Below are 112701 nucleotides of genomic sequence, written 5' to 3' on the forward strand. Positions count from 1 at the left end.
CAGGAGCGCATCAAACTGAAACTGAAAGGTCTGAGCCCGGTAGAGTACCGGGAGCGGGCCCAATCGGCCGCCTGACCCCGTCCAAGTCTCGGGGGTCACTTCACCATGGGGGCTTGGCCGCGGCATCCATGCCGCGGACACCCCCGCCCCGCCTACCCACCCGGCCTTGGACAGATCTCTGCAGCTGATCCACCACGGAAAATCACAAACAAGAGCAAAAGCGGGTCGCTTCGCTCGCAAAGCCGAGGCCGAGGCCGCCAGCCAATCGCCGTTGTTTTTGTTTTTGCTTTTGCTTTTGCCTTTTTTCTTGATCTTCCCGTGGTGCGTGCCGGAGGCAGGAAACTGTCCAAGGCCGGGTGGGGAGGCAGGGCAGGGGCGTGAGCCGCATGGATGCGGCGACCGAGCTTACATGGACGTACTTGCAGCGTCCCCTGCCCTGCCTCCCCACCCGGCCAAACCCATGAACCCGAGCTTTCAGCGACCAACCCAACCCCACCACGGAGGGGCTCCGCCGTTCGCCGACCTCCGCCGAAGGCGCGCTTTCCGCGCAAGAAAAAAATTTCCAACAGACGTGTCGATTCCCAGCCCCCTGGTTCGTTGTACCCAATGAAGGGAACGCACCACGCGTCCCCACGGGAGACCGCAATGAAAGTGATGGTGATCGTGAAGGCCAACGCCGACTCCGAAGCCGGCCGCATGCCCAGTGAACAGGAATTGTCCGAAATGGGCGCCTTCAACGAGCAACTCGTGGCCGCCGGCATCATGCTGGCCGGTGAAGGCCTGCACGCCACCCAGCGCGGCCGTCGCATTCATTTCGGCGGCGGGGCACCCAAGGTCGAGGCCGGTCCGTTCGGTCCTGCCAGCGAACAGATCGCCGGCTTCTGGCTGTGGGAGGTGCGGTCGCTGGAGGAGGCCGTTGAATGGGCCAGCCGTGCGCCGTTCAACAGTGGCGGCACGCTGGAGCTGCGTCCGCTGATTTCAGCCGAAGACTTCGGTGAAGCCTTCACCCCCGACTTACAGCAGCAGGAACAGCGTCTGCGTGCACAGCTGGAAGGTTGACCCGATTCATCTCCCTGCCGGGCACGACCCGGCACTACTGCCCTAGAACCGCACAACGGAGTATTGCCATGAAACTGATTCCCTTCCTCGGCTTCAGCGGCCAGGCCCATGAGGCGATGGCGTTCTACGCCAAGGCGCTGGGTGGCCAGGTCACCTCGGAAATGAAGTACCGCGACATGCCGCCCTCCGACGGCTCGCCGGGCTGCAACGAAATGCCGCCGGAAACCCTCGACCACGTCGCGCACAGCCAGCTGGAGATCGGCAGCGCCATCGTGATGGCGGCCGACGGTCCCGGCGGCGGCGAGGGTGGCTCGACCACCATCAATGTCGACGTCGACAGCATCGAAGAAGCCGAACGCGTGTTCGCTGCACTGGCCGAGGGTGGCCAGGTGCAGATGCCGATTGCCGAAACGTTCTGGGCCCACCGCTGGGGCATGCTGATCGACCGCTACGGCAAGCCGTGGATGGTCAACTGCATGAAGCAGCCCTGATCCCCCTTTTTGTCATCCACAAGGAGCTTCACCGATGAGCGCACCACAACCGCAGATGATCTTCGTCAACCTGCCCGTGCAGGACCTGGGGAAGTCGAAGGCGTTCTTCACCGCGTTGGGCTACAGCTTCAATCCCACCTACACCAATGACGATGCGGCTGGCATGGTCATCAGCGAGAGCATCTACGTGATGCTGCTGACCCAACCTTTTTTCCAGCAGTTCACCAACAAGCCGATTGCCGATGCACACACTCACACGGAAGTGATCAATGCGCTCTCGGCCCCCAGTCGCAAGGCAGTTGACGAGTTGGTGGACAAGGCACTGGCTGCAGGTGCCAGCGAACCGCAGCCGGCGCGCGACTACGGCTTCATGTACCAGCGCGGCTTCCAGGACCTGGATGGCCATCTCTGGGAAATCGCACACATGGACGGCGAGCCGGGCTGACGGCCGCCGCAAGGGAGAACCCTCATGGCTTACGTGGATGCTTACGTGCTGCCGTGCCCACAGGACAAGGTGGCGGCCTACCGCCGCCTTGCCCGCAAGGCCGGTGCGGTGTGGAAGGACCATGGCGCGCTGCAGTACATGGAATGCGTGGCTGACGATGTGGAACCGGGCAAGAGCACCTCGTTCCCGCGTGCGGTCAAGGCAAAGCCGGGCGAAACGGTGATCGTCGCCTTCGTGGTGTTCCGTTCGCGCGCGGCGCGCGACCGCATCAACGCCAGGGTAATGGCCGACCCGCGGCTGGCGTCGCTGGGCCCGAAGGACATGCCGTTCGATACCAGGCGCATGTTCTGGGGTGGCTTCAAGCCGATTGTTGAAGCGTGAGCTGCGGCGCTTGTGCGGGCCGGGCGTGCGTGCTGTGATCGGCGCATGCCCGATCCCGCACTGACGCAGCGTCTGGAAACCCTCTGGCGGATGGAGTCGCCGGTGTTGATCGCGCGCCTGGCGCGGCTGCTCGGGGGCGATGTCGGCCGTGCCGAGGAGCTGGCCCAGGACACCTGGCTGGCCGCGCTGGAGCGCTGGCCGGAACAGGGCATCCCGGACAACCCCGGAGCCTGGCTGATGACCACTGCGCGCAACCGTGCCATCGATGTGCTGCGCCAACACCAGCGGGTGGCGCAGCAGCATGCGCAGTGGGGCGAGGAACTGCACCCAGCGGCGCTGCCGGCACCGGATGACAGCCAGGCGCTGGAGGATGACCTGGGTGACGATCTGCTGCGGTTGATGTTCGTGGCCTGTCATCCGGTGCTGCCGGCCGATGCGCGGGTGGCACTGACCCTGCGCCTGCTCGGTGGCCTGACCACCGTCGAGATCGCACGTGCGTTCCTGCAGCCCGAGCCGACCATCGCCCAGCGCATCGTGCGCGCCAAGCGCACCTTGGCGCAGAAGCAGGTGCCCTATGAGGTGCCGCGCGCGGACGCGATGCCCGAGCGGCTGGCTTCGGTGCTGGAGGCGATCTACCTGGTCTTCAATGAAGGTTACGCGGCCAGCGCCGGCGATGACTGGATGCGTCCGGCGCTGTGCGAGGAGGCACTGCGGCTCGCACGCATCCTGGCGCACCGGCTGCCGGTGCCGCCGGTGCTGGGCCTGCTGGCACTGATGGAACTGCAGGCATCGCGTGCTGCGGCACGGACCGACGCGCAGGGCGCGCCGGTGCTGCTGGACCAGCAGAACCGCGCGCGCTGGGACTGGCTGCAGATCGAACGCGGGCAGCAGGTGCTGGCCCGCGCGCTGGCCGCCGGTGGTGCTGATGATCCCTATGTACTGCAGGCGCGCATCGCCGCCTGCCATGCGGCTGCGCGTCGGGCTGAAGCCACCGACTGGCCACGTATCGCTTCGCTCTATACCCAGTTGCTGCGGGTGATGCCTTCGCCGGTTGTCGCTTTGAATCGGGTCGTGGCGGTGCTGCGCAGCGAGGGCGCGTTCGCTGCGTGGGCACAACTGCAGCCGCTGCTGGTGGATGCACGCCTGCGCGAGTACGCGCCCCTGCAGGTGGTGCGCGCGGAGATACTACAGGCGCTGGGGCGCGACCTCGACGCGCGTCAGGCTTTTGCCGAAGCCGCCAGACTCAGCCAGAACCAGGCGGAGCGGGGCCTGCTGCGCCAACGGGCCGGACTGCCGCCCCAGGAGTGACTGCGACGAACGCAGCACTTGTCGGCAGGCGCCTGAGCGGCTATGTTTCGCGCCCAGCGGACGCATCAGCGTCCGCATTCCGTGCGTATTGACCGAGGAGCGGTTGGATGTATTCAAGGACGAAGAGCGCATCGCGCGCTTTTGCGCGCCTGCTTGCCTGTGCCCTGTGCCTGGCCGTGTGGCCGATGGCCGCGCAGGCGGCTGACAAATCGCAGCAGGCCTACTGGGCCGGTTTTGCCTATACCGCGGATGCCGCTGCCGTGCAGGCGACCACGCCGCATGCGCATGCCGTGCTGGAAAAGCGCGGCCTGATCCCGCTGAACCAGACCCTGGCGCAGGCGCTCAAGCGCCGGCCGCCGGCGAACCTGGAGCTGATCGACCAGCCGGTGGCGATGCTCGACGGCACCACCAGCGCGACGGTGCTGGCCGCCGCACTGGACCGCGAACTGGTCTCGGTCGAGCCGATCGGCAACCAGTACAAAGTGCTGGTGGAAGTGGCCCTGCAGGCACTGTTCTTCGATTTCCGCGAGCGCCAGGTGATCGCGTCCTATCCGCTGACCCTGCAGCGCATCGACGTGCAGGATTACCGGCCGGACAACGACGATATCGACGCGATCGTCGCCGATCTGCTGTACGGCAGCGCCGATACCAGCCTGTCGCAGGTGCTGGCCGCCAGTCTCGCCCAGGCCAAGCTGCCCGATGCCGCCGTGCGTCGCCTGCAGGTCGGTGGCGTAACCCTGTCCGACGCGGTCCGCGCCAAGCTGCCCGACCCGAAGTGGGAAACCCCGCTGCGCGCCACGCTGGCCCATGAACTGTCCAAGACGCTGTCGTCCAATACCGGCATCGGCCTGCTGCCGCCGGCCTCGGGCCAGGCGATCGGTGGTGCGATGGCCGCCCGCTTTGCCGACGGCAAGGTCTACCAGCTGAAGATTCCCGAGCCGGACTACGTCATCACTGTGCAGGTCGATGCGCTGAAGAACGGCGTCATCAATGAAACCCCGGCGATGAAGACGATGCTGTTCGGCGCATTCTTCACCGCCAAAGTGACCGAACCGTTCTCCGGCAAGGTCTATTTCGAACAGCCGCTGCGCAAGGGCGCCACCAAGGTGGTGCCGGTCACGCAGTGGCAGGTCGACCAGTGGTCGGCCAGCTACGAAACCCTGCTGGCCGGCTTCGATGCCTTCGCCGGCGCCGCCGCCAAGCGTGCCGATTCGCGCGCATGGCTGGACGAACAGAAGCCGGGCGGACGCCCGTTGCAGCAGCAGACCCAAGCCCTCCAGGAGTTGATCAAGTCATGTCGTTGATGCGTACCATCCTGCTCATCCTCATCGCGCTGGTGGTGGCCTCGCCGGTCGCCGCGCAGACCGCGAGTTCGCGCGGTACCGGTTCGGCCAGCTACGGCCTGCGCCTGAGCGCCGACACCCGCGCCCAGGCCCTGAACAAGGCCAAGGTCAATGCACTGGAGGCGTACATCGCTGAAACCGGTGCGGCCAAGCTGCGCCTGTTCGAAGCCCGCCGCGCCGAGTTCATCGGCGAGATCGACCGTTATGTGCTCAGTGCCGTACCGCTGTCGGACACCGAAGACAAGAAGGCCAAGACCTACACCGTCACTGTCCGCGCCGAGATCAACACCACGCTGCTGCAGACCAAGCTGGACGCAGGTTCGGCCGTGGCCGGTGCCACCGCCGCGCAGCGTTCGCTGCTGACCTTCCTGTTCATGGCACGCTCGCAGGACACCGTGCAGTCGTTCCAGGACAAGGAATACCGCCGCGTCGACGCCAGCAGCAGCTACAGCGAGAACACCCGTGAAGGCGACAGCTTCCGTGGCAACTCGGTGAGCACCAACGGCAGCATCAACCAGAACGGTTCGGTGTCGGTCACCAGCGGTGGCAGCACCACCCAGCGCAGCGACAACATCAGCTGGAAGGTGGCCAACGCCGCTGAAGTGAACACTGCGATGACCGGTGCCTTCAGCGCCGCCGGCTACGAAGTGGTTGAAGCCGAGTACGTGGAAGGCGAATCGCGCGGCCTGCTGAGCATCGAGCGCATCCGCAAGGACTTCAGCACCGGCAACGACCTGTCTGCCGCCACCCTGCGCGATACCGCCAACGGCATCCGTGCGGCCAACATCCCCTACATCGCCGTCGGTACCCTCGACGTCGGCATGCGCGACCGCGATCCGGCCAGCGGCAACACCCGCGTGTTCGTCACGGTCACCGGCAAGGTGCTGGATGTGACCGGCCGTTTCCCGCGCACCGTGTCGTCGGTGGGCCCGGTGCAGTTCTCCGGCACCGGCCCGAATGAAACCGTGGCCCGTACCAATGCCCTGCAGCTGGCTGCCGAGAAGGCCGCCCAGCAGATGATCAACGAACTGAACGTCAAGGCAGTCCGCTGATCCGCCACCCGGTGGGTGCCGAGCTCGCTCGGCATCGCGCTGGGGTTACCGATTCCCACGTGCCGCTTCGCGGCCGTCTCTCCCAAAGGACACTCATATGATCCGCAATACCGCTCTTGTCGTGGCCATCGCTGCCGCCACCCTGTCGATGCCGGCCCACGCGGGCCTGGGCAAGCTGAAGGACCTGGCCGGTGCCGCCACCGGCACCTCCAGCAGCAGCGCCTCCAGCGCCGCCGCTCCGGATGAAGCCGCGCAGGAAGCGCTGGTGCGTCGTTTCGTCAGCTCGCAGTCGCACTCGCTGCAGGCCCAGACTTCGTTCGCCCGCGCCTTCGGCCTGGCCGAGCAGGTGCAGCTGCTGGAAGCCGAGCGCCAGGCGCTGTCGTCGGGTTCGGTCAGCGTCGATGCGATGAAGAAGTCGGTGTCGGTCAGCGAAGCTGCGCAGGCCGCGATCAACGAGCGCCAGGCCGCTCAGCCGGAACTGAACGCTGAATCCAAGCAGCACTACGCCGAAGGCCTGGTCTCGCTGCTGGCGTCGGCAGCCGAAGCACAGAAGCTGGGCGGCGAAGCCAGCAGCTTCACCGCCGGCATGAAGAACCTGGGCGCGACCCAGCTGGCCACCGTTGGCCGCAAGCTGGCAGCGGGCGCATGGGTGGCCAAGGAATCGCCGGGCTTCATCCAGGGCTTGTACGGTTCGACCAAGTCGGCCGTGACCTTCGCCAGGAAGAGCAAGGTGAAGGTGCCGTCCAACGCCGACTCGATGCTCGACTCGATCTGATCCGAGGCGAATCTCCATGCGTATGACAACCCGTTTGATCGGCCTGGGCCTGGCCGCCGCGCTGCTTGCAGCCTGCGGCAAGCAGGACACCCCGGCCGCCGCGCCCGCCAAGGACAAGGCAACCAGTGCACTGGCCAGCAATGCGCCAGTGGAAGCAGCGCCCCTGCGTGGCACGCCGGATTTCGGCGGCACCACCCAGGTCGCGCGCGAAGCGGACGGCATCGGCAGCACCCCGGAACTGGCGGTGCTGGCGGCGCTGCAGTCGGCCGTGGCGCAGGTCAACGGCGTACGCGTGGCCAGCCAGATGCAGGGCCTGCGCGCAGGCCTGCATGTGGATGTGGATGGCGAACACGTCGGCGATATCCGCGCCGACGCGTTCACCCAGCAGATGATCGCCGGCTCGCAGGGCGCGGTGCTGGGCTATGAAATCCTGTCGCAGGATGAAGTGCGGCAGCTGGACGAGGAAACCATCGCCCGCGTGCGCGCCAGCGATGAAGGCTGGAGCTTCAAGGGCTCGGCGTCGGCCAATGCGTCCGGCGAAGCCTCGGCCAAGAGCGGTTCGGCCTCGGCCAGCGTCAGGGAAAGCTACGACGAGAAGGTCAGCGTCGATGCCAAGCGTGGTGCAAGCTCGTTCGATTCCGACGTGACCCACCGCAGCATGCGCAGCTACTGGAAGGTGCGCGTGCGTGCACAGATCGCCCAGTACCGCGCACCGGACGAGCAGGGCAAGCCGAAGATCGTGGTTGCACTGCCGCGCACCAAGGCCGGCAGCTACGCCGTAGGCGATGGCCGCGTGGATGCCGATGAAGTGGCCGACGCGATCCGTGCGCGCCTGTCCGACACGCTGACCCAGACCCAGCGCTTCATCGTGCTGGACCGCGAATTCGGCGACGAACTGCAGGCCGAGATCGACCACATCAACAGCGGCAACGTGCGCCTGCAGGACACCGCGCGCGTGGGCCAGCAGCTGGCGACCGACCTGATCCTGATACCGACCATCGAACGCTTCGAGTACCCGCGCAGCGTGCGCAACCTGCGCATGTCCGACCGCCAGGTGACCTCGTACTCCGGTGGCGGCCGCATCACCCTGCGCCTGATCAACGCCACTACCGGCCAGGTGGTGATGTCCGACAGCTTCGACCACCAGCTGGCCTCGACCGGCCCCAGCACCCTGCCACGCGTGGTCAACGGCCGCAACATGGCCGCGGCGATGATGGAATCGCTGTCGGGCCAGATCGGCACCAGCATCGTCACCACGCTGTTTCCGGTGTCGGTGGTCTCGGTGGACGGTGACCAGGTGGTGCTGAGCCAGGGCGGTGACACCGTGCAGGCCGGCCAGCGCTGGCAGGCCGTGCGCCTGGGCGAAGAACTGAAGGACCCGCAGACCGGCCGCTCGCTGGGCCGCAGCGAACACCCGTGCTGCACCATCCGCATCGACCGCGTCGCTGCACAGACCTCGTACGGCACCATCGAAGACGGCGTCGACGCGATGCGCGGCGGTTTCCGTCCGGGCCAGATCGAACTGCGCCAGAAGCTGGGCAGCAAGCCGGCCGCCGCCGACGCAGGTGCGACTGCCTCGGCCGCTCCCGCAGCTGCCGCACGCCCGGCCGCCAAGCCGAAGCCCAAGGCGGCCGCCGCCCCGGCAGAAGACCCGAACTGGTAACAGGTTCAAGCAACACACCGATGGGGTCAGAGCCCTTTCCCGCCGGGAAAGGGATCTGACCCCTTCGTGTTTTCCATGCGTGTCGACCAAGGTCGACACCTACCAACAGCACCGGGAAGCTGTCGAAGGCGGGGTGGGTCCGGTTGCGGGGGTGTCCGCGGCATGGATGCCGCGGCCAAGCCCCCAAGGACGGGTTTGCGGCGTCCCCCGCAACCGGACCCACCCCGCCATCCCACCGAATGCCTGCTTCTGCTGTTGCTGTTGCTTCGGCTGATGCTGTTGCCCTGGCATCGGCAGGTGCAGGGCGCAGCCCTGCCGAATCCCATTACACTCCAGAAGGATTTCCTGCTGGAGAGAGCAATGAAACGAGTAGTACTGGGCCTGCTGGCCCTGTCGGTGTCGAGCGCACTGATGGCGGCCACCCCGAAATTCGACGGCGCGCGGATCTCCGCCGACGTCAAGGAACTGGCCTCCGACGCCTACGAAGGCCGCTCCCCGGCCACCGCCGGCGAAGAAAAGACCATCGCCTTCCTCAGCAAGCAGTTCGCCGACGCCGGCCTGCAGCCGGGCGGTGACCTCAAGGACGGCAAGCGCCTGTGGACCCAGGCCGTGCCGCTGCGCAAGGGCGACATCGTCGGCGCGCCGCAGTTGGCATTGCACCAGGGCGGCAAGACCCTGCCGCTGGAACAGGGCAAGCAGATTGCCGTGCGCGCCGCCATGAACGGGGCCAGCAACGTCGACATCAGCATGGCCCCGCTGGTGTTCCTCGGTTACGGCGTGAAGGCCCCGGAGCGCAACTGGGACGACTTCAAGGGCGTGGACCTGAAGGGCAAGATCGCCGTCGTGCTGATCAACGACCCGGACTTCGAGACCGGCCAGGGTGACTTCGACGGCAAGGGCATGACCTACTACGGCCGTTGGACCTACAAGTACGAAGAAGGCGCCCGACAGGGTGCGCTGGGCGTGCTGATCGTGCACGAGACCGCACCGGCGTCGTACGGCTGGGCGACGGTGGCCGGCTCCAACACCAACACCATGTTCGATGTGGTGCGCGACAACCCGGCCGACAGCCACCCGCTGCTGGAAGGCTGGATCCAGCGCGACCTGGCCGTGGAGCTGTTCCGCTCGGCCGGGCAGGACTTCGAGGCGCTGAAGAAGAAGGCGCAGCAGCGCGACTTCACCCCGGTGCCGCTGACCGGCGCCAGCCTGGACGCGAAGTACGCGGTGAAGACCGAAGTGATCACCTCGCACAACGTGGCCGCGCGCCTGGAAGGCAGCCACCACCCGGACGAGACCATCGTCTACAGCGCGCATTGGGACCACATCGGCGTGGGCGAGCCCGACGCACGTGGCGACCGCATCTTCAATGGCGCACTGGACAACGCCAGCGGCACCGCCTCGCTGATCGAACTGGCCCGTGGCTTCGCCAAGGCCAAGCGTCCGGAGAGGTCAGTGCTGTTCCTGGCGGTCACCGCCGAGGAAAAGGGCCTGCTGGGTTCGGAGTACTACGCCACCCATCCGCTGTATCCGCTGGAAAAGACCGTGGCGGTGATCAACATGGACGGCATGGCGCCGTTCGGGCCGTCGCGCGACTTCGGCATCTACGGTGCCGCGCGTTTCGAGCTGCTGGACCAGCTGAAGGACGTGGCCAAGGGCTGGGATATCCGCTACACCCCGGACCCGAAGCCGGAAGCCGGCCTGTTCTTCCGCTCCGATCACTTCCCGTTCGCCAAGCGTGGCGTGCCGGCGCTGTCGTGGTCGGCCGGCCAGGACTGGGTGAACGGTGGCGTGGCCGCAGGCAAGAAGGCCTCCGAGGACTACACCGCCAAGCGCTACCACCAGCAGGGCGACGAATGGCAGCCGGACTGGGTGTTCGCCGGTGCCGCCCGCGACCTGGAAGTGCTGTACACGCTCGGCAACCAGCTGGCCAACACGCGCAGCTGGCCGAACTGGAGCAAGGACGAATCGTTCCGCGCCGTTCGTGATGCCAGCGCCGACCAGCGCAAGTAAGGGCATGCGCCGGGTTCGCCCGGCGCCTCCCGGGTAGTGCCGGCCGCTGGCCGGCATCCCTGTGATGCATGCGGAGAAAGTGGGGAGCCGGCCAGCGGCCGGCACTACCAGATGGCTTTCCATCCCCACTTTTCCGGCCTTCGTCGCAGCCCGCTTGTTTGCCCGGCGGGCCGCCCTATGCTCGGCTCACCCCCTTCCTCCAAGGCGCCGCCGTGTTCGCCAGCCTCTCTCTCCTGATCCGCCACCTGCTGGCCTGGGCCGCCGCGCTGGTTGTCGCCGGCATGGTCTGGAGCGGCATCTTCAGCGGCATGAACGATGGCCCGGGCTGGGTGTTCGGCCTGCTGGCGATGTTCCTGATGATCTCCGCGCTGGGCAGCGCGATCACCCATGTGCGCCGGGTCTGGCTGGTGGCCGGCCGATTGGATTCGACCACGTTGTCCGGGCGCCAGCGCCGCCAGGTGGAACTGCCGATGGATGCCGGCCAGGCCTATGCGGTGGTGGAAGCGGCGATTGCCGAACTTCCGCGCGTGGAAGATGTGGAAAGCTCGGCCGGCAGCCTGCAGGTGCGCGCCTACGTGCGCCGGGTCGACCTCTGGAATGGCCGCCAGCCCTCGCGCTGGAACCTGCCGGCGCGGCTGGCGATCAAGCGCAACAGCGTGCTGGCGACGGTCACGCCGGGGCAGGGCACCAGTACCGTCACTCTGCTGTTCGAACCGGATGCCGGCTGGTGGGCCGATCTGCTGGCGCTGGATGAGGGCAGCAACTTCGAGAACGCCGAAGCGGTTACCCGCGCGATCAGCCGCCGCGTGGCCGACCAGCGCCGCGATGAGCAGGCCGCCGCCGAACAGACCCAGGTGGAAAAGGAATTGTCGGTCGCGCGCTTGAACCTGCTGCATGCGCAGGTGGAGCCGCACTTCCTCTACAACACGCTGGCCAACGCGCAGGTGCTGACCCGCACCGACCCGGCACGTGCCGAGCAGATGCTGGGCCACCTGATCCAGTACCTGCGCAGCTCGTTGCCGCAGGTGGACGAGTCGGTGTCGACGCTGGGCGTGGAGCTGGAACGCACGCGCGCCTACCTGGAGATCCTGCGTATCCGCATGGGCGCACGGTTGGCGGTGGAAGTGCAGGTACCGAATGAGCTGCATGGCGTGCACCTGCCGGCGATGGCACTGCAGACGCTGGTGGAGAACGCGATCAAGCACGGCCTGGAACCCAAGCCCGGCGGTGGCACGATCTGGATCCTGGCGCGTGGGTTCGATGACCATGTGACGGTGACGGTGGCCGACGATGGGCTCGGTTTCGGCCAGGGCACCAGCGGCACCGGCATCGGCCTGAAGAACCTGCGCGAACGCCTGCGCCTGACCTGTGGCGAGCAGGCCGGCGTGGCGATCGTTGCCAACTTCCCCAGCGGTGTGGCCGCAACCATGACCTTGCCGCAGACACACAAGGAGCGCAGCCATGCCGCTTGAAGCCCTCATTGCCGAAGACGAGGAACTGCTGCGGCAGTCACTGGTGGAACAGCTGCGCCGGTTGTGGCCGGAGCTGAAGCTGGTGGCCGAGTGCGAGGACGGCGCCAGTGCGCTGGAGCAGCTGGCCGAGACGCAGCCGGACATCGCGTTCCTCGACATCCGCATGCCCGGCATCAGTGGCATCGAAGTTGCGCGCTCGCTGTCCGAGCTGAGCCCGCGCACCCAGGTGGTGTTCGTCACCGCCTATGACCAGTACGCCATCGACGCGTTCGAGCAGGGCGCGATGGATTACCTTCTGAAGCCGGTCAGTGACGAACGCCTGCTGGCGACGCGTGAGCGCATCCTGTCGCGGCTGCCATCGACGCGCCAGGATGACGCCGTGCTTGAACGCCTGCTGCAGCGGCTGGGTCCATCGCAGGGTGCTGCCGAGCGCCCGCCGCTGGCCTGGATCACCGCCAGCAACGGCCGCGAGACGCAGCTGATCATGCTGGAAGATGTCGCCTACTTCCGTGCCGACAACAAGTACACCACCGTGGTCACCGCTGCCGGCGAGAGCCTGTTGCGCACACCGTTGCGCGAACTGCTGGAAGTACTCGACCCGCAGCACTTCCGCCAGATCCACCGCTCGACCATCGTCAACATGAAGGCGGTGGCGGCGGTCAGCCGCGACGATACCGGGCGCGGCGTGCTGCGGCTGCGGGGCCGGACGGAAACACTGGTGGTCAGCCAACCATTCATGAGCCTGTTCCGCGGCATGTAGCCGCACCGCACCTTTCCGCTACCAGGAGCATTGCATGCGTCCTTTCCTGCTTGCAGCCCTCGCTGCACTGGCGCTTGCCGGTTGCCAGAAGTCCACCGAAACCGCGATCACCCGCACCACTGCCAATGGCGTGGACACGCTGTACAGCAAGCGCACGGTAGTGGACGGCGTGGCGCGTTTTGAGTGCATGGCCAGCCGCAGCGGTCAGTGCCATTACCTGTTGCTGGACCCGGCCTGTCGTCCGGACGCGGCGTGTGCGAAAGCGCCGATACGGTCGTTCGCGTTGGCGGTCGGCACCACCCAGGAGTTCAGGGACCTGCCGAAGGGCTTCGCCCAGTGCGTCAGCGAGGATCGGAAAGAACAATGCCACCGTGAGTGATCACGGCGGCATTGTGGGTCCCCCCGCTTCCCTGAAGGGTCAGTAGGCAGGCTGCAGTGTCAGGTCGTGGTGGTGCTCGTTCTCGCCCACGTGGTTGAGGCGGCCGACCAGTTCGGAGTGCTGCTTCATGCGCCCGATCTCGGTCATGATGCGGATGTCCTCGTGGCGCAGCTCGCGCTTGGCGGTGACCGCCTGCTTGTAATCGAGCACTTCCGGGTAATGCTCGGCCAGGTCCAGTGCCTCGGCCACGTGCTCGACGCTGTCGGCCTTGGAGCTGATGCGTGCGCGACTGTTGAACGCCTTCATCCAGCGCTCGAAACCGGCCTGCTGATCGAACATGTTGGCCATGAACCAGATCACGAACAGGATCGAGACCCACGAGCCGAACACGACTACCACGCGGGTGAACGTGATATGGAAGTCGTCACGCCACAGGTAGTTGGCGATCAGGCCAAGAATCAGCAGCGAGGCCGCCTGCCAGCCGACGATCGAGGCGATCAGCCATTGGCACTTGGCCTGGGCCAGCACGGCTACTTCATCGCGGATCTGCTGCTCGCTGAGATTGCGCCAATGCGCAACCTGTTTATCGAACGGGCTGCTGTAGAGCTCGTTGTCGCGAAGCAGAATTCCCAAACCCTTGAACAAAGCAATCATGGCTGGCTCCTTGTGGAACGTGCGTCGATCAGCATTGGACGGTGTGGCGGGTCCAGTTCTAGCACTTCCAGCGAGCCGTGCAATGGGCGCCATGCCAAGCCGCGTAAGGGCCTTCTCTGAATCGGTGAATGTTGCTGCATCGCAGCATCGAGGCCGGAGCCTGCGACAGGATGTCGCAGGGTGAAATGTGCTGCGGCCGCACATGAAACCGTGGCTGCGTGCGAAGACTCGCCGCCGGCGTCGTGATCGCCCAGAATCGGGGCCGACCGCGCAACTCGCGGCCACCCTTTCGCTTTTCCTGGACCTGTGATGCCGGCTCTGCTGCAGCGACTCTCCCGCCCCGTCACCGCGCCGATCCGGCGCTGGGTACTGGAGGCCTTCCCGCGTGGCCAGAGCGGCATCGATTACGACCAGCCGCTGGGTGACCCGGGCTGGTTTGGACCTGACAGCGTGACCTGGCGCCTGCACGCGGAGTTCCCCTCGATGCTGGCCGGGGGCCTGTGTGCGCTGATGCTGCAGACCCTGCATCCGCGCGCGCTGGCCGGGGTCTACGACCACTCCAATTTCCGTCAGGACCTGGTGGGTCGCCTGCGTCGCACCACTGCGTTTGTCGCCGGTACCAGCTATGCACCCAGCGGGGAGGTAGAGGCGCTGGTGGCCAAGGTGCGCCGCATCCATGCACGGATCCGCGGCCAGACCGCGCAGGGCGAGCCCTACGCGGCGGACGATCCACAACTGCTGACATGGGTGCACGTGACTGAGGCGTTTGGTTTCCTGCAGGGCTTCCGTCGCTACGGGCGCGAGGTGCCGGCGCACATCGCCGACCGCTACTACGACGAGTACCGCCGCGTGGCCGAGGCACTGGGTGCGGTGGATGTGCCGCGCAGTGAAGCCGAGGTGGCAGCGTACTTCTGCGCGCGGCAACCGGAGCTGCGTGTGGACGAGCGCTCGCGTGAAGTGCTGGAGGTGTTGTCCGGCGTGCGCCTGCCGGTACCGGTGCCGGGGCTGTCGCGCGAGGTGTTCCTTGGCGCCGGTGCGGCACTGCTGCCGGACTGGGCCGAAGGCATGCTTGAACGCAGCGGCCGCCAGCGTGCGCAGGCGGCCGCTTCAGCGAAGTTGATGCAGGGCATGGCGCCGCTGTTCCGCCGTGCGCTGCCCGATGGCCTCGCCAGCCGCGCCTGTGCGCGCATGGGCGTGCCGGTGTCGGTGCTGCGCGAGTGGCCCACCGTTCCCCGGTAGGTGCCAATCTTGGTCGGCACGCGTTGCGCGATATAGCTTCATCCACGCATGGCGTGGATCTACTGATGCCATGGTTCTGGTTGGCACGCGCTGCGCGCGGTGCCGCAGAAGGGCCAACCAAGGTTGGCCTCTACCAGAGCGGATGCGGCAGCATATCCACGCCATGCGTGGATGGGCCTCACCCGGCCGACTTCAAGCCACGCAACAGCATTTCCAGCGCCGTCGTCGCCTGCCGCAGGCGCGCGTCGCCATCCTCGCCCTCGGCGATCCAGAACGCGGCCTCGGCCAGGCTGCCGTAGATCAGCGATGCCAGCGCCTGCGCATCCACCGGCATCGCTACGCCCTGCGCGATCAACTGTTCGATCAGGCGCTGCATCGAGTGGACGCAGTGGCGCTGCGATTCCGGTGAGGCGCCACCCAGCACCGCGCGCGCGTCACGCAGCACGATGCGCTGGATCTCCGGCTCCAGCGCCATCTCCAGATAGGCACGGCAGCGCTGTACGAAACCGTCCCAGGCATCATCCGCGCCATCGCTGATCGCCTGCAGGCGCAGGTCGGTCTCGGCATCGAGCTGGGCGACCACCGCGGCCAGCAGGCCCTTCTTGTCGCCGAAGTGGTGGTAGAGCGCACCCCGGGTCAGGCCGGCCTGGGCGGTCAGGTCATCCATCGAGGTGGCGGCATAGCCATGCTCGCTGAACACGCGGCGGGCGGTGGCCAGCAGGCTGGCACGGGTTTCTTCCATCTCGGCGCGGGTGCGACGGACCATCCGGAACTCCTTACATACGCAGTGCATGATTATTTACATACGACGCGTATGAATGTAGGCTCTTATTCATACGCTCTGTATGTATTGTCGTGGCGCCGGGAGCGCCAGGCAAGCCGCTGCCCTGGAGATCCCGATGGCCACCCCCTACCGCGACCTGTTCGCCGCCCCCGGCACCGCCGGCCTCGCCCTGGCCGGCCTGCTGGCCCGCCTGCCGCTGCCGATGACCGGCATCGGCATCATCACATTGCTGTCGCAGCTGCGCGGCAGCTATGCCTTGGCCGGTGCGGTGTCTGCCACCTTCGTGCTGACCTATGCGCTGCTGTCGCCACAGGTATCGCGCTGGGTCGACCGGCGCGGGCAGGGCAGGGTGCTGCCATGGGCTACTGCGGCCAGTGCGGCAGGGTTGTTGCTGCTGCTCGCGTGCACGCTGCTGGCTGCGCCAGACTGGGCGCTTTTCGTCGCCGCCATGCTGGCTGGATGCATGCCCAGCGTGTCCGCAATGGTGCGCGCACGCTGGACTGCGATCCATCGCGGTCGCCCGCAGCTGCAGACCGCGTATTCGCTGGAGACCGTGTTCGATGAGGTGACCTTCATCGTCGGTCCACCGTTGTCAGTGGGGCTGTCGGTGGCGGTATGGCCACAGGCCGGCGTACTGGCGGCCGCCCTGTTGCTGGTGGTCGGCGTCGCCGCATTGGTGCTGCAGCGGGGCACCGAGCCGCCGCTGCAGCAGCACGAAGGTGCAACTCCCTCGGGCTCGCTGCTGCGGCACACGGAGATCCGCCTGCTGGCGTTGCTGATGCTGGCGATGGGCGTGATTGTCGGTACGGTCGACATCACCAGCGTGGCCTTCGCCGAACAGCGGGGGCAGCCGCTTGCCGCCAGCGTGGTGCTGTCGGCCTATGCGCTGGGCAGCTGCGCGGCGGGCCTGCTGTTCGGGGCACTGAAGCTGCAGGCACCGTTGCGGCGCCTGTTGCTGGCCGGCGCAGTGGCCACCGCACTGACCACGTTGCCGCTGCCGTGGGTCGGCAGCCTGCCCGGGCTGGTCGTGGCGGTGCTGCTGGCCGGGGTGTTCTTCGCGCCGACGATGATCGTGGCGATGTCGCTGGTCGAACAACGCGTGCCCGAATCGCGCCTGACCGAGGGCATGACCTGGCTGCTGGCCGGATTGAACATCGGCGTGGCGCTGGGCGCGGCGCTGTCCGGGCAGAGCGTCGATGCGGGGGGCGTGCGTAGCGGCTTTGTCGTTGCACTGGTGGCAGGCGGGGGCGTGCTGCTGTTGGCCGTACTCGCGCGACGTGCCTTGCGCCCGTCTGCTGCATCCACCTCCCCTGAAGGCATCATCCCGTGAGCGCTTCATCGCCTGCGCATGCCGCGCCTGTGCATCGCCATCCGTGGTGGGCGGTTTCTGCGGTTGGCCTCGCCACCTTCTCGGTTGTCACCACCGAAATGCTGCCGGTGGGCCTGCTGACCCCTGTCGCCGAAGATCTCGGCGCGTCCACCGGCACCGCCGGCCTGATGATCTCGCTGCCGGCCCTGCTGGCGGCAGTGTTCGCACCGCTGGTGGTGATCGCAGCCGGCGGCATCGATCGTCGCCGCATTCTGTGCGTGCTGCTGGGGCTGCTGCTGGTCGCCAACGTTGCTTCGGCGCTTGCACCCGGCATCGGCTGGCTGCTGGCCGCGCGCGTACTGGTGGGGTTCTGCATGGGCGGGATCTGGGCCATCGCTGGTGGGCTGGCAGCACGCCTGGTGCCGGCGCATCGCATCGGCCTGGCCACCTCGATCATCTTCGGGGGCGTGGCCGCAGCATCGGTTCTGGGGGTGCCGCTGGGTGCACTGATCGGCGACGCCCTGGGCTGGCGCTTCGCGTTCGCAGCGATGGCGCTGTTCAGTGCGGCGGTGATGCTGCTGCAACTGTGGGTGGTTCCCGCGTTGCCGGTGGTGGCGTCGGTGCGCCCGGCGCAGTTCGTGCAGCTGCTCGGCCACCGTGGCCTGCAGCGCGGCCTATGCCTGACGCTGCTGCTGGTAGCAGGTCACTTCATTGCGTTCACCTATGTGCGCCCGTTGCTGACCCTGCGATCGGGCGTGGATGCCGCTTGGATCGGCGCGCTGCTGTTCGCCTATGGCATGGCGGGCATCGCGGGCAACTTCATCGCCGGACCACTGGCCGCTCGTCATCCGCGCGGCATGCTGCTGGCGATCTCTTGCGGCCTGCTGCTGACGCCGTTGTTGTTCCTGTGGCTGGGCGGCACACCCTCCGGCGGCATTGTGGTGCTGTTGCTGTGGGGCCTGGCCTATGGCGGCGTGTCGGTCGGCCTGATGAGCTGGATGATGAAGGCAGTGCCGCACGCGGTGGAGATCGCCACCGCGCTGTATGTCGGTGTGTTCAATATCGGCATCGCAATGGGCGCGTGGGGCGGTGGACGGCTGCTGGATGGCGTGGGCCTGCATGCGAATCTGTGGGTCGCGGCCGGGCTTGCCATGGTCGCCACGCTGGTGATTGCCACAACGCGCCGGTAGATCCACGCCATGCGTGGATGGCTTGTAGTCCTGTAGACCTGTAGATATGCCGACCAAGGTTGGCATCCACCCGAGCGGGGCATTCGCCAACCGAGGTTGGCAGCTACCGGGAAATGAAACGGGCGCCTCGCGGCGCCCGTTCCGGTTACATCACCACACCTTGACCCGCTTGTCCGGGGCCAGGTACAGCTTCTGGCCTTCCTTTACTTCGAACGCCGGATACCAGGCGTCGATGTTGCGCACGGTGAGTGCGCGGAACTGGCCTGGCGCATGCACATCGGTCAGCAGCGAGTTGCGCAGCGCCTGCTCGCGGCTCTTGCTGCGCCACGCCTGGGCGAAGCCCAGGAAGAAGCGCTGGTCCGGCGTGAAGCCTTCCAGGGTCTGGCCCGGCTTGCCCTGCAGCGACAGCTGGTAGGCATCGTAGGCAGTGCCCAGGCCGGCCACGTCGGCGATGTTCTCGCCCAGGGTCAGCTTGCCGTTCACATGCACGCCCGGGAACGGCTCGTAGCTGCTGAACTGCGCGGCCAGCGCATCACCGGCGGCGTTGAACTGCTTCAGGTCCTCGGCGGTCCACCAGTTGTGCAGCTTGCCGGTCTCGTCGAACAGCGCGCCGGCATTGTCGAAGCCATGGCTGATCTCATGGCCGATCACCGCGCCGATCGCACCATAGTTCACCGCGTCGTCGGCGGCACCGTCGAAGAACGGCGGCTGCAGGATCGCGGCCGGGAACACCAGGCGGTTTTCCAGCGGCACGTTCATCGCATTGATGGTCTGCGGCAGCATCGCCCACTCACTGTGGTCGACCGGCTTGCCCAGCTTGGCGATGTTGCGCTGGTATTCGAACAGCTCGGCGCGCTGTGCGTTGCCGAGCGCGTCATCGCGGCGGATCTCCAGGCCGGTGTAATCACGCCACTTCTCCGGGTAGCCCATCCCCACGGTCAGGCCGGCGACCTTGGCCTTGGCATGCGCCTTGGTCTGCGGCGACATCCACGACAGTGCGTCAATGCGCTTGGCGAAGGCGGCGATGATGTTCTTCGCCATTTCGTCCGCACGCTCCTTGGTCCTGGCGTCGAAGTGCTTCTCGACATAGCGCTTGCCGATGGCCTCGCCGACAGCATGGTTGGCATCATCCACGGCGCGCTTCCAGCGATCGCTCTGCTGCGGCGTGCCGCTCAGCGCGGTGCCATGGAAGGCGAAGCGGGCGTCAGCGAACTTCTTCGGCAGGTAGGCGGCGGCACGGTCCAGTGCGTGGAAGGCCAGGTAGTCCTTCCACACCTCCAGCGGCTCGGTGGCGACCAGCCTGGACAGGCCGGCCACGGCCTTGGGCTGCCACACGATGAAGTCCTGCTGCTCGCCCAGCGCGGCCGCATCAAGGAAGGCGTTCCAGTCCATGCCCGGTGCCTTGGCGTTGAAATCGGCCTGGGTCCACGGATTGGCACCCTTGGTCACGTCGTTGGTTTCTTCCTGGGTGGCATGCGCCTGCGCGATCTTCGTCTCCAGCGCAAGGATGCGCTGTGCCTTGCCGGCCGGGTCGGCCACGCCGGCCAGCTGCAGCATCTGCGCGATGTAGCCCTGGTACTGCTTGCGCAGTTCGGCCATGCGGCCGCCGCCCAGGTAGAAGTCGCGGTCGGGCATGCCCAGGCCGCCCTGCACGAGGTACGGCGCGGTGCGGTCCGGCTGCAGCATGTCGACCGAGACCCACAGGCCGAACAGGCGGTCGGTGTAGAAGTTGGTGGCATTGAGCAGGTCGACGTCGGCGCGCATCTCGCCGCCGAGGGCACGTGCCAGGCCAGCCTTGTCGGCGATGGTCTCGATGGCCTTCAGCTGCGGCTGCACCGGGGCGATGCCGTGCTGCTCGATGCCGGCTTCGTCCATGTAGGCGGCGTAGTAGTCGCCGATCAGCTTGTCGTCACCGCTGGCCTGCGCATTGCCGGCCGCACCCTCGAGGATGGCGCGGGTGTCGGCCAGGGTCTTTTCAGCGATGACGTTGAAGCTGCCGAAGCGCGAACGGTCGGCCGGAATCTCGGTGTTCTTCACCCAGGTGCCGTTGGCGAAGCTGAAGAAGTCATCGCCGGCCGCGATGCTGCGGTCCATGCCGCTGGCATCGAAGCCGAAGCTGCCCAGCATCGGCTTGGCGGCAGCGGGTGCAGCCTCGGCGGGCTTGGCGGTGCCAGCGGCCGGATCGGCCGGACGGTCGCAGGCAGCCAGGGACAGGCTGGCAACGATGGCCAGTGCCAGGGTGGGACGGCGCAGCTTGGACATGGACTTCTCTTGCAGCGGAAAACCCCAAGTCTAATCCGCCGCAGCCCGGCTGGCCGTCCCTGTGGCTGGCCGGTCCTGTGCAGGATCTGGCTGAACGCGCCGAAGCGATCTTCACGCCGTCACCGGGGTGGTGCATGCTGGGCCCTGGAGCCCTGCGCGGACACGGGGAGGTGGCCATGCAGGACGGGGTCAGGCGTCAAGAATGGCGTCCGCCGGCCGTTGAGGTCGGGGATGTGGAGGATTCGTTCGCGCATGAAGCCAGCCGACTGCACAAGGAAGATCGACCGATGCCCGCGTTGAAGCGGGCGTTGGCCCGTCCGTTGCGCGCCATCACCTGGGGCGGCGTGCTGCTGGGCCTGTTGCTGGTGGCCGGATTGGCCACCATGCTGGCCAACGACTATCACCGCCGCCTGGAGGCGGCGCAGCGGCAGAGCCGGGCGCTGGCGGTGGGGAGCGAGCGCCTGCTGGCGCTGGAACTGCGCAATCTGGAGCGGGCGATGACCGGCATCGCCGGCGATGCCGGTGAGTTGTTCCGCAGCGTGCCGTCACAGGCCCCGGTACTGCTGGATGCGGCCATCGGTGGCGTGCTGCGCCGCCACGCTGAACTGCACAGCATCGTGGTGCTGGACCGCCACGGGCGCGCGCTGACCGCCGGGCGCGGCGACCTGCAGCTGCCGCTGTGGACCGACCCGCTGCGCCGGGGGCAGGGCAGTGCCCTGTACATCGGCCCGCCGCAGCGGGCCAGCGATGGCGACTGGGTGGTGCCGCTGGCACTGCCGATGGCCGGTGAACGCTGGCTGTTGGCGCGGCTGCGCTGTGGTGAACTGCAGCGCATCGCCGGCGGCCTGGATGTTGGTCCCAACGGGCTGGTCTCGATCACCGACGCCGAGGGTTACATGCTGGCGCGCGTGCCCGATCCGCATGGCACGGTCGGTCGCCGCTACGACCTGCCGCGGCGTGACCTGCTCGGCAAGCAGGCGGTGGTCGAGCTCGGCAGCCTGCCCGGCGTGGTCGATGGTGTGCCGCGCATCACGACCATCAGTACGCTCGACCGCAGCCCGCTGGCGGTGCAGATCGGCCTGGCCGATGAGGACGTGCTGGCACCCTGGTGGCCGTACCTGCAGGCATCGGTGGCGATCGTGCTGGCCTACATCGTGGTGCTGCTGGTGCTGCTGTATGCGGTGCGCCGCAGTACCCGCAGCCAGCAGGCGATGGCCGAGGAACTGAAGGCGGGCCATGCCGAGCTGCGTCTGGCCCATCAGGTCGGGCGTGTCTGCACGTGGTACGTGGATGAGGACGCCGCGCTGCTGCGCTGGTCCCCCCTGGCGCGCGAGATCTTCGGCGTGCAGACCGATGCGCTGCCGGTAGCCGACTTCTTCGCTCGCGTGCATCGCGATGATGCCGCGCGCCTGCAGCAGGCTTTCGACCAGGCCTTTGCCGGCGGCGCAGTGCTCGACCAGGTGTTCCGCCTGGTGCTGCCCGGTGGTGAAGTGCGCTGGGTGGGCGCGCGCGGACAGCGGGTGGAGGTGGCCGACAGCGAACGACGCATGATCGGCGCGTTGACCGACCTGAGCGAACGCTACCAGGCGCGCGAGCAGATGAGCGAAGTGGAACGCCGCTTCCGCCTGCTGTTCGACCGCAACCCGGCGCCATTCTGGGTGTTCGACCCGGACACGCTGCGCTTCATCGAGGTCAATGACGCGGCGGTGCGCCAGTACGGCTACAGCCGCGAAGAGTTCCTGGCGATGAGCATCCTCGACATCCGCCCGCGCGAAGGCTGGGACGAGGTGCGTGGTGCCATCCAGCGCGCGCAGGTGGGCGATCCCCCCGACGCAACCGTGCGCCTGCACCGGCGCAAGGACGGCAGCGTGTTCGAGGTGCGCGCACACCTGTCCAAACTCGATTTCGACGGACAGCCCGCGTGCCTGGTGCTGGCCGAGGATGTGAGCGAACGGCTGGCCTACGAGCGCGACCTGGCCTACCAGGCACGGCACAACCCGGCCACCGGCCTGCTCAACGTGCGTGCGTTGACCGACCAGCTGGATGAGCAGGGCGAGGGCTATACCATCGCCTTCGTGCAACTGCGCGGACTGCAGCTGGTGGCCGATACGCTGGGCCGTGAGATCGGTGATGCCGTGCTGCAGTCGATGGCGACCCGCTTGGGCGGGTTGGGCGCACGCTGCGGCACGCTGGCGTTCCAGCCGGCGGAGGACTTCGTGTTCGCCATTGGTTCGGAGCACGATACCCAGCGCGTGCTGGACGACCTGCTGCAGATCGTGTCGGCACCGATGCGTGGCAAGGATTCACTGCACCAGTTCGAGCCGCGCATCGGCGTGGCGGTGCATGTGGCCGGTGACGGCCACAGCGCCGAACAGGTGATCGGCATGGCCGCGCAGGCGGCGCACGCGGCGCGTGCGGAGGGCAACGTGGTGGTCTGGTTCGACGCAGCGGTGACCACGCGGCTGGCCGACCGGTTGCGCCTGGCCGGGCGCATCCATGCGGCCATCGACAACGAGTTCCAGCTGTACTTCCAGCCGATCCGGCATGCCAGCGATGGCAGCCCGGCGGCATTGGAGGCATTGCTGCGCTGGCCGCAGGCTGATGGCAGCTTCATTCCGCCCAATGAGTTCATCCAGCTGTGCGAGGACACCGGGCTGATCCTGGCACTTGGCCGCTGGGTGATCCGAGCGGCAGCGAAGGCGCAGCGGCGGTTGGTCGAGGCCGGGTGGGGCGAGCTGCCGATTGCGGTCAACGTCTCGGCCGTGCAGTTCTTCAACAGCGACCTGGTGGCCGAGTTCACCCGCGCCCAGCAGGAGTTCGGGTTGGCGCGGGGTGCGCTGCATGTGGAACTGACCGAGAGCAGCCTGATGCGCAAGCCGGGGCAGGCGATGCAGACCATGCAGCGCCTGCACGAGCAGGGCATCAGCGTGTCGCTGGATGACTTCGGCACCGGCTATTCCAGCATGTCCTACCTGCAGCACCTGCCGCTGGACATCCTGAAGATCGACCGCAGCTTCGTGGCGGACGTGGAAACCAATCCACGCAACGCCTCGATCTGCCGCGCACTGCTGTCGCTGGGCCACAGCATGGGCCTGACCATCATCGCCGAAGGCGTGGAGACGCCGGGACAGCTGGACTGGCTGGCTGCGCACGGCTGTGACCAGGTGCAGGGCTACCTGCTGGGACGGCCGGCACCGCTGGAACGGATCATCGACGCGCTGGATGAGGTCGCCGCCTAAGTGGTAGTGCCGGCCGCTGGCCGGCATTCGCCCAGGACCGGGAGGTGTCTGATTGCCGGCCAGCGGCCGGCACTACGGCAAACGCCAGGCTCGGCTACACCCCGGCCTCCACCAGGTGGTCGATGAAGCTGCGCACCTTCGGTGCCAGGTGGCTGCGGCTGGTGTAGACCGCGAAGATGCCGATCGGCGCGGCCTCCCACTCGGGCAGGACGCGCACCAGACGGCCATCGGCCAGTGCGTCTTCCAGCAGGAAGTCCGGTTGCAGGATCACGCCCATGCCGGCGATCGCCGCTTCGCGCAGCACGTCGCCGTTGTTGGCGTGCAGCAGGCTGCTTACCGAGACCTTCACTTCGCCGCCCGGTCCCTGCAGTGGCCAATGGTCGCCAGCGGCCCAGTAGCTGTAGCTCAGGCATGCGTGTGCCTGCAGCTCCTGCGGGGTCTGCGGGGTGCCGTGTGCGGCCAGGTAGGCCGGCGCGGCGCACAGGCTCACCCGCGATTCGCCCAGGCGACGTGCGATCAGCGTGGGACCGGGCTCGCGGGTGATGCGGATGGCCACGTCGTAGCCTTCCTCGACCATGTCCACCAGCCGGTCGGACAGCGCCAGGTCCAACTCCACCTGCGGGAAGCGCTGGCGATAACTGGCTAGCAGCGGGCCGAGGCGGGCAATGCCCCAGCTCACCGGTGCGTTGATGCGCAGCGTGCCCGAGGGCTCCAGCGCCTGCGCGCCGATACTGGCCTCCAGCGCGTCGAATTCGGCCAGCAGGCGCACGCACTGGGCGTAGTAGGCGGCGCCGGCACTGGTCGGGCTGACCCGGCGCGTGGTGCGGTGGAGCAGGCGGGTGGACAGGCGCTTTTCCAGCGCCGCGACCTGGCGCGTGACGCCGGCGGTGGACATGTCCAGGGCCTGGGCGGCGGCACTGAAGCCGTTGCGCTCGACCACCGCCACGAACACGCGCATCGCCTCGAGGGTGTCCATTGTTGCGCCTTGTGAAATAAATACGGTCAAACGATCGTATTTATCGGCCAGTGAAGGCGCAATAACCTGTGCCCACTCCCTTCAAGGTGCCTTCCGATGCACACCACGACCGCTCCTGTTTCGCCGCTGGCGCCGTATGGCGCCACCCTGCTGCGCCTGGCTCTGGGCGTGCTGTTCCTGGTCCACGCACTGACCAAGCTGCTGGTGTTCACCCCGGCCGGTACGGCGGCGTTCTTCGAGTCTCTGGGCCTGCCCGGTGTGCTCGGCTACCTCACCATCGGCGTCGAACTGGTGATCACCGTCGCGCTGCTGCTGGGCATCTACGCACGCTGGGTGGGCCTGGTCGGCGTGCCACTGCTGCTGGGCACCATCGTCACCGTGCACGGCGCCAACGGCTTCGGTTTCGCCAATGCCGGCGGCGGCTGGGAATACCCGGCGTTCTGGGCATTGGCGCTGGTGGTGCTGTTCCTGCTCGGCGATGGCAAGTGGACCCTGCGTTCGCGCTGATCGCCGCCTGATCCTGCAACTGGAGAATTCCATGTCCCGCCTGCCTTCGCTGTACATCTCCCATGGTTCGCCGATGACTGCCCTGCAGCCGGGCCAGGTTGGCGTGCGCCTGGCCGAGCTGGCGCGCGATCTGCCGACGCCGCGCGCCATCGTGATGGCTTCGGCGCACTGGCTGGGCCGGCAGCCGCTGGTTGGCGCGCATCCACAGCCGCCGACCATCCACGACTTCGGTGGCTTCCCGCGCGCGCTGTTCGAACTGCAGTACCCGGCACCGGGTGATCCGGCACTGGCCGAAGAAGTGGCCGGCCGCATCGCCGCCGCAGGCCTGCCAGTGGCCATCGACCCGCAGCGTGGCCTCGACCACGGCGCGTGGGTACCGCTGCGGCTGTTGCGCCCTCAGGCGGACATCCCGGTGGTGCCGGTGTCGATCCAGCCGCTGCTCGGCCCCGAGCATCAGTTCGCGCTGGGCCGTGCGCTGGCGCCGCTGCGCGAACAGGGCGTGCTGCTGGTCGGCTCCGGCAGCATCACCCACAACCTGCACGACTGGGGCGACTACCAGGACGGCAAGGAAGCGCCGTACGTGCGGCCCTTCATCGAATGGGTGGAGCAGCGCCTGGCCGCTGATGACCGCCAGGCCCTGCTGGATTACCGCCGGCAGGCGCCGTTCGCCGAACGCGCGCACCCGACCGACGAGCACCTGCTGCCGCTGTTCTTTGCAATGGGCGCGGCCGGCGAGGGCGGTTTCGGTGCGCGCCGCATCGATGCAGGCATCGATGCCGGCTTCCTCGCCATGGATCTGTACCGCTTCGACGGGGCATGAGCCGGGGCTGACGCGCGGCGGCCCCGGCCGTCGCGGCCATGGCCGCATGTGGTAGTTTTTTCCGGGTTTCCGGCGCTGGCCTCCAAGCCTCCCCACGCGCCGCTTCCTGGAAGAAGCATGCATACCATTGAAGTCGTCCTGGCGATGCTGGTGGCCGTTGTCGCCAGCGGCTACCTGGTTCGCGTCCTGCCGTTCTCGTTGCCGCTGCCGCTGGTGCAGATCGGCCTGGGTGCGGTCATCGCCGGGGTGTTCAACCGTGGCCACGCGCTGGAGCCGGAAGTGTTCTTCCTGCTGTTCCTGCCGCCACTGCTGTTCCTCGATGGCTGGCGCATCCCCAAGCAGGGCCTGTTCCGCGACAAGGGCGCGATCCTCGAACTGGCGTTCGGCCTGGTGGTGTTCACCGTCATCGGCGCCGGCTTCCTGATCCACTGGTTGATTCCGGTGATGCCGCTGGCGGTGTGCTTCGCGCTGGCGGCCATCGTCTCGCCGACCGACCCGGTGGCGGTGGGCGCGATCGCTTCGAAGGCGCCGATTCCCAAGCGCCTGATGCACATCCTGGAAGGCGAGTCGCTGCTGAACGATGCCTCGGGCCTGGTCTGCTTCCGCTTCGCGGTGGCGGCGGTGATGACCGGCACCTTCTCGCTGGCCACGGCCTCGCTGACCTTCGTGTGGGTGGCGGTGGCGGGATTGGCGGTGGGCGTGGCGGTGACGCTGGGTGTGTCCACCTTCCAGCGCTGGCTGTGGCGCCGCTTCGGCGAAGAGCCCGGCGCGGCGATGCTGGTCAACCTGCTCATTCCGTTCGCGGCCTACCTGCTGGCCGAAGAGATCCATGCCTCGGGCATCCTCGCCGCGGTCGCCGCCGGTATCGCGATGAGCTATGTCGAGCTGACCGGTCGCGTCTCCGGCAGCATGCGCGTGCAGCGCGCCGGGGTCTGGAACATGCTGCAGTTCAGCTTCAACGGCATCATGTTCGTGCTGCTGGGCGAGCAGCTGCCGGGCATCGTCGAACGCGCCACCACCACCATGAACGAGACCGGCCACCAGAGTGCGTGGTGGCTGCTGGTGTATGTGGTGGTGATCAATCTGGCACTGGTCGTGCTGCGCCTGTTGTGGGTGTGGTTGTCGCTGCGCTGGAACCTGCTGCGCGCGCGCCGTCGCGGCCTGGAGCGGGGCGAGGCACCGAACTGGCGCATCGTGGTGGCGACCTCGGTGGCCGGCGTGCGCGGTGCGATCACCCTGGCCGGTGTGTTGACCCTGCCGCTGTTCCTGCCCGACGGCAGTGCGTTCCCGGCGCGTGACCTGGTGATCTTCCTGGCCGCATCGGTGATCCTGTTCTCGCTGCTGGGCGCCAGCATCGCGCTGCCACAGCTGCTGAAGGGCCTGCAGCTGCCGGCTGACTCGGGCGAGCGCAAGGAAGAGGACCTGGCACGCCGGCTGTCGTCGAAGGCCGCGCTGGCCGGGGTCGAGCGCATGCGCCAGCAGCTGGTGATGAACCAGAACACCGAGAACGTGCAGCTCTACAACGACGCCGCCTCGCGGGTGAGCCTGCTCTACCAGCGGCACCTGGAGCGCGACAGTGATGGGCCCGACGTTGACCCGGAGAAGGTACGGCGCATGGAAATGGGCTACCGCCAGCTGCGCAGCGCCGGCCTCAATGCCGAGCGCGAGGAGCTGTTCCGGTTGACCCGGCGCGGGGTGATCTCCGATGAGATCTCGCGGCGCCTGATCCGCAACCTGGACCTGCTGGAATCGCGCAAGCGCGAATGACCGTGTACCCCGGGTGGGTGCGGACCTCGGTCCGCGTTGATCGGGGTCAGATCCCTTTCCGCAGGAAAGGGATCTGACCCCAGGATCCGGGAGCCGTGCTTATTCCGGCTTCTGGTCCAGGAAATACACCTCGACCTTGCCCTTGACCTTGATGGTCATCGGGTTGCCGCGGCGGTCGCGGGCCTTGCCGGCCTGCACGCGGATCCAGCCTTCGCTGACCGAGTATTCCTCGACGTTGTCACGCTCGACGTCGTTGAAACGCACGCCGACGCCGCGCTCCAGCGCCTGCGCATCATGGAAGGGGCTGGCCGGGTTGATCGCCAGGTGGTCGGGAGGGGTATCGCTCATCGCTTCATTCACAGTGACGGCCACCAAGGCCGGCTTCAGCGGCACAGGATAAACCGTAGAATGCCGGCCTGCCCCAGAGGAAGTTCCGCCATGCCCGACAACAGCGACTATTTCGACTTCGAGGAAGACATCCACGACTTCGACGAAGATGGCTTCGAGGCACGGGTCTGGAACCTGCTGGTGCTGATCAACCCGGGCGACGAGGAGCTGGCCCTGCAGCAGTTCAACCGCTGGCGCGAGCACCTGGCCGAGGACGGGCAGCCGCTGGAAGCGGACAGCGACTGGCTGCCGGCCCTGTTCACGGCCATCGCCTGGCAGTCCGGTTTCGAGGTGGAACGCGACGACCTGGAATCGCTGCAGTCGGCGGTGAACGAGCTGTCGGCGCGTTTCAACCTGCAGCTGGACTGGGGCGGCGACCTGGATGACGAGGACTTCGCCGAAGACCTGGACGGCGTGCAGCTGATGTCCACCGCCTTCGACCGCCTGCGCGAGCACAACTACACGCTGTGGAGCGTGGATGCCGGCAGCGACGGCTTCACCGGCGTGATGGCGCTGACCCGCGACGACGACGCAATGCTGGCGCTGTGCTCGCTGCTGAACGTGGAAATCCGGCTGGGCAGCGACCCGTTCTGAGCGATGGGCCGATCCGCCCGGCACGACCCGACGGGGTAGAGTCGACCGCTGGTCGACCATCGCGCGCAGCGCGGGGTTCTCGCGGCCGGATGGGAGAGCAGTCGACTGACAGTCGACTCTACCCGGTCGGTGCCGGTTGGTGTCCGGCGAACCCGCGACGTGGCCTACGGCCGGTACTGCGCCTTGGCGTTGGCAATCACCGTTTTGACCAGTTCACGGTCGGTGTGCCGTGAGATCGCCCGCGCACCGAGCGCGATCGCCTGTGCGCGCAGCTCGGAAGTGACATCGTAGTGGGCACCGCTGGCCTTGTTCTGGAAGGCCCGCGGGGGAATGCCGAGCTGCGCCGCCATCGCGTGCAGCTCGGCCAGGGTGTCGGCCATCAGGTGCGCCCAGCGCTGTCCGCGCCAGGGATGCACCGCGTCATCGACGTAGACCGTCACCGCCGCGGCCGGTTCAGGCCTGCGGCTTGCTGTCGCTGTCAGCGGCCGGAGCGGCCGGAGCGGCCTCGGCAGCGGCTTCTTCGGCCACGTCGCCCTCGGCGGCTTCGCCTTCCTCGCCTTCAGCAGCGTCGACGCCTTCGAACTCGGCAACCAGCTTGTCCAGGTACTCGTCGGCGGTCTGCTCGGATTCGGCCGCCAGGGTGTCCAGCAGCTTCTGCAGCAGTTCGGAGTACTCCAGGTTGACCTTGCGGCCTTCCTTTTCCTGCACGTTGGCCAGGTGCTTGAGCATGGCCAGCATCGGCACCGGGTTCTCGGCATTGCCCATGGTCTGGCCGCCGATGGCCAGCAGCCACTCACGGCCCTGCAGGCCGATGGCCGCCACCACCTGGCCGTCTTCGTTGGTCAGCACGGCATGGTTCTGCACCTGCTGCTGGGCATTCAGGCGGAGGAACGGGCGCTTGGCCTGCTGCTTCTTGCGCTTGTCGCGCTTGGCCTTGGAGTTCTGGGACATGGGGTGGGATCACCTGGAAACGGAAAGACCGCCATTGTAGCGGGTGCGCCGGGTGATGCCCCTGGTGGGTGCAGACCTTGGTCCGCACGCTTTCCCAGATGTGCGGACCAGGGTCCGCACCCACCGTCTACTTTGCCTCACCTTGCGCGGCCTGCACGTCCGGGTCGGCGGTGGGCGCCGACAGCCCCACCTGCGGGCCGGCACCGGCCAGGGCGGCCTCCTCGGCGGCCTTGGTCATCACCACGATGCTGATGCGGCGGTTGATCGGGTTCTGCGGGTCGGTCTTGTCGAACAGCACCGACGAGGACAGGCCGACCACACGGGTGATCTTGCTGTCCTCCAGGCCGCCGTCCACCAGTGCGCGCCGTGCGGCGTTGGCACGATCGGCGCTCAGTTCCCAGTTGCCATAGCCGCGTGCGGCCGAATAGGCGGTGATGTCGGTGTGGCCGGTCAGGCTGATCCGGTTCGGCACATGGTTCAGGTACTCGGCCAGTTCGTGCAGGATCTGCTGCGTGTACGGCTTCAGCGTGGCGCTGCCAAGGTCGAACATGGGCCGGTTCTGCTTGTCCACGATCTGGATGCGCAGGCCTTCCGGGGTCAGGTCCAGCAGCAGCTGGTCCTTGAATGGCTCCAGCGCCTGGCTCCTGCTGATCGCCTCCTGCAGTTCCTTCATCAGCGCTTCCAGCTGCTGCTTGTCGCGCTGCTGCTGGTCCACCGGCTGCGGCACGGCCTCCTTCTGGTTCTGGAAGGGATCGTTGCTGTTGCCGCGCGAGATGTCGGTGGCACCGCCCAGCTTGATCATCGAGGTGCTGGCGCCGCCCGGGCCGGCCATGCCGGGCGCCGGCGTGGCGTTCTGCCCACTCAGCGGGCTGGGGTTGCGGAAGTACTCGGAAATGGCCGCACGGTCGTTCTTGTTGGTGGTGGCCATCAGCCACAGCACCAGGAAGAACGCCATCATCGCGGTCACGAAGTCGGCGTAGGCCACCTTCCACGAGCCGCCGTGGTGGGCGGCGTGGCCGGCCTTCTTGACCCGGCGAACGATGACGGTGGGCTTGTTCTCGGCCATGGCTTACTTGACCGTCTTCAGGTGCTGCTCGAAATCGGAGAAGGCCGGGCGCACGTTCGACGGCAGCGTCTTGCGGGCAAATTCCAGCGCGATCTTCGGGTTGTAGCCGCGCAGGCAGGCCAGCAGGGCGGTCTTGACCGATTCGTAGATGCGGCTGTCCTGTTCGGCGCGGGCTTCCATCGCCGCCGCCATCGGGCCGACGAAGCCGTAGCCCAGCAGGATGCCGAGGAAGGTACCGACCAGCGCACCGGCCACATGGCCGCCCACTTCGACGATATCGCCGCCGATCGAGCCCATGGTGATGACGATGCCCAGCACCGCCGCCACGATGCCGAAACCGGGCAATCCGTCGGCGACCTTGGTCAGCACCTGCGACGGCGCCATGGCTTCGGCGTGATGCTTTTCCAGCTCCAGTTCCAGCAGCGGTTCCAGCTCGTGCGGCTCGATGTTGCTGCCGATCATCAGGCGCAGGCAGTCGGTGATGAAGTCGATCAGGTGGTGGTCGGCCTGCACCTTGGGGTAGTTGCCGAACAGCGCGCTCTCGGCCGGCCGCTCGACATGGTCTTCCAGTGCCATGAAGCCTTCGCGGCGCGCCTTGTTGAGCAGTTCATAGAGCAGGCTGAGTACATCGATATAGTCCTGCTGCTTGTAGCGCGGGCCCTTGAACACGCCCACCATGGCCTGCAGGGTCTGCTTGACGGTCTTGGCCGGGGTACCGACCAGGAAGGCGCCGAGCGCGGCGCCGCCGATGATGACCAGCTCGTAGGGCTGCCAGAGGGCACCCAGGCGGCCGTGGGCACCGAGGTAGCCCCCGATCACGCTGATGATGACGACCAGGAATCCAACGATGATGAGCATGGGGCGACGCAAGGAGAGGGGATATCTCCTTGTCGGCCCGTCGCCCGGTTTTCTGAAGAGGGAATTCTGTGAAATCGGTCAGCGGGTATTTCAGCCCGCCATGCCGGCCTCGGCACCGCCACGCTGCAGTGGATCGGGCCACGGCTCACCATTGCCAGTGAATGAAAGTGAGACGGAATTCAGGCAGTGACGCTCGTAGGTGGGCGGCGGACCGTCCGGGAATACGTGGCCGAGGTGGCTGCCGCAGCGCGCACAGGTGATCTCGGTGCGCACCATGCCGTGGCTGGTATCGCGGATCTCGCGCACGTGCGCTGGGTCGAACGGAGCGAAGAAGCTGGGCCAGCCGGTGCCGGAATCGAACTTGGTGCTGGAGCGGAACAACGGCAGTGCGCACAGCCGGCAGCAGTAGACGCCCTCGCGCTTGTTGTCGAGGAATACCCCGCAGAACGGCGCTTCGGTGCCGTGCTGCAGCAGCACGCGGCGCTCCTCGCTGCTGAGGCCGGCGACCAGCGCCTCGGTCTGGGTGGCAGTGGGGGGCGTCAGATCGAAGGCGGTCATGGCGGCGCTCCGTGGGGTCGATGGCTTGGGGATGCCGGAAAACGTGGGGGTGCTGGCGCCCGCTTGCAAGTGTGATGGCCGTTCATGGGCGGCACACAGGCGCTGGCGCATGGTGAATGCGAACCACGCCGGAGCGTGCCATGAAATCGACCCTTTCCCTGCTGTTGATGGCCCTGCTGCCCTTGGTCGCGCAGGCCCAGGTACCGACATCGTCGAGCCCGACCGCCACCCGCAGTGCCACCACCGTGGCACCGCAGCCGGTGGTGCCGCCACCACAGGCCGCGCGCCCGCAGCCGCAGGTACTGCCCTCGCCACAGCCGACGCAGCCGATCAAGTCCACCGGTCCGGCCCAGGTCGCGCCGGCGCCGGTCCCGAAGCCTGCCGACAAGGTCTACGACCGCAATGGCCGCATCGTTCCCGGGGTGCGCCCGGCCGGCCCGAACCGCGTGTTCGACTCGCGCACCGGCCGCTATTACGACAGCGTGCCGGCCGGCGATGGCCAGCAGATCAAGCGTTGACCTCCAATGCGAATCCAGGTGGGCAGCGGCTGCGGGCTGTGCGGGCTGAACGCACGAAAACAACCTGCTGCAGATCACTGCTTTTTCGCCTGCGATTAACCGTTCCGGGACCAACGTGACCGTGCGCCGGCATTTCGCCGCCGCATGTCCTTTGTCCACTGGATCGCGATCATGAAAAACCAGCAGAACCGTCATCCCGGCAAGGAACCGCAGGGCCGCAACCCGCAGCAGCAACAGCAACAACAGATGGACCCGCAGCAGCCGCACAAGGGCGGCAAGCAGCAGGAACAGCGCTCGCAGAAACATCCACAGCAGCGTTGACTGTTGCCATGACCGGGGTCAGAGCCCGCTGCGCGGGATCCGACCCCTTGCCGAATCCCGACCGGGGTCGGATCCCGCAACGCGGGCTCTGACCCCGATCGCAACCGCCTCAATCCGGAATCGGCAAGCTCAGCGTTTCCTTCACTTCTTCCATCACGATGTAGCTTTTCGACTCGCGCACGTGCGGCAGTGTCAGCAACGTGCTGCCGAGCAGCTTGCGGTAGGAGGCCATTTCGCTGATCCGCGCTTTCAGCAGGTAATCGAAGTCGCCCGACACCAGATGGCACTCCAGCACGTTGGGCAGCTTCAGCGCCGCGCGCCGGAACTCCTCGAAAATGTCGCCGGACTTGTAGGCCAGGCTGATTTCCACGAACACCAGCAGGCTGGCCTTCACTGCGGCCGGGTCGAGGTGGGCGTGGTAGCCGGTGATCACCCCTTCGCGCTCCAATCGGCGCACGCGCTCCGTGCACGGCGTGGTCGACAGGCCGACCCGCTCGCCCAGTTCGGTGAAGGAAATACGGCCCTCGGCCTGCAGGATGCGCAGGATCTTGCGGTCGATCTTGTCCAGTTCGCGGGTACGGGTGGCCATGGTCGTCAACCTTGGGGAATGAATTGCAGGAGAACATCCTGCCGGTTGATTTCAAAACAGGCAAATCAACTGGGAATGGCTGTCTATACTTCCCCAATTATGGTCCCTGTGCGCTCCAGTGCAGGGAATGATCGGGTTGGAGAAATCCCATGCGAGTCCTAGTTCTCGGCAGCGGCGTGATTGGTACCACCAGTGCCTGGTACCTGCGACAGGCCGGGTTTGAAGTCACGGTCATCGACCGCCAACCCGGCCCGGCGCTGGAAACCAGCTTCGCCAATGCCGGCCAGCTATCGTTCGGCTACACCTCGCCGTGGGCGGCCCCGGGCGTGCCGAAGAAGGCCATCGGCTGGCTGTTCGAGAAGCACGCGCCGCTGGCGATCAAACCAGGCATGGACCTGGCCCAGTACCGCTGGCTGTGGCAGATGCTGCGCAACTGCACCCACGAGCGTTACGCGATCAACAAGGCGCGCATGGTGCGCATGTCCGAGTACAGCCGCGACTGTCTGAACGAGCTGCGCGCGCAGATCGGCATCGAATTCGAAGGCCGCGACCTGGGCACCACCCAGCTGTTCCGCACCCAGCAGCAGCTGGATGCCTCGGCGCAGGACATCGAGATCCTGGCCCAGTACGGCGTGCCGTACGAGGTGCTGGACCGCGCCGGCATCATCCAGGCCGAACCGGCCCTGGCGCATGTCGATGGCCTGGTCGGTGCGCTGCGCCTGCCGCGTGACCAGACCGGCGACTGCCAGCTGTTCACCCGTCGCCTGGCGCAGATGTGCGTGGATGCTGGTGTCGAGTTCCGCTTCGACCAGGACATCACCGGCCTGGAGTTCGATGGCGACCGCATCACCGGCGTGCGCATCGACGGCAAGCTGGAAACCGCCGACCGCTTCGTGGTCGCGCTCGGCAGCTATTCGCCGGCGCTGGTCGCACCGCTGGGCATGCGCCTGCCGGTGTACCCGCTGAAGGGCTATTCGCTGACCCTGCCGATCACCGACCCGGCGATGGCGCCGACCTCGACCATCCTCGACGAGAGCTACAAGGTGGCGGTCACCCGCTTCGACGACCGCATCCGCGTCGGTGGCATGGCCGAAGTGGCCGGCTTCGACCTGTCGCTGTCGCAGCGACGCCGCGAGACCCTGGAGCTGGTGGTCAGCGACCTCTACCCGAAGGGCGGCGACCTGTCGCGCGCGCAGTTCTGGACCGGCCTGCGCCCGGCCACGCCGGACGGTACGCCGGTGATCGGCGCCACGCCGTTCCGCAACCTGTACCTCAACACCGGCCACGGCACCCTGGGCTGGACCATGGCCTGCGGCTCGGGCCGCTACCTGGCTGACCTGATGAGCGCGCGCCAGCCGCAGATCAGCACCGAAGGCCTGGATATTTTCCGCTACGGCCAGTACGGTCACGCGCCGCAACAAGAGAACCGCACATGCGTCCTGCCCGCGCGCTGATCGATCTGGGCGCCCTGCGCAGCAACTACCGGCTCGCCCGTGAACTGGGCGGTGGCAAGGCCCTGGCGATCATCAAGGCCGATGCCTATGGGCATGGCGCGGTGCGCTGTGCGCAGGCGCTGGAAGGCGAGGCCGATGGCTTCGGCGTGGCCACCATCGAAGAGGCGCTGGAACTGCGCCAGGCCGGCATCCGTGCGCCGATCCTGCTGCTGGAAGGCATCTTCGAACCCAGCGACATGGCGCTGGTGGCCGAGCATGATTTCTGGTTCGCCGTGGGTTCACCGTGGCAGCTGGAGGCCGTCGCCGCCTTCGACAGCCCGCGCCCGTTGACGGTGTGGCTGAAGCTGGACAGCGGCATGCATCGCCTCGGCCTGGACGTGGACAGCTTCCGCGCGGCGCACGCGCGCCTGTCAGCGCTGCCGCAGGTCGAGCGCATCGTGCTGATGACCCACCTGGCGCGCGCCGACGAGCTGGACAGCGAACGCACCCACGAACAGGCGGCGACCTTCGCGCGCGCCATCGACGGCCTGCATGGCGAGACCAGCGTGTGCAATTCGCCGGCGCTGCTGGGCTGGCCGGACGTGCGCAGCGACTGGGTGCGCCCGGGCCTGATGCTGTATGGCGCGAACCCGCTGCCGGACGACACCACGCTGACCGAGCGCCTGCGCCCGGTGATGACGATGCAGTCGAAGGTGATCGCCGAACGCTGGATCGAAGCGGGTGAGCCGGTGGGTTATGGCGCGCGCTTCGTGGCCAAGGCGCGCACCCGCGTGGGTGTGGTTGCACTGGGCTATGCCGACGGTTATCCGCAGTTCGCCCCGAATGGCACGCCGGTATTGATCGATGGCCAGCCCGGCGCACTGATCGGGCGCGTGTCGATGGACATGCTGACGGTGGACCTGACGGCGCATCCGCAGGCCGCGGTGGGCAGCGTGGTGGAACTGTGGGGCAGTGCGCCGACGTTGGCGGAACTGGCGCCGCGCTGCGGCGTGAGCGCGTACCAGCTGCCGTGCGCGGTCAAGCGCGTGGCGAAGGTATACGTGTAGCGCCGAGCCCACGCTCGGCTTCGGTGGCGGCCGACCTCGGTCGGCGCCCTGTAATGCGTGTCGACCAGGGTCGACACCTACCGGGGGGCCTGGCGCGCAGCGGTTGCCATGCGCGGCTTCGGTGGCGGCCGACCTTGGTCGGCGCCATGAATGCGTGTCGACCAAGGTCGACACCTGCCGGGGGGCCTAGCGCGCAGCGGTGGCTTGGCTGGCGAGCTGGCGCTTCACCCAGTCATCAATCAGGCGCTTCTCGTAGCGCAGCGGATCGCTGTTGGTCAGCAACCCACTGCCCTGCAGGTAGCCGGAGTCGCTCAGGCGGGCGTCGCCTTCGCTCACAATACGGCCGTCGGCGTCCTTCAACGTGTAGTGCAGGGTGATGCGGGGCGGGTAGATATCGCGCATCACGCGGATGTCGCGCGCACGCGGGCCGTGCCACGGCTCGTAGTCACCGGCACGCTTGATGTCCACCAGGGTGACATCGAGGGTCTGCCCAGGCTGCAGCGGCTTGGCAGCGGTGGTCTGCAGGTAGCGGGCCAGCTGCTGTACCCAGTCACCGCGTTCGGCCTCGAAGCGGTTGGTGCTCTGGCGGATCTCGGTGAACGTGGCCGGATCCTCCCATTTCACGCTGACCGGGCCATTGGCCTGCAACGCACGCGGCGCGTCCGTACCGGTTACGTTGCGCGCTGCAGCGTTGGCGCCGCTCACCACCAGGGCGCCTGCCAGCAGGGCAATCACGAGTGCGCGTTTCATGACGGTCTCCTGCGTCCCCGCGCTGGGGACGATGTTGATCACGGATCGAGTGTGATCCTGTGGCCGGGTCACTGCAATGGCCGGCTGCGGCGTATGCAAGGGGGGTTACCGCCAATTCATCGTCGTCAACCCTGACTGACGGCGCTTGACGCTGTGAATACGCTCTCTGGAACATGCTGTGTCTCCAATCCGGCCCGTCCAGACGCCCTTGTCCACACTGCCGCCCCTAGTGGAGCGCCCACCGATGATGGTGCCGGCGCCCGAACCCGACCTGCATCATGGCGTGCTTGAGCGCATCAACGCCGGTTTCTGCGTGATCCAGGTGCTGTTCGAAGGCGACCGCGCGGTGGACTATCGTTTCATCGAGGTCAACGACGCCTTCGAGCGCCATACCGGCCTGAAGGACGCACGCGGTCAGCGCATGAGTGCGTTGGAACCGAACCACGAGGAAGACTGGTTCCGCATCTACGGTGAAGTGGCCCGCAGTGGTCGCCCCGCCCAGTTCGAGATGGAAGCGCGCGCCCTGGGCCGCTCGTTCGCGGTTGATGCGGTGCGCGTTGGTCGTCCGGGCGAAGACAAGGTCGGCATCCTGTTCTTCGACATCACCGCGCGCAAGCAGATGGAAGTGGAGCTGGGCGAAAGCGAAGCCCGCTTCAGCGCACTGGCCGATGGCCTGCCGATGCCGGTATGGGTGCTCGACGAGCGCGGCCACGCCCGCTTCGTCAACAGCGCCTTCAGCGAGTTTTTCGGTGGCGACGAAACGCGCGTTCCGGAAGATGTCTGGCGCGGCCTGGTACATCCAGACGATGCGTCCGTATTCGAGTACGAGCTGCAGGAAGCATTGAAGGCGCAGCGTTCGATGCATGCGCTGGTACGTGCGCGGCGCGCCGACGGCCAGTGGCGCTGGCTGGAGATGAACGCGCGGCCGCGCTTCTCGCGCATGGGCCGCTTCATCGGCCTGGCTGGCAGCAGTCCGGACGTGACCGAGCGCCGCGAGATCGAACTGGCACGCGAGGAACTGCTGCAGTCCGAACGCGCCGCGCGCAGCGCCGCCGAGAACATGGCGCGGCTGAAGGACGAGTTCCTGGCCACGCTGTCGCACGAGCTGCGCACGCCGCTGACCACCATCCTCGGTTGGAGCGAGCTGCTGCTGCAGCGCGTGGACAACACCAGCCCGCTGTACAAGGGCCTGAACGTGATCGCCAACAGCGCCGGTGCGCAGAAGCGGCTGATCTCGGACATGCTCGACCTCAGCAGCATGCTGCTGGGCAAGGTACAGCTGGAGGTGGAAGTGCTGGACCTGCGCACGCTGCTTGGCGAAGCCATCGGCGCGCAGGAACTGGTGGCCGAAGGCAAGGCGCTGGACGTGCACCTGCAGCTGCCCGAGCAGCCCAGCCTGGTATTGGGCGATGCCACGCGCCTCCAGCAGGTGTTCTGGAACCTGCTCTCGAATGCGATCAAGTTCACCCCGGCCGAGGGCCGCATCGACGTTCAGCTGCAGGCCGACGGCACCCACTGGGTGATTACGGTGCGCGATACCGGCGATGGCATCGCACCGGAGTTCCTCAACCACCTGTTCAGCCGCTTCCGCCAGGCCGATGGCACCACCACGCGCCGCCATGGCGGCCTCGGCCTGGGCCTGGCGATCGTGCAGCAGCTGGTCGAACTGCACGGCGGCACCGTCGCCGCCGCCAGCGAAGGCCATGGCCACGGCGCCACGTTCACCGTGCGCCTGCCCCAGCACCTGCCGGATGCCGAGCGCCGGCCGCTGCGCGAAGTCATCAGCGGGCCGATCCTGGAGCCGGTGATCGTCGAACCGTATCCGCTGCGGGGCATGCATGTGCTGGCGGTGGAAGACCAGCCGGAGGTGCTGGAGTACCTGCGGCGCATGCTGGAAGAGCAGGGCGCCAGCGTGTCGGCGGCCAGCTCGGCCGGCGAGGCACTGGCACTGCTGGCCGACACCGGCCATCTGCAGTACCACGTGATGCTGACCGACATCGGCATGCCGGGCATGGATGGCTATGGGCTGGTGCGCACCTTGCGCGAGGACATGGGCGTGGACGCGGCAACCTTGCCTGCGGTGGCGGTGACTGCACTGGCGCGTGCCGATGACCGCCGCCGCGCGCTGGCGTCGGGCTTCCAGGAGCATGTGGCCAAGCCGTACTCGGTGGCGCAGCTGGTGGCTGCCGTACGCAAGGTGCAGGTGCCGCGCGCGGACAGCGCGCTGCACTGAACATTCACGGCCGATCGGCGACCCTGCAATCAGGAGGTCGCCGATGTCCCGTATAGCTCCACGTATCCACACCGATCCGGCGCAGATCGCGCGCCTAGAAGCCCTGCTGCCGCAGCTGGATGGCGAAACGCAGGTGGAACTGATTCTTCACGATGGCCGCCGTCTGCTCGGCACGGTGGCCGTGAGGCCAACCGTGCAGCAATACCGCAACGTCGCTGGTGATGAAGGCAGCAACGGCCAGCTGCGCCTGGATGACTACGACACGCCGGTGCAGCAGCACCATGTGTGGTTGGACGAGATCGCCAGCATCCGCAGGTTGCCGCCGAGGGTTTGACGGCAACCTGCCGGGTCCATCCCCGCTTGGCGTGGATCTACCAGAGGTTGCAGTAGAGCCACGCCATGCGTGGCTGCTGCGCTCAGTGCTCGAACAGGGTCGGCGTCGCCTCGAACCGGCGTGCATACGCCCGCTCCTCCGCAACCCTCGCCACCTCGTCATCGGCCAGGTCCGGCGCGCCATACACCGCATAGGCCACGCTGCCGTCGGCACCATGACCGACCTGGTGCAGCCGGTAGCGCGAGTGGCCGCCGCCGGTGTCCTCGGGGTAATGCACGGGCGGATGGCTGCCTTCCAGGTCCATTTCACTGTTGTCGACCACGCCACCGACGAACAAGGCTCGCATGCAGGTTCTCCTGGGTTTCCGGGGGAGCCTCTACCCTGAACGTTCCAATGTTGCTGGCAGATCAAGGCCCCGTTCGGGTTTCGCAAAGCGGCTGCCGGGGCCGGCCCGGTCAAGCCGGTACAATGGACGGCCCTCACGCTTGAAGTACCCGCGCCGATGGCCTCCAGCGACGACGCCCCCCTGCAGACCCTGTTCCTGCCGTTCTCCCAAGGCGCCCTGCGCTGGCCGGAAGGCCCCGTGGCTTTCCTGCGGGCCCGCGACGGCTGGCCGCTGCGCGAAGTGGCCGGCAACCGCGAGGTGCATTGCGAGCAGAGCTTCGCCCCGTTCGCGCAGCCGCTGCAGCAGGCCGCCGGCTGGACCGTCAGCGGCCAGCTGGATGATGTGGCCGGCAAGGGCCGCTACCCGCTGGTGCTGGTGCTGCCGCCGCGCCAGCGTGAAGAAGCCCGCGCGCTGTTCGCCCGCGCGCTGGCGCTGGTCGCCGACGGCGGCCGCATCGTTGCCTGCCAGTCCAACAACGAAGGCGCACGCTCGGGCGAGGGTGACCTCAAGCAGCTGACCGGCCTCGGCGGCAGCCTGACCAAGAACCACTGCCGCGTGTACTGGACCGCGCCGATGCAGGGCCAGCACGACGCCGACCTGGCCAAGCGCTGGTCGGCGCTGGATGCAGTGCGCCCGATTGTCGGGGGCCGTTTCCTCAGCCGCCCGGGCGTGTTCGCCTGGGATCGCATCGACCCGGCGTCGGCGCTGTTGGCCGAACACCTGCCGGCCGACCTGGCCGGGCGTGCCGCCGACCTCGGCGCGGGTTACGGCTACCTGTCGCGCGAGCTGCTGGAACGCTGCCCGAAGATCACCGCGCTGGACCTGTACGAAGCCGAGCAGCGCGCGCTGGCACTGGCCGAACTCAATCTGGCGCCGCCGCCGCGCCCGCTGCCGCTGCGCTTCCTGTGGCAGGACGTCACCGCGGGTATCGAACCGGGCTACGACGTCATCATCAGCAACCCGCCGTTCCACACGCCGTCGCGCGCCGATCGCCCGGACATCGGCCAGCGCTTCATCGCCGTGGCCGCGCAGGCGCTGCGCCCGGGCGGACGCCTGTACGTGGTGGCCAACCGCCACCTGCCGTACGAGTACACGCTCAACGAGAGCTTTGGCGCGGTGCGCGTGATCGCCGAGCGTGATGGCTTCAAGCTGGTGGAAGCGGTGAAGGGGAAGGGCAAGTGAAGCTGGTCAAGCTCATCGCCAACCTGGGCTATGGCAGCCGCAAGCAGGTGCAGTGGATGTTCCGCGAAGGCCGCGTCACCGACGCCGACGGCGAGGTGCTGTATGCCGACGACCAGGTGCCGCACGAGGCGATCCGTGTCGACGGCGAGCCGCTGGACCCGCCGGTGGGCCTGTCGATCGCGCTGCACAAGCCGGCCGGCTACACCTGCTCGACCAAGGACACCGGCCGCCTGATCTACGATCTGCTGCCGCCGCGCTTCCGCGACCGCGATCCGGTGCTGTCCACGGTGGGCCGCCTCGACCGCGAGACCAGTGGCCTGCTGCTGCTGACCGACGATGGCGGCCTGCTGCACCGGATCATCTCGCCGAAGTCGAAGCTGCCGAAAGTCTATGAGGTCGAGTTGAGCGACGACCTGCGCGGCGACGAGGTAGCGTTGTTCGCCAGCGGTACGCTGATGCTGGAGTCCGAGAAGACGCCCCTGCTGCCGGCTGAACTGGAAGTGCTGGATGCGCGCCGCGCGCGCCTGGTGCTGCACGAAGGCCGCTACCATCAGGTACGCCGCATGTTCGCCGCCACCGGCAACCACGTGCAGGCCCTGCACCGCAGCCGCGTCGGCGGGCTGGATCTGCAGGGGCTGGACGAAGGGCAATGGCGGCAGCTCACCTCCACCGACCTGGATACGCTGTTCGCTCCATGACCACCATCGCTGCGCTGCCGTTCCTCCCCGACGCCGTCATCTTCGACATGGACGGCCTGATGATCGACAGCGAGCGGGTTTCGCTGGCCTGCTGGAGCCAGGCCGCCGACGAGTTCGGACTGGGCCTGGACGAGGCGGTGTTCCTGCGCATGGTCGGCCTCGGTGACCGTGACACGCACGCGCTGCTGCGTGCGCAGGGCATCGAGGACAGCGTGATCGAGGCGGTGGCCGCGCGCTGCCACGACCTGTATGAAGCACGCACGCAGACCGGCCTGCCGTTGCGGCCGGGCATCCTGGAGCTGCTGGAGTTGTTGAAGGCGCACGCGGTACCGCGTGCGGTGGCAACCACCACGCGGCAGCCGCGCGCCAACCGCAAGCTGGCCGCTGCCGGCCTGCTGCCGTATTTCGATGCGGTGATCACCAGTGGCGACGTGGCGCGGCCGAAGCCGGCGCCGGACATCTACCTGCTGGCCGCGCAGCGGCTGGGCCAGGCGCCGGAACGCTGCCTGGCGCTGGAAGACTCACCGGCCGGTACGCGTGCGGCGCTGGCGGCCGGCATGACCGTGATCCAGGTGCCTGACCTGGTGCATCCGGATGAAGAGTTGCGTGCCCTGGGCCACCGCATCGTTGGATCGCTGGTGGACGCGCACGCGCTGCTGCTGCCGCTGCTGCCGAAGTAAGGTGGGCGCCGACCGTTGGTCGGCACTCTTTACTGCGTTGGTGGGTGCCAACCTTGGTTGGCACTCTTTACTGCCCTGGTGGGTGCCGACCGTTGGTCGGCACACCTGTCCACATCACACCCGCCCGAACACCAGCGCGGCGTTGGTGCCACCGAAGCCGAAGCTGTTGGACATCACCGTATCCAGCTTCTGCTCGCGGCTTTCGCGCAGGATCGGGAAGCTCTCCACCTTCGGGTCCAGCTCGCCGATGTTGGCCGAACCGGCAACGAAGCCATCGCGCATCATCAGCAGGCAGTAGATCGCCTCGTGCACGCTGGCCGCACCGAGCGAATGGCCGGACAGCGCCTTGGTCGAGGACAGCGGCGGCACCGCATCGCCGAACACTTCGCGGATCGCATTGAGCTCGGTGACGTCGCCCAGCGGCGTGGAGGTGCCGTGGGTATTGAGGTAGTCCAGCGGGCGATCGACGCCCTGCAGCGCCATCTTCATGCAGCGCACCGCGCCTTCGCCGGACGGAGCGACCATGTCGGCGCCGTCGGAGGTCACGCCATAGCCGATCAGTTCGGCGTGGATGTGCGCGCCGCGCGCAACGGCGTGGTCGTAGTCCTCCAGCACCAGCATGCCGCCACCACCGGCGATGACGAAGCCGTCGCGGTCCTTGTCGTACGGACGCGAGGCGCTGGCCGGGGTTTCGTTGAAGCTGGTCGACAGCGCGCCCATCGCATCGAACATCACGCTCATCGACCAGTGCAGGTCTTCACCGCCACCGGCGAACATGATGTCCTGCGCGCCATGGCGGATCATGTCCGCGGCCGCGCCGATACAGTGCGCCGAGGTCGCGCAGGCGGCCGACAGCGAATAGCTGACGCCCTTGATCTGGTAGGCCGTGGCCAGGCAGGCCGAGACCGTCGAGCACATCGTGCGCGGCACCATGTACGGGCCGACCTTGCGCACACCACGTTCGCGCAGCAGGTCGACCGCGCCGATCTGCCATTCGCTGGAGCCGCCACCGGAACCGGCGATCAGGCCGGTGCGCAGGCTGCTGACCTGCTCGGCGCTGAGCCCGGCATCGGCGATGGCATCGCGCATGGCCAGATAGGCGAAGGCTGCCGCATCGCTCATGAAGCGCTTCTGCTTGCGGTCGATCAGTGCCTCCAGATCGAGGTCGACACGACCGCCGACCTGGCTGCGCAGGCCCGCTTCGGCGTGGTCGGCCAGGGCAGTGATGCCCGAGCGCCCTTCGCGCAGCGCGGCCGAAACGGTATCCAGATCATTGCCGAGGCAGGACGTGATGCCCATGCCGGTGATGACGACGCGACGCATCAGAAGCTCCCGGTTTCGGTGAACAGGCCGACGCGCAGGTCGCGCGCGCTGTAGATTTCGCGGTCATCCACGTACATGCGGGCGTCCGACTGGGCCATCACCAGCTTGCGGTTGATGACGCGGCTGATGTCGATCTCGTAACGCACGAGCTTGGCTTCCGGCAGCACCTGGCCGGTGAACTTCACTTCGCCACAGCCCAGCGCGCGGCCCTTGCCGGGGGCGCCCAGCCAGGTCAGGAAGAAGCCGGTCAGCTGCCACATGGCGTCCAGGCCCAGGCAGCCGGGCATCACCGGGTCGCCGATGAAATGGCAGCCGAAGAACCACAGGTCCGGGCGGATATCCAGTTCGGCGCGTACCATGCCTTTGCCATGCGGTCCGCCGTCCTCGCGGATGTCGGTGATGCGGTCGAACATCAGCATCGGGTCGTTGGGCAGACGGCCGGCAGCGGTGCCGAACAGTTCACCGCGTGCGCTGGCCAGCAGCTGTTCGCGGTTGAACGCGTGGAGACGGGTCATGAAGCACAATCCTGGAAGCGAAGAACAGGGAAACAAGCGCCCGAGAATGCCCGTGGAAACTGCGCCGATCAAACATTTCAACCGTACGCAACCGTAGTGTTTTCAAGGGAATACGCGCATCCTGTTGATGTGCAACGACCATACTTCGGCGTGTGGCCCACCCGGCCCGGCCCCGCCTTTCCCACCTGACATGACCCGACTGCGCAAGATCATCCACGTTGACATGGACGCGTTCTACGCGTCGGTGGAGCAGCGCGACGATCCGTCACTGCGCGGCAAGCCGGTGGTCGTGGCATGGCGTGGCGCCCGCTCGGTGGTGTGTGCGGCGTCTTACGAGGCGCGCGTGTTCGGCGTGCGTTCGGCGATGCCCGCCGTGCGTGCCGAGCGCCTGTGCCCGGACGCGATCTTCGTGCCGCCGGACTTCGCGCGTTACAAGGCGGTGTCACAGCAGGTACGCGCGATCTTCCTGCGCCATACCGACCTGGTCGAGCCGCTGTCGCTGGACGAGGCCTACCTGGACGTGACCGAGCCGAAGAGTGGCATCGAACTGGCCACCGACATCGCCCGCACCATCCGCGCGCAGATCCGCGAGGAAACGAACCTGACTGCTTCAGCCGGGATCGCGCCGAACAAGTTCCTGGCCAAGATCGCCTCGGACTGGCGCAAGCCCGACGGCCAGTTCGTGATTCCGCCGCAGCGCGTGGATGCGTTCCTGGCGCCGCTGCCGGTGAACCGCGTGCCCGGCGTCGGCAAGGTCATGGAAGGCAAGCTGGCCGCGCGCGGCATCGTCACCTGCGGCGACCTGCGGCAGTGGGCCTTGATCGATCTGGAAGAGGCATTCGGCAGCTTCGGCCGCAGCCTGTACAACCGCGCACGTGGCATCGACGAGCGGCCGGTGGAACCGGACCAGCAGGTGCAGTCGATCTCCTCGGAGGACACCTTCGCCGAAGACCTGCTGCTGGAAGACCTGACAGAGGCGATCGTGCAGCTGGCAGGGAAGACCTGGAACGCCACGCGCAAGACCGATCGCATCGGCCACACCGTGGTGCTGAAACTGAAGACCGCGCAGTTCCGCATCCTCACCCGTAGCTTCACCCCGGAGCGCCCGCCGGAATCGATGGAAGAGCTGCGCGACATCGCGCTGGCCCTGCGCGCCCGCGTCGATCTGCCGGCCGAGACGCGCTACCGCCTGGTCGGCGTCGGGCTGGGTGGCTTCCGCGAAAAGGAGCCGGTGGTGCAGGGGGAATTGTTCGAGCACGACATGATCAATCCCACAGATACCTAATCATCAAACAGTGGGGTCAGAGCCCGTTGCGCAGCAACGGGATCCGACCCCGTGCCGACCAACGGTCGGCACCCACCAACAGCAGCAGGTTCCATCAGCAGCAGGAAACTGTCGAAGGCGGGGTGGGTCCGGTTGCGGGGGCGTGAGCCGCATGGGCCCGAGGCATGCCTCGGGCGGGTTGGGCAGGACGCCCAACCCCGGTCTTGCCGTGTGCGCAGGACAGCGCACACGAGCAAGCCGCGATCGAGCTTACATGGACGTACTTGCAGCGTCCCCCGCAACCGGACCCACCCCGCCATCCCACGGATAGCCAGCTGTTGCTGTTGCCTCTGCGGGTGCAGGGCGCAGCCCTGCAAAAAGAAAACTCCCTACCTCACGGCCACTGCATCTCGCCCTTGGCCACCTTCGCACTCAGTTCCAGCGACGCCACGCCCGCCAGCTTCGGATAGCGCGCCTGCATCGCCTTCACCAGCGCCGCACTGTCCTTGGCCTTTGCCGTCTCGGCATCGAACGCGCGGATGTAGTCCGCCGTGAACACCAGCGCACTGGCATCTAGTGCGGCACCCGGCGCGTAATGCCCCGGCACCACCACCTTCGGCTTCAACGCCTGCAACTGCTGCAGGGTCTGCAGCCAGTCGGCATGCGACTTCGGCGTCTGCGTGTCGGCCATCCACACGTGTTCACCGGCCACCACCGGAATGCCGCCGACGATCGCGCGCAGCGACGGCACCCACAGCACTGTGCGGTCCGGGGTCGGGCCATCCAGGCCGATCAGCGGCAGGCGCTGGCCTTCCAGCTGCAGGGCATCGCCATCCAGCACCTGCGGCACCACGATGCGCGACGGCACGTCGGCACCCATCTTCGGCCCCCAGTAGGCCAGCTTGCCGGCCTGGGTCTGCTGGATGTGGGCAACGGTCTGCGCAGTGGCGACGATGCGTGCCTGCGGGAACGCGTCCTGCAGGGTAGCCAGGCCGAAGTAGTAGTCCGGATCACCGTGGCTGATGTAGATCGTTGTCAGCTGCTTGCCGCTGGCGCGGATCAGCTCGACCAGCTTGCGCGCATCGCTGGCGCCGAACTGCGCGTTGACCAGGATCGCATCGCGGCGGCCTTCGATCAGCACCGAGGACACCGAGAACATCGCCTGCGGACCGGGATGGAAGGTCTGCAGGTGCAGCTGGGATCTTGTCGCTGCCGCGGGCGCCGCGGTGGCCGTTGCGGCCAGCAGCGGCGCACTGGTGAAGCTGGCGGCCAGGGCGAGGGGAAGCAGCAGGGCAGCGGTGCGCATGGGAAATTCCTTGTGTCGAATGGGGAGCCGAACGTGGGCTATGCCGGGCGTCCTTGCCCGGGCCTCTGCGGGCCGTCGCAAGCGACGCTGGCAACGGCTCCTGCCGTTGCCTTCGGCTCTACAGCTGGGTAGCGCCGGGCCATGCCCGGCGGACGCCATGATCAGTACGCCGCGGTGATGATCTGCTTCGGGTACTGCTGCGCTTCCAGCTCGGCGACGAACGCGGCGCCGTAGTCGGCGTAGCTGATGCGGCTGTGGCCGCTGGCATCAGCGAGGAAGGCCTTGGGCTGCACGCGGTACTGGCCGCGCTCTTCGCCCGGGCCGATTTCGGCGGCCGGCGAGAAGAAGGTCCAGTCCAGGTCGTCCACCGCCTGCAGGCGATTGAAGGCTTCACGATGGGCCAGCGCGTACGGCTTGTAGGCCTCCGGAAAGTTGGGGGTATCGACCAGCTGCACGCCCGGCGCGACTTCCAGGCTGCCGGCGCCACCGACCACCACCAGGCGCGGTACACCGGCCTTGCGCGCGGCGGCGGCCAGCTGCGCGGCCACTTCGCCGACGCGGCCGATGTCATCGCCCGGACGCGGGCCATAGGCGCTGGCCAGCACGTCGTGGCCGGCGATGGCGGCGACCAGGGCATCCTGGTCATCCAGCGAGGCGATCACCGGATGGGCACCGGCCAGTTCGGCCGGAAGATCCTGCGCGCTGCGCACGATGACGGTGAGTTCGTGGCCGTTGGCCAGCGCGTGGCGGGCGATCTGGCGGCCGATGTTGCCGGTGGAACCAACGAGGGCGATCTTCATGGCAGGACTCCGTGGGGTGGTATGGGGGGGGAATGGCGCCACTCTAGGCCGCTGCAGTCGCTCGAAAAACAGCGTATAACGCGCTTGTTTGTTGCATGGATCGAGCATATGGACCGATTGACCGCCATGACCGTGTTCGTCGAGGTGGCCGAGCGCGGCAGCCTCACCGCCGCCGCCGAGGTGCTGGACATGTCACGGGCGATGGTCACCCGCTACCTGGCCGAGGTCGAGGGTTGGCTGGGCGCGCGCCTGCTGCACCGGACCACGCGCCGGGTCAGCCTGACCGGCCCCGGCGAGGCGGCGCTGGTGCGCTTCCGGCAGATGCTGGCCATCGGCGAGGAACTGCACGGTGAGCTGGCCAGCGACGATCCCGAACCGCACGGCACGTTGCGGGTGACCGCCAGCGTGTCGTTCGGGCAGAGCCACCTGGCGCGGGCGGTGGCCGCTTTTGTCGCACGCCACCCGGCGGCGCGCATCGAACTGCTGCTGGTCGACCGCACCGTGAACCTGGTGGAGGAGCGCGTGGACCTTGCGGTGCGCATCGCCCGCCAGATCGATCCCAGCCTGATTGCACGACGGTTGGCCACCTGCCGCTCGGTGCTGTGCGCGACGCCGTCGTACCTGCACGCGCGCGGTACGCCTACCGCCCCGGAACACCTGGCCGGGCACAACTGCCTGACCCATCACTACGTGGGCAAGAGCCTGTGGCAGCTGCACCGCGATGGCCGTTCGCTGTCGGTGGCTGTGGGCGGCAACATCAGCGCCAACGAAGCGTCGCTGTTGCTGGAAGCGGTGCGTGCGGGCGCCGGCATCGCGATGCTGCCGACCTACCAGGTGGCGCCACTGCTGCGCAGTGGCGAGCTGATCGAACTGCTGCCCGAGTTCAGTCTGGACGAACTCGGCATTCATGCCGTGTACGCATCACGGCGCCAGCAGCCCGCTATCATGCGGCGATTCCTGGACTTCCTGGCCGAGTGTTTCGCCAGCCCGGCCTTCCAGGATCTGGATTGGCGCCCACCGGGCAAGGAGAACACATGAACCACGGACAGGCCTTGATCGACCACAACCGTGCTGCCTGGGACCGCCAGGCCAGCGAAGTGCGCGAATGGTCGCGCCCGGTGGAAAGCTCAACGATTGCCGCCGCGCGCGATGGCCGCTGGCAGGTGCACCTGACCCCGCGCGCGCTGCCGCTGGACTGGCTGGGTGATGTGCGCGGCCGCCGCATCCTGTGCCTGGCCTCGGGCGGTGGCCAGCAGGCACCGGTGCTGGCGGCGGCCGGTGCGGAGGTGACCGTGTTCGATCTGTCCGATGGCCAGCTCGAGCAGGACCGCAGGGTCGCGGCACGTGATGGACTGCACCTGCGCACGGTGCAGGGCGACATGCGCGATCTGCACGCCTTCGCCAACGACAGCTTCGATGTGGTCTTCCACCCGATCTCCAACCTGTACGTGCCCGACGTCCGGCCGGTGTGGACCGAATGCCGCCGCGTGCTGGCGCGCGATGGCATGCTGATGGCCAGCTTCTACAACCCGGTGCTGTTCGTCGGTGCGCGCGATCCACAGCTGGATGCCCAGGGCCTGATCCGGCCGCAGTACGCCATTCCCTATTCGGATCTGGAAGACCTGCCACCGGCCGAGCGCGAGGCGAAGCTGGCGCGGGGCGATGCGCTGACCTTTGGCCACAGCCTGACCGAACTGATCGGTGGCCAGCTCGATGCCGGCTTCGTCATCGATCGCTTCATGGAAGACTGGCAGCCACAGCCCCGCTTCCTGATCGACCGTTACCTGCCCACGTTCCTGGCCACGCGCGCGCGCCGGATCGGTTGAGGCAGGCCGGCCCAAAACACCGCGGCGTACAATGGACGGCCCCACGTCATGCAGGTGCCGTCCCTTGTCGTATCCGTATCCGCTGGTCGTGTTCGACCTCGATGGCACGCTGGTCGACAGCGCTGCCGATATTGCCGAAGCGCTGAACCGCACGCTGGAGGACATCGGCGTGGCGCGCGTGCCGGAAGCCACCGTGCTGGGCTGGATCGGCGACGGCGTGCGCAGGCTGGTCGAACAGGCGGTGCAGGCCGCCGGCCGCGAGGTGGACCTGGCCGAGGTGATGCCGGTGTTCATGGTGCACTACCGTGAGTGCCTGCTGCGCAGCCCGCGCCTGTTCGATGGCGTGGGCGAAGCGCTGGCGCAACTGCGAGCGCGCAATGTGCCGCTGGCGATCTGCACCAACAAGCCCGAAGCACTGGTGCCACCACTGCTGCAGCACCTGGGCATCGGCGAGGCGTTCGCGCTGGTGCTGGGCGGCGACTCGCTGCCGCAGCGCAAGCCCAGCGGTGAGCCACTGCGGCACATCGCCGCGCATTTCGGGCTGCCGGTGGAGTCCTGCCTGATGGTGGGTGATTCGTTGACCGACTACCGCGCCGCCGAAGATGCCGGCATGCCGATCGCACTGGTGCGCTACGGCTATCCGCGCGGCCTGGACCTGGCCACCGCGCATGCGGTGGCGGTGATCGACGACCTGCGTGAACTGCCGGGGTTGTGGGGCTGAAGCAGGGGGTAGTGCCGGCCGCTGGCCGGCAACCCGGGATGCGTTGCCGAAGGTCATGATGTTGCCGGCCAGCGGCCGGCACTACCATGAACGTTGCGCTCACTTCGGCTGGTAACGCACGCTCAACTGGTACTCGCGGCCGGGCTGGTTGAACCATGCCACCGTTTCGTAGCGACGGTCGAAGACGTTGGCGGCACGTGCCAGCAGCGACCACGATGGCGTCAGTGCGTACTCAGCGCGCAGGTCCAGCGTGCCGTAGCCTCCCACCTTCACCGTGTTGGCGGCATCGTCGTAGCGCTTGCCGGCACCCTGCACGGTCAGGCCTGCGCGGAAATCGCCGAAGCGACGGTCGATGTCCAGGCGCGCGGTCTGCTGCGCGCGGCGTGGCAGCCAGTTGTCGAACTGGGTGCTGCCGCCGGTGCGGTTGCGCGGGTCGGTGTAGCTCAGCTGCGCGTTGATGTCGAAGCCGGCCAGCAGCACGCCACCGGTCAGCTCGGCACCGCGGATGCGGGCCTTCTCCACCTGCTGCATCTTGAAGGTTGCCGCATCGTAGGTGATCAGATCATCGATGCGGGTTTCATACACATCCAGGCCCCAGTGCCAGCCCTGGCCCTGCTGCGAAAAGCCGAGGTTGGCGCTCTTGGACTTCTCCGGCTTCAACGTCGGCACGCCGCTCCACGGGTCGTACAGATCGCTGAAGGTCGGTGCCTTGAACGCCGTGCCATAGCTGGCGTTGAGGCGCAGGCCGTGGCCCAGCTCCATCGCCCAGCCAACGCTGCCGGTGGCGTGGTTGCCGAACTGCTGGTTGTCGTCGTTGCGTGCGCTGGCCTGCAGCTGGTGGCGTCCGAAGCGGCCCTGGTACTGCACGAACACGCCGGTGTTGCGGCGACTGTCGACGAGGTAACCCGCGCTGCTGCCATCCAGGTTGTCTTCGCTCCAGTCCACGCCTGCGCTCAGCAGCTGGCCCTCGGCCACGCCGAAATCGCCCTGCAGCGAGGCGCTGTCGCGATGGGTCTGTGCGCTGCCACGTGCACCGAAGTCGCCGAAGTTGTCCGACTCGTTGTCACTGCGGCCGACGTTGGCGGTGAATGCCAGGCGCTCGGACGGGGTGTAGCGCACCTTGCCGGCCAGCACCTGCTGGCGGGTTTCCGAATAGTTGTAGTAGCCGTCGTAGTGGTTCTTGCCGTCGGCGCGCAATGCGCTGCCTTCCACGTTCCACTGCTCGTTGAAGATGTAGCCACCGCGCAGGCTCTTGGACAGGTTGCGGTAGCCGTCGCGATCGGGCTCGTCGGCGAAACAGCCGGTGAACAGCGTGGCCGAGCCGCGGCAGGCATCGATGCCATCGGAATGCTGGTAGGCGATGTCGGCACCGAACCAGCCGCGCTCGGTACCACCGCCAATGCCACCGCTGGCTTCACGCAGGCCGTTGCTGCCACCGCCAAGCTGGAAGTGCGGGGCGAAATCGCCCTGGTTGCGGCGGGTGAAGATCTGGATCACGCCACCGATGGCGTCGGCGCCGTACAGGCTCGACTGCGGGCCGCGCACGATTTCCACGCGCTCGATCTGCGCCAGCGGCAGGTCCTGGTACATGGCCAGGCCGAGGTCGGCGCTGTTGATGCGCACGCCGTCCACCAGCACTACGGTGTGGCCGGAATTGGTACCGCGCAGGAACAGCGAGCTCTGCTTGCCGAGGCCGCCGGCATTGGCCAGGTTGATGCCGGCGCGACCGCGCAGCAGTTCCTGCAGCGAAGTGGCCTGGCTGGATTCGATCTGGGCGCGGTCGATCACCTGCGCCGGCGCGATGCTGTCCTGCAGGGCGATCGGGGTGCGGGTGGCAGTGACCAGGATCTGGTCGAGCGCGGTGGTGTCATTGGCGGCCTGGGCCAGCGCGGGCAGGGCGGCCAGCACGGCCAGGGACAGCATTCGGGACTGCAGCTTCATGGGGGACTCCGGGTGCCACGCACGCCCGCGTGGCGAAGGGGAGGAGCCGCGAAGGCAGGCGTGCGCCGATGCCGCAGCGCACGCCACGGTCATCCAGCGCCATGCCCACCGCATCGCGACCTGAGGCTTCCGGGCCGGTCTCCGGGCTTGCCGCCGGGTGGCGCGAGGCCACCGTCCAGGCGCCTTCCCATGCCTGCGGCACAGTGGCGGTGTTGCCTGGAACTGACGTGCTTACCGTTGCGGGGGCAGCGCCGGCCTGACGTGGAATCACGCGTCACCGGCTTCCCGTTTCAACCTGCCGGCCATGGCCGCAGGTCACCTGGAAGTGCGCGCAGTCTACGGCATCGCAGGCCGTCCCGTTGCGTCGCGCCTGCGCGACTGCCTTTGCTGTGCCTTTAGAATGGTTGCTCGATCCCGTGGTGCCGTTGCCGATGTCCGCCCGTTTTCCGCTGTACCTGCGTCGCCCGTCCGGGACGCGCGCATGATCCTCGACCTGGTCCGCCATGCCGGCAACGGTCGCGATGAGTTCCTCGATGGCCGCAGCGATCCACCGCAGCTGGCCCGCCTGCCGCAGGAACTGGTCGAGGCCTATGCCGGGCAACGCTGGGAGCGGGTGATCAGTTCGCCGCGGCTGCGTTCGCTGCACACGGCAATGGCCCTGGCCACCCCGCGCGGACTGGACGTGGAAGCGGACGAGGAATGGGAAGAACTGGACTTCGGCGATTGGGACGGGCGGTCGCTGTTCGACCTGCCGGAGGATGCACTGGCGGCCTTCCATGCCGACCCGCACGCGTTCCCGCCGCCCAATGGCGAGAGCTGGGGCCACTTCGAGCGGCGCATCGCGCGCGCGCTGGATCGCCTGCTCGATGATGACGATCCGGTGCCGACGCTGGTGGTCAGCCATGGCGGCCCGTTGCGCATGGTGCTGTCGCAGGTCTGCGGCCTGCCCATGTCGCTGTGCTGGGCGCTGCGTATCGACCACGGCACGCGCCTGCGGGTGTGGCTGGAGCGCGGCGAGATCGGGCTGGTGGGTGAGCTCCTGGAGCTGCAGCAGCCCTGAGCGCACTCGCCGGGCATGGCCCGGCGCTACCGATCCCCGCATCACACTGGTAGTGCCGGCCGCTGGCCGGCATCCCCAGGAACGCGGAGGCCTCAATCCTCGTCCGCGCCCTCGGCCACGCTGTCCTCAGCGTCATCGTCGGCATCGAAGCGCTGCTCATGCACCGGGCCCGACGCCGGGCCGGCTGCCTTCAGCGGATGCGCAGCAATGCGTGCTTCGTAATCCTGCACCAGTGCTTCACGCTGTGGCTCGCTCAGCTCCTGCCAATGGCAGTCCAGCAACGCGCCTTCCAGCGAGTACAGCAGGTTCAGGCTGGGCTTGAAGCCGGCGCGCTTGACCTTGACGAAGGCGCCGACGGCTCCGATCGCGACCAGGTCGTCGCGGCTGCGCAGGCCGACCTGGCGCAGCCACGCCGCACTTTTCGGGCCGATGTTGCGCAGCTTCGGTGCGCTCATCCCAGCGCCTCGACGAACACGCGGGCGATGGCTTCCAGGCCAGCCTGGTCGTCGGCATCGAAGCGGCCGACCTTCGGGCTGTCGATGTCGAACACGCCGATCAGTTCATCGCCGCGCAGCAGCGGCACCACCAGTTCCGAGCGCGAGGCCGAATCGCAGGCGATGTGGCCGGGGAAGGCGTCGACGTCCTCTACGCGCTGGGTCACGCGCTGGCTGGCGGCGGCACCGCACACGCCCTTGTCCAGCGGGATGCGCACGCAGGCCGGCAGGCCCTGGAACGGGCCAACCACCAGTTCCTTGCCGTCGTACAGGTAGAAGCCCACCCAGTTCAGGTCGGGCAGGGCGTGGTAGACCAGGGCCGAGAGGTTGGCCGCGTTGGCGATGCGGTCGGACTCGGCGTAGACCAGGCCACGGGCCTGTTCCAGCAGCTGGGCGTATTGTTCCGGCTTGCTGCCGGTGAGCGAGGCATTGGCGAACATGCCAGCAGTCTAGCAAGCGTGCCGGGCCAGCGATAATGCACACACTGTTGCCCTGTTGGAGCCCGTCGATGCCGTTGCCCGCCACGCTGCCGCCCGCCCTGTTCGTCACCGGCACCGATACCGAGATCGGCAAGACCGCGGCCAGCACCGCGCTGCTGCACGCACTGCGCCGGCGCGGCCTGCGCGCGGTGGGCATGAAGCCGGTGGCCAGCGGCAGCGAAGACCTGGGCCAGGGCCTGCGCAACGAAGACGGATTGGCGCTGCGGGCGGCCAGCTGGCCGGTACCGGACTATGCCGATCTGAACCCATATGCGTTGCGCCAGCCGCTGGCACCGGAGCTGGCCGCTGCCGAGGACGGCGTGCAGGTGGAGCTGGCGCCGATCATGGCAGCGTTCGAGCGGCTGCGCGCGCAGGCCGATGTCGTGGTGGTCGAGGGGGTTGGCGGTTGGCTGGCACCAGTCTCGGCCACGCTCGACCAGCTCGACCTGGTGCGCGCATTGCGGTTGCCGGTGTTGCTGGTGGTGGGCATGCGGCTGGGCTGCGTCAACCACGCGCGTCTGACCGCGCAGTCGTTGCAGGCCAGCGGCGTGGAGTGCTTGGGCTGGATCGGCAACCACATCGACCCGGCGATGCAGCGCCAGGATGAGAACATCGCAACGCTGCAGCAGCGCCTGCCGATGCCGTGCTGGGGGCGGCTGCCACATCTGCCGGGAGCGGATGGCCAGATCCTGAGCACGCATCTGCTCGATTGACCTGGGGTAGTGCCGGCCGCTGGCCGGCAACCTCGATGTATCCACCTGCGTGCAGTTGCCGGCCAGCGGCCGGCACTACCGTGCTGCGGCCGCCAGCTCCCGCGCGATCGTACCCAACCGCTCCACCGCGCCGATGAAACGTGCATCCAGCGTCTGGCAGCACGATAGCCGCAGGCAATGGCGATACCGCGCGCCGCGTGAATACACCTGGCCGGGCATGAACACGATGTCCTCCTGCAGTGCACGCTCGAACAGCTCGCGCGTGTCCACGCCCGGCAGTTCCAGCCACAGCAGGAAGCCACCCTGCGGTTCGGTGGCGCGGGTGCCGGCCGGGAAGTGTTCGGCCACCAGCTGGCGCAGCCGTCCGACCTGTTCGCGGTACAGGCGGCGCATGCGATGCAGGTGGTGCTCGTAGCTGCCCGCCTCCAGATAGGCCGCCACCGCGTCGCCCAGCAGCTGCGGCTCGCCGCCGGTGGACTGGAATTTCAGCAGCGCGATGCGCTCGGCGAAGCGGCCGCCATCGAGCCAGCCGATGCGGTAATCCGGCGCCAGCGTCTTGGAAAAGCCGCCGACCACCATCACCCAGCCATCGCGATCGAAGGCCTTCAGGAGCGGTGCCGGCGGTTCGCAGAACTGCAGTTCGGCATACACCGCATCTTCGATGAGCGGCAGCTGGCGTGCGTTGACCAGTTCGGCCAGGCGTTGCTTGGCGGCGGTCGGCATGGTGCAGCCGAGCGGGTTATGCACGGTCGGCATCACCACCAGTGCGGCCAGCGGCGTGTGCTCCAGCAGCGCGTCCAGCGCATCCACATCCAGGCCGAGCTGCGGATGGGTGGGCAGTTCGATGGCCTGCAGGCCGAGGTTGGCCAGCAACGGGTAGAGGTTGAAGTAGGACGGCGCCTCGATGCCGACCGCATCACCGGGCTGGGTGACCGCGCGTAGCGCCAGCTGCAGCCCTTCCATCGCACCGTGGGTCAGCAGCAGGCGTTCGCTGTGGGTATGCAGGCCCATGCGCGGGCCGCGGCGCACGATCTGCGCCAGCAGCCGTGGCGAGCCGTTGGGGCGAGCGTAGGTCTCCACGGTCAGCTGGCCATGGCGCAGTACCTGCGCCGTGTGCTTGGCCAGCTGCGCGCCGGGGTAGAACTGGCGACCGCGCGGGCCGGCAAAGGCCAGGTCGATCACGCCGGGGCGGCGCTGTGCTTCCAGCACGCGGGCCATCAGTACCTGCTGCAGCGGCGCGGTGGGCGCAGAAGGTGTGTCGCGCAGCGAACGTTCCGGCACCGACAGCCGCGGGGCGACCTCGAAGCCGGCCTTGGGCCGCGGAATGACCAGACCAGCGTCTTCCAGCTGGCGGTAGGCGGCGATCACCGTGTTCAGGCTGAGCCGGCGCTGCAGGGCCATCTGCCGCAGCGAGGGCAGGCGGCTGCCTACCGGAAGCCGGCCGCCATGGATGGCCTCGGCCAGTTCGTCGGACAGCCGTTGGTAGCGGGGGGGGATCATTGCGCTCTGATCATCTGTATCCATCGAGTTTCCCGCCATCTGGTGCTGTACCCATGATGACGGCGAGCCTAGCATGTCGTTGTCGGCCGGGCCTGATCGGGGCACGGCCGGTACTTTCCAAGCGCACGGCTGGATGGCCGTGCGTCTTTTTTTGGTAGTGCCGGCCGCTGGCCGGCAATCCCTGGAACCGCAGGAGCCGGCCAGCGGCCGGCACTACCCGGATCGTTACCGCATTGGCAGGAGCGTCACCGAGCGCCAGCCGGCCCCACGGAAATGCCGTCAGCGCATCGGCACCAGCACCGCATCGCGCCGGTACAGCCCCGGGAACTGCCTGCCCAGCGCGGCCAGCTTCGGCGCGTCGTAGTAGCGGATGTAGGCGGCCTGCGGGTAGTTGGTCATGTAGTTCTGGTGGTAGCTCTCGGCCGGGTAGAAGCGCTGGCCGCTGACCAGCTGGGTGACGATCGGTGCGCGGTAGCTGCCGGCCTGTCCGAGCTGGGCGATGTAGGCGCGGCCGGCTGCCTGCTGGCGGGCGTCATCAGTGAAGATCGCCGACCGGTACTGGCTGCCGTGGTCGGGCCCCTGGCGGTTGAGTTGGGTCGGGTCGTGCACCACCGAGAAGAACACCTGCATCAACTGCCCATAGCTGACCTGGCGTGGGTCGTAGTCGACCTTCACCGCTTCGGCATGACCGGTCTGACCGCTGCTGACCCGCTCATAGCGGGCATTGGCAGCGCTGCCACCGATGTAGCCGGACACCGCATTACTCACGCCTTTGACATGCTGGAACACGCCCTGCACGCCCCAGAAGCAACCGCCGGCGAACACCACGCTGGCGTGGGTGGCGTCATCGCGGAACGCAGCGTCGCCCGTGGGTACAGGGAGTGCCTGGGTCTGCGCGCTGGCTTCGACCGGTGCCGCGATGGCGCCATGGTCAACGAGCAGCACGCCGGCGATGAGTGCCGCGGCCACCAGTCCGGCAACGCCAGCGGCAATGCCCTGTTCAAAGGAGAATTTCATCGTGTCCTCCCGGTTCAACCGAAGGTGAAGGCATAGGCCTGCACGCCCGCATCGAGGAATTCGATCTCGAAGCGGTGCGGGCTGACCGTGCCGCGTTGGCGCACCAGCTGGTAGAGGCGGTGCTCGTCGACCACGCCGCTGCCATCGGCGCCGACATCAGTGCCGGCATCGGTGGCGGGCAATGGCTTGCCATCCAGCAGGACGCGGAAGCGCACCGGCTTTCCTTCCTGGCCCGGTGCCAGCACCAGGTGCAGGTCGCGCGCATGGAACTGGAAGGCGATGCGGCCACCGGCCTGCTGCAGCTGCGCAGCCTCGCCGGTAACGGTCCAGCGTCCGGACAGGCCCCACTGGTTCAACGCCAGGGTGGCCGGCAATGTGTAGTCGAACGCGGTGTCGCTGCGCTGCCCACCGGGCGAGGCGAACTGCTCGGCACGGGCGTGGCCCAGATAGGTTTCCGGCGAGCGCAGATTGCCCATGTCGGCCTGCGCAGCCACGCCCTTCAGATCGGCGGCGGCCGGATCGGCCGGCGGCGGCAGGTTCGTCTGGCCGGCCTCGGTCAGCAAGCGACGGATCACCTGTTCCGAGCGCGCATAGTTGCCCTCGCCGAACTGGTGGCCGCGGATGTTGCCCTGCGCATCGACGAAGTACTGCGCCGGCCAGTAGCGGTTGTTGAACGCGCGCCAGATCGTGTACTGGTTGTCCAGCGCCACCGGGTACTCAACCTTCAGCTGCTGCACCGCCTTCATGACGTTGCGCGGGTCACGCTCGAAGGCGAACTCCGGCGTGTGCACGCCGACCACTACCAGGCCGTGGTCGCGGTAGCGGCGTTCCCATTCGTGCACGAACGGCATCGCGCGCAGGCAGTTGATGCACGAGTACGTCCAGAAATCGACCAGTACCACCTTGCCGCGCAACTGCTGGGCCGTCAGCGGTGGGCTGTTGAGCCAGCCGGTGGCGCCGTCCAGCGCGGGCAGGGTGCCTTCCACTGGCAGCGGTGCATTGGCAGCGGCGTTGGCACCGGCCATCATCATCATCGGCGGAGCCGCCGGCTGCGCGCCGGGTACCGCATCCAGCAGGCCCTGCTCGATACGCGCGGTGCTGACCGTAGAAAGACGGGTCAGCAGGCCGGTATCCCAGCCCAGGCCGATCGCCACCACCGCCAGCAAGGCGGCCACGCCCAGCACCTTGCGCAGCACATCGCCAAGGCCAAGCCGCGCGTGCAGCGCACGGAACACGCGGCCGCCCACCCACACGGCCAGGGCCAGCGCCGTGATCGCGCCCAGCGCATACGCCAGCAGCAGGGCAGTGGTACCCACGCTGGCGCCATGCAGCGCGGCACCGGTCAGCACCAGGCCCAGGATCGGCCCGGCGCACGGCGCCCACAGCAGGCCGGTGGCGATACCGATCAGCAGCGAGGTCCATGCGCCGCCACGCCCCGCTGCGTCGGCCGCATCGGCACGCGCGCTCAAGCGGGCACCCACGCGCTGGAACGGCGCCAGCAGGTGGTCGGCCAGTCGTGGCCAGAGCAATGCCAGTGCGAACAGCGCCATCAGCAGCAGGGCGATCCAGCGTCCGACCTGGTTGGCCTGTGCCACCCATTGGCTGCCCACCGCAGCCAGGCTGGCGACCACGGTGAAGGTGAGTGCCATGCCCAGCAGCAGCGGCAGCGTGCTGCGCAGGAAGGGGCGGTCGGCACGGGCGAACACGAACGGCAGCACCGGGAGGATGCAGGGACTGAGCAGGGTCAGCGCGCCCCCCAGGTAGGCAAGCAGCAACAGCAGCATCGTCAGGCTCCGGAAGCAGGGGAAGAACCGACCGGCACCCGCCAGCCATCGGCGGTACCGCCCTCAGCGGCACCGGGAACGAACACCATCGCTGCGCCGTTCATGCAGTAGCGAAGTCCGGTTGGGCGAGGCCCGTCGTTGAACACATGACCGAGGTGGCCACCGCAGCGGCGGCAGTGCACCTCCACCCGCAGCATGCCGAAGGTGACGTCGCGGTCTTCGCCGATGGCGTTGTGCAGCGGCGCCCAGAAGCTGGGCCAGCCGGTGCCGCTCTCGAACTTGGTGGAGGAGGAGAACAGCGGCAGCGCACAGCCGGCGCAGGCAAACGTGCCCTGCCGGTGTTCCTTGTTGAGCGGGCTGCTGTACGGGCGCTCGGTCGCCTGCTGGCGCAGCACTGCGTACTGCGCCGGGGTCAGGCGCTGGCGCCAGTCGGCATCGCTGCGCATGACCTCGAACTGTCGCGACGGGCGCGCTTCAGCGGCGGCCGGGGCGGCACGGCTGCAGGCCCCCAGGCCGAGCAGGCCGGCGGCGGTGGCAACACCGCCCAGGCCCAGCAGATGGCGTCGGGTAAGGGACATGGCGGACTCCGGGAAGGGGCGACGGGGCCATGCTGCGCCCGCCCGGGTCAACGAATCCTCACGCAGGATTCAATTTTTCGTGAGGTATCGGCGTCCATCCCGCGCCACAATGCAGCCAGCCTCCCCACTGGCCCCGAGCTGCCGATGTCCACCAAACGCGTGCTGATCGTTGAAGACGATGCCCACATCGCCGACCTGCTGCGCATGCATCTGGGCGATGAGGGCTACGACGTCGCCCATGCCGCCAGCGGCGATGCCGGCCTGCGCCTGCTGGAGCAGGAAGGGCCATGGGATGCGCTGGTGCTGGACGTGATGCTGCCCGGCGTGGACGGCCTGCAGGTGTGCCAGCGTGCACGCGCGATGGCGCGCTATGTGCCGATCATCATCATCAGTGCGCGTGGCAGCGAAACGCAGCGCATCGTCGGCCTGGAACTGGGGGCGGATGATTACCTGGCCAAGCCCTTCTCGATGCCGGAACTGGTGGCCCGCGTGCGTGCGCTGCTGCGCCGGGCCGAGGCGATGGCGCAGAGCGCGCGCATCGATGCCGGCGCGATCGAGCTGGGTGGTCTGCAGCTGGACCCGGTCGCGCGCACCGCGTCGGTGGATGGCAACGCACTGGAGTTGACCCCGCGCGAGTTCGACCTGCTGCTGTTCTTCGCCCGTCATCCGGACCAGGTGTTCGCGCGCATGGAACTGCTCAACCAGGTCTGGGGCTACCAGCACGATGGCTACGAGCACACGGTCAACACCCACATCAATCGCCTGCGCAGCAAGATCGAGCCGGACCCGGCCAACCCGCGGCGGCTGCTGACGGTGTGGGGCCGTGGCTACAAGCTGGTCGATCCGGCCGGGGCGGCGGCATGATCAAGCCGAACCTGTGGCAGAAGCTGGCGGCGGTGATCGCTGCGCTGATGCTGATGTGCTGCATGGCGCTGCTGGCGCTGCAGATGCGCGCCAACACCCGCCACGAGCAGGAAGTGGTGCAGCGGTTGTCGCTGGGCCTGGCCGAGCACATTGCCCAGCGCAGCGAACTGATGGACACCAGCGGCATGCGTGATGCCGCGGTGCGCGCGCTGTTCGGCCAGCTGATGGCGGTCAACCCCAGCGTCGAGGTCTACCTGCTGGACGACCAGGGCCGCATCCTCGGCCACGATGCGCCGACAGGCCATCTGGTGCGCAACCGGGTGGACGTGGCAGCGCTGCGTCGGCTGCTGGCCGGTGCGCCGTTGCCGATCCTGGGCGATGACCCGCGCAGCACGGACGGCCGCAAGGTGTTCAGTGCCGCGCCGCTGATCGTGCAGGGTCGCCAGGCCGGTTATGTGTACGTGGTGCTGGTCGGCGAACACCGTCAGATGCTGTCCGACGACCTTGCCGCCGGCAGCCAGTGGAACACCACGCTGTGGTCGGTGATGCTGGTCGGCAGCCTGGGCCTGCTGGCCGGGCTGGTGGCCTTCTACTGGGTGACGCGCCCGCTGCGGCGGCTGACCCGGCGCATCCAGGCCTTCGACATCGACGCACCCACGCCGTTGCCGCCGCCGGAGCCGCTGCGTCCCGGTGAGCGCGACGAGCTGGTGATCCTCGAACACGCACACGCGCAGATGGCGCAGCGGCTGGGCGAGCAGTGGCAGCAGCTGCGCCAGCAGGACCTGCAGCGCCGCGAGCTGGTCGCCAACATCTCGCACGACCTGCGCACGCCGTTGTCATCGCTGCACGGCTATCTGGAAACGCTGGCGCTGAAGGACGCCACGCTGTCGCCGGACGAGCGCCGCCGCTACCTCGGTATCGCGCTGGCACAGAGCGCCAAGGTTGGCCGGCTGGCGCGTGCGCTGTTCGAGCTGGCGCGGCTGGAACATGGCGAAGTGCGCCTGGAGTGGGAGGTGTTCGCATTGCCGGAGCTGCTGCAGGACGTGCTGCAGAAATTCGAGCTGGCGGCGCAGGCTCGCAACCAGTACCTGCACGCGGACTTCCCGCCCGGCCTGCCGCTGGTGCGCGCCGATCTGGGCCTGGTCGAGCGGGTGCTGACCAACCTGCTCGACAACGCGCTGCGGCATGCGCCCGACGGTGGGCGGATCGAGGTGTGCCTGCGCGCGACGCCGGACAGCGTGGAGGTGAGCGTGGCCGATGATGGACCTGGTGTTGCCCCTGCACTGCGCACGCAGCTGTTCCAGGCACCGGCCGCGCTGGGCGCGCGACGTGGAGAGAACGGCGGGTTGGGCCTGCTGATCGTGCAGCGCATCGTGCAGTTGCACGGCCGTCGCATCGAACTGCGTGACAGCGAGCGCGGCGCGTTGTTCGCGTTTGCGTTGCCGCGTGCGGAACCAGCGGTCTAGCAGGCCGCATCGCACTCCACGGCAGCGCCGCTTTCCAACGGCAGGTGCAGTCGGATGCAGGCACCACCCAGCTCCGAATCGGTTACTTCGACCTGGCCGCCATGCTTGTCGGCCACCACCTGCACCAGCGCCAGTCCGAGGCCGAAACCGGGGCTACCCGGATCCAGCCGCACATAGGGTTGCAGCACCTGGCCGCGCAGTTCGGGTGCGATGCCGGGGCCATCGTCCTCCACCTGCAGGCACAGCCAGCCGTCGTTGACCGTGCTGGCGATACGGATCTGCCGCCGCGCATAGCGCAGGGCATTGCCGAGCAGGTTGCGCAGTGCCAGTTCCAGCATGTGCCGGTTGACGTTGACCAGGCCCGCCGGCGACAGCACCTGCTGTACCGGCATCGGCAGCGGTGCGAACTGGGCCACCACGCCACGTACCAGTGCCGCCAGCTGCAGGCGCTGGCGGGTCAGCTGATGGCAGCGGCCGAGCGCGGCGTACTCGACGCCGGCATCGGTGAGGTGCTGCAGCCGATCGACATCAGTGCGCAGGCCGCCCAAGGCATCACGCTGGATCTCGTCCAGCGCGGTGTCCTCCAGGTCGGCCAGGCCGAAACGCATCCGCGCCAGCGGCGTGCGGACTTCGTGCGCCACCGCCTGGGCCAGCACGCGCTGGCTTTCCAGCAGCTGCTGCAGCTGCTCGGCCATGTGATTGAAGGCATTGGCCAGCGGCCGCACCAGCGCGGTTCCGGCGCGCGGCGCGCGGGTATCCAGCTGGCCGTCGCGCATCTGCCGGGCGGCCTGGGCCAGCTGCGAGACGTCGCGCCACAGGCGGTAGACCATCACGTACATCGGCAGCGCCACGGCCACCATCAGGATCAGCAGCAGGATCGCCACGCCTGACACTTCGCTGTCCTGCCAGCCCTCGTCAGGCAGCGCTTCGTCCAACGGCCCGAGCATCACCGCGTAGTCGCTGTCGCCGATCCGCTGCAGGCTGCGCATGTGCTCCAGGTCGATCTGCACCCGGCCGTTGCTGAAGGGGGGGCGCTGGCTGGCCGGCAGCGCCTTCATCGCCTCTGCCAACGGCACCATGCGCAGGGCATAGGCGAAGTCGGCGTCCAGTTCGCGCGCCAGCGTCGGCCACTGCTCGCGCGGCGTTTCGGCGAAGCGGTGCTGCAGCAGGGCATGGGTACCGCGCATCTCGGCCAGCAGTCCGGCTTCGGTGCGGTCTTCCAGCAGCGCATCCCAGGCCCACAGGCCCAGCACGATCAGTAGCAGGTGGGCGACCAGGAAGCCGATGCCGTAGCGCAGGAAGTGGAAGGCGTGGCCGCGCATCGCCGAGGGCGTGCGCTTCATCCCCATGCCGAGCGGCTGAACAGGTAGCCGCGGCCACGCACGGTCTTGATCCGCTCCGGTTGTTCAGGGTTGTCGCCCAGCTTGCGGCGCAGGCGCGAGATGCGTGCATCGATCGAACGGTCCAGGCCGTCGAAGGCGATCCCGCGCAGGCCGCGCAGCAGCGCATCGCGGTCCAGGATCTGGCCGGCATTGCTGGCCAGCAGGAACAGCAGGTCGAACTCGGCAGTGGTGAGCTCCAGCAGCGCGCCCTGCAGGTGCACGTTGCGGGTGAACGGGTCGATGCTCAGCTCGCCGAAGCGGAGGCTGCCGTCGCGTGGTTCGACCCGGCGGTGGCGGCGCAGGTGGGCGCGCAGGCGGGCCAGCAGCACCCGTGGTTCGATCGGCTTGCCGATGTAATCATCGGCGCCCAGTTCCAGTCCCAGCACCTGGTCGATGTTGTCGGTGCGGGCGGTCAGCACGCAGATGATGCCGTCATAGTGGGGGCGGATCTGCCGACACACTTCGAAACCATCCTGGTCGGGCAGGCCGACATCGAGCAGGACCAGGGCGGGCTTGTCGGCCAGGATCCGGGCCACCGCACGCTCACCGCTGCGCTCGTGGGCCACCTGGTAGCCATGCCGCTGCAGATAGTCGCTGACCATCGTACCCAGGCGGGCATCGTCTTCGACCAGTACGATATCCAGCATTTTCAAGGCCTCCGTGGACGCACACGTACCGCCACGGCACGAGCGCGGCGATGCTATCCCAGCCTTCGGGCCGCCCGGGTCCCGGGGGCGGGCGCCATTCAGCCGGGGTTGCTGGCGCACGGGCCGGGCCTCAGGCCTGGCAACAACTTGGCGTCCAGCATAGCCTGATGCTGTTACAAAACGTTACCTTCGTGATACGCACGGTGACCATCGCTGACAGCAATGCGACTGACGCAGGGCCGGGGGCGGGCCGAGCATGGAGTCTCCTCCGCTCCGCGTGTCGCTCCCATGTCGCCCGCCGCCGCCTGCCTGCTGAACCCGTCCCGCCGCTGCCGCTGCGGAGGTGCCCGATGAGCGGCGTGGTCGGGGCCTGGCTGCCGCCCGCCGAGGACGAACACCTGCTGCAGCAGCTGGCGCCAATGCTGCGCGCCCTGCAGCAGCGCGGCCGGGGGCGCATCGGCTACTGGACCGATGCCGAGGCCGGCCTGGCGCTGGGCCACTGCCGGGCGCCAACCGATACGCCGTTGCAGCCCCTGAGTTCGGACTGTGGCCGTTACGTGCTGTGCCTGGATGGCCGGTTGTACAACCGGGCCGACCTGCAGTCGCAGCTGCGCGATCTGCCACGCAGCTGCAGCGATGCGCGGCTGCTGCTGCAGGCGATCATCGAATGGGGCGTGGAACGGGCGCTTTCCCGCATCGAGGGCGCGTTCGGTTTCAGCGTATGGGACCGCGAGTCGCGCGAACTGTGGCTGGCCCGCGACCCGGTTGGCGAGCGGCCGCTGTACTACGGCTGGTACCAGGGCCGGTTCCTGTTCGCCTCGGAAATGAAGGCACTCCAGGCCTTTGCCGGTTTCGCCCCGAGCATCGACCAGGATGCGCTGAGCCTGCTGCTGCGCCATGACTACGTGCCGGCACCGCACACCATCTACCGCGGCATCCACAAGCTGGTGGCAGGCGCGATGCTGCGCATCGATCTGAATGACCATGCGGCTGGCGGCTCCAGCCAGACCGCACAGGGTGGTTCACGCTACTGGTGCGCACGCGATGCGATGCAGAGCGCACTGCAGGAACCGCTGCTGCCGGCGCCGAGCCTGGAGCAGGCGACCGACCAGCTGGAAGCTGTGCTGCAGAAGGCCATCGCCGCACGCATGCATTCGCCGCTGGCCTGCGGCGCGTTCCTGTCCGGCGGCACCGATTCCTCGCTGGTGACGGCGATGATGCAGGCACAGTCGACGCTACCGATCGAAGCGTGGACGGTTGGCTTCGACGATCCCGGCCATGACGAGAGCGATTGGGCCTCGCAGGTCGCGCGGCATCTGGGCGTGCAGCATCATCTGCACCGGATGGACGCGCGTCAGGGCCTGGATCTGCTGCAGCGGCTGCCGCAGGTCTGGTGCGAACCGTTCGCCGATGCCTCGCAGCTGCCGACCCTGCTGGCCAGCGAACTGCTGGGCGCGCGCAAGCCGGTGGCGCTGACCGGCGACGGCGGCGATGAACTGTTCTTCGGCCACCCCAGCTATGGCCGCGCGCTGCGCAATGCACGCCTGTGCGGTGGCCTGCCGGACTGGGTGCGTGATCTGGCGCGGCGCAGCGGCAACCGCATGAATGTCGAGCGCGGCCGCCTGGGCGGCTGGCGCGCACTGGTGGCGGAAGTCGCCGCCAACGACGTGGAAGGTCACTACCTGCAGCGCGTGACGCGCTGGCGGCAGCCGGCGCAGGTGGTGCTGGGTGCACGCGAGCCGATGACGATCTTCCAGCAGCAGGACACGGCGCTGCCGGCCGAGGCCCGCATCCAGCTGCTGGATTTCCGCATGGACCTGGCCGAGGGCATTCTCGCCAAGGTCGATCGTGCGGGCATGGCGGCGGGCGTGGAGACGCGCGCGCCGCTGCTGGACATGGAGGTGGTGCGGTTGGCCTGGCGCCTGCCGCAGCACCTGAAGTACCACGATGGGGAGCACAAGCGGATCCTCAAGCATCTGCTGGCACGCTATCTGCCGGAGCCGCTGGTGTATCGCCCCAAGCGCGGCTTCGGACCGCCGATGGCGCGCTGGTTGGCGGGCCCGCTGCGCGATTGGGCGGAAGCACTGCTGGACCCGCAGCTGCTGCGCAACCAGGGCTGCTTCGATGCGGCACGCGTGCGCGGCATCTGGGAAGCGTTTCTGCGTGGCGAACGCAAGTGGCACACGCACCTGTGGAACGTGTTGATGTTCCAGGCGTGGCACCAGCACTGGCACGTCAATCGCGGGCGTTGAGATTCCTTCGCGGTTTGTTCTGCGTGGCGCAGGACGTAGGCCCTTGCGTACGAATGTCCTCCGGCGCCGGCCGTTGGCCGTCACCTCCCCCTTTACTTCGTACGCAAGGGCCTACGTCCTGCGTTCGGAGTTCGTCGACGCCTCGTTGAAAGGCGCCGCGAGCGCTGCGCTTTTCCTTTCCTGCCGCAAGCCGAGCCTCGTCGGGGGCGGGCAGGGGGTTGGGCAAAGTAAAGGAGGAGGGGACGGCCAACGGCCGGCGCCGGGGGACATTTGCCCAGGCCCCTGCTTGTCTCGGCGGGGCCCGTCAGTTCGCGGGGAATCGGGACGAAGACACGCGTGTGGCGGATTCATTCTGCGTGGCGCCGTGCGGATGCCCTTGCGTACGAATGTCCTCCGGCGCCGGCCGTTGGCCGTCACCTCCCCCTTTACTTCGTACGCAAGGGCATCCGCCCGGCGTTCGGAGTTTGTCGGCGCTTCCTTGAAAGGCGGCCGCGTGCTGCGCTTTCCTCACCGCACGCCGAGCCTCGTCGGGGCGGGCAGGGGTTTGGGCGAAGTAAAGGAGGAGGCGACGGCCAACGGCCGGCGCCGGGGGACATTTGCCCAGGCCCCTGCCTGCCCCGACGGGGCCCTTCAGCTCGCAGAGACGTCGGGCGAAGACGCACTTCGGTATCCAAACGCCAAGCAAAAAAAGACCCGGCAGAGGGAGGGATCTGCCGGGTCCGGATTGCGTGGGGGGAGGGACCCACGCAATGAGCGTTGCGTCGCGTCAGTGGTTGTTCGCGTCCGCCGTTGATTCGTTGTAGCCCTGCACCAGTTCGGACCAGGCCTTGCCGGCCTGCAGGCCGAGACCGACCACGTCCTGCTGGGCCTGGCCCAGCCGCTGCAGGTTGTCCTGCCACAGCTGTGCGCCCTTGTTGAGCATCCCGGCCGTGTCGTCACTACGGGCCAGTTCACCCAACCAGCCGCCGGTCGCGGTCAGGTTGCGCTCCATCGCCTTCAGCTGCACGCCGAACATGCTTTCCGCGTTCTCCAACGCCAACCGGTTCGCGCGGGTTGCTGCGGCGGCGAGCCGGCGGGTGGCATCACTGAAGCGATCGCTGAAGGCGGCGGCCATGGGGCATCAGGGAGTGGCTTGATGCATTGCAGCATACGCCGTTGATGCGGCAATGCAACAAAAATAACAAAGGCGCCCAAGGCGCCTTTGAAACACCTTTCAGATCAATGGGTTGATCAGGCCGTCGGGCCGCGGTAGCGACAGCCGGAGGTGCAGGTTTCGTGCACGGTGATCTCGCTCAGCGCCGGCAGGCTGGGCTTGAGTTCGTTCCAGATCCACACCGCCAGGTTCTCGCTGGTCGGGTTCTCCAGGCCGGGGATGTCATTGAGGTAGTGATGGTCCAGGCGGTCGTAGATCGGCTGGAAGGCCGCCTTCACGTCGCCGAAGTCCATGATCCAGCCGGTCTGCGCCCCCGGCTCGCCCTCGACCTTCAGTTCCACCCGGAACGAGTGGCCATGCAGGCGCGCGCACTTGTGCCCCGGCGGCACGTTGGGGAGGCGGTGCGCCGCCTCGAGCATGAAGACTTTGAAGATTTCCATGGCGCGATTGTACGCCGCAGGTGGCCGGCCATCCTGAGCGGATGTTGGGCTTTCGTGAAGTAACTCTTTCCATCCGGATGAAGAGATGATAGTTTCTCTTATATCCGTATGAAGAGATGTTATTGGCCGGACCCCGGCCAGGCATGGACTACTGCGGAACTACGTCGCCCTTTCCACCTCCCCCACATCGTCATGCCCAAGCACACCCTGCTCGTGGCGGCCCTGGCCGTCGCTCTGGCCGCGCCTTTGTCCGCCGCCGCCGAAACCTCCGCCGATGCCAGTGGCGAAGCCAGTACCCTGGCCGCCGTGCGCGTCACTGGTTCCAACATCAAGCGCGCCGATACCGAGGCCTCCAACCCGGTGCAGGTGATCGGCCGCCAACAGCTGGAACAGACCGGCAAGGCCACCGTGGCCGATGTGCTGCGTTCGATCTCGGCCAACACCGGCAACGCCAGCAACGAAACCACCAACAATGGTTGGGCGTCCGGCTCGGCCGGCATCGGCCTGCGTGGCCTGTCGCAGAAAAACACGCTGGTGCTGCTCAACGGCCGTCGCCTGGCCAACTACGGCTTCCCGGCCGGTGGCCTGTCCGACACCTTCGTCGATCTCAATGCGCTGCCGCTGGTCGCGGTCGAGCGCATTGAGGTGCTCAAGGACGGCGCCTCGGCGGTGTACGGCTCCGACGCCGTGGCCGGCGTGGTCAACATCATCACCCGGCAGAACTTCGAAGGCGCCGAGATCGGCGGCAGCTTCGGCGGTGCCGACCAGGGCGGCCTGCACGAGCAGAACCTGAAGTTCGTCGGCGGCCTGGGTGATCTCGACACCGATGGCTACAACATCCTCTTCAGCCTGCAGGGGTACAACCGCGAGCGCCTGGACCAGGACGAACGCAACCTGACCAGGAGCGGCATCTACACCGACAAGCCGGGTGGCCGCTGGAACGGCTGGTCGGCCAAGGGCGCGCGCTACCTGGTCAACGGCGTCTCGGTGCCGATGCTCGATGCCAACGGCAACTGCCCGACCGGCACCACCCGCGTCGCCAGCGCACCGATCGACGGCCTGGCCGGCGACACCTGCGGCTTCAACCAGGCACCGTTCACCACGCTGATCCCCTCGACCAAGCGCTACCAGGCCTACGCCAACGGTACCTTCCGCCTGAACGACAACGTCGAAGCGTTCGGCGAAGTGCTGTACAGCCAGATCAAGAGTGCCGCGTGGTTCGGCAGCAGCCCGTTCTTCACCCTGGAGAGCGGCCGCTTCGCACTGAACGCGAACAGCGGCCTGGCCGAGCCGGTGTCGTCGCTGCTGCCGGCCAACAATCCGTACAACCCGTACGGCCGCGCGGTCCCGATCGAGTACACCTTCTTCGACCTGGGCGGCACGATCAAGACCAACCGTTCCACCGCCTACCGCGGTGTGTTCGGCCTGCGCGGCACCACCGCGAAGTGGGATTGGGAAGTGGCTGCATTCGGTGCGCGCAGCAGCGAGCGTGAGAGCGTGTCCGGTGGCTTCGCCAACCGCTGGGCGCTGGCCGACGCGCTGGCCACGGGCAGCTACAACCTGCTCAACCCGGCGGCCACGCCGCAGTCGGTGCGTGATTCGATCAACATCGCCACGCTGCGTCCGGCCGAATCCAAGCTGCAGGGCATCGATGCGAAGATTTCCGGCAGCCTGGGCCACACCTGGGCCGGCGAGATCGGCTTCGCCGCCGGCGCCGAGTGGCGCCGCGAAAAGCTCGACTCCAACAATCCGTGGCAGATCGATGCCGGCCTGCAGGTGCGCCCGGCCATTGCCGAAGTACACGGCAAGCGCCAGGTCAGTGCGGCCTACGCCGAAGTGAACGTGCCGCTGGCCTCGACGCTGGAGCTGTCCGCCGCCGCGCGCGCTGATCACTACGATGATTTCGGCGATGCGTTCTCGCCGAAGATCGGCCTGCGCTGGCAGCCGCTGGATGTCCTGCTGGTGCGTGCGTCGGCGTCGAAGGGCTTCCGGGCACCGTCGCTGTCGGAAAACTCCAACAGCACCAGCATCGCCTACGGCAGCGTGGTCGACCCGCGTGATCCGGACGTGCCGGGCTCGCGCCAGAACCCCACCTTCTTCACCGTCGGCAACAACGAACTCAAGCCGGAGCGCACCAGGAGCGTCAACTTCGGTGTGGTGCTGTCGCCGTGGGCCAACACCAACCTGAGCGTGGACTACTACCGCATCCAGCTGGACAACCTGGTCGGCACCAACAACACCCAGACCCTGGTCAACGACAACGTGGCCGGCGCCGTGCAGCGCGATGAGCGTGGCAAGCTGCAGGCGGTCTACAACCGCTACCAGAACCTGAGCGAGCTGAAGACCTCGGGCATCGATGTCGAGCTGCGCCAGCGCATCCCGACCGCGGCGCTGGGTGACTTCACCGTGTCCTCGGCCTACACCCACGTGCGCGACTACCGTCGCCCCACCGTGGTCGGTGGGCCGCTGGTCGACTACGCCGGCAGCAACCTGGGCGCGACCCTGCCCAAGGACAAGGCCACCACCACGCTGGACTGGAAGTACGGTGATTTCAACGCAGCCGTGACCTGGTACTACACCAGCAGCTACCGCCAGGAGGCCAGCACCGCCGCCAAAGCCGTGCAGCAGCGCGTCGGCAGCTACAGCCAGTACGACCTGTACCTGGCCTACACCGGCATCGACAAGCTGACCGTGTATGCCAAGGTGCAGAACCTGGCCGACAAGACGCCGCCGTACGACGCCTCGTTCCCGGGCATCCGCGCGCCGTACGACTTCAGCCAGTACGACCTGCGTGGCCGCTACTTCACGCTGGGCTTCGATTACCGCTTCTGATCCATCCGCCGCGGCCGGTCACCTGAGGGGACCGGCCGCGCGATCGTCTGCCGTTGTGTTCCAGGGGAGTCACCGTGTCCTTGCATCGCCGTGCCGTTCTTCCGTTGCTGCTTGCCGCCGCCACCGCACTGTCCTCGCCGCAGCCGGCGCAGGCACAGAGCGCGTACTTCTTTCCGCAGGTCACCAACGCGGCGGCGTTCGATGCAGCGGTGCCGACGCCGGAGCAGTTCCTCGGCTACCCGATCGGCAGCCGTTACACCCGGCACGACCAGCTGGTGGCATACTTCCAGGAACTGGCGAAACGCTCGGACAAGATCAGCGTGCGCGAGATCGGCCGCAGCTATGAAGGCCGCCCGCTGTTGATCGCCACCGTCACCGCTGCAGGTAATCATGCGCGGCTGGAACAGATCCGCCAGCAGCACGCGACCCTGGCCGATCCGGCGCAGCCGCGCAGCGCCGCCGGTGACAGCCCGGTGGTGGTGTGGCTGGGCTACAGCGTCCACGGCAACGAGACCTCCAGTGCCGAGGCAGCGATGCTGACGGCGTACTACCTGGTGGCCAACCGCAGCGCAGAAACCCAGCAATGGCTGCAGCAGGCGGTGGTGCTGTTCGATCCGGCGCAGAATCCGGATGGTCGTGACCGTGCTGCCAACTGGCACAACGCCTGGGCGTCCGACCCAGCTTCTGCCGACCCCGCCGACAAGGAACACGTCGAGCCGTTCCCGCAGGGTCGTACCAATCACTACTTCACCGATCTCAACCGCGACTGGCTGGCCCTGACCCAGCAGGACTCACGGCCGAAGGTGGAGGTGTTCCACCAGTGGTACCCGAACGTGCAGATCGACTTCCACGAAATGGGCAAGGACAGCACCTACTACTTCGAGCCCTCGCCGAAGAGCATGCACAGCCCGCTGATTCCGGCGGCGTCGTATGAATTCAACAAGACCCTCGCCAAGTACCACGCGCAGGCGCTGGATGCGCTGGGGTCGCTGTACTACACCGGCGAGAATTTCGACAACTTCTCGCCGGTGTACGGTTCCACCTATCCGGACTTCCATGGCGCTGTCGGCGTTACCGTCGAGCAGGCCAGCTCGCGCGGCCGCGTGCAGGAATCGGTGAATGGCCTGCTGACGTTCCCGTTCACCATCCGCAACCAGGTCGCCACCGGGCTGGGCACGGTGCGTGGCGCAGTGGCCGAGCGCAGCGGCCTGTTCGACCTGCAGAAGCAGTTCTTCCAGAGCGCGCTGAAGCAGGCTGCGCAGCAGCCGGTGAAGAGCTTCGTGTTCGGCGATGCGCATGACCCGGCCCTGACCCGTCGCCTGCTGGAACTGCTGCTGCTGCACCGGATCGAGGTGCGCGCACTGGACCGTGCAGTCACTGTCGATGGGCAGCGCTTCGATGCCGGCAGCGCCTACGTGGTGCCGGTGCAGCAGGCGCAGTTCCGCCTGGTGCATTCGATCTTTGCCGAGACGCCGCCGATCAAGGGTGATGTGTTCTACGGCAGCACCAGCTATGCGATCGCACCGGCCTACGGCGTGGCCTTTGCGGGCAGCCGCAGCCGTATCGAAGGCGGCGCACGCGTGGCCGCGCTGCCGGTGGAGCAGGGCGCGGTACTGGGCGGCGAGGCCGGATTCGCCTACGCCATCGACTGGCGCAACTACAACGCCGGGCGCGTGCTGGCCGCGCTGCAGGGCAAGGGCGTGAATGCACGCGCGGCATTCCAGCCGTTCACCACCGCGACCGCGCAGGGCGACATCAGCTTCGCCGCCGGCAGCCTGGTCATTCCGGTTGCCGGGCAATCGCTGCAGGGCGCGGCGCTGCTCGAGACAGTGACATCGGCCGCGCGCGAGGCGGGCGTACAGGTCCACGCGCTGTCCAGCGGCCGGAGCCGCGAAGGCATCGACCTCGGCAGTGACGGCGTCAAGGCGCTGCGCAAGCCTGCGGTGGCACTGGTGATGGGCGAGGGCGTGGCCGCCACCGAAATCGGATCGGCGTGGTTCCTGCTCGACCAGCAGCTGCAGTTGCCAGCCAGCAAGCTGGATCCGCAGCAGCTGGGCAAGGTACCGCTGGACCGCTACACCACGATCGTGCTGTCCGGTGGCACCTACACGGGCGTCGATGCCACGGCGGTGGCTGCACTGAAGCGCTGGGTGCAGGCCGGAGGTTCACTGGTGACCTACGGCAGTGCCTCGAAGTGGGCGATCGAGCAGAAGCTCGCCGACGGCGAAAAGCTCGGCAAGGAAGAAGACGCTGCTGACGAAAGCCGCCGTGCGTTCGGCGATCAGCGCGACATTGCCGCGATCGAGCGGGTCAGCGGCAACATTCTCAGTGCCGACGTGGATACCAGCCATCCGCTGGCATTCGGCGTGCCGCGCCGGCAGCTGGCGATCAACAAGGAGAACACGGGGACGCTGCAGCCGAGCGCGAACCCGTTCTCCACGGTGGTGCGCATCGACACGCCGCCGCGGGTGAACGGCTACCTGTCCGAGCGTAACCGCACGCGGGTGGCAGGCAGTGCATGGCTGCTGGTGTCGGCGCAGGGGCAGGGCAACGTGGTGCTGTTTGCCGATGACCCGGCACACCGCAAGTACTGGCACGGAACGGACCGACTGCTGATCAACGCGATCTTCTTCGGGAATCTGGTGAATCCGGCGAAAGCGCGGGGTTGAGGTGTTTGGCGCCGAGTTTCTGTTGTGCTTGGGAGGCAGGGGGCCTCAGCCAGGACACGCCGTAAACCCATCCATGGGGGCTCGATGGCGCCATCCTTGGCGCCAACGGTCCTGGCTGAGGCCCCCTGCCTCCCATGACAGTTTCCTGCGGGCGCGGACGCATCAGACCCCAAGGCGGGAGCAAGGGCAAATACAAAAGCAAAAGCAAAAGCAAAGCCAGGAATTGCGACTTCGGCTTTTGCCTTTGAATTTGAGTTTGAATTTGAATTTGAATTTGAATTTGATCTTTCTTCTCCCGGCTACCCGGCGGGAGAAGAAGGCGCAGGCAATGCTTGAAGCGGATGGGCATGGGGGCAGCGCAGAACCGTTGGCGCCATGGATGGCGCCATCGAGCTTACATGGACGTATTTACAGCGTGTTCTGCGCTGCCCCCATGCCCATTCGCCCTCGGTACTGCCACCGCGTGCGTTATCACCCGGTAGCCCGCAACAAAAAAGGACGGCGCGTCAGCGCCGTCCCTCGATAGCCCCCGCGTGGCGGGAAGCACCATCCATGTCAGCTGGAATCAGCCGGCGCGACCACCGCCGTTGCCACCCTGGCCACGACCGCGGCCGCCACCATTGCCGCCACCACCACGGCGCTGGCCCTGGCCGGCACCTGCACGCTGCTGGCCATTGCCACCGCCTTCGCGGCGGCCACCGCCGGCCTTCTTCGGGCCTGCGTGCGCGTGGCGCGGCGCATCACCGTGCGGACGGCGCGCATGGCTCTTGCGCGGTGCGCGCTCGCCGGTATCGTGCTCGGCCTTGCCCGGCGCACTGTTGCCCCAGCGGATCGGCGTCTGCAGCTCGAAGCCCGGTACATCGCGGATGTCCATGTCGCGGCCCAGCAGGCGCACGATCGCACGCAGCAGCTTCACTTCATCCTGTGCCACCAGCGAAATCGCCTGGCCGGTCGCGCCGTTGCGGCCGGTACGGCCGATGCGGTGCACGTAGTCCTCGGCCACCATCGGCAGGTCGAAGTTGATCACCTTCGGCAGCTCGTTGATGTCGATGCCGCGCGCAGCGATATCGGTCGCCACCAGCACGGTCACGCGGCCGGCCTTGAAGTCACCCAGTGCACGCAGGCGCTGCCCCTGGCTCTTGTTGCCGTGGATCGCCGCGGTCTTGATGCCCGACTTTTCCAGGAACGAGGCCAGCTTGTCGCTGCCGTGCTTGGTGCGGGCGAACACCAGGGTCTGCTCGCGGCTGTCCTGCGCCAGCAGGTGCAGCAGCAGGTCGCGCTTGCGACCGGCATCGACCGGGTGCACGCGGTGGGTGATGGTTTCGGCCACGGTGTTCTTCGGCGTCACCTGGATCTGTTCCGGGTTGCGCATGAACTCCAGCGCCAGCTGGCGGATGTTGTCCTCGAAGGTGGCCGAGAACAGCAGGGTCTGCCGGTTCTGCTTCGGCAGCTTGGCCAGGATGCGCTTGATCGACGGCAGGAAGCCCATGTCGAGCATGCGGTCGGCTTCGTCCAGCACCAGCAGTTCAATGCCGGACAGGTCGATGCTGCGACGCTCCAGGTGGTCGATCAGGCGGCCCGGGCAGGCCACCAGCAGGTCCACGCCACGGCGCAGGATGTCCAGCTGGTTGCCCATGCCGACGCCGCCGTAGATACAGGCGCTGGGAATGCGCAGGTACTTGCTGTAGCCGCGCAGGCTGTCGTGCACCTGGGTGGCCAGTTCGCGGGTCGGGGCCAGGATCAGCGCGCGCGGCTTGCGCGGGCCGCTGCGCACTTCCTGCGAGGCGGTGCCCAGGTGCTGCAGCAGCGGCAGGCCGAAGGCGGCGGTCTTGCCGGTGCCGGTCTGTGCGCCGGCCAGCAGGTCACGACCGGCCAGTGCCAGCGGGATCGCCTGCTGCTGGATCGGGGTCGGGTTTTCGTAGCCCTGCTCGGCAAGCGCACGCAGCAGGAAGGGCGCCAGGCCCAGCGATTCAAAAGACATTGAGTTTGCTCCAAGTACAAGAAACGCCTGTCCGAACGGACAGACGGGGGCAGATCAAACTGATCGGCTGACTCGGAGCGTTCCCGTGAACCGCGCTGCGAGAATTGGGTGCAGCCGGCACGAAGCGCAGGCTGGAATGCGTGACGAACGGCGTCGGAGTGGGGGCGGGCGAAGAGGGCGGACCCTGGTCGCCGGCGATCCCGGAGGGAAACGGACGGCCGCTGCAGACCGCGCAAGTCTAAACGATGTTTGAGACTTCACGCAAAAAGACCTGTTCAGGTAGGGGTTCTCTCTGCAGGGCTGCGCCCTGCACCCGCAGAGGCTGAAGCAACGTCAAAGGCCGGGTTCCTGTGGGAGGCGGGGTGGGTCCGGTGGCAGGGGGCGCTGCAAGTACGTCCATGTAAGCTGGGTCGCCGCTTGCTCGTGTGCGCAGTCCTGCGCACACGGCAAGACCGGGGTTGGGCGTCCTGCCCAACCCGCCCGAGGCATGCCTCGGGCCCATGCGGCTCACGCCCCTGTCACCGGACCCACCCCGCCTTCGACAGTTTTCCGCGATCTGTCGAATCTCATTCGATCAATTTCGGTGTCTGACGGATCTCGACGATGAATGATGTGGATGTTCGATCAGTCATTGGGAACCTGTCGGGGGTGCGGCGGTGTGGGTGGGCAGGACCGTTGGCGCCATGGATGGCGCCATCGAGCCCCCATGGACGGGTTTACGGCGTGTCCTGCCGGCCCACACCGCCCCGCCCAACCAGCAGAAAGCCAGAGCCGCTTTTGACGTTGCCGTTGCTGTTGCATTGAGCCGGTGCAGGGCTGCAAGCCCTGCCGAACCCCCCACTACGGTAGGGTGGGCCGATGCCGCGCTGCAGCTTGGCGCCGCCGCAGATTTGATTACACTTGAAACTTGTTTGCCCACGACTCCGGACACCCACCCATGAAGCTTGGTTCTTTGAAGGAAGGCGGCCGCGACGGCACCCTGATCGTCGTCTCGCGTGACCTGCGCCACGGCGTGCGCGCCACCGGCATTGCCGCCACCCTGCAGCAGGCTCTGGAAGACTGGAGCCACATCGCGCCGCGCCTGAACGCCCTGTACGAATCGCTCAATGCCGGCGACGCCGACGGTGTGTTCGACCTCGACCCGCAGGCCCTGGCCGCGCCGATGCCGCGCGCCTATGAATTCGTCGACGGCAGTGCCTACCTGCCGCACGTCGAGCGCGTGCGCCGCGCCCGTGGCGCCGAGGTGCCGGAGAGCTTCTACACCGATCCGCTGATGTACCAGGCCACCAGCGCCGGCTTCTACGGCCCGCGCGATGCGGTCAAGGTGGTCAGCGAGGAGTACGGTATCGACCTGGAAGCGGAGATCGTGGTGATCACCGACGACGTGCCGATGGCGGCCACCCCGGAACAGGCGGCGGGCCACATCCAGCTGGTCGGCCTGGTCAACGATGTGTCGCTGCGCAACCTGATTCCGGGCGAGCTGGCCAAGGGCTTCGGCTTCCTGCAGTCCAAGCCGCGCTCGGCGCTGTCGCCGGTGTTCGTCACCCCCGACGAATTGGGCGTTGCGTGGCAGGACAGCAAGGTGCACCTGCCGCTGCTGACCCACATCAACGGCAAGTGGTTCGGTGCACCGGAAGCGGGCGTGGACATGCAGTTCAATTTCGCCCAGTTGGTCGCGCATGCGGCCAAGACCCGTCCGTTGGGCGCCGGCACCATCGTCGGCTCGGGCACCATCGCCAATGAAGACACCAGCAAGGGTGCCTCGTGCTTCGCCGAGCAGCGCGTGGTCGAAACCCTGCGCGACGGCAAGCCGAGCACGCCGTTCATGTCGTTCGGCGACGTGGTCCGCATCGAGATGCTCGATGCCGCCGGTAACAGCATCTTCGGTGCGATCGAGCAGCGCATCGAACAGGCCGCCAAGCCCTGAGCATGGAGGCGGCCATGGAGATTCCGGTCGACGACGGCATCGTGCTGTACACCTACTGGCGATCCAGCGCCGCCTACCGCGTGCGCATCGGCCTGGAGCTGAAGGGCCTGGCCTGGGAGGCCCGGCCGGTGCATCTGGTGCGCGACGGCGGAGAGCAGCACCTGGACGCCTATCGCGCGCTCAACCCGCAGCAGCAGGTGCCGACCCTGCTGCATGAGGGGCATGTGCTGACCCAGTCGCTGGCGATCCTTGAATACCTGGACGAGCGCTTCCCGCAGGTGCCGCTGCTGCCGGCCGATGCCGCCGGCCGTGCGCGGGTGCGGGCACTGGCCCAGCTGGTGGCCTGCGACATCCACCCGATCAACAACCTGCGGGTGATGCAGTACCTGGAGCGCGACCTGCAGCTGCCGGCCGACGCCCGTATGCAGTGGACCCTGCACTGGATGGCCGAGGGCTTCGCGGCAATGGAGGCGATGCTGGCCAACAGCCGTGACACCGGCACCTTCTGCCACGGTGACCGCCCCGGGCTGGCCGACCTCTGCCTGCTGCCGCAGCTGTACAACGCCCATCGTTTCGGCCTGGACCTTGCGCCGTACCCGACCCTTCGCCGCATCGAGGCCGCCTGTCAGGCGCTGGACGCCTTCGACCGCGCGCGCCCGGAAAACCAGCCCGACGCAGCCTGAAAGTAGAGGGACGGAGGGGATCAGGTCGCAAGTGCATTCACGACTTAATCCCCTCCGTCCCCTTTTTGCAGCAGTTGCGCGAGATCATCGCGGAACAGTGCATAGGCCCGTTCGCGGCGCGCGCCATCGCCTTGCCGCAGCACCCACGCCGGGTGCACGGTGGCGTAGCCGCGGGTGCCTTCCTCCAGCGTGTGCCAGCGTCCACGGTCGCGCGACAGATTGAAATCACGGCCAAATACCGAGGCTGCCGCGGTTGCGCCCAGGCAGACGATGAGCTGCGGCCGCACGCGCGCAATCTCGCCCATCAGCCACGGCCGGCAGGCCTGGATGTGGCGGCTTTCCGGCCGCTTGTGCAGCCTTACCTTGCCGCGCCGCTCATGGTGGAAGTGCTTCACCGCGTTGGTCAGGTACAGCGTGGCGCGATCGATTCCCAGCTCGGCCAATGCGCGGTCCAGCAACTGGCCGGCAGGGCCGGCGAACGGCTGGCCGCGCAGATCCTCGGTATCGCCAGGCTGCTCGCCGATCACCATCACCCGCGCATCGGCCGGCCCCTGGCCGAACACCGTCTGTGTGGCGGTCTCCCACAGCGGGCACTGGCGGCAGGCGCTGGCCTGCTGTCGCAGCGTCTGCAGGCTGGCGGTATCTGGGCGCGCTGCCGCAGCGTCCCCACGCATGGGAATCCTGCGCTGGGGTGCCTGCGCGGGCCGGTCATGCATTTCCTGCACGCGATCGCCCGCATCGCGCACCAGGCGCGGCAGCAGCTGCGCCTCGGGCAGGTGGCGCCAGTATCTGGCCGGCATCTCCTGCATCATCATCCGGGTGTTGAGCCGGGCCGGATTGAAGATGCTGGCGTAATAGGTCTGCCACAGGGCCTCGCGCGCATCTTCGGCCGGGGCGTCCTCGCGCCGTGCGCCGGGGCCGAAGGTCAGCGCCTGTCCATCCCACGCCACGCTGCGCGAAGGAGTGAGGATCGCCCAGCGCATGCCGGTGAAGCGGCGTGCGAAGAACGGCGCGACCCGGTCGACGATGTGGTGCTGTGGCTCGAACCAGGCGATGAACGCATCAGGTTGGCCAGGCACCTCGCGGAAGCGCACGAATGCCTTCATCTTGTGCGTGTCACGGCGGACGGCCTGGGCCAATGTCATCGCACGCAGCACATCGGCATCGGCGGGATTGGTCAGCACCGCGCGTTCGCCATGGGTGATCCGCCACAGCAGCCGGTACAGCAGTGACAGGCGCTGCGGTTCGCCATGGCACAGGCAGGTGTCGGCCAGTTCCAGGAATTCGCGCGGGACGCCGGGAACGCTTGCCTGTGCCGCCACCGGTGCCTGCTGCACCGGCGGCGCATCCAGCAGCGAAGCCTCGCCGCCTTCGAGCCAGTCCAATTGCTCGGGCCGCACGCCCCGCAGCAGCGCATCACGCGCGCCGTCGCGCCAGGCCTGCAGCGACCACGGCGGATCCACCCGCTGCGACCAGCGCGGCGCGTCAGGCTGCCGGCGGTGCATCGAACAGTGATCCCTGGCGCGGCGGCGGGGCCAGTTGTGCTCGCAGCGCGGCCGGGTCATCCAGTGCCTTGCGCGGGTGATGGTCGGCCAACAGCACGAACGGTAGCAGTTTGCTCATCGGCGCCTTCAGGCGGGCGATGTCCGCCACGCGCAGGCGCCCGTGCCGGCGCGCCATCAGCACCCGGTCTGCATTGCGCACGCCCAGGCCGGGCACCCGCAGCAGCATTTCCTTCGGTGCACGGTTCAGATCGACCGGGAAGCGTTCGGGATGGCGGATCGCCCAGGCCATCTTCGGGTCGATATCCAGATCGAGCATTCCGCCCTGGGTGGTGTCGGTGATCTCGTCCACGCCGTAGCCATAGAAGCGCAACAGCCAGTCGGCCTGGTACAGCCGGTGCTCGCGTTGCAGGGGTGGGGGCTGCAGCGGCAGCTGCCGGCTGGCATCGGGAATCGGGCTGAACGCGGAGTAGTAGACCCGGCGCATCCGGTAACTGCCGTACAGGCTGTCGGCGCTGGCCAGGATCTGCTGGTCGTTGGCCCCGTCCGCGCCGACGATCATCTGCGTGCTCTGCCCGGCCGGGGCGAAACGGGGAGGGCGCGGGCGTGCGCTGCGGCTGGCCGTCGGCGCCACCGCTGCGGGGGCCTTGCGCGCCTCCTTGGCTTCCTCGATGCGCCAACGCAGTTCGCCCATCGCGCCGCGTATCGAATGCACCGTCTTCTCCGGCGCCAAGGCACTCAGCCCGGCTTCGGTGGGCAGTTCGACGTTGATCGACAGGCGGTCGGCGTAACGCCCGGCGCTGGCCAGCAGTTCCGGCGAGGCCTCGGGAATGGTCTTGAGGTGGATGTAGCCGGCGTAGCGGTGTTCTTCGCGCAGTTGCCGGGCCACCTCCACCATCTGCTCCATGGTGTAGTCCGCATTGCGGATGATGCCGCTGGAGAGGAACAGGCCCTCGATGTAGTTGCGCTTGTAGAAGTCCAGGGTGAGCGTGACCACCTCGTCCACGCTGAAGCGCGCGCGTGGCACATTGCTGGACACGCGATTGACGCAATAGGCGCAGTCGTAGACGCAGAAGTTGGTCAGCAGGATCTTCAGCAGCGATACGCAGCGGCCATCGGGCGTATAGCTGTGGCAGATGCCCATGCCCTCGGTGCTGCCGATACCGCCGCTGGCGCGCGAATCGCGCTTGCCCGAGCCGCTGGAGGCGCAGGAGGCGTCGTATTTGGCGGCATCGGCCAGAATGGCCAGCTTGCGGATGGTTTCCATTGAGGAAACCTACGGATGAGGGGTCTCATTGGATGAGACGGCCCCTGAATTTTTCAGGAAAAGGGGACGGAGGGGATCAAGTCGTAAGTGCATATACGACTTAATCCCCTCCGTCCCCTTTTTCGTGCGGTCAGAAGCCGTGGGTGATGCTGGGTGCGCCGGCCGAGAAATCCGCGTACGGGTCATGCTCGCCGCTGCTGCCTTCAGACAGGCGGAACTTCAGCGCCAGGCCGTCGCGCGAGTCGGCGGCGCGCAGCGCTTCCTCCTGCTCGATGGTGCCGGCCTTGGCCAGCCGGAACAGGCACTGGTCAAAACTCTCCATGCCCTCTTCCAGCGATGCTTCCATCGCCGCCTTGATCTCGTGCACCTGGCCGCGACGCAGCAGGTCGCGGATCATCGGCGTGTTGAGCAGCACTTCGGTGGCCGGCAGGCGACGGCCTTCCTTGTTCTTCACCAGGCGCTGGCTGATCACCGCACGCAGGTTCAGCGCCAGGTTCATCAGCACGTTCTTGTGCGCGCTTTCCGGGAAGAAGTTCAGGATGCGCTCGATGGTCTGGTCGGCGTTGTTGGAGTGCAGGGTGGCCAGGCACAGGTGGCCGGTTTCGGCAAAGGCGATCGCCGCCTCCATCGTCTCCGCATCCAGGATTTCACCGATCAGGATCACGTCCGGCGCTTCACGCATCGCGTTCTTCAGCGCGTTGTGGAAGGCATGGGTATCCAGCCCGACCTCGCGCTGGTTGACGATCGACATCTTGTGCTTGTGCAGGTACTCGATCGGGTCTTCGATGGTGAGGATGTGACCGGTGGTGGTGCTGTTGCGGTGGTCGATCATCGACGCCAGCGAGGTGGACTTGCCGGAACCGGTGGACCCCACCACCAGTACCAGCCCGCGTGGGGTCATGATGACGTCCTTCAGCACCTGCGGCAGGTTCAGCTCCTCGATGCTCGGAATCCGGCTGCGGATGGCACGGATGACCATGCCCACTTCGCCGCGCTGCTTGAACACATTGACGCGGAAGCGACCGGCATCGGGCAGGGCGATGGCCATGTTGAGTTCCAGCTCGCGCTCGAACTGCGGCACCTGGCCTTCGTCCATCAGCGAGTAGGCGATCTTCTTGACCATGCCCGGCGGCAGGCCGGTGTTGCCCAGCGGATAGAGCTTCCCCTCGATCTTGATGTAGACCGGTGCCCCGGTGGTCAGAAACATGTCCGAAGCGTTCTTTTCGGTCATCAGCTTCAGGAAGTAGCCGATATCCATTGCGAATTTTCCCCAACGAAACGGCCGACGCCCGTTGCCAGCACGGTGTCGGCTTGACGACAATGGCCGTGAACCGACAACCGGTACGGCCTCCCCAATGAAACGACTTAGCTTCGCACGAATGCGCCACAGCCTGTATGTGATGGCGTTTGCATTCGCACTGTCTGCCCCCGCCTGGGCGCAGGATGGCGCGATGGAACTGGCCCAGGCCCGGCAGGCGGTCGACAAGGCCACCCAGGCCGATGCCGACCAGTACGCCCCGGACCTGATCGGGCTGGCCCGGCAGGGGCTGGAGCAGGCCCAGCGCGCCGCCGGCGACCGCCGCGAGCGCAAGAATGCCCCGGCCATGGCCCTGCGTGCCGCCGCCGATGCCGACCTGGCCCGCGTGCGCAGCGAGGAAGCCACCGTGACCGCGCAGCTGCAGCTGCGCCGCAACGAGGTCAACCAGCTGCAACGCCAGCTGTCGACCGGGGAGGATCGCCGGTGAAGCCGATGACTGCCGCAACCTTGGCCGCGCTGCTGGCGCTGCCGACCCTGGCCGTGGCCGCCGACAACCCGATGGTGGCGCAGCTGAGCCAGCGCTTGATGGCCATCCAGGCCAACCCGGATACCGCTGAGCTGGGCGCCTTCGAGCGCATGCAGGCCCAGCAGGCCATCGCCACCCTGGACAAGGCCAAGCGCCGCGACCAGGAGCTGGCCACCTACCTGGCCGAGCGCCGGGTGGAGATCGCCGAGACGGCCGTGCGTACCGCGCTGGCCGCCCGCGAGGTCGACCGCCTGGAGCGGACCCGCAGCGACCTGCTGATCGAGGCCAGCCGCCGCGATGCCGCGCGTGCCCGCCAGGAAGCCGAACAGCTGCGCATGCAGGCACAGATGCAGGCCGAGGAGGCTGAACGCCTGCGCCAGGCCGCCGAGGCCGAGACCCTGGCCCGCCAGGACGCCGAGAACGCCCTGACCAGCGTCGCCGGCAAGCAGCAGCAGCGCCTCAGCGCCGCCCAGCAGAACGCCGCCAAGCTCGCCCGCGAGGAAGCCGAGCTGGTGTCCGGTCAGAAGCTGCCGGGCTCGAAGTTCGATGGCCGCGGCGAGGTCTTCACCTTCCGTGGCGATGCCTTTGCCGCCGGCGCCTCCAGCCTGTCCGGCGGCGCCCGCAACCAGGCCAAGGCGTTGGCCGAATACCTGAACATCGGCAAGAAGGGCCGCCTGCGCATCGAGGCTTACGACAGTGCCAATGGCGTAGGCCAGAAGCGTGCCGAGGCCCTGCGCGATGCCCTGGTTGCGGCGGGTGTCGCGAGCAACCGGATCCAGCTTGCCGGCAAGAAGGCGGCCTCCACCCAGGCACGTTCAGCCGAAGTCATCATCGCCCCGTAATTGCTTGATATTGTTTGTTTTTCGTTGTGATGAGCATTCAGCCTGAACCCCGCCCCGGCGGGGTTCGGTCTTTTTGACGCAGGGGTCTTGTACCCCGCCTTTAGCAGGCGTAGGGTCAATCGTCCGGGACGCAATGCCGCGGACCGGACGATGGGAGGGCCGGGCCGATGCAAGCAGGGCGCGAACCGCAGCAGATCGACGTGCGCAGGCCAGTGCTGCAGGTCGTTGCAGGCGTCCAGGTGGCCATCGACCGGCGCTCCTCCATGAACAACGCCCCGTGCCTTGCGGCCGGGGCGTTCGTGTATCTGTCGAAGGAGGTCCATCATGTTTGAAGATCAGCCCCAGAGCGAGATCGACGCACGTCGCGCGCGTGATCCGGAGTTCAGGGCGCTCCATGACCAGCACCGCAAGTTGAACAAGAAGTGCATGGACGCGGAGTTGGGTGTACTCCCGATCGATGATGTCACCCTGGGTCGCATGAAGCGCGAGAAGCTGCTGGCCAAGCAACGACTTCTGCGAATGTACGAAACACCGCTCCCAACGACGTCCCCCACGCTTTGACGCACCCCGTCACGCCCGGAACGGCGTGACCCGGCCATCGATGGCCCCGCCGGGCGCTCCTGCCCCGGCATCGCGGCACCGCCGATGAGGCGGCCGCGCCAAGGCACCACAGGCGGTGGTGCCTTGGCCTGCAGGCACAACTCACCGATGCGGGCGGTACCGGTCTCCTCGTCGATCCGGGGCCGTCCGCATCTCTTTCTGCGGGCTTGCGGCCCGTCTCCGCGCCGACCTGACATTCATCGCCATCCGACGGATAATCATCGGTCCGGCCCCCTGCGGCGCGAACCGAAAGTCCTCCGAATGCCCATTCATTCTTCCGTCCTCGAACTCATCGGCCAGACCCCGATCGTCAAGGCCCAGCGCCTGGACACCGGCGTCTGCGAGCTCTACCTGAAGCTCGAAAGCGCCAACCCGGGTGGATCGATCAAGGATCGCATCGGCCTGTCGATGATCGAGGCGGCGGAGCAGCGCGGCGACCTGAAGCCGGGTGCGACCCTGGTCGAGGGTACCGCCGGCAACACCGGGCTGGGCCTGGCCCTGGTCGCGCAGCAGAAGGGTTACAAGCTGATCCTGGTCGTTCCCGACAAGATGAGCCGCGAGAAGATCTTCAACCTGAAGGCGATGGGCGCCGAAGTCCGCCTGACCCGCTCGGACGTGGCCAAGGGCCATCCGGAGTACTACCAGGACCTGGCCAAGACCATCGCCGAGCAGACCCCGGGCGCCTACTTCATCAACCAGTTCGGCAACCCGGACAACCCGGCCGCGCATGAATTCGGTACCGGCCCGGAGATCCTGGAGCAGATGGGCGGCGACCTCGACGCCATCGTGTTCGGCTGCGGCAGCTCCGGCACCATGACCGGCCTGTCGCGTGCCTTCGCCAAGCTGTCGCCGAAGACCGAGCTGGTGCTGGCCGATCCGGTCGGCTCGATCCTGGCCGAATACATCAATGACGGCGTGCTCAACGACAAGTCGGGCAGCTGGCTGGTGGAGGGCATCGGCGAGGACTTCCTGCCGTCGATCTCCGACTTCAGCCGCGTCAAGAAGGCCTATGCCATCAGCGACGCCGAGAGCTTCCACACCGCGCGTGAACTGCTGGGCAAGGAAGGCATCCTCGGCGGCTCGTCCACCGGCACCCTGCTGGCCGCTGCGCTGAAGTACTGCAAGGAGCAGACCACGCCGAAGAAGGTGCTGGTGCTGGTCTGCGATACCGGCAACAAGTACCTGTCGAAGATGTACAACGACTACTGGATGCTGGACAACGGCTTCCTGGAGCGCCCGCAGCACGGTGACCTGCGCGACCTGATCCTGCGCCCGTACGGCCAGCGCGACACCGTGGTGATCGGCCCGAACGACCTGCTGACCACCGCCTACCAGCGCATGAAGCTGTACGACGTGTCGCAGCTGCCGGTGATGGACGGTGACCAGCTGGTCGGCATCGTCGACGAAAGCGACGTGCTGCTGCACGTCTATGGTGACGAAGCGCGCTTCCGCGACACCGTCGCCACCGCCATGGTCAGCAAGCTGGACCGGCTGGACGTGAAGTCGCCGATCGAGGCGCTGCTGCCGGTGTTCGACCGCGGCCAAGTGGCGATCGTGATGGACGGCAACGCCTTCCTGGGCCTGATCACCCGTATCGACCTGCTGAACTATCTGCGCCGTCGGGTGCAGTAAGCCGTTGATCGCAGACGTTCGCTGCTGAATCCCGGTTTATCCGCGTCAAAGGTCGTTAAGGCCGCGCTGGTAGACTTCCGCACCTTCGATGGCGCCGCGTGTCGGCGCCCCTCAGGAAAGAACATGTCCAACGCTACTTCCCAGGATCGCGCCCTGGCCCTGGCCACGCTGGCCATCCACGGCGGCCAATCGCCCGACCCCAGCACCGGCGCGGTGATGCCGCCGATCTACGCCACCTCGACCTATGCGCAGTCCAGCCCGGGCGAGCACCAGGGCTTCGAGTACTCGCGTACCCACAACCCGACCCGCTTCGCCTACGAGCGCTGCGTAGCGTCGCTGGAAGGTGGCACCCGCGGCTTCGCCTTCGCCTCGGGCATGGCGGCCAGCTCGACCGTGATTGAACTGCTGGATGCCGGCAGCCACGTGGTGGCGATGGACGATATCTATGGCGGCAGCTTCCGCCTGTTCGAGCGCGTGCGTCGCCGCACCGCCGGGCTGGATTTCAGCTTCGTCGACCTGACCGACCTGGCTGCGTTCGAGTCAGCCATCACGTCGAAGACGAAGATGGTCTGGATCGAGACCCCGACCAACCCGATGCTGAAGATCGTCGACATCGCCGCGGTGGCCGCCATCGCCAAGCGCCATGGCCTGATCGTGGTGGTCGACAACACCTTCGCCTCGCCGATGCTGCAGCGCCCGCTGGAGCTGGGCGCGGACCTGGTCCTGCATTCGGCTACCAAGTACCTCAACGGTCACTCGGACATGGTCGGCGGCATGGTGGTGGTGGGCGACAACGCCGAACTGGCCGAGCAGATGGTGTTCCTGCAGAACTCGGTGGGTGGCGTGCAGGGCCCGTTCGACAGCTTCCTGGCCCTGCGCGGCCTGAAGACCCTGCCGCTGCGCATGAAGGCGCATTGCGCCAACGCGCTGGCCCTGGCCCAGTGGCTGGACAAGCACCCGGCGGTGGAGAAGGTGATCTACCCGGGCCTGCCGTCGCACCCGCAGCATGAGCTGGCGGGCAGGCAGATGGCCGGCTACGGCGGCATCGTCTCGATCGTGCTGAAGGGCGGTTTCGAGGCGGCCAAGCGCTTCTGCGAGAAGACCGAGCTGTTCACCCTGGCCGAGTCGCTGGGCGGCGTGGAGAGCCTGGTGAACCATCCGGCGGTGATGACGCATGCCTCGATTCCGGTCGCGCGGCGGGAACAGCTGGGGATCAGCGATGCGCTGGTAAGGCTGAGCGTGGGCGTGGAGGAGCTGGGGGATCTGCAGGTGGATCTGGAGAGGGCGCTGGGGGCGCAGGCAGTCTGATGGGAATTCTCTCGGTCTTCGGCAAGCATCGCTCGCTGGCTTTCGAGCTGACCCAGCGCGAAGTGCTTGGCCGCTACCGGGGCGCGAGCTTCGGTCTGCTGTGGTCATTGATAAGCCCGTTCTTGATGCTCTTGGTCTACACCATGGCGTTTGGCTACATCATGAAGGGGCGTTGGCCGGGTTCGACGGGTTCCACGACTGACTTCGCCCTCATCCTCTTCGCCGGGCTGACGGTGCATGGATTCTTTGCGGAGTGCTTCACGCGCGCGCCTCAATTGATCGTGGCCAATACCAGCTATGTGAAGCGCGTGGTGTTTCCGCTGGACATCCTTGGTTGGAGCATGACCTTCTCCGCGCTGTTCCATCTGCTGATGAACATCGTGGTCCTTCTGCTGCTGCACCTGGCAGTGAAAGGCAACATTCCTCCGACGGCACTCCTGGTGCCGGTGGTGCTGTTGCCGCTGGTGATCCTCACGGTGGGTGTGAGCTGGATCGTCTCCGCGTTGGGCGTCTATCTGCGCGACATCGGTCAGATTGCCGGTGTGATCGCCACCGCGATGCTGTTCCTCTCCTCGGCCATTGTTCCGCCGGAATCCGTGCCTGCCAGTTACCGCATCGTGTTCGAACTCAATCCGCTCACCTTCATCATCAACCAAGTGCGTGAAGTGGTGATCTGGGGACGGTTGCCTGATTGGGAGGGGTTGGGCGTCTATGCGCTGATCGCCTGCGCCGTGGCACTGGTCGGGCATCGCGTGTTCAACAAACTGCGAGTGGGGTTTGCCGATGTGCTCTGATCGTGTCGATTCGGAAGTAGTGATCGACGTCCGTGGGGTCGGCAAGAGCTACCACATGTACGAGCGCCCCTCGCACCGCCTGTGGCAGGCACTGGCCGGCAAGCGCAAGGCGTACTACAAGGACTTCTGGGCGCTGCGTGATGTCAGCTTCAGCGTGCGCCGCGGGCAGACCGTCGGCATCGTCGGTCGAAACGGCTCGGGCAAGTCCACGCTGCTGCAGATGATCGCAGGCACGCTCAATCCCACCGAGGGTTCAATATCGGTGAACGGGCGCGTCGCGGCGTTGTTGGAGCTGGGCAGTGGCTTCAATCCCGAATTCACCGGCCGCGAGAACGTATTCCTCAACGCGGCGATCCTCGGTCTTTCCCGCGCGCAGATCGAGCAGCGGCTGGAGAAGATCCTTGCCTTTGCCGATATTGGCGAATTCATTGATCAGCCGGTACGCAGCTATTCCAGCGGCATGTCAGTGCGTCTTGCTTTTGCAGTGATTGCACACGTGGATGCCGACATCCTCATCATTGATGAGGCGTTGGCGGTTGGCGATGCGTTCTTCTCGCAGAAGTGCATGCGCTTCCTGCGTGAGTTCCAGAAGCACGGAACGCTGCTGTTCGTCAGTCATGACGCGGCGGCGGTCACCAACCTGTGTGAAAACGCGGTCTGGTTGCAGAACGGCCGCATGCGCCTGTCCGGCACCTCGCAGGAGGTGATCGAGGCGTACATGACCGAGCAGCACGTGGTGGGGCGACGCGAGGTGGGCTCGGAAGAGATCGTGGTGGCGCACAAGAAACCACGCAAGATGCTCGACGATGCGGCCGATTTCCGCCAGGACGCCCTTCGCGAGGCCGGCGTGCACAACCGCATGACCCTGTTCGAGTTCGATCCGGACAATGTGGGCCAGGAGTTCGGTGCGCAGGGGGCGCGGATCGTCGACGTCCGCCTCACCGATTCAGATGGCAACCGTGTGCTGGTGTTCGAAGGCGGGGAACTTGTCCGGCTCGAGCTGCAGGTTTCCCTGCAGCAGGCACTGGGCAATCTCATCGTTGGCTTCTACGTCAAGGATCGCCTTGGCCAGCGTCTGTTTGGCGACAACAGCTACTTCGCGTGCAAGGACAAGCCGGTCTCCGGTGAAGCGGGCGAGACGGTGGTGGGTACGTTTCTTTTCCGGATGCCGGTAATGCCCTCCGGCTCCTACATGATCGACGCAGCGGTTGCCTCCGGCGACCAGCATGATCATACCCAGCAACACTGGATCCACGACGCGCTGGAGTTCCGCGCGATGGACGAAACGATGCGCTTCGGGCTGCTCGGTCTGCCGATGCTGGCCATCGAAGTTTCCAAGGAGTCGAGATGATCGAGTTTACCGGTGAGCGCTTTGTTCCGACCGAACAAGGCGTGATTAGGCAGGAACACCTGCATCGCTATGCCTGGTGCCTGCCGCTGGTGAAAGGCAAGGATGTGCTGGATGTGGCCAGTGGCGAGGGCTACGGGAGTGCCATGCTGGCTGCCAATGCACGCTCGGTACGTGGCGTGGATATTTCCCATGACGCGGTGGCCCATGCGGCCGAGCGCTACGCGGCGCTGCCCAATCTCGCCTACGTGCAGGGATCTGCAGCAGCCATTCCGCTGGCCGACGACAGTGTCGATGTCGTGGTCTCCTTCGAAACCATCGAGCACCTGATGGAACAGGAGGAGATGATGGCCGAGATCCGTCGCGTGCTGCGCCCCGATGGCATACTGGTCATGTCCTCGCCGAACAAGGAGGTCTATTCCGATCGCGCCGGGTATCACAACGACTTCCATGTAAAGGAGCTTTACCGGGCGGAATTCGAGGCGCTTGTCGGGCGCTATTTCCCTGCCTCGCGCCTGTGCGGGCACCGCATGGCCGTGTGCTCGACGATCACTCCGCTGTCGGAAGTGCAGCATGCCGAGAGTTACCAGGCGCTGACCGACACTGGTTCCGGTGTCGAGGCGCGTGTGGCCAATGTCCCGGATGCTGTCTACTTCGTGATTGTGGCGGCGGCCGATGTGTCCCTGCTGCCTGATACATCTGCCTCGATCCTCTACGCCGAGGGTGAGGATCTGTATGCACAGCAGCATGATATTGCTCGCTGGGCACAGGGCTTGGACAACGAGCGTGAAAATGCCATTGGCTGGGCGCGTTCGCTGGAAGCGGAGCTTGAGAAATCCCGCGCCGATTACCACCGCCTGGAAGGCGAGTTCGATGATCGCACGCGTTGGGCGCTGGAGCTGAATCAGATCGTCCAGGCCAGAGGCGACCACACTGTCACTGCCGAAATGCGCGCACGCAACGATGCGCTGCAGGCGCAGCTGGAACAGGCGCAGGCCGGACTGGAACAGGCGCAGAGCGAGAAGGCGGACATCGAAGCCGAACTGCGACGTCACCAGGAAGCATCGCAGTACGAAGCGGCCGAGCTGCGCCGACTGCTGCAGACGGCCCATGAGACCGTTGCCAGTCGTTCGGAAGTCAGCCGCGAACTGCAGCTGCGCTCTGGTCTCGCCTTCCGGTCCGCTCCGGAAGACACCTCCGAGCTGGAAGTACAGCGCGTCATCCGCGACTACGACGAACAGTTGGAGAGCCTGAACGAGGCCTTCGCAAAGGTGCTCGCCTCCAAGTCTTGGCGCATTACCCGTCCGATGCGTTTCGCTTCGCGCCTGCTGCGTGGGGATGTGCCGGCCATCATTGCGTCGCTGCGTGCCAGCGGTCTGGCCCGCAACCGATTGCTGGCGCCGCTGGCACGCCCGGTGCGTAACTGGCTCCTGCGCCATGACAACGCCCGCGTTGAACCGCTGTCGGGTCTGGCGTTGCAGTCGGTGGTGGAAGATCCAGACGAAGTACTGAAGACCCTGTCCTTCCCGGTGCATGAATCGCCGGAAGTCAGCATCGTCATTCCCACCTACGGCAACCTGCAACACACCCTGGCCTGCCTGCGCTCCATTGCCGACCATCCGCCGGCGGTGAGCTATGAAGTACTGGTGCTGGAAGATGCCTCTGGGGATGCGGAGATCGAAAAGCTGGTCCCGGTTCCGGGTCTGCGCTTCTACCACAACCCGAAGAATCTCGGCTTCCTGCTGTCCTGCAATCAGGCGCTGGAGCTTGCACGTGGTCGCTACACCTACTTCCTGAACAATGACACGGAAGTGCGTCCGGGCTGGATGGACCAGATGCTGGATGTATTCCAGCGGATGCCCGATTGCGGCATGGTCGGTTCCAAGCTGGTCTACCCTGACGGGCGCCTGCAGGAAGCCGGTGGCATCATCTGGCGCGACGGCTCGGCCTGGAACTACGGACGCCTGAGCAACCCGGCCGACAGCCAGTACAACTACCTGCGCCCGGTGGACTACTGCAGCGGTGCCAGCCTGCTCATTCCCACCGCGCTGCTGCGTGAACTGGGCGGCTTCGATCCGGAATTCGTGCCGGCCTACTGCGAGGATTCGGATCTGGCGTTCCGCGTGCGCAAGGCAGGCTATCAGCTCTACTACTGCCCGACCTCGGAGGTCGTGCATTACGAAGGCATTTCACACGGCACCGATACCGGCAGCGGCATCAAGGCCTACCAGGTTGCCAACCAGAAGAAGCTGCGCGAGCGCTGGCAGGACGAACTGGCATGGCACGAGCCCAACGGCGAGCACGTGGTGCTGGCCCGCGATCGTGCCTGGCAGAAGGAAACGGTGCTGATCGTCGACCACTACGTGCCGCAGCCTGATCGGGATGCCGGCTCGCGGACCATGATTGCGTTCATCGACGCGCTGTTGGCACGTGGCTGCGTGGTCAAATTCTGGGCCGACAACCTGTACTTCGATCCGATCTATACCCCGCCGCTGCAGGCCCGTGGCGTGGAAGTGATGTACGGCGGCCAGTGGGTGGGCGGCTTTGCGCGCTATCTGCAGGAAAACCCGCACGTGCGCATGGTGATGCTGTCGCGCCCGCATATCGCCGGTCATTACATCGATGCCCTGCGCAAGCAGCCAGGCGTGCGCACCGTTTACTACGGCCACGACCTGCACTTCCGTCGCATGGACATGGAAGCCAAGCGGAACGGTGGCAGCGATGTCGAGGCACGTTCGATGGAACTGCTGGAGCGGCAGATGTGGAAGGCCGTCGACTGTGTCCTCTACCCATCGGCCGAAGAGGCGCAGGATGTGCACGCGCTGGAGCCCTCTGTCGATGTGCGCGCGATCCTGCCGTATGCCTTTGACCACTTCAACGATGACGCCGTGCCAGCCCAACGTGCCGGCATCCTGTTCGTGGCCGGCTTCGCCCATGGCCCCAATGTCGACGCTGCACAGTGGCTGGTCGAATCAGTGATGCCGCATGTTTGGGCGCGCCATCCCGGCGTGAAGCTGTCGCTGGTTGGGTCCAACCCGACCGACGCCGTACGTGCCCTGGCTGGCGAGCATGTCGAGGTGACAGGGTTCGTGAGCGACGATGAACTGACCGAGCGCTACGGTGCCGCGCGTGTGGCCGTCGTGCCGCTGCGGTTTGGTGCCGGCGTCAAGGGAAAGGTGGTGGAGGCCATGCAGCAGGGCTTGCCGCTGGTGACCACCGGTGTTGGCGCCCAAGGCCTGGTGGGCCTGGACGCTGTGGCTACGGTGACCGATGGCGACGAAGGCCTTGCCGCCGGGCTGGTGTCGTTGCTGGAAGATGACGCGCTGTGGCTGCAGCGTTCGCGCGCGGCAGCCCGCTACTGCCGTGGCCAGTTCTCGCGCGATGCATTGGGCCGTGCGCTGGAATCGGCATTCGCAATGGAGAAGAAGGCATGATCGTTCGTTCTCGCGCCCCCCTGCGTCTTGGCCTGGCCGGCGGTGGTACTGACGTGTCGCCGTTCTGCGACCAGTTCGGTGGCTACGTCATGAACGTGACCATCGATAAGTTCGCCTACGCGACCCTTGATGGCTCGCCCGATGGCCTGGTCGAATTCCACGCACAGGATGCCGGCGCGTGCGAGCGCCTGGATCCGGAGTCCGTCGTTGCAGACCCCGGCCCGTTGCAGCTGATGAAGGGCGTGTATCTGCGCGTCTGCAATGACTTCCTGCAGGGTGAGCGGCCGGCCATCCGTATCCGCGCGCATTCCGATGCGCCGCCGGGCTCCGGCCTGGGCTCGTCTTCGACGATGGTGGTGGCACTGGTCACGGCATTTGCCGAATACTTCTCCCTGCCGCTGGGCGAATACGAGATCGCTCAGCTGGCCTACCGCATCGAGCGCGTCGACCTGCAGTTGTCCGGTGGCAAGCAGGACCAGTACGCGGCAGCGTTCGGTGGCTTCAATTTCATGGAGTTCTACGACGCCGATCGAGTGATCGTGAACCCACTGCGCATCAAGGACTGGATCTGGTCCGAGCTCGAGGCAGGCCTGGTGCTGTATTTCACCGGCGTGTCGCGTGCATCGGCCAAGATCATCGACGAGCAGTCGCGCAACATCAAGGAAGGCAAGGCCAGTTCGCTCGATGCGATGCACCGGCTGAAGGTCGAAGCAAGCCAGATGAAGGAAGCGCTGCTGCGCGGTGATTTCGAGCGGCTGGCCCAGGTGATGCAGTCCGGTTGGGAAGCCAAGAAACTTAGTGCCAGCAGCATCTCCAACCCGATGATCGATGAGATCGAAGTGCTGGCGATGCGCCACGGCGCGCGCGCGACCAAGGTCTCCGGCGCCGGCGGTGGCGGCTTCATGATGTTCCTTTGCGATCCGGCACATCGGATCGAACTGGTGCGAGCGCTCGCGGGCGCTGGCGGCACCGTTTTTGATACACACTTCACCCACCAAGGTGCAACGGCATGGAAAATCGGATGAACGACTTCATCAAGGCCGAGTTCGGCAAGACTCTCGAGAACTTCCAGCGCATGTCGGCCGATGCGGCGCTGGCGTCGCAGATCGAGCAGGCAGTGGCACTGTGCGTGGACGCGCTGAAGGCCGGTCGCAAGATCCTCTTCGCCGGTAACGGTGGCAGTGCCGCCGATGCTCAGCACTGGGCAGGTGAACTGGTCAGCCGTTTCTACTACGACCGTCCGGGCTTGCCGGCGATTGCGCTGACCACCGACACCTCGATCCTGACCGCCATCGGCAATGACTACGGCTACGACTACACCTTCGCCCGCCAGATCGAAGCGCTCGGCCAGGAAGGCGATGTATTCGTTGCGATTTCCACCTCGGGCCGTTCGAAGAACATCATGCGCGCGCTGGACGCCTGCGAAGCCAAGGGCGCGCGCGTGATCGGCTTCACTGGCGAGCATGGCGGCGACATGAAGGATCGCTGCGACATCTGTTTCCGCGTGCCCTCCAATGAAACGCCGCGCATCCAGGAAGGCCACGAGTTCATCGGCCACCTGCTGTGTGCGCTGATCGAAAGCGAGATGTTCCCACGCTGACATGGCTGCCGACGAGATTCTGATCCTGGCCGGTGGCTTCGGCACCCGCCTGCGAAGTGAAGTGCCCGACCTGCCCAAGCCACTGGCCCCGGTGGCCGGGCGCCCGTTCCTGGCCTACCTCCTGGACCGCTATGCGGCCGCCGGCATGCGTCGTGCGATCCTGGCAACCGGCTACCTCGGTGATGTGGTGGAGCAGACCATCGGCGCCCGATGGGCGGGCATGGACGTGGTCTACTCTCGCGAGGAGACCCCGCTTGGCACCGGCGGCGCGATCGCCGCCGCGGCGCGCCTGGCGCAGGGTGAGGGGCTGCACGTCTGCAACGGCGACACCTACCTCGAGTACGCGCCGGCCGCGCTGGAAGCGGCCGCGCATGACCTGCCGATGTCGATCGCGCTTGCGCGGGTGGATGATGTCTCACGCTATGGCACGGTGGATGTGGAGCAGGGCAGGGTGCTGCGCTTCCATGAAAAGCGTCCGGGTGGTGCTGGGCTGATCAATGCCGGCAGCTATTTTCTCAGCGCGCAGGCGCTGGCCAGCCTGCCAGGCGAAGCTACGTTCTCGTTCGAGAAGCAGGTGCTGGAACCGGCGGTGGCCGCTGGCCGCGTCGGCGCGCTGGTGGAAACCGCTGCGTTCATCGACATTGGTGTGCCTGAGGATTTCCACCGGGCGCAGACGCTGTTCGGGGCCATCTGATGGCGCTGCTGCCCAACGTGCCGGGCTTCGTCGCCGGGCCAGTCGCAAGGCGGCCCGGCGCGCCGGTGCTGTTCCTCGATCGGGACGGGGTCATCAACGTCAACCACGGCTACGTGCACACCGCGGAGCGTACCGAGTGGGTCGCCGGTATCCAGCCGCTGCTGGCCCATGCCGCGCGCCGGGGTTTCCAGGTGGTGGTGGCGACCAACCAGGCCGGCATCGCACGTGGCTTCTACAGCATCGATGAATTTACCGACTACACGCACTGGCAGCACGAGCAGTTGATGCAGGCCGGCGCGCCGCTGCTGGGCACGTGGTTCTGCCCGCATCATCCGCTGGCCGGCCAGGGTGAATTCAAGATTGACTGCCTGTGCCGAAAGCCCGAACCGGGCATGCTGCTGAAGGCGATCGAGGAGTTTTCGATTGATCCGGCGCAGGCGGTATTCGTTGGCGACAAGATCTCGGATATGCAGGCGGGGGCTGCCGCAGGCATTGGGAAGCTGTTCCTGATCGCAGGCGACATCGGCAAGGGTGCTGCGCCGCAGCAGGCTATCATGGTGCCTGACCTCGCTGCGGTGCAGCGTCAGCTGTAGCGGGTTCTCCACAAGGGTAGCAATCCTGTGCTGCTAGGATGCCCTCTCCATCCTTCCAGGAGAGGGCTGTGGCGCGCTTCAGATCTGTGTCGTCGACGGGTAACTGTCTGCTTTGCAATGAGCCGGCCACTGCCTTCAGGGTGGTTGATGGCGTGCAGTATCTTGAATGTGACATCTGCGATTTCATATTCGCCGACCCGGCGCTGATAGCCTCGATCGATGCTGGCGAATCTCCCCGGGAATACGACGAGGACTACTGGCGCTCCGAACTGCAGTCGGCACGTGACCGGTCTTTCGGGTCGTCGCTGGCAAGGTTGGGGGAGGCGTTGCTCTACTGCTCCATTCCCGTCCAGCGCTTCATCGATATCGGCACGGGCCCGGGTTTTCTGCTCGATGCGGTGCAGCGCTACCTGCCGAAGAGTTCGCATTGCTTCTACGGCGTAGAGAAGTTTCCGCCCGAGCCGGCGTACCGCTCCAGCCACGCGAATTACAGGTGCGGCGATCTGGCCGACATCGGGATGACGTTCGAATGCGGTATCTGCGTGGAAGTCGTTGAACATCTGACCCCGTCGATGGCGAGTTCGTTGGCGAGTTCCCTACGCAAGGTCGCCGCTCCGGGGGCCCTGTTTCTGTTCAACACCGGACTGACCGAGTATGTACGAACCGAGGATCCGGGCTACCTGGATCCATTCCATCGCGGGCACATCACCTGCTGGTCGGAAAACGCTGCGCGCCGGCTGTTCGAGCCTCTGGGCTTCCGCGTGCTCCCGCTGCAGGGCAAGAGCTGGGCTTTCGTGGTCGAAGTCATTTCCAACGACCCGCGGCAGCAGGTTCCGCTGGCTGATCGCATCTGGTCGGCGCCGCAGGCCAACGTCGATCTTTTGACCGATGAGGACATGGGAACGGTCATGCACATCCTGGCCCGGGAGAGCGCTCGGGCATACATCTAGTCCGTCCGGCCCCTTCTGCGGTGCTGCCTCGAGGTCAGCCCCCAGGGGGGGCGCGACCACAGTGTGTCGCACTGTTACTATCTCGGTCCGGCTGCTGATGGCATCGCGGCGGAATGGCCATGTACGTGCCCGCTGTTGCCTACGGATCCTGCCGGATCGTGGGCCGCGTGGTCGCGGCGTACAGGAAGCGAGGCCTTGCGGCGGTTTGAATCAATGGAGCAGTGTGTCGATGTTTAACAAAATCCTGGCTGTAAAGCCGGTGGTGCGTCTGGTGGACCTGGCGGCCATCGCAGCGATGACGTTCGCGCTGTCCATCTACTTCTATCATCCCTATTACTTCGGCGATGAGATGTTCTCCTTCAACTTCGGAGAGCACAGCGGCAACACCCTGATAGGGGTTTTCACCGGGCTGAACAGCTACAAGCCACGCATCGTCATGAACTTCATCTGGGCGGTCATCGTCTCCCAGGATCTTCCGCGCTGGATGACCATGCTGGTCAATTGTGCGGCATTGGCAGGATGTGCCGCGCTGGTCTATGGGATCGCACGGGGGCATTTCAATGCTCGCCGAAGCGCTGCCCTGTTGGCTGCGGCGATGATGGTGGCGTGTCGTTTCAACATCATGCTGTACTTCGACTACGTTTCGGGAACGGTCGAGGCGCTCAGTCTCCTGTTCCTGCTGGCCGGTGTTGCCGTGTCCATGCCCGGTCTGGTGTTCTTGCAGCGCCAGCGCGCTTCCTGCCTGGCACTGGCGCTGCTGTTCTTCATGCTGGCGGTGTTCACCCATGAGCGCTACGCATTGGCATTGCTCGGTCTGTCCGGCGTGGCGGTGCTGCGCTGGTGGCCCATGCGCAGGACCATCGGCGCCCAGCCTCTGATCTTCGCTCTGGTCGCTGCCGTTGTCCCGCTTGGCCTGTACATCCTTGCGGTGAAAGTGCTGTCCAACCAGCCGGTGGCGATGGGGACGTCCGGACAGACCGTCAGTGTATCGATCGACACGCTGAAGGTGTCTGCGACCTATCTGGTCAATCTGTTCCTGGGCGGCAACTACGGCCCGCAGTACTTCGTTGGCATGTTCAACCATGCGGCGCCGCGCTATCTGTACGTTTTCGTGCCTCTGGCGGCAGTCTCTCTGCTGGCTTGGTGCCTGCCGTGGCTGCGTCCGCAATGGCGGTCGACGACCTTCCTGATGCCGATGCTGGCTTTCCTCGCTGCGGTTCTCGGCCTGGTTGCGATCGCGAGCTTGCCGGGTGCGGCACGGCAGGAGGCCCGTTGGATGTTCCCGGCCATGGCATTCCTGCTGCTGTTCGTCTTCGCCGGCTACCGGCACCGCGCGCAGATCATCATCCTGTCTTTGCTGGCCGTCACCCAGCTGTTCTATATGTTCTTTGGCAGCATGTGGTCGATTGCCAGCATTGCCGGTGCGCGTCTTGCTGTGTCCATCAGCGATTCACTGAGCACCCTGCGCCAGAGCGGGCACGGTGTGGTCGTGGCAGGACCCGAGCCGGATATTAGCTGGGTCCTGGGCGAGGATGGCAAGGTCTACTGCCGCCTGAACCTGCCGAAAGGCCACTGCCTGTATCCACGCGCCGAGTTCAGCAAGGGGAATGTTCGGGACTTCAGCTATGGTCTTGTCATAGGTGAGCCGAATCTTCGCGGCCGGCCGGGGTTCAGCGTGATCTCCGCTGAACAGGCGCGACGCCTGATGGACCCCGCGGCGCTGCCGGCACCGACCCGTGAACTCGGTATTGGCAAGGATTGGTCCGGTTGGGTCGGCATCGCGCCGGCGCAGGTGAGCGATGAGGGCCTGGAACTGCGGGGGTTGTCGGAAATGACTCGGCAGCAGGCTGTGACTGAACTGGACCGCCACATCGTCCTGTATACCGCACAGTCCGCGGATGGGCGGCCGGGCAAGATGCGCCTGCAGGTCAACTGGCATGGCGCGGACGGTCAGTTCATCTCCACCCAGATCGAAGTCGTGGACGTGGGGGGGGTATCCCATACCTACCCCCTTCTGGCTGTCGCCCCCAGCGGTGCGACTCAGGCCTATGTCTATGCGACGTTGCCTGATGACCACTCCGGGAAGGTGTTGCTGCGCAGCATCGGCGTGGCCGATCCCTGATCGGCCCCCGGATGGAGCTATGTTAAGATTCCAAAGCCAATGCCCTGCGCCTTGGGGGCGCGACAACCGACCGAGGCTTGGGAGCACAGCAGGTGGTGTGGAAAGTGGAGCAGGAGAAGGTTGTTCGCCTCCTCAAATCCGAGAAGCTGCGATTCCTGATCGTGGGCGCGGGCAATACCGTGATCGGCTATGCCTGCTTCTTGCTGACGTTCGCACTCATGGATCCCTGGGCAGGCCCGGTCGCCATTCTTGTCGCCGCCTATCTGGTTGCACTTCCCATTGCCTTCGTCAATCAGCGGGTGTTCGTGTTCCGTTCACGGGCGCCCTGGGTACGCGAGTTCGGCCGGTTCCTGCTGGCCAACTCCACGATCTTCGCAATCAATGTGGTAGCACTGCCGATCTGCATAAGGCTCTCTGAGGGTGACCCGCGTGTCGTCCAGGGAGTGTTCGTGATGGTTTCGACTGTCGCGAGCTATTTTGCTCACAAGTATTTCTCTTTTTCCCGGTGACCCGATGCGTCGTATTCCGTTGTTGATTCCGAGGATGCCGTCTGCGGACAAGGTGTATCCGTATCTCCGAAAGATTGACCAGAATCGGATTTACACCAACTACGGCCCTTTGAATGGCGAGTTCGAGCAACGCCTGGCCACCGAACTCGGCCAGGGGCTTGAGCCGGCCCATCTGACGACGGTCTCCAATTGCACCGTCGGCCTCGAGCTGGCCATCCAGGCGCTCGCCTTGCCTACGGGCGCGCGGGTCCTGTTACCCTCGCTCACCTTTGTCGCCACAGCCACTGCGATTGTCAGGGTGGGGGCCACCCCGCTGTTCAGCGATATCGACCCTTCCGGCTGGTGCCTGACTCCGGCCATTGCCGAAGATGCGCTGGCGCGGGGTGAGGCCTTCGACCTGGTGATGCCGGTCAGTACATTCGGCAAGCAACACGATGTCACCGCCTGGGACGACTTCAGTGCAAAGACCGGCATCCCGGTGCTGATCGACGCGGCAGGTGCCTTCGGCAACCAGCCGATCGGCCGCACGACGGACGTTGTGTTCAGCTTCCACGCGACGAAGTCCATCGGCAGCGGTGAGGGCGGATTGATCGTGTCGTTCAATGCCGAGCGCATCCGGCGCATCCGCCAGTTGGCCAACTTCGGCATCGACGCCGCCCGCGGCGAGCTGATCGGACTGGGGACCAACGGCAAGCTCAGCGAATATCACGCTGCAGTCGGGCTGGCGGCACTGGACGAGTGGCCCGACATCGTCGAGCAGCGGCGCGAGCTGCATGCCCGCTACCTGCGTACGCTGCGGCAGGCCTGCCCGAGCGTGGGGCTGCAGGATAAGGATCCCGATGGCATCTATCCGCTGCTCCCGGTGCTCCTGCCTGACGGTGTCGACGCGCTGGCCATCGGTGGCGCATTGCGCGAGCAGGGGATCGATACCCGGCGGTGGTACTGCCCGCCGTTGCACGCGCATGGCGTGCTGGCCCATTTCGACCGCTCGGGCTCGCTGGATGTTACCGCTGCCATCGGTGACCGCATTCTCGGTCTGCCGTTCTTCGCCGGTATCACTGACGAGGAGATCGGCACCGTGGTCGATTCGCTCGCACGTGCGATTTCCACCGAGTCCGCCGGAGTCGTCCAGTGAGTACGATCAGCTACGTCATTCCGGTCTATCACAATGAAGGTTCAATTGAGCTGACCTGGGCTGCGATCCGCGACCTGTTCGCCACCAGCCTGCCCGAACACGACTACGAGATTGTGTTCGTGAATGATGGCTCCAAGGATGGCTCCCATGCGGAGATGCTGCGTGTCAGTGCGCAGGATCCGCGCGTGCGATCGATCTCCTTCACGCGCAATTTCGGTCAGCTGTCGGCTACGTTGGCCGGCTTCGACGCCGCCAGCGGCGACGCGGTCATCAACATGTCCGCAGACATGCAGGATCCGGTCGAGTTGACCGCAGAGATGATCCGCAAGTGGGAACAGGGCAATGAAGTGGTCATCGCACATCGTGCGGACCGTGAGGACAACTTCACTTCATCGATGTTTTCCCGCATTGTCTACGGCATCCTGCGCATGTCCAACCCGAACATGCCGGCGGGCGGATTCGATTTCACCCTGATGAGCCGCCGTGCACTGACGCTCTTCATGAGCATGAAGGGGCGCCATCGCTTTTTCCAGGGAGACGTGCTCTGGGCCGGCTTCCCGACCGCCTACATTCCTTACGTGCGACGCAAGCGCGAGATCGGCAAGTCGCAGTACAACTTCAGCAAGAAGCTGAAACTGGCCTTCGATTTCATCATCGACGGTTCCTACCTTCCGATCCGTCTCATGTCCTTGTCCGGCACCGTACTGGCCATGTTGGGGCTTTGCTATGCCGTCGTGATCGCGGTTTCGCGCCTGTTCGACCTGACACCGTTCTCGGGATGGGCGCCGATCATGGTGGCGATCCTGGTGGTGGGCGGCATGATCATGTTGATGCTGGGTGTCATTGGCGAATACCTGTGGCGGATCCTCGACGAGATCCGTGCCAAGCCGATGTACATCGTCCGAGAAGATACAGCTGAGAAGGCTGCCATTTCCAAGAATGAGCTGGAGCAACACTGATGAGTAACAACAACGAGCGACTGGTATCGGTCTATTCGGCCGCCCTGAACATCGACGCTTCCCGCGTGGTCGATGGCCTGCTTTACAACAGCATTCCGGAATGGGATTCGATTGCCCACATGCTGCTGGTTTCTCAGCTTGAGAATGAGTTCGATGTCATGTTCGACACCGATGACATCATCGATATGAGCTCGGTCGCCAAGGCCAAGGAAATCCTGGCGAAGCACGGCGTCGAGTTCTGACATGGCCGGTTTGCTGGAAGGAAGGGTTGCGCTTATCACGGGGGCATCCCGCGGCATTGGTGAAGCAACGGTTCATGCCTACCTGCAGCAGGGCGCGCACGTTGTGGCGACCGCCCGGGACACCGCCGCCTTGCAGCCGCTGCTCGACAGCGTGCGCACGAGCATGCCTGAGGCACGGCTGGAGGCGGTTCCGCTCGACGTGACCGATCCGGTTTCCGTGCGTGATGCCTTCCAGACCGTGTTCAAGCAGCACCGCCGGCTGGACGTGCTCGTTTCCAACGCGGGCGTCCTGCAGGATGCCCTTATCGGCATGGTCACGCCCGAGCAGATCCAGCAGGTATTCTCGGTCAATACCTATGGCGTCCTGTACTGTGCCCAGTATGCGAGCCGACTGATGGCACGCAACGGTGGCGGCTCGATCATCAATCTTGCATCAATCATCGGCGTGAATGGCAACGTTGGCCAGGCGGTCTACGGTGGCAGCAAAGCGGCCGTGGTCGGCATCACCCTGTCGCTCTCCAAGGAGCTCGCGCCGAACAACATCCGCGTCAATGCGATCGCGCCAGGATTCATCGACACGGACATGGCGCGCTCCATCGGTTCGGAGAAATATGCGGAACGCGTGGCGTCCATCGCCATGGACCGGGTGGGTGCACCGGCAGAAGTGGCCAACGTGGCAGTCTTCCTCGGATCGGATCTGGCCTCCTACGTGACCGGCCAGGTGATCGGGGTCGATGGCGGGATGCTGATCTGATGTTCGCCCGCGTACTGGAGCAGCACGGCGACCAGATTGCCGTGATCCTTCCCGGCGGAGAGTCACTGGCATACCGCGAACTGGCCGCGCGCGCGGACGCTGCGTGGGCTGCTGTCGATCCGGATTGGGGCGTCATCGCCCTTGAATGCGCCAATACGTTGGACAACCTGCTGGCCTATCTGGGCGCCCTGCGTGCAGGGCAGCCCGTTCTGCTGCTGGATGCCTCGTTGAACGACACACTGCGCGAGCAGGTCATCGATCATTACAGCATCAGCCACGTGCGCCACCCCGACGGGCAGTGGCATGCAACCGGCAGGCACGCGGCCGCTGTTTCTGCTGAACTGGCGGTTCTGCTGCCGACATCGGGCAGTACGGGATCGTCGAAGCTGGTGCGTCTCTCTGCAGGAAACCTGCAGGCCAACGCCCGGTCGATCCAGGAGTATCTTGGGATCGATGGCGCGCAGCGTGCCATCACCTCGCTGCCCATGCATTACTCCTACGGTCTGTCGGTGGTCAACAGCCACCTGTTGGCGGGTGCGACGTTGCTGCTGACAGCCGAGTCCGTGGTTTCCAGGACTTTCTGGGATTTCTTCCGGCAGCACGAGGCGACGAGCCTCTCCGGTGTTCCGACTCATTACGAGATGCTGAAGCAGTTCCGCTTCGAGCGCATGTCGCTGCCTTCACTGCAGACCATGACGCAGGCCGGAGGCCGCTTGGCCGAGTCGACCATCGAGTGGTTCCACAACCTGGCCGAGCAGCGCGGCCAGCGTTTCTTCGTGATGTACGGCCAGACCGAGGCCACGGCCCGTATTGCCTATGTCCCCCATGACGTGCTGGCCAGCAAGATCGGGTCGGTTGGTGTTGCCATTCCCGGCGGAATGCTGTCATTGGTGGACGAGCAGGGGCAGGCCATCGAGCGGGCCGGTGAGGTGGGTGAGCTGCGCTATCGCGGCGCGAACGTGATGCTGGGGTACGCCGAGGGTCCTGGAGATCTGGCGTTGGGCGACATCCAGCAGGGTGTGCTCAGTACGGGTGACCTGGCGCGTTTTGACGAAGACGGGTACTACTACGTGGTTGGCCGCTTGAAGCGGATGATCAAGGTATTCGGCAACCGCTTCGGCCTGGACGAGATGGAGTCCACGCTGCGAGCCGATGGCTGGGATGTGGTCATGACCGGACGCGATGACCTTGTTGTCGCGGTCCTTGTCCGGCCCGAGGATGATGCCTGCGAGCGTCTGAGGCAGGACATCGCAGCGCGCTACAAGCTGAATCCAATCGCGGTGAGGGTGCTGCCGGTCGACGCCATTCCGCTGTCCTCGTCGGGCAAGATTCTGTATGCAGATCTCCTTCAACAGGCCGAGGCAGGCCAAGGGGCAGCCCGTGCAACGTGATTACTTCGACCTGCCTGTCTATGGCATCGGGGCTGCCGAGAAGGAAGTCCTGCTCAAGCAGCTGCTGAGCAGCTTGACCGTGCATCATGCCGAGCACTGCGCGCCCTATGCGCGCGTGCTGCAGGCCCACGGGCATGCGCCCGGCTTGGAACAAAGCGTCGACCAGATTCCTTTCCTGCCCGTACGCCTGTTCAAGGAATTCGAGCTCAGCTCGACACCGGCCGATCAGCGCTTCAAGGTCCTCACCTCGTCGGGCACGACGTCGCAGACGGTCTCCAGGATCATCCTTGATCGCGATACGGCGGCTGCGCAAACTCGCGCGTTGGTGCTGATCATGCAGCAGTTCCTCGGCAAGGCGCGCCTGCCGATGCTCATCATCGATCACCCCGGTGTGGTAAAGGATCGCGCCAATTTTTCCGCGCGTGGCGCTGGCATTCTTGGCCTGTCCAACTTTGGGCGTGACCATACCTATGCATTGAACGACGATATGTCGATCAATCTCGATGCAGTGAATGCGTTCCTGGAGCGGCATGCCGGCCAGCGCGTGTTCCTGTTCGGCTTCACCTTCATGGTCTGGAAATACTTTGTCCAGGCGTTGAAGGGGCGCAGTGATGTTCCGCGGTTCAGTGATGCCGTACTCATCCACAGTGGTGGCTGGAAGAAACTGCAGGATGAGGCGGTAAGCAATGAAGAGTTCAAGCGGTCGCTGGCCGGGGGATTCAATATCGGTGCTGTGCACAATTTCTACGGTATGGTCGAACAGGTTGGTTCGATCTTCGTCGAGTGCGAGCACGGCCGACTGCACTGTCCTGCCTTTGCTGATGTGAGAATCCGTGCGCCGAGCACGTGGGAACCACTGCCGGCGAACGTGCCAGGTCTTATCCAGGTGCTGTCGGTGCTGCCTACCAGTTACCCGGGCCATAGCCTGCTGACCGAGGACATCGGCGAGTGGACCGGCGTGGACGATTGTCCGTGTGGCCGCCTGGGCCGCACGTTCCGCGTGCATGGCCGGGTGGCGCGCGCGGAACTGCGTGGTTGCAGCGACACCCACGCTGCCGATGCCGCAACCGCCCCCTTTGATGCACGCCCATGAGTAATTACGAGTCCCTTATTGCGACGGCCCCGGACCTGGACGTCCTGGCCGAGGCCCCCCCGCTTCCCGCGTTCGCCGAGCCCTCGGTGGCATTTGTCGATGCTCTGTCTGCAGAGCTGTTCCGCATGCCGGAGGCACGGAGTTATCCCGAGCTGAGCGCGCTGGCATTCTGGATGCGGCGCTCGAGCATCGTGCGATTGAAGGAAGCCCATGATCGCCGTCACGACGGTCATCTGTCGGTGGCACGCGGAACGGTTCTGCATTTCGCGCCTTCCAACGTGGACACGATCTTTGTCTACTCGTGGTTCATTTCGCTCCTGTGTGGTAACCGCAACATCGTCAGGTTGTCGACGAAGGCATCGGTGCAGACCGACCTGCTGGTTGCTGCCATCGGGCGGGTAAGCGCGCGTCCCGAGCATGCCGAGATTGCCAGGCGCAGCCTGATGGTGCGCTACGCGGCTGACGCCCGCACCACTGCATTGTTGTCCGCTCACTGCGATACCCGTGTTATCTGGGGCGGCGACGCGACAGTTGCAGCCATCCGTCAGGTGCCCTTGCCACCGACTGCGACCGAGATTGCATTTGCAAACAAGTTCTCGCTCGGTCTCTTCGACGCGGCCGGCTGGATCTTCGCATCGCCCGAGCAGAAGGCGCGCTGGATCGATGGGTTCTTCAACGATGCCTACTGGTTCGATCAGATGGCCTGTTCGTCGCCGCGGCTGATTCTCTGGATCGGAAGCCCGGCGCAGGTGGATCAGGCACGGGACAGCTTCTGGCCCGCACTGGAACAGAAGGTGCGGGAAAAGGGTGTTTCCTTTGGCGACGTCGACTATGTAAACAAGCGAATCGCGCAGGATGTGCTTTCCATCGAGGCCGATGTCAGCATTCCGGCGGCAAGCGGCAACGATGTTGCGCGCCTTTGGCTTGAGGTTCCGGCATTGCACGCCGATGCACACTGCGGCGCGGGGCTCTTCTTCGAGTCTCGTATTGCGCATCTGGATGCGCTTCGTCCACTGCTTTCCCGCAAGGTTCAAACGGTTTCCTACCTCGGCATGCCATCGGATCAGCTGCGTTCCTTCGTGCAGCAGGCGCCGTTGGCCGGTGTTGACCGCTTTGTTCCTGTGGGAAGCGCGCTTGATTTCAGCAATGTCTGGGATGGTTTTGATCTGATGACCGTGTTCACGCGTGAAATCACGGTCGCCTGATCGAAGTTGTACGTTCCAAACGGAGAAGACGAATGCCATTGCTTAATGATCGTGCCATCGATTCGGTGGTAATTGCCGGGGCCGGTGGCTTCGGTATGGAAGTCTTCGATTACCTCAGCGTAGATGCGCACGGAGGCGGGCCGAAGATCGCCGGATTCATCGATGACGGTGTCGACAATCCGATTCCCGCCCAGCTCGGGTCGACCCATCTCGGCGCGATCGGCGACTATCAGCCTGTGGAACGACAGGCAGTCGTCGTTGCGGTTGGTTCGGTGAAGGGGCGCCGACTCATCCTGTCACGTCTCTGGGAGCGGGGCGTGTACGTTCCCCCGTTCGTGTCGACCAGTACCGTGACCTCTCCGAATGCGCAATTTGGGGATGGTGTACTGGTGTGCCCCTTCAGCGTGATCAATCGCAATGCCGTGCTCGGCCGCGGAGTGGCGGTCAACGTGCACTGCAGCGTGGGCCACGGCGCCCAGGTCGGGGAGTTCAGCATCCTCTCCCCCTACGCTGCTCTCAATGGCGATGCATCGATCGGCGACGATTGCTTTCTGGGGACGCGCGCGACGATCTACCCCAAGACCCGTCTGGGAGCGGGGTGCATTGTCGACAGCCATACCGGTGTGCGCGCGAGTGCAGGTGATCGCCAGATGATCTCCGCGCGCGGTACCTACCAGGTGATTGCGCTCCGGACCTGACGATCCGGAGCACAATTGGCGCGGGTCAGCCCAGCGCGGCTTCCAGCTCCGGCAGGATCGCAAACAGATCCCCCACCAGGCCGATATCGGCGATCTCAAAGATCGGCGCATCGCCGTCCTTGTTGATGGCCACGATCGTGCCGGCGTCCTTAATGCCGGTCAGGTGCTGGATGGCACCGCTGATGCCGACGGCCACATACAGTTCCGGCGCGATGATCTTGCCGGTCTGGCCGACCTGCAGGTCACTGGGCACGTAGCCGGCATCGACCGCGGCGCGCGAGGCACCGACAGCGGCACCGAGCTTGTCGGCCAGCTGGAAGATCACCTTGAAGTTCTCTTCCGAACCGACGCCGCGGCCACCGGAGACCACGCGCTTGGCGCTCTGCAGGTCCGGGCGGTCGCTGGCACCGGCGGCCAGGCCGATGAAGCGGGTATGGGTCGGCAGCGCGGCATCGACGCTGGCCGCTTCAATGGCGGCACTGCCACCCTGGGCGGCTTCCGGCCACGACGCGGCGCGCACGGTGGCGACCACGATCTGGTCGGCCGGGGCTTCCACGGTGATGATCGCGTTGCCGGCGTAGATCGGGCGCTTGAAGGTGTGGCTGCCTTCGACGGTCATCAGGTCGGAGACCTGGTTGACGCCGAGCAGGGCGGCCACGCACGGCATCAGGTCCTTGCCGAAGGTGGTCGACGGGCCGAACACGTGGGTGTAGCCCTTGGCCAGCTGCGCGATCTGCGGTGCCAGCACCTGGGCGATGGCCTGCGCGTTGGCGGCATTGGCCACGGTCAGGACCTTGGCGACGCCAGCGATGTGGGCGGCTTCAGCGGCGACGGCGGCCGGATCGGCGGCCAGCACGACCACGTCGATGCTGGCGCCGCTGATGGCGGCGGCGGCGCTGACGGTCTTGGCGGTGGCGGCGTTGAGCTTGCCGTCGTGGTGTTCGGCGATGACGAGAATCTTGCTCATTACAGCAGCCCCTTCTGCTTGAGTGCGGCAACCAGTTCGGCCGCGTCCTTGACCATCACGCCCTTACTGCGCTTGGACGGCGCGGCGTACTGGGTGGTCTTGAAGGTATCGGCGGCTTCAACGCCGAGGTCGGCCAGCTGCAGGGTCTCCAGCGGCTTGGCCTTGGCCTTCATGATGTCCGGCAGCTTGATGAAGCGTGGCTCGTTCAGGCGCAGGTCGGTGGTGACCACCGCCGGCAGGTCCACTTCCAGCGTTTCCAGGCCGGCGTCGACTTCACGGGTCACCGTAGCCTTGCCGTCGGCGATCTCAAGCTTGCTGGCGAAGGTCGCCTGCGGACGGCCCCACAGCGTGGCCAGCATCTGGCCGGTCTGGTTGGCGTCGTCGTCAATGGCCTGCTTGCCGAGGATCACCAGGTCCGGCTGTTCCTTCTCGATCAGCTTGAGCAGGGTGCGCGACGCGGTCAGCGGCTGGATGGCCTGGTCGGTGACGACGTGGATGGCGCGGTTGGCGCCCATGGCCAGACCGTTGCGCAGATGCGCCTGGGCATCGGCCGGGGCGATGGTGGCAACCACGACTTCGCTGGCGATGCCCTTGTCGCGCAGGCGCAGGGCTTCTTCCAGGGCGATTTCATCGAAGGGGTTGGGCGACAGCTTGACGCCGTCGGTGACCACGCCGGAACCGTCCGGCTTGACCTGAATGCGGACGTTGTAGTCCACCACGCGCTTGTATGCGACGAGGATTTTCATCTGGTACGGGGTCCTTCAATAACGGGGAGAACGTCCGGTCCTGCAAAAGCAACCGGTTCGGGGGTGGGATCCCGATTCTAGCTGGCTTGGGTCGACCATGCGAATGCGTATGGTTTTGCTGCGGCGCGGCAAAAAAATGCCCGATCCAGCGCTCCGTTCACGCCACGCAGGCAGTCGTGAAGACGAACGACATGTATCCTGTGCCGCTGTGCCGGGGCGCCTGCAGGCGCTCCGTGGATGAATTTCGATCAGGAGAACAGGTAGTGCCCACATGGCTTGTCACCGGCGGCGCCGGATTCATTGGCGGTAACTTCGTTCTCGAGGCCGTCGCGCGCGGCGTCAAGGTCATCAACCTCGATGTGCTGACCTATGCCGGCAACCTGAAGACCCTGTCCAGCCTGGACGGCAACCCGAACCACGTGTTCGTGCAGGGTGACATCGGCGACAGCGCACTGGTCACTCGCCTGCTGGCCGAGCACCAGCCCGATGCGGTGCTGAACTTCGCGGCCGAGAGCCACGTCGACCGTTCCATCGACGGGCCGGGTGCCTTCATCCAGACCAACGTGGTGGGCACCCTGGGCCTGCTGGAGGCGGTACGTGACTACTGGAAGGCGCTGCCGGCCGAGCAGGGCGCGGCCTTCCGCTTCCTGCACGTATCCACTGACGAGGTGTACGGCACCCTGGGTGAGACCGGCAAGTTCAGCGAAACCACGCCGTATGCTCCGAATTCCCCATATTCGGCGTCGAAGGCCGCTTCGGACCATCTGGTCCGTGCCTTCCACCACACCTACGGGCTGCCGGTGCTGACCACCAACTGTTCCAACAACTACGGCCCGTACCACTTCCCCGAGAAGCTGATCCCGCTGGTGATCGCCAAGGCGCTGGCCGGTGAGCCGCTGCCGGTGTACGGCGACGGCAAGCAGGTGCGCGACTGGCTGTTCGTGTCCGATCACTGCGAGGCGATCCGCACCGTGCTGGCCAAGGGCCGGGTCGGCGAGACCTACAACGTCGGCGGCAATTCGGAAAAGCAGAACATCGAAGTGGTGCAGGCCATCTGCGCACTGCTGGACCAGCGCCGCCCGCGCGCGGACGGCCAGCCGCGCAGCAGCCAGATCACCTACGTCACCGACCGCCCGGGCCATGACCGCCGTTACGCGATCGATGCCTCCAAGCTGAAGAACGACCTGGGCTGGGAACCGGCCTACACCTTCGAGCAGGGCATCACCTTCACCGTTGACTGGTACCTGGACAACCAGGAATGGGTCAACGGCGTGCTCGACGGCAGCTACCGTCTGCAGCGCATCGGCACCGCGGCCTGAACACCCAGGAGACCTCATGACCCAGCGCAAGGGCATCATCCTCGCCGGCGGCTCCGGCACCCGGCTGTATCCGATTACCAAGGGCGTAAGCAAACAGCTGCTGCCGGTGTATGACAAACCCATGATCTACTACCCGCTCAGCGTGCTGATGCTGGCGGGCATCCGTGAAGTGCTGATCATCAACACGCCGCACGAGCAGGCGCTGTTCCAGCAGCTGCTGGGCGACGGCTCGCAGTGGGGCATGGACATCCAGTACGCCGTGCAGCCCAGCCCCGATGGCCTGGCCCAGGCGTATCTGATCGGCAAGGAGTTCGTCGCCGGCAAGCCGAGCTGCCTGGTGCTGGGTGACAACATTTTCCATGGCCATGGCCTGCGTGAAGTCCTCAAGCGTGCCGATGAGCGCGTGGACGGTGCCACCGTGTTTGGCTATTGGGTGAATGATCCGGAACGCTATGGCGTGGCCGAGTTCGACAAGAGCGGCAAGGTCATCGACCTGGTGGAGAAACCGGAAAAGCCACGCTCCAACTATGCGGTCACCGGACTGTACTTCTACGACGGCAAGGCCAGCGATTACGCGGCCGAACTGAAGCCGTCGCCGCGTGGCGAACTGGAGATCACTGATCTCAACAAGCGCTACCTGGACGAAGGCAATCTGCACCTGGAGGCCCTCGGCCGTGGCTATGCATGGCTGGATACCGGCACTCACCAGTCGCTGCTGGAGGCGTCCAACTTCATCGAGACCATCCAGACCCGCCAGGGCCTGCAGGTCTGTTGCCCTGAAGAAATCGCGTTTGGCCAGGGCTGGATCACCGCCGAACAGCTGGAGGCACTGGCCGCACCGCTGATCAAGAATGGCTACGGCCAGTACCTGCACAAGCTCGCCCTGCGTGGAGTTGTTCCGTGAAAGTGATTGAAACCAAGTTGCCTGGCTGCGTGGTGATCGAGCCGGCGGTGTTCGGCGATGCCCGTGGCTACTTCTTCGAAACCTGGAATGCCGAGCGCTTCGCTGCGCTGGGCCTGCCGGATCGCTTCGTGCAGAGCAACGTCTCGACCTCGGCCAAGGGTGTCCTGCGCGGGCTGCATTACCAGTGGCCGCGCCCGCAGGGCAAGCTGGTCAGCGTGCTGGAAGGCGAGGTCTATGACGTGGCCGTCGACATCCGTCGCGGCTCGCCGACCTTCGGCCAGTGGGAAGCGGTGGTGCTGAGCGCGGAGAACAAGAAGCAGTTCTGGATTCCGGAAGGCTTCGCCCATGGCTTTGCCGTACTCTCCGAGCGCGCGCTGTTCAGTTATCTATGCACGGATGTATACGTCAAGGAAGCCGATGCAGGTATCCGCTGGAACGATGCTGATATTGCGGTGGACTGGCCGATCAGTGCGCCGGTGCTCTCGGCCAAGGACGAGAACGCCCCCTTCCTGAAGGACATTGCTGAAGACCGCCTGCCGGTCTACGTGCCATGACCGTGCTGGTGTTCGGTGGCAATGGCCAGGTCGGCCAGGAGCTGCTGCACGCGCTGGCCCCGCTGGGGGCAGTGGTTGCCACCACCCGTAGCGGCCAGCTGCCCGACGGTAGCGCCTGCGAAACCGCCGATTTCTGCCAGCCCGACAGCCTGCCTGCCTTGCTGGACCGCGTGCAGCCGTCGCTGGTGGTCAATGCGGCCGCTTACACCGCCGTTGACCGCGCAGAACAGGATGTTGATGCCGCCTTCGCCGCCAACGCGCAGGCGCCGGGCGTGATCGCGCACTGGTGTGCGGCGCATGGCGTGCCGTTCGTGCATTACTCCACCGACTACGTGTTCGATGGCCAGGGCACCGCGCCCTACCGCGAGGACGAGCCGACCGCACCGCTGGGTGTCTATGGCACCAGCAAGCGCGACGGCGAGGAGGCGGTGCGTGCCGCGGGAGGACGGCATCTGATCTTCCGTACGGCGTGGGTGTATGCCTCGCACGGCGCGAACTTCCTGCGCACCATGCTGCGCGTCGGGGCCGAGCGCGATGCGTTGCGGGTGGTGGCCGACCAGATCGGTACGCCGACGCCGGCCGCGCTGATAGCTGATGTCACCTTGCAGGCGCTGCAGCACCCGGGGCAGTTGTCGGGTACGTGGCACCTGACCGCCAGCGGCCAGACCAGCTGGCATGGGTTCGCCGAAGCGATCTTCGCCGAGGCGTTGGCCACCGGCGTGTTGACCAAGGTGCCGACCGTCGAGGCGATTCCCAGTTCCGAGTATCCGACCCCGGCCAAGCGCCCGGCCTGGTCGGTGCTGGACAACCGCAAGCTGCAGCGGGATTTCGGCATCGTGCTGCCGACCTGGCAGGACGGCCTGAAACGGGTCATGGCGGAGATGGCCTGACCCGGTAGGCGGCGTGCCGACCAACGGTCGGCACCCACCCCGACCCGCGGCCGGCAGCCTCCAGCGGGCGCTGGGTCAGTTGCGCCCGTACGTATCCTCGAAGCGCACGATGTCATCCTCGCCCAGATAACTGCCTGACTGCACTTCGATCAGTTCCAGCGGCAGTTTGCCCGGGTTGCGCAGGCGGTGGGTCACGCCCAGCGGGATGTAGGTGCTCTGGTTCTCGCTGAGCAGGATCACCTCGCTGCCACGGGTCACTTCGGCGGTGCCGCTGACCACGATCCAGTGCTCGGCGCGGTGGTGATGCATCTGCAGGCTGAGCGTACCGCCGGGCTTGACCGTGATCCGCTTGACCTGGAAACGCTCGCCGTTGTCGATCGAATCGTAGGCACCCCAGGGGCGATACACTTTGCGGTGCCAGGTGGCTTCGCTGCGGCCTTCAGCCTTCAGCTTCGCCACTATCGTCTTGACCTCCTGCATGCGGTCGGCCTTGCCGACCAGCACCGCATCGTCGGTCTCGACCACGATCACGTCATCGAGGCCGACCATGGCCACCAAGCGCTGCGCATAGGCATAGGTGTTGCGGCAGTCGATGGCGATCACATCGCCCTGATGGGCGTTGCCGTCGCCGTCCTGCTGCGAGACATCGCGCAGCGCGGTCCACGAACCGACGTCGTTCCAACCGGCATCCAGCGGGATCACGACTGCATCGGCAGTCTTCTCCATCACCGCGTAGTCGATCGAGTCCGACGGCACCGC

The 112701-nt window shown here is 66.5% G+C and carries 106 protein-coding genes and 1 riboswitch (1 of these 107 only partly in view); of the genes, 71 read left to right on the plus strand and 35 right to left on the minus strand.

The window, feature by feature from the left end; genetic code table 11:
* The 14 genes from AC5P67_RS13625 to AC5P67_RS13690 form a co-directional block, all read left to right on the plus strand.
* The coding region (locus tag AC5P67_RS13625) for an IS3 family transposase (protein WP_338322609.1) at positions 1 to 75 on the plus strand (75 nt) is incomplete at its 5' end.
* A 570-nt stretch (positions 76 to 645) separates the two neighbouring features.
* Positions 646 to 1059: a YciI family protein gene (locus AC5P67_RS13630; protein WP_099530483.1), complete on the plus strand. Its 414-nt coding sequence runs from the start codon at positions 646 to 648 to the stop codon at positions 1057 to 1059.
* Between the two features lie 68 nt (positions 1060 to 1127).
* On the plus strand, positions 1128 to 1550 hold the full coding sequence (locus AC5P67_RS13635) for a VOC family protein (RefSeq protein WP_005407887.1): 423 nt from the start codon (positions 1128 to 1130) through the stop codon (positions 1548 to 1550).
* A gap of 34 nt (positions 1551 to 1584) precedes the next feature.
* Positions 1585 to 1995 (plus strand): VOC family protein, encoded by a 411-nt coding sequence (locus tag AC5P67_RS13640; RefSeq protein WP_005407888.1) that lies wholly within the window; start codon positions 1585 to 1587, stop codon positions 1993 to 1995.
* Between the two features lie 24 nt (positions 1996 to 2019).
* Entirely contained in the window at positions 2020 to 2376 is a 357-nt protein-coding gene (locus AC5P67_RS13645) for a DUF1428 domain-containing protein (RefSeq protein ID WP_005407889.1), read from the plus strand.
* A 45-nt stretch (positions 2377 to 2421) separates the two neighbouring features.
* Positions 2422 to 3684, plus strand: a complete 1263-nt coding sequence (locus AC5P67_RS13650) for an RNA polymerase sigma factor (RefSeq protein ID WP_049395632.1) — start codon at positions 2422 to 2424, stop codon at positions 3682 to 3684.
* A 107-nt stretch (positions 3685 to 3791) separates the two neighbouring features.
* A complete protein-coding gene (locus tag AC5P67_RS13655) occupies positions 3792 to 4988 on the plus strand; it encodes a hypothetical protein (protein WP_329754783.1) in 1197 nt (398 codons plus the stop codon).
* Positions 4979 to 6079, plus strand: a complete 1101-nt coding sequence (locus AC5P67_RS13660) for a hypothetical protein (RefSeq protein ID WP_005407892.1) — start codon at positions 4979 to 4981, stop codon at positions 6077 to 6079. Before AC5P67_RS13655 ends, AC5P67_RS13660 begins: the two co-directional genes overlap by 10 nt.
* Before the next feature lie 97 nt (positions 6080 to 6176).
* A complete protein-coding gene (locus AC5P67_RS13665) occupies positions 6177 to 6854 on the plus strand; it encodes a hypothetical protein (RefSeq protein WP_012479008.1) in 678 nt (225 codons plus the stop codon).
* A gap of 16 nt (positions 6855 to 6870) precedes the next feature.
* Positions 6871 to 8517 (plus strand): CsgG/HfaB family protein, encoded by a 1647-nt coding sequence (locus AC5P67_RS13670; protein WP_100438820.1) that lies wholly within the window; start codon positions 6871 to 6873, stop codon positions 8515 to 8517.
* A 360-nt stretch (positions 8518 to 8877) separates the two neighbouring features.
* Complete coding sequence (locus AC5P67_RS13675; protein WP_111193893.1) at positions 8878 to 10527, plus strand: M28 family metallopeptidase; 1650 nt, start codon at positions 8878 to 8880, stop codon at positions 10525 to 10527.
* Between the two features lie 212 nt (positions 10528 to 10739).
* Positions 10740 to 11999: a sensor histidine kinase gene (locus AC5P67_RS13680; protein WP_005407896.1), complete on the plus strand. Its 1260-nt coding sequence runs from the start codon at positions 10740 to 10742 to the stop codon at positions 11997 to 11999.
* Positions 11989 to 12759 (plus strand): LytR/AlgR family response regulator transcription factor, encoded by a 771-nt coding sequence (locus tag AC5P67_RS13685; protein WP_005407897.1) that lies wholly within the window; start codon positions 11989 to 11991, stop codon positions 12757 to 12759. The genes AC5P67_RS13680 and AC5P67_RS13685 overlap by 11 nt, the downstream gene beginning before the upstream one ends.
* Before the next feature lie 34 nt (positions 12760 to 12793).
* Complete coding sequence (locus AC5P67_RS13690) at positions 12794 to 13138, plus strand: hypothetical protein (RefSeq protein WP_012479013.1); 345 nt, start codon at positions 12794 to 12796, stop codon at positions 13136 to 13138.
* Between the two features lie 39 nt (positions 13139 to 13177).
* Here the strand turns inward: AC5P67_RS13690 and AC5P67_RS13695 are convergent, their stop codons facing one another.
* Positions 13178 to 13792, minus strand: a complete 615-nt coding sequence (locus AC5P67_RS13695; protein WP_014645784.1) for a hypothetical protein — start codon at positions 13790 to 13792, stop codon at positions 13178 to 13180.
* Between the two features lie 309 nt (positions 13793 to 14101).
* Between AC5P67_RS13695 and AC5P67_RS13700 the strand changes: the two genes are divergently transcribed.
* Positions 14102 to 15031 (plus strand): oxygenase MpaB family protein, encoded by a 930-nt coding sequence (locus AC5P67_RS13700; protein ID WP_049395678.1) that lies wholly within the window; start codon positions 14102 to 14104, stop codon positions 15029 to 15031.
* 178 nt (positions 15032 to 15209) lie between these two features.
* Here the strand turns inward: AC5P67_RS13700 and AC5P67_RS13705 are convergent, their stop codons facing one another.
* Positions 15210 to 15797, minus strand: a complete 588-nt coding sequence (locus AC5P67_RS13705) for a TetR/AcrR family transcriptional regulator (RefSeq protein WP_005407901.1) — start codon at positions 15795 to 15797, stop codon at positions 15210 to 15212.
* Between the two features lie 133 nt (positions 15798 to 15930).
* Here AC5P67_RS13705 and AC5P67_RS13710 point away from each other — a divergent pair, with 133 nt between their 5' ends.
* Positions 15931 to 17145, plus strand: coding sequence for an MFS transporter (locus AC5P67_RS13710; RefSeq protein ID WP_099604741.1), 1215 nt, complete (start codon positions 15931 to 15933; stop codon positions 17143 to 17145).
* Positions 17142 to 18314, plus strand: coding sequence for an MFS transporter (locus AC5P67_RS13715; protein WP_111174439.1), 1173 nt, complete (start codon positions 17142 to 17144; stop codon positions 18312 to 18314). The genes AC5P67_RS13710 and AC5P67_RS13715 overlap by 4 nt, the downstream gene beginning before the upstream one ends.
* 150 nt (positions 18315 to 18464) lie before the next feature.
* On the opposite strand, the gene AC5P67_RS13720 is transcribed toward AC5P67_RS13715, so the two are convergent.
* Positions 18465 to 20576 carry a M13 family metallopeptidase gene (locus tag AC5P67_RS13720; RefSeq protein WP_005412116.1) on the minus strand — a complete coding sequence of 704 codons (2112 nt, stop codon included), beginning with the start codon at positions 20574 to 20576 and terminating at the stop codon, positions 18465 to 18467.
* Between the two features lie 176 nt (positions 20577 to 20752).
* Between AC5P67_RS13720 and AC5P67_RS13725 the strand changes: the two genes are divergently transcribed.
* Positions 20753 to 23815: a bifunctional diguanylate cyclase/phosphodiesterase gene (locus AC5P67_RS13725; RefSeq protein ID WP_164173372.1), complete on the plus strand. Its 3063-nt coding sequence runs from the start codon at positions 20753 to 20755 to the stop codon at positions 23813 to 23815.
* Positions 23816 to 23909: 94 nt separating this feature from the next.
* Here the strand turns inward: AC5P67_RS13725 and AC5P67_RS13730 are convergent, their stop codons facing one another.
* On the minus strand, positions 23910 to 24791 hold the full coding sequence (locus tag AC5P67_RS13730; protein WP_111193947.1) for a LysR family transcriptional regulator: 882 nt from the start codon (positions 24789 to 24791) through the stop codon (positions 23910 to 23912).
* Positions 24792 to 24887: 96 nt separating this feature from the next.
* Here AC5P67_RS13730 and AC5P67_RS13735 point away from each other — a divergent pair, with 96 nt between their 5' ends.
* The 3 genes from AC5P67_RS13735 (at position 24888) to AC5P67_RS13745 (ending at position 27885) form a co-directional block, all read left to right on the plus strand.
* The gene (locus AC5P67_RS13735) at positions 24888 to 25298 is read left to right on the plus strand and encodes a DoxX family protein (RefSeq protein ID WP_005407907.1); all 411 of its coding nucleotides are present in this window, start codon (positions 24888 to 24890) and stop codon (positions 25296 to 25298) included.
* A gap of 31 nt (positions 25299 to 25329) precedes the next feature.
* On the plus strand, positions 25330 to 26118 hold the full coding sequence (locus AC5P67_RS13740; protein ID WP_005407908.1) for a dioxygenase family protein: 789 nt from the start codon (positions 25330 to 25332) through the stop codon (positions 26116 to 26118).
* Between the two features lie 117 nt (positions 26119 to 26235).
* On the plus strand, positions 26236 to 27885 hold the full coding sequence (locus AC5P67_RS13745; protein WP_005407909.1) for a Na+/H+ antiporter: 1650 nt from the start codon (positions 26236 to 26238) through the stop codon (positions 27883 to 27885).
* Positions 27886 to 27984: 99 nt separating this feature from the next.
* Here the strand turns inward: AC5P67_RS13745 and AC5P67_RS13750 are convergent, their stop codons facing one another.
* On the minus strand, positions 27985 to 28233 hold the full coding sequence (locus AC5P67_RS13750) for a DUF3297 family protein (protein ID WP_005415112.1): 249 nt from the start codon (positions 28231 to 28233) through the stop codon (positions 27985 to 27987).
* Positions 28234 to 28323: 90 nt separating this feature from the next.
* Here AC5P67_RS13750 and AC5P67_RS13755 point away from each other — a divergent pair, with 90 nt between their 5' ends.
* A complete protein-coding gene (locus tag AC5P67_RS13755; protein ID WP_005407911.1) occupies positions 28324 to 28866 on the plus strand; it encodes a DUF6630 family protein in 543 nt (180 codons plus the stop codon).
* Positions 28867 to 29030: 164 nt separating this feature from the next.
* Here AC5P67_RS13755 and AC5P67_RS13760 read toward each other — a convergent pair whose 3' ends face one another.
* The 5 genes from AC5P67_RS13760 to msrB (AC5P67_RS13780) form a co-directional block, all read right to left on the minus strand.
* The gene (locus AC5P67_RS13760) at positions 29031 to 29306 is read right to left on the minus strand and encodes a DUF4031 domain-containing protein (RefSeq protein ID WP_111173614.1); all 276 of its coding nucleotides are present in this window, start codon (positions 29304 to 29306) and stop codon (positions 29031 to 29033) included.
* Positions 29307 to 29319: 13 nt separating this feature from the next.
* Positions 29320 to 29817, minus strand: a complete 498-nt coding sequence (locus tag AC5P67_RS13765) for a hypothetical protein (RefSeq protein WP_032128748.1) — start codon at positions 29815 to 29817, stop codon at positions 29320 to 29322.
* Between the two features lie 127 nt (positions 29818 to 29944).
* Positions 29945 to 30883, minus strand: a complete 939-nt coding sequence (motB, locus tag AC5P67_RS13770; protein WP_012479024.1) for a flagellar motor protein MotB — start codon at positions 30881 to 30883, stop codon at positions 29945 to 29947.
* Positions 30884 to 30886: 3 nt separating this feature from the next.
* Positions 30887 to 31741, minus strand: coding sequence for a flagellar motor stator protein MotA (motA, locus tag AC5P67_RS13775; RefSeq protein WP_005407915.1), 855 nt, complete (start codon positions 31739 to 31741; stop codon positions 30887 to 30889).
* Between the two features lie 90 nt (positions 31742 to 31831).
* Positions 31832 to 32299 carry a peptide-methionine (R)-S-oxide reductase MsrB gene (gene msrB, locus AC5P67_RS13780; protein WP_005407916.1) on the minus strand — a complete coding sequence of 156 codons (468 nt, stop codon included), beginning with the start codon at positions 32297 to 32299 and terminating at the stop codon, positions 31832 to 31834.
* A 140-nt stretch (positions 32300 to 32439) separates the two neighbouring features.
* Between msrB (AC5P67_RS13780) and AC5P67_RS13785 the strand changes: the two genes are divergently transcribed.
* Together AC5P67_RS13785 and AC5P67_RS13790 are read left to right on the plus strand one after the other, a co-directional pair.
* Positions 32440 to 32817 carry a hypothetical protein gene (locus AC5P67_RS13785; protein WP_044569474.1) on the plus strand — a complete coding sequence of 126 codons (378 nt, stop codon included), beginning with the start codon at positions 32440 to 32442 and terminating at the stop codon, positions 32815 to 32817.
* A gap of 144 nt (positions 32818 to 32961) precedes the next feature.
* Complete coding sequence (locus AC5P67_RS13790) at positions 32962 to 33138, plus strand: hypothetical protein (protein ID WP_033833709.1); 177 nt, start codon at positions 32962 to 32964, stop codon at positions 33136 to 33138.
* 109 nt (positions 33139 to 33247) lie between these two features.
* Here the strand turns inward: AC5P67_RS13790 and AC5P67_RS13795 are convergent, their stop codons facing one another.
* Positions 33248 to 33727: an Lrp/AsnC ligand binding domain-containing protein gene (locus AC5P67_RS13795; RefSeq protein WP_005407919.1), complete on the minus strand. Its 480-nt coding sequence runs from the start codon at positions 33725 to 33727 to the stop codon at positions 33248 to 33250.
* Positions 33728 to 33876: 149 nt separating this feature from the next.
* On the opposite strand from AC5P67_RS13795, the gene AC5P67_RS13800 reads away from it, so the two are divergent.
* On the plus strand, positions 33877 to 35181 hold the full coding sequence (locus tag AC5P67_RS13800; RefSeq protein WP_005412127.1) for a D-amino acid dehydrogenase: 1305 nt from the start codon (positions 33877 to 33879) through the stop codon (positions 35179 to 35181).
* Positions 35160 to 36227 (plus strand): alanine racemase, encoded by a 1068-nt coding sequence (gene alr / locus AC5P67_RS13805; RefSeq protein ID WP_005412128.1) that lies wholly within the window; start codon positions 35160 to 35162, stop codon positions 36225 to 36227. The genes AC5P67_RS13800 and alr overlap by 22 nt, the downstream gene beginning before the upstream one ends.
* Before the next feature lie 186 nt (positions 36228 to 36413).
* Here the strand turns inward: alr and AC5P67_RS13810 are convergent, their stop codons facing one another.
* Complete coding sequence (locus AC5P67_RS13810) at positions 36414 to 36977, minus strand: DUF3016 domain-containing protein (protein WP_024957101.1); 564 nt, start codon at positions 36975 to 36977, stop codon at positions 36414 to 36416.
* A gap of 244 nt (positions 36978 to 37221) precedes the next feature.
* On the opposite strand from AC5P67_RS13810, the gene AC5P67_RS13815 reads away from it, so the two are divergent.
* Both AC5P67_RS13815 and AC5P67_RS13820 read left to right on the plus strand, forming a co-directional pair.
* Positions 37222 to 39210, plus strand: a complete 1989-nt coding sequence (locus AC5P67_RS13815) for a hybrid sensor histidine kinase/response regulator (RefSeq protein WP_005407923.1) — start codon at positions 37222 to 37224, stop codon at positions 39208 to 39210.
* A gap of 43 nt (positions 39211 to 39253) precedes the next feature.
* Positions 39254 to 39544, plus strand: coding sequence for a DUF3247 family protein (locus AC5P67_RS13820; protein WP_024957100.1), 291 nt, complete (start codon positions 39254 to 39256; stop codon positions 39542 to 39544).
* A gap of 82 nt (positions 39545 to 39626) precedes the next feature.
* Here the strand turns inward: AC5P67_RS13820 and AC5P67_RS13825 are convergent, their stop codons facing one another.
* Positions 39627 to 39890 (minus strand): hypothetical protein, encoded by a 264-nt coding sequence (locus AC5P67_RS13825; RefSeq protein WP_005407925.1) that lies wholly within the window; start codon positions 39888 to 39890, stop codon positions 39627 to 39629.
* Positions 39891 to 40046: 156 nt separating this feature from the next.
* Here AC5P67_RS13825 and AC5P67_RS13830 point away from each other — a divergent pair, with 156 nt between their 5' ends.
* From AC5P67_RS13830 to AC5P67_RS13840, 3 genes are read left to right on the plus strand one after another with little or no spacing between them, the layout of a single operon-like run.
* A complete protein-coding gene (locus AC5P67_RS13830; protein ID WP_049395664.1) occupies positions 40047 to 41111 on the plus strand; it encodes a class I SAM-dependent methyltransferase in 1065 nt (354 codons plus the stop codon).
* A complete protein-coding gene (locus AC5P67_RS13835; RefSeq protein ID WP_005407927.1) occupies positions 41108 to 41809 on the plus strand; it encodes a pseudouridine synthase in 702 nt (233 codons plus the stop codon). Before AC5P67_RS13830 ends, AC5P67_RS13835 begins: the two co-directional genes overlap by 4 nt.
* Positions 41806 to 42489, plus strand: a complete 684-nt coding sequence (locus AC5P67_RS13840; RefSeq protein WP_049418944.1) for an HAD family hydrolase — start codon at positions 41806 to 41808, stop codon at positions 42487 to 42489. Before AC5P67_RS13835 ends, AC5P67_RS13840 begins: the two co-directional genes overlap by 4 nt.
* Before the next feature lie 114 nt (positions 42490 to 42603).
* Here AC5P67_RS13840 and fabB read toward each other — a convergent pair whose 3' ends face one another.
* Both fabB and fabA read right to left on the minus strand, forming a co-directional pair.
* On the minus strand, positions 42604 to 43812 hold the full coding sequence (fabB, locus tag AC5P67_RS13845; protein ID WP_012479031.1) for a beta-ketoacyl-ACP synthase I: 1209 nt from the start codon (positions 43810 to 43812) through the stop codon (positions 42604 to 42606).
* Positions 43812 to 44327, minus strand: a complete 516-nt coding sequence (gene fabA, locus AC5P67_RS13850; protein ID WP_005407930.1) for a 3-hydroxyacyl-[acyl-carrier-protein] dehydratase FabA — start codon at positions 44325 to 44327, stop codon at positions 43812 to 43814. The genes fabB and fabA overlap by 1 nt, the downstream gene beginning before the upstream one ends.
* 190 nt (positions 44328 to 44517) lie before the next feature.
* On the opposite strand from fabA, the gene dinB reads away from it, so the two are divergent.
* A complete protein-coding gene (gene dinB / locus AC5P67_RS13855) occupies positions 44518 to 45612 on the plus strand; it encodes a DNA polymerase IV (protein WP_171968615.1) in 1095 nt (364 codons plus the stop codon).
* Positions 45613 to 45985: 373 nt separating this feature from the next.
* Here dinB and AC5P67_RS13860 read toward each other — a convergent pair whose 3' ends face one another.
* Both AC5P67_RS13860 and AC5P67_RS13865 read right to left on the minus strand, forming a co-directional pair.
* Positions 45986 to 46897, minus strand: a complete 912-nt coding sequence (locus AC5P67_RS13860) for an MBL fold metallo-hydrolase (protein ID WP_114618957.1) — start codon at positions 46895 to 46897, stop codon at positions 45986 to 45988.
* A 161-nt stretch (positions 46898 to 47058) separates the two neighbouring features.
* Positions 47059 to 47697: an NAD(P)-dependent oxidoreductase gene (locus tag AC5P67_RS13865; protein ID WP_012479034.1), complete on the minus strand. Its 639-nt coding sequence runs from the start codon at positions 47695 to 47697 to the stop codon at positions 47059 to 47061.
* A 108-nt stretch (positions 47698 to 47805) separates the two neighbouring features.
* Between AC5P67_RS13865 and AC5P67_RS13870 the strand changes: the two genes are divergently transcribed.
* From AC5P67_RS13870 to gph, 3 genes are all read left to right on the plus strand, one after another.
* Positions 47806 to 48735 (plus strand): LysR family transcriptional regulator, encoded by a 930-nt coding sequence (locus AC5P67_RS13870; RefSeq protein ID WP_049395654.1) that lies wholly within the window; start codon positions 47806 to 47808, stop codon positions 48733 to 48735.
* Positions 48732 to 49523, plus strand: coding sequence for a class I SAM-dependent methyltransferase (locus tag AC5P67_RS13875; RefSeq protein WP_106549776.1), 792 nt, complete (start codon positions 48732 to 48734; stop codon positions 49521 to 49523). The genes AC5P67_RS13870 and AC5P67_RS13875 overlap by 4 nt, the downstream gene beginning before the upstream one ends.
* 64 nt (positions 49524 to 49587) lie before the next feature.
* Positions 49588 to 50244, plus strand: a complete 657-nt coding sequence (gph, locus tag AC5P67_RS13880; protein ID WP_060381185.1) for a phosphoglycolate phosphatase — start codon at positions 49588 to 49590, stop codon at positions 50242 to 50244.
* Between the two features lie 99 nt (positions 50245 to 50343).
* Here gph and btuB read toward each other — a convergent pair whose 3' ends face one another.
* Complete coding sequence (gene btuB / locus AC5P67_RS13885) at positions 50344 to 52185, minus strand: TonB-dependent vitamin B12 receptor (protein ID WP_109337833.1); 1842 nt, start codon at positions 52183 to 52185, stop codon at positions 50344 to 50346.
* Positions 52186 to 52300: 115 nt separating this feature from the next.
* Positions 52301 to 52523: riboswitch (cobalamin riboswitch) on the minus strand.
* Between the two features lie 143 nt (positions 52524 to 52666).
* On the opposite strand from btuB, the gene AC5P67_RS13890 reads away from it, so the two are divergent.
* A complete protein-coding gene (locus AC5P67_RS13890) occupies positions 52667 to 53245 on the plus strand; it encodes a histidine phosphatase family protein (RefSeq protein WP_049448888.1) in 579 nt (192 codons plus the stop codon).
* Between the two features lie 92 nt (positions 53246 to 53337).
* Here AC5P67_RS13890 and AC5P67_RS13895 read toward each other — a convergent pair whose 3' ends face one another.
* Positions 53338 to 53700, minus strand: coding sequence for a TfoX/Sxy family protein (locus AC5P67_RS13895; RefSeq protein WP_005407939.1), 363 nt, complete (start codon positions 53698 to 53700; stop codon positions 53338 to 53340).
* Positions 53697 to 54179, minus strand: coding sequence for a GAF domain-containing protein (locus AC5P67_RS13900; RefSeq protein WP_005407940.1), 483 nt, complete (start codon positions 54177 to 54179; stop codon positions 53697 to 53699). The genes AC5P67_RS13895 and AC5P67_RS13900 overlap by 4 nt, the downstream gene beginning before the upstream one ends.
* 68 nt (positions 54180 to 54247) lie before the next feature.
* Between AC5P67_RS13900 and bioD the strand changes: the two genes are divergently transcribed.
* Entirely contained in the window at positions 54248 to 54931 is a 684-nt protein-coding gene (bioD, locus tag AC5P67_RS13905; RefSeq protein ID WP_495214789.1) for a dethiobiotin synthase, read from the plus strand.
* Positions 54932 to 55006: 75 nt separating this feature from the next.
* Here bioD and AC5P67_RS13910 read toward each other — a convergent pair whose 3' ends face one another.
* The 4 genes from AC5P67_RS13910 to msrB (AC5P67_RS13925) all read right to left on the minus strand — a co-directional run bounded on the left by AC5P67_RS13910 (position 55007) and on the right by msrB (AC5P67_RS13925) (position 59810).
* Positions 55007 to 56455: an aminotransferase-like domain-containing protein gene (locus tag AC5P67_RS13910; protein WP_065184087.1), complete on the minus strand. Its 1449-nt coding sequence runs from the start codon at positions 56453 to 56455 to the stop codon at positions 55007 to 55009.
* Between the two features lie 255 nt (positions 56456 to 56710).
* Positions 56711 to 57448: a peptide-methionine (S)-S-oxide reductase MsrA gene (gene msrA, locus AC5P67_RS13915; protein ID WP_088430785.1), complete on the minus strand. Its 738-nt coding sequence runs from the start codon at positions 57446 to 57448 to the stop codon at positions 56711 to 56713.
* Between the two features lie 14 nt (positions 57449 to 57462).
* Positions 57463 to 59232, minus strand: coding sequence for a cytochrome c biogenesis protein DipZ (locus tag AC5P67_RS13920; RefSeq protein ID WP_012479043.1), 1770 nt, complete (start codon positions 59230 to 59232; stop codon positions 57463 to 57465).
* A gap of 2 nt (positions 59233 to 59234) precedes the next feature.
* On the minus strand, positions 59235 to 59810 hold the full coding sequence (msrB, locus tag AC5P67_RS13925) for a peptide-methionine (R)-S-oxide reductase MsrB (protein WP_005407946.1): 576 nt from the start codon (positions 59808 to 59810) through the stop codon (positions 59235 to 59237).
* Between the two features lie 144 nt (positions 59811 to 59954).
* Here msrB (AC5P67_RS13925) and AC5P67_RS13930 point away from each other — a divergent pair, with 144 nt between their 5' ends.
* Complete coding sequence (locus AC5P67_RS13930; RefSeq protein ID WP_005407947.1) at positions 59955 to 60674, plus strand: response regulator transcription factor; 720 nt, start codon at positions 59955 to 59957, stop codon at positions 60672 to 60674.
* Positions 60671 to 62140, plus strand: a complete 1470-nt coding sequence (locus AC5P67_RS13935) for a sensor histidine kinase (protein ID WP_495214791.1) — start codon at positions 60671 to 60673, stop codon at positions 62138 to 62140. The genes AC5P67_RS13930 and AC5P67_RS13935 overlap by 4 nt, the downstream gene beginning before the upstream one ends.
* Here AC5P67_RS13935 and AC5P67_RS13940 read toward each other — a convergent pair.
* On the minus strand, positions 62137 to 63483 hold the full coding sequence (locus tag AC5P67_RS13940) for an ATP-binding protein (RefSeq protein WP_043033912.1): 1347 nt from the start codon (positions 63481 to 63483) through the stop codon (positions 62137 to 62139). The two genes, AC5P67_RS13935 and AC5P67_RS13940, sit on opposite strands and share 4 nt — an antisense overlap.
* Positions 63480 to 64169, minus strand: a complete 690-nt coding sequence (locus AC5P67_RS13945) for a winged helix-turn-helix domain-containing protein (RefSeq protein ID WP_495214792.1) — start codon at positions 64167 to 64169, stop codon at positions 63480 to 63482. Before AC5P67_RS13945 ends, AC5P67_RS13940 begins: the two co-directional genes overlap by 4 nt.
* Before the next feature lie 350 nt (positions 64170 to 64519).
* Between AC5P67_RS13945 and asnB the strand changes: the two genes are divergently transcribed.
* Positions 64520 to 66421, plus strand: coding sequence for an asparagine synthase (glutamine-hydrolyzing) (gene asnB / locus AC5P67_RS13950; protein ID WP_495214794.1), 1902 nt, complete (start codon positions 64520 to 64522; stop codon positions 66419 to 66421).
* Between the two features lie 766 nt (positions 66422 to 67187).
* Here asnB and AC5P67_RS13955 read toward each other — a convergent pair.
* Both AC5P67_RS13955 and queD read right to left on the minus strand, forming a co-directional pair.
* The gene (locus AC5P67_RS13955; protein ID WP_111117640.1) at positions 67188 to 67535 is read right to left on the minus strand and encodes a phasin family protein; all 348 of its coding nucleotides are present in this window, start codon (positions 67533 to 67535) and stop codon (positions 67188 to 67190) included.
* Between the two features lie 116 nt (positions 67536 to 67651).
* Positions 67652 to 68014, minus strand: coding sequence for a 6-carboxytetrahydropterin synthase QueD (gene queD / locus AC5P67_RS13960; protein WP_005407953.1), 363 nt, complete (start codon positions 68012 to 68014; stop codon positions 67652 to 67654).
* Between the two features lie 192 nt (positions 68015 to 68206).
* Here queD and AC5P67_RS13965 point away from each other — a divergent pair, with 192 nt between their 5' ends.
* Together AC5P67_RS13965 and AC5P67_RS13970 are read left to right on the plus strand one after the other, a co-directional pair.
* Complete coding sequence (locus tag AC5P67_RS13965; RefSeq protein WP_495214796.1) at positions 68207 to 70846, plus strand: TonB-dependent receptor plug domain-containing protein; 2640 nt, start codon at positions 68207 to 68209, stop codon at positions 70844 to 70846.
* Positions 70847 to 70920: 74 nt separating this feature from the next.
* A complete protein-coding gene (locus AC5P67_RS13970) occupies positions 70921 to 73515 on the plus strand; it encodes a M14 family zinc carboxypeptidase (protein ID WP_495214797.1) in 2595 nt (864 codons plus the stop codon).
* Between the two features lie 565 nt (positions 73516 to 74080).
* Here the strand turns inward: AC5P67_RS13970 and AC5P67_RS13975 are convergent.
* On the minus strand, positions 74081 to 75496 hold the full coding sequence (locus tag AC5P67_RS13975) for a DEAD/DEAH box helicase (protein ID WP_043033908.1): 1416 nt from the start codon (positions 75494 to 75496) through the stop codon (positions 74081 to 74083).
* A gap of 937 nt (positions 75497 to 76433) precedes the next feature.
* Between AC5P67_RS13975 and AC5P67_RS13980 the strand changes: the two genes are divergently transcribed.
* Together AC5P67_RS13980 and maiA are read left to right on the plus strand one after the other, a co-directional pair.
* Positions 76434 to 77423 (plus strand): fumarylacetoacetate hydrolase family protein, encoded by a 990-nt coding sequence (locus AC5P67_RS13980; RefSeq protein WP_005407957.1) that lies wholly within the window; start codon positions 76434 to 76436, stop codon positions 77421 to 77423.
* Positions 77424 to 77437: 14 nt separating this feature from the next.
* Positions 77438 to 78106: a maleylacetoacetate isomerase gene (gene maiA / locus AC5P67_RS13985; RefSeq protein WP_060380110.1), complete on the plus strand. Its 669-nt coding sequence runs from the start codon at positions 77438 to 77440 to the stop codon at positions 78104 to 78106.
* A gap of 44 nt (positions 78107 to 78150) precedes the next feature.
* Here maiA and AC5P67_RS13990 read toward each other — a convergent pair whose 3' ends face one another.
* From AC5P67_RS13990 to AC5P67_RS14000, 3 genes are all read right to left on the minus strand, one after another.
* Positions 78151 to 79611, minus strand: coding sequence for a UdgX family uracil-DNA binding protein (locus AC5P67_RS13990; RefSeq protein ID WP_059036186.1), 1461 nt, complete (start codon positions 79609 to 79611; stop codon positions 78151 to 78153).
* Positions 79592 to 80875 carry a putative DNA modification/repair radical SAM protein gene (locus AC5P67_RS13995; RefSeq protein ID WP_012479051.1) on the minus strand — a complete coding sequence of 428 codons (1284 nt, stop codon included), beginning with the start codon at positions 80873 to 80875 and terminating at the stop codon, positions 79592 to 79594. Before AC5P67_RS13995 ends, AC5P67_RS13990 begins: the two co-directional genes overlap by 20 nt.
* A 130-nt stretch (positions 80876 to 81005) precedes the next feature.
* The gene (locus AC5P67_RS14000) at positions 81006 to 82133 is read right to left on the minus strand and encodes a PilT/PilU family type 4a pilus ATPase (protein ID WP_004141526.1); all 1128 of its coding nucleotides are present in this window, start codon (positions 82131 to 82133) and stop codon (positions 81006 to 81008) included.
* 121 nt (positions 82134 to 82254) lie between these two features.
* On the opposite strand from AC5P67_RS14000, the gene AC5P67_RS14005 reads away from it, so the two are divergent.
* From AC5P67_RS14005 to AC5P67_RS14115, 23 genes are all read left to right on the plus strand, one after another.
* Entirely contained in the window at positions 82255 to 82620 is a 366-nt protein-coding gene (locus AC5P67_RS14005; RefSeq protein WP_005407961.1) for a DUF4398 domain-containing protein, read from the plus strand.
* A complete protein-coding gene (locus tag AC5P67_RS14010; protein ID WP_005407962.1) occupies positions 82617 to 83501 on the plus strand; it encodes an OmpA family protein in 885 nt (294 codons plus the stop codon). Before AC5P67_RS14005 ends, AC5P67_RS14010 begins: the two co-directional genes overlap by 4 nt.
* A gap of 324 nt (positions 83502 to 83825) precedes the next feature.
* Entirely contained in the window at positions 83826 to 84062 is a 237-nt protein-coding gene (locus AC5P67_RS14015) for an HP1242/YdcH family protein (RefSeq protein ID WP_005407964.1), read from the plus strand.
* A 300-nt stretch (positions 84063 to 84362) separates the two neighbouring features.
* Positions 84363 to 85733, plus strand: coding sequence for a pyridoxal-phosphate dependent enzyme (locus tag AC5P67_RS14020; protein WP_005407965.1), 1371 nt, complete (start codon positions 84363 to 84365; stop codon positions 85731 to 85733).
* A 123-nt stretch (positions 85734 to 85856) separates the two neighbouring features.
* A complete protein-coding gene (locus AC5P67_RS14025; protein ID WP_111118419.1) occupies positions 85857 to 87041 on the plus strand; it encodes a cystathionine gamma-synthase in 1185 nt (394 codons plus the stop codon).
* A complete protein-coding gene (locus AC5P67_RS14030) occupies positions 87041 to 87835 on the plus strand; it encodes an ABC transporter permease (protein WP_099527059.1) in 795 nt (264 codons plus the stop codon). Before AC5P67_RS14025 ends, AC5P67_RS14030 begins: the two co-directional genes overlap by 1 nt.
* Positions 87825 to 89186 carry an ABC transporter ATP-binding protein gene (locus AC5P67_RS14035; protein WP_111118420.1) on the plus strand — a complete coding sequence of 454 codons (1362 nt, stop codon included), beginning with the start codon at positions 87825 to 87827 and terminating at the stop codon, positions 89184 to 89186. Before AC5P67_RS14030 ends, AC5P67_RS14035 begins: the two co-directional genes overlap by 11 nt.
* Positions 89183 to 92617, plus strand: a complete 3435-nt coding sequence (locus AC5P67_RS14040) for a glycosyltransferase (RefSeq protein WP_329754827.1) — start codon at positions 89183 to 89185, stop codon at positions 92615 to 92617. Before AC5P67_RS14035 ends, AC5P67_RS14040 begins: the two co-directional genes overlap by 4 nt.
* Positions 92614 to 93642 (plus strand): GHMP family kinase ATP-binding protein, encoded by a 1029-nt coding sequence (locus AC5P67_RS14045; protein WP_099527062.1) that lies wholly within the window; start codon positions 92614 to 92616, stop codon positions 93640 to 93642. The genes AC5P67_RS14040 and AC5P67_RS14045 overlap by 4 nt, the downstream gene beginning before the upstream one ends.
* Positions 93639 to 94217, plus strand: coding sequence for a D-sedoheptulose-7-phosphate isomerase (locus AC5P67_RS14050; protein ID WP_099527063.1), 579 nt, complete (start codon positions 93639 to 93641; stop codon positions 94215 to 94217). Before AC5P67_RS14045 ends, AC5P67_RS14050 begins: the two co-directional genes overlap by 4 nt.
* Before the next feature lies 1 nt (position 94218).
* On the plus strand, positions 94219 to 94911 hold the full coding sequence (locus AC5P67_RS14055; protein WP_111118421.1) for a sugar phosphate nucleotidyltransferase: 693 nt from the start codon (positions 94219 to 94221) through the stop codon (positions 94909 to 94911).
* Positions 94911 to 95504, plus strand: a complete 594-nt coding sequence (locus AC5P67_RS14060) for a D-glycero-alpha-D-manno-heptose-1,7-bisphosphate 7-phosphatase (RefSeq protein ID WP_099527065.1) — start codon at positions 94911 to 94913, stop codon at positions 95502 to 95504. Before AC5P67_RS14055 ends, AC5P67_RS14060 begins: the two co-directional genes overlap by 1 nt.
* A 152-nt stretch (positions 95505 to 95656) precedes the next feature.
* On the plus strand, positions 95657 to 96454 hold the full coding sequence (locus AC5P67_RS14065; protein WP_111118422.1) for a methyltransferase domain-containing protein: 798 nt from the start codon (positions 95657 to 95659) through the stop codon (positions 96452 to 96454).
* Positions 96455 to 96683: 229 nt separating this feature from the next.
* Positions 96684 to 98576 carry a hypothetical protein gene (locus tag AC5P67_RS14070; protein WP_495214799.1) on the plus strand — a complete coding sequence of 631 codons (1893 nt, stop codon included), beginning with the start codon at positions 96684 to 96686 and terminating at the stop codon, positions 98574 to 98576.
* A gap of 77 nt (positions 98577 to 98653) precedes the next feature.
* Complete coding sequence (locus AC5P67_RS14075) at positions 98654 to 99085, plus strand: GtrA family protein (RefSeq protein ID WP_235643618.1); 432 nt, start codon at positions 98654 to 98656, stop codon at positions 99083 to 99085.
* A 4-nt stretch (positions 99086 to 99089) separates the two neighbouring features.
* Complete coding sequence (locus AC5P67_RS14080; RefSeq protein ID WP_495214800.1) at positions 99090 to 100220, plus strand: DegT/DnrJ/EryC1/StrS family aminotransferase; 1131 nt, start codon at positions 99090 to 99092, stop codon at positions 100218 to 100220.
* Entirely contained in the window at positions 100217 to 101179 is a 963-nt protein-coding gene (locus AC5P67_RS14085; protein ID WP_099527070.1) for a glycosyltransferase family 2 protein, read from the plus strand. The genes AC5P67_RS14080 and AC5P67_RS14085 overlap by 4 nt, the downstream gene beginning before the upstream one ends.
* Complete coding sequence (locus tag AC5P67_RS14090; protein WP_111118423.1) at positions 101179 to 101421, plus strand: acyl carrier protein; 243 nt, start codon at positions 101179 to 101181, stop codon at positions 101419 to 101421. Before AC5P67_RS14085 ends, AC5P67_RS14090 begins: the two co-directional genes overlap by 1 nt.
* 1 nt (position 101422) lies before the next feature.
* Positions 101423 to 102175: an SDR family NAD(P)-dependent oxidoreductase gene (locus AC5P67_RS14095; protein ID WP_099527072.1), complete on the plus strand. Its 753-nt coding sequence runs from the start codon at positions 101423 to 101425 to the stop codon at positions 102173 to 102175.
* Positions 102175 to 103566, plus strand: coding sequence for an AMP-binding protein (locus AC5P67_RS14100; protein ID WP_099527073.1), 1392 nt, complete (start codon positions 102175 to 102177; stop codon positions 103564 to 103566). Before AC5P67_RS14095 ends, AC5P67_RS14100 begins: the two co-directional genes overlap by 1 nt.
* Positions 103511 to 104659, plus strand: a complete 1149-nt coding sequence (locus tag AC5P67_RS14105; RefSeq protein ID WP_099527074.1) for a LuxE/PaaK family acyltransferase — start codon at positions 103511 to 103513, stop codon at positions 104657 to 104659. Before AC5P67_RS14100 ends, AC5P67_RS14105 begins: the two co-directional genes overlap by 56 nt.
* Complete coding sequence (locus AC5P67_RS14110) at positions 104656 to 105864, plus strand: acyl-CoA reductase (RefSeq protein ID WP_111118424.1); 1209 nt, start codon at positions 104656 to 104658, stop codon at positions 105862 to 105864. The genes AC5P67_RS14105 and AC5P67_RS14110 overlap by 4 nt, the downstream gene beginning before the upstream one ends.
* Positions 105865 to 105896: 32 nt before the next feature.
* Positions 105897 to 106562, plus strand: a complete 666-nt coding sequence (locus AC5P67_RS14115; RefSeq protein WP_099527076.1) for a PglD-related sugar-binding protein — start codon at positions 105897 to 105899, stop codon at positions 106560 to 106562.
* A 25-nt stretch (positions 106563 to 106587) separates the two neighbouring features.
* On the opposite strand, the gene AC5P67_RS14120 is transcribed toward AC5P67_RS14115, so the two are convergent.
* The gene (locus AC5P67_RS14120; protein ID WP_111118425.1) at positions 106588 to 107529 is read right to left on the minus strand and encodes an electron transfer flavoprotein subunit alpha/FixB family protein; all 942 of its coding nucleotides are present in this window, start codon (positions 107527 to 107529) and stop codon (positions 106588 to 106590) included.
* Positions 107529 to 108275: an electron transfer flavoprotein subunit beta/FixA family protein gene (locus tag AC5P67_RS14125; RefSeq protein WP_012509979.1), complete on the minus strand. Its 747-nt coding sequence runs from the start codon at positions 108273 to 108275 to the stop codon at positions 107529 to 107531. Before AC5P67_RS14125 ends, AC5P67_RS14120 begins: the two co-directional genes overlap by 1 nt.
* Positions 108276 to 108538: 263 nt before the next feature.
* On the opposite strand from AC5P67_RS14125, the gene rfbB reads away from it, so the two are divergent.
* Genes rfbB through rfbD form a run of 4 tightly spaced genes read left to right on the plus strand, consistent with a single transcriptional unit; the run spans position 108539 to position 111942 of the window.
* Positions 108539 to 109594 carry a dTDP-glucose 4,6-dehydratase gene (gene rfbB, locus AC5P67_RS14130; protein ID WP_111118427.1) on the plus strand — a complete coding sequence of 352 codons (1056 nt, stop codon included), beginning with the start codon at positions 108539 to 108541 and terminating at the stop codon, positions 109592 to 109594.
* A gap of 16 nt (positions 109595 to 109610) precedes the next feature.
* Complete coding sequence (gene rfbA / locus AC5P67_RS14135; protein ID WP_111118428.1) at positions 109611 to 110498, plus strand: glucose-1-phosphate thymidylyltransferase RfbA; 888 nt, start codon at positions 109611 to 109613, stop codon at positions 110496 to 110498.
* Positions 110495 to 111052, plus strand: a complete 558-nt coding sequence (rfbC, locus tag AC5P67_RS14140) for a dTDP-4-dehydrorhamnose 3,5-epimerase (RefSeq protein ID WP_111118429.1) — start codon at positions 110495 to 110497, stop codon at positions 111050 to 111052. The genes rfbA and rfbC overlap by 4 nt, the downstream gene beginning before the upstream one ends.
* Positions 111049 to 111942: a dTDP-4-dehydrorhamnose reductase gene (gene rfbD, locus AC5P67_RS14145; RefSeq protein ID WP_111118430.1), complete on the plus strand. Its 894-nt coding sequence runs from the start codon at positions 111049 to 111051 to the stop codon at positions 111940 to 111942. The genes rfbC and rfbD overlap by 4 nt, the downstream gene beginning before the upstream one ends.
* Positions 111943 to 112017: 75 nt before the next feature.
* On the opposite strand, the gene AC5P67_RS14150 is transcribed toward rfbD, so the two are convergent.
* Positions 112018 to 112701 carry the end of a mannose-1-phosphate guanylyltransferase/mannose-6-phosphate isomerase gene (locus AC5P67_RS14150; RefSeq protein WP_111118431.1) on the minus strand. The gene runs 720 nt beyond the window's last position, so only the last 684 of its 1404 coding nucleotides appear in the window; the start codon falls outside the window, past its right edge; the stop codon is at positions 112018 to 112020.

Source organism: Stenotrophomonas sp. YJH_SMC_21, from assembly GCF_059369555.1.

Bases quoted from the DNA above. Each gene is read 5' to 3' on its own strand.
- AC5P67_RS13720 (WP_005412116.1), bottom strand. From the start codon at position 20,576: ATGTCCAAGCTGCGCCGTCCCACCCTGGCACTGGCCATCGTTGCCAGC.
- AC5P67_RS13940 (WP_043033912.1), bottom strand. From the start codon at position 63,483: ATGAAGCGCACGCCCTCGGCGATGCGCGGCCACGCCTTCCACTTCCTG.
- AC5P67_RS13690 (WP_012479013.1), top strand. From the start codon at position 12,794: ATGCGTCCTTTCCTGCTTGCAGCCCTCGCTGCACTGGCGCTTGCCGGT.
- AC5P67_RS13740 (WP_005407908.1), top strand. From the start codon at position 25,330: ATGTCCCGCCTGCCTTCGCTGTACATCTCCCATGGTTCGCCGATGACT.
- dinB (WP_171968615.1), top strand. From the start codon at position 44,518: ATGACCCGACTGCGCAAGATCATCCACGTTGACATGGACGCGTTCTAC.
- AC5P67_RS14045 (WP_099527062.1), top strand. From the start codon at position 92,614: ATGATCGTTCGTTCTCGCGCCCCCCTGCGTCTTGGCCTGGCCGGCGGT.
- AC5P67_RS13865 (WP_012479034.1), bottom strand. From the start codon at position 47,697: ATGAAGATCGCCCTCGTTGGTTCCACCGGCAACATCGGCCGCCAGATC.
- AC5P67_RS13955 (WP_111117640.1), bottom strand. From the start codon at position 67,535: ATGGCCGCCGCCTTCAGCGATCGCTTCAGTGATGCCACCCGCCGGCTC.
- asnB (WP_495214794.1), top strand. From the start codon at position 64,520: ATGAGCGGCGTGGTCGGGGCCTGGCTGCCGCCCGCCGAGGACGAACAC.
- AC5P67_RS14025 (WP_111118419.1), top strand. From the start codon at position 85,857: ATGTCCAACGCTACTTCCCAGGATCGCGCCCTGGCCCTGGCCACGCTG.
- AC5P67_RS14005 (WP_005407961.1), top strand. From the start codon at position 82,255: ATGCGCCACAGCCTGTATGTGATGGCGTTTGCATTCGCACTGTCTGCC.
- queD (WP_005407953.1), bottom strand. From the start codon at position 68,014: ATGGAAATCTTCAAAGTCTTCATGCTCGAGGCGGCGCACCGCCTCCCC.
- AC5P67_RS13645 (WP_005407889.1), top strand. From the start codon at position 2,020: ATGGCTTACGTGGATGCTTACGTGCTGCCGTGCCCACAGGACAAGGTG.
- AC5P67_RS13870 (WP_049395654.1), top strand. From the start codon at position 47,806: ATGGACCGATTGACCGCCATGACCGTGTTCGTCGAGGTGGCCGAGCGC.
- AC5P67_RS13995 (WP_012479051.1), bottom strand. From the start codon at position 80,875: ATGGAAACCATCCGCAAGCTGGCCATTCTGGCCGATGCCGCCAAATAC.
- AC5P67_RS13735 (WP_005407907.1), top strand. From the start codon at position 24,888: ATGCACACCACGACCGCTCCTGTTTCGCCGCTGGCGCCGTATGGCGCC.
- AC5P67_RS13840 (WP_049418944.1), top strand. From the start codon at position 41,806: ATGACCACCATCGCTGCGCTGCCGTTCCTCCCCGACGCCGTCATCTTC.
- AC5P67_RS13830 (WP_049395664.1), top strand. From the start codon at position 40,047: ATGGCCTCCAGCGACGACGCCCCCCTGCAGACCCTGTTCCTGCCGTTC.
- AC5P67_RS13800 (WP_005412127.1), top strand. From the start codon at position 33,877: ATGCGAGTCCTAGTTCTCGGCAGCGGCGTGATTGGTACCACCAGTGCC.
- AC5P67_RS13895 (WP_005407939.1), bottom strand. From the start codon at position 53,700: ATGAGCGCACCGAAGCTGCGCAACATCGGCCCGAAAAGTGCGGCGTGG.
- AC5P67_RS14000 (WP_004141526.1), bottom strand. From the start codon at position 82,133: ATGGATATCGGCTACTTCCTGAAGCTGATGACCGAAAAGAACGCTTCG.
- AC5P67_RS13785 (WP_044569474.1), top strand. From the start codon at position 32,440: ATGAAATCGACCCTTTCCCTGCTGTTGATGGCCCTGCTGCCCTTGGTC.
- btuB (WP_109337833.1), bottom strand. From the start codon at position 52,185: ATGAAGCTGCAGTCCCGAATGCTGTCCCTGGCCGTGCTGGCCGCCCTG.
- AC5P67_RS14035 (WP_111118420.1), top strand. From the start codon at position 87,825: ATGTGCTCTGATCGTGTCGATTCGGAAGTAGTGATCGACGTCCGTGGG.
- AC5P67_RS13745 (WP_005407909.1), top strand. From the start codon at position 26,236: ATGCATACCATTGAAGTCGTCCTGGCGATGCTGGTGGCCGTTGTCGCC.
- AC5P67_RS13635 (WP_005407887.1), top strand. From the start codon at position 1,128: ATGAAACTGATTCCCTTCCTCGGCTTCAGCGGCCAGGCCCATGAGGCG.
- AC5P67_RS14120 (WP_111118425.1), bottom strand. From the start codon at position 107,529: ATGAGCAAGATTCTCGTCATCGCCGAACACCACGACGGCAAGCTCAAC.
- AC5P67_RS14055 (WP_111118421.1), top strand. From the start codon at position 94,219: ATGGCTGCCGACGAGATTCTGATCCTGGCCGGTGGCTTCGGCACCCGC.
- fabB (WP_012479031.1), bottom strand. From the start codon at position 43,812: ATGCGTCGCGTCGTCATCACCGGCATGGGCATCACGTCCTGCCTCGGC.
- AC5P67_RS14115 (WP_099527076.1), top strand. From the start codon at position 105,897: ATGCCATTGCTTAATGATCGTGCCATCGATTCGGTGGTAATTGCCGGG.
- AC5P67_RS13980 (WP_005407957.1), top strand. From the start codon at position 76,434: ATGAAGCTTGGTTCTTTGAAGGAAGGCGGCCGCGACGGCACCCTGATC.
- AC5P67_RS13815 (WP_005407923.1), top strand. From the start codon at position 37,222: ATGATGGTGCCGGCGCCCGAACCCGACCTGCATCATGGCGTGCTTGAG.
- AC5P67_RS13945 (WP_495214792.1), bottom strand. From the start codon at position 64,169: ATGCTGGATATCGTACTGGTCGAAGACGATGCCCGCCTGGGTACGATG.
- AC5P67_RS13700 (WP_049395678.1), top strand. From the start codon at position 14,102: ATGCCGGCTCTGCTGCAGCGACTCTCCCGCCCCGTCACCGCGCCGATC.
- AC5P67_RS14050 (WP_099527063.1), top strand. From the start codon at position 93,639: ATGAACGACTTCATCAAGGCCGAGTTCGGCAAGACTCTCGAGAACTTC.
- AC5P67_RS13725 (WP_164173372.1), top strand. From the start codon at position 20,753: ATGCAGGACGGGGTCAGGCGTCAAGAATGGCGTCCGCCGGCCGTTGAG.
- AC5P67_RS13675 (WP_111193893.1), top strand. From the start codon at position 8,878: ATGAAACGAGTAGTACTGGGCCTGCTGGCCCTGTCGGTGTCGAGCGCA.
- bioD (WP_495214789.1), top strand. From the start codon at position 54,248: ATGCCGTTGCCCGCCACGCTGCCGCCCGCCCTGTTCGTCACCGGCACC.
- AC5P67_RS14020 (WP_005407965.1), top strand. From the start codon at position 84,363: ATGCCCATTCATTCTTCCGTCCTCGAACTCATCGGCCAGACCCCGATC.
- AC5P67_RS13650 (WP_049395632.1), top strand. From the start codon at position 2,422: ATGCCCGATCCCGCACTGACGCAGCGTCTGGAAACCCTCTGGCGGATG.
- AC5P67_RS14095 (WP_099527072.1), top strand. From the start codon at position 101,423: ATGGCCGGTTTGCTGGAAGGAAGGGTTGCGCTTATCACGGGGGCATCC.
- msrA (WP_088430785.1), bottom strand. From the start codon at position 57,448: ATGAAATTCTCCTTTGAACAGGGCATTGCCGCTGGCGTTGCCGGACTG.
- AC5P67_RS13705 (WP_005407901.1), bottom strand. From the start codon at position 15,797: ATGGTCCGTCGCACCCGCGCCGAGATGGAAGAAACCCGTGCCAGCCTG.
- AC5P67_RS14015 (WP_005407964.1), top strand. From the start codon at position 83,826: ATGTTTGAAGATCAGCCCCAGAGCGAGATCGACGCACGTCGCGCGCGT.
- AC5P67_RS14060 (WP_099527065.1), top strand. From the start codon at position 94,911: ATGGCGCTGCTGCCCAACGTGCCGGGCTTCGTCGCCGGGCCAGTCGCA.
- AC5P67_RS14090 (WP_111118423.1), top strand. From the start codon at position 101,179: ATGAGTAACAACAACGAGCGACTGGTATCGGTCTATTCGGCCGCCCTG.
- AC5P67_RS13990 (WP_059036186.1), bottom strand. From the start codon at position 79,611: ATGCACCGCCGGCAGCCTGACGCGCCGCGCTGGTCGCAGCGGGTGGAT.
- AC5P67_RS14070 (WP_495214799.1), top strand. From the start codon at position 96,684: ATGTTTAACAAAATCCTGGCTGTAAAGCCGGTGGTGCGTCTGGTGGAC.
- AC5P67_RS13765 (WP_032128748.1), bottom strand. From the start codon at position 29,817: ATGTCCCAGAACTCCAAGGCCAAGCGCGACAAGCGCAAGAAGCAGCAG.
- AC5P67_RS14030 (WP_099527059.1), top strand. From the start codon at position 87,041: ATGGGAATTCTCTCGGTCTTCGGCAAGCATCGCTCGCTGGCTTTCGAG.
- AC5P67_RS14110 (WP_111118424.1), top strand. From the start codon at position 104,656: ATGAGTAATTACGAGTCCCTTATTGCGACGGCCCCGGACCTGGACGTC.
- AC5P67_RS13685 (WP_005407897.1), top strand. From the start codon at position 11,989: ATGCCGCTTGAAGCCCTCATTGCCGAAGACGAGGAACTGCTGCGGCAG.
- alr (WP_005412128.1), top strand. From the start codon at position 35,160: ATGCGTCCTGCCCGCGCGCTGATCGATCTGGGCGCCCTGCGCAGCAAC.
- AC5P67_RS13750 (WP_005415112.1), bottom strand. From the start codon at position 28,233: ATGAGCGATACCCCTCCCGACCACCTGGCGATCAACCCGGCCAGCCCC.
- AC5P67_RS13930 (WP_005407947.1), top strand. From the start codon at position 59,955: ATGTCCACCAAACGCGTGCTGATCGTTGAAGACGATGCCCACATCGCC.
- AC5P67_RS13710 (WP_099604741.1), top strand. From the start codon at position 15,931: ATGGCCACCCCCTACCGCGACCTGTTCGCCGCCCCCGGCACCGCCGGC.
- msrB (WP_005407916.1), bottom strand. From the start codon at position 32,299: ATGACCGCCTTCGATCTGACGCCCCCCACTGCCACCCAGACCGAGGCG.
- AC5P67_RS13875 (WP_106549776.1), top strand. From the start codon at position 48,732: ATGAACCACGGACAGGCCTTGATCGACCACAACCGTGCTGCCTGGGAC.
- AC5P67_RS13975 (WP_043033908.1), bottom strand. From the start codon at position 75,496: ATGTCTTTTGAATCGCTGGGCCTGGCGCCCTTCCTGCTGCGTGCGCTT.
- motB (WP_012479024.1), bottom strand. From the start codon at position 30,883: ATGGCCGAGAACAAGCCCACCGTCATCGTTCGCCGGGTCAAGAAGGCC.
- AC5P67_RS13920 (WP_012479043.1), bottom strand. From the start codon at position 59,232: ATGCTGCTGTTGCTGCTTGCCTACCTGGGGGGCGCGCTGACCCTGCTC.
- AC5P67_RS13660 (WP_005407892.1), top strand. From the start codon at position 4,979: ATGTCGTTGATGCGTACCATCCTGCTCATCCTCATCGCGCTGGTGGTG.
- AC5P67_RS13665 (WP_012479008.1), top strand. From the start codon at position 6,177: ATGATCCGCAATACCGCTCTTGTCGTGGCCATCGCTGCCGCCACCCTG.
- AC5P67_RS14100 (WP_099527073.1), top strand. From the start codon at position 102,175: ATGTTCGCCCGCGTACTGGAGCAGCACGGCGACCAGATTGCCGTGATC.
- AC5P67_RS13640 (WP_005407888.1), top strand. From the start codon at position 1,585: ATGAGCGCACCACAACCGCAGATGATCTTCGTCAACCTGCCCGTGCAG.
- AC5P67_RS14040 (WP_329754827.1), top strand. From the start codon at position 89,183: ATGATCGAGTTTACCGGTGAGCGCTTTGTTCCGACCGAACAAGGCGTG.
- AC5P67_RS13795 (WP_005407919.1), bottom strand. From the start codon at position 33,727: ATGGCCACCCGTACCCGCGAACTGGACAAGATCGACCGCAAGATCCTG.
- AC5P67_RS13890 (WP_049448888.1), top strand. From the start codon at position 52,667: ATGATCCTCGACCTGGTCCGCCATGCCGGCAACGGTCGCGATGAGTTC.
- AC5P67_RS13655 (WP_329754783.1), top strand. From the start codon at position 3,792: ATGTATTCAAGGACGAAGAGCGCATCGCGCGCTTTTGCGCGCCTGCTT.
- rfbD (WP_111118430.1), top strand. From the start codon at position 111,049: ATGACCGTGCTGGTGTTCGGTGGCAATGGCCAGGTCGGCCAGGAGCTG.
- AC5P67_RS13820 (WP_024957100.1), top strand. From the start codon at position 39,254: ATGTCCCGTATAGCTCCACGTATCCACACCGATCCGGCGCAGATCGCG.
- fabA (WP_005407930.1), bottom strand. From the start codon at position 44,327: ATGACCCGTCTCCACGCGTTCAACCGCGAACAGCTGCTGGCCAGCGCA.
- AC5P67_RS13900 (WP_005407940.1), bottom strand. From the start codon at position 54,179: ATGTTCGCCAATGCCTCGCTCACCGGCAGCAAGCCGGAACAATACGCC.
- AC5P67_RS13825 (WP_005407925.1), bottom strand. From the start codon at position 39,890: ATGCGAGCCTTGTTCGTCGGTGGCGTGGTCGACAACAGTGAAATGGAC.
- maiA (WP_060380110.1), top strand. From the start codon at position 77,438: ATGGAGATTCCGGTCGACGACGGCATCGTGCTGTACACCTACTGGCGA.
- AC5P67_RS13755 (WP_005407911.1), top strand. From the start codon at position 28,324: ATGCCCGACAACAGCGACTATTTCGACTTCGAGGAAGACATCCACGAC.
- AC5P67_RS14080 (WP_495214800.1), top strand. From the start codon at position 99,090: ATGCGTCGTATTCCGTTGTTGATTCCGAGGATGCCGTCTGCGGACAAG.
- AC5P67_RS13670 (WP_100438820.1), top strand. From the start codon at position 6,871: ATGCGTATGACAACCCGTTTGATCGGCCTGGGCCTGGCCGCCGCGCTG.
- AC5P67_RS13910 (WP_065184087.1), bottom strand. From the start codon at position 56,455: ATGGATACAGATGATCAGAGCGCAATGATCCCCCCCCGCTACCAACGG.
- AC5P67_RS13860 (WP_114618957.1), bottom strand. From the start codon at position 46,897: ATGCGCACCGCTGCCCTGCTGCTTCCCCTCGCCCTGGCCGCCAGCTTC.
- AC5P67_RS13810 (WP_024957101.1), bottom strand. From the start codon at position 36,977: ATGAAACGCGCACTCGTGATTGCCCTGCTGGCAGGCGCCCTGGTGGTG.
- AC5P67_RS13965 (WP_495214796.1), top strand. From the start codon at position 68,207: ATGCCCAAGCACACCCTGCTCGTGGCGGCCCTGGCCGTCGCTCTGGCC.
- AC5P67_RS13730 (WP_111193947.1), bottom strand. From the start codon at position 24,791: ATGGACACCCTCGAGGCGATGCGCGTGTTCGTGGCGGTGGTCGAGCGC.
- AC5P67_RS13790 (WP_033833709.1), top strand. From the start codon at position 32,962: ATGTCCTTTGTCCACTGGATCGCGATCATGAAAAACCAGCAGAACCGT.
- AC5P67_RS13695 (WP_014645784.1), bottom strand. From the start codon at position 13,792: ATGATTGCTTTGTTCAAGGGTTTGGGAATTCTGCTTCGCGACAACGAG.
- rfbA (WP_111118428.1), top strand. From the start codon at position 109,611: ATGACCCAGCGCAAGGGCATCATCCTCGCCGGCGGCTCCGGCACCCGG.
- motA (WP_005407915.1), bottom strand. From the start codon at position 31,741: ATGCTCATCATCGTTGGATTCCTGGTCGTCATCATCAGCGTGATCGGG.
- AC5P67_RS14125 (WP_012509979.1), bottom strand. From the start codon at position 108,275: ATGAAAATCCTCGTCGCATACAAGCGCGTGGTGGACTACAACGTCCGC.
- msrB (WP_005407946.1), bottom strand. From the start codon at position 59,810: ATGTCCCTTACCCGACGCCATCTGCTGGGCCTGGGCGGTGTTGCCACC.
- AC5P67_RS13630 (WP_099530483.1), top strand. From the start codon at position 646: ATGAAAGTGATGGTGATCGTGAAGGCCAACGCCGACTCCGAAGCCGGC.
- AC5P67_RS14105 (WP_099527074.1), top strand. From the start codon at position 103,511: ATGCAGATCTCCTTCAACAGGCCGAGGCAGGCCAAGGGGCAGCCCGTG.
- AC5P67_RS13935 (WP_495214791.1), top strand. From the start codon at position 60,671: ATGATCAAGCCGAACCTGTGGCAGAAGCTGGCGGCGGTGATCGCTGCG.